Raw genomic sequence first — 110,240 nt, forward strand, 5'->3', positions numbered from 1 at the left:
TCGCCGCGCACGTCTCGGCGTACGCCCGATCGGGCGGGAGCTCGTCGTCCGCTCCGAACTCCTCGTTCTGGTGGTGCGCTCCGATGCCGCCGGTGAGGTAGGTCCGGTGGGCGACCGTGGCGCGCCACTGGTCCGCGACCGCGGCGAGCAGCGCGTCGTCGCCGGTCTCGACCGCGACGTCCAGCGCTCCGGACGCGAAGTACGCGGCGCGCACGGCATGGCCCCGCAGCACCGTCGCCTCGCGCACCGGAACATCATCGAGGAAGTAGTCGCTGCCCTGGAACAGGGTCGTCCGGAGCGTCCGCCGTCCGCGCCGTTCGACGAAGAGGCGCGCCTGCTCGACGTACCTCTCCTCGCCCAGCGTGCGGCCCAGCTCCACCAGCGCGGTCTCGATCTCGGGATGGCCGCAGATCGCGTCCCGGCCCTCCGGGCCGAACTCCCGGACCACGTGGTCCGCCAGGCGTCGCGCCACGATCACGAGCATGTCGTCGGGATGCCCGCTCCGGGCACGCGCGACCGCAGCCTGGAAGAGGTGCCCGAAGCAGTACAGCTCGTGCCCCCACTCCAGATCGCTGTAGCGCGGCCGCTGTCCGGGACGCCCGAAGGCGGTGTGGAGGTAGCCGTCGGGCTCCTGAGCAGCCGCCACCCGATCCACGAGGGAGCGATAGCGGCCCTCGAGCGCGGGATCGGCGCTCCGGCCCAGCTCCCACGCCATCGCCTCGAGCAGCTTGTAGACCTCCGAGTCGACGAACTCGATGCCGTCGTGGTGCTCGGCGACCGTGCCGTCCGCGGCGCGATCGAAGTTGCCGATCCAGCCGATGCGCTCCATCCAGCGCTCGCAGTGCGCGATGATCGCGGATGCGTTCAGCTCCTGGATGCGGCCCCAGAAGCCGCCCACGACGCGCAGCTCGTGCGCGCCGAGCGGACGCAGCAGCGACCGCGAGGGCACGACCGGACCTCCGGTGGCGGCGGCTCGGATGGTGTCGGTCATCTCTCTCCCGAGGGTCGGTGGTCGGCGGCGAGCAGCAGGTAGACGGCCGCCGTCCAGGTGTAGGCGCGGTCACGCAGGCCCTCTCCGGTGAGGGCGTCGAAGTTCTCGGCGAAGCCCGAGCGCTCGCACGCGGCGCGGAAGCCGGCCGCGACGCGATCGGCCAGCGCCGAGCGCCCGGCCCGGCGAAGCCCGTCCACGATCAGGTAGGTGGAGGGCGCCCAGACCGGTCCGCGCCAGTAGCCGTCGGATTCGTACAGCGGCGAGTCCGGAGGCTCCGTCGCCGGGCCCCACTCGGTGACCCGGTGCTCGATCGAGCGGGCGAGCCGGTCGGTGACATCGGACGGCAGCCACTCCCCGAGCACGATCGGGAGGGAGGCGAGCAGGCTCGTCGCGGTCGACGGCTCGCCGTCGGCGACGGCGCGGGCCACGAAGCCGTCCGGCGTCCAGAGCTCGTCGTACAGCGCACGTTCGACGACGATCCGTGCGTCGTCCCACTCCTCCGCCGGCTCGCCGAGCTCGCGGGCGAGAGCGGCCAGCGCGTCCAGCTGCAGGATGAGGAACGCCGCCAGATCCGGCGCCTCGACCACCCGCGCGCGGTCGAACAGCGTGGAGTTGTCCCACCCGCTGTCGTTGCCGTGCTGGTAGTACGGCAGGGCGTGCCCCGGGGCGCGGCGGCTCTCCAGCCAGAACCGTGTCCACGCGGCCAGCCGCGCGTAGACCGTCCCCAGAGCGTCCCTATCGAGCGGGGTCGTCAGGCGCTCCCGCAGCCGCGCGAACGCCCACCCGTGGATCGGCGGCTTGACGAAGTTGTAGAGCACTTCGGAGTGCGTGATCGAGTCCGGGAGCGCCCCCGCCGCGTCCTGGTGGTCGAACGGCAGCAGGAACTGGTCGAGCGCGGCCGCGGCATCCAGCGGGGCGAGGGCGAGGGCGTTGAAGCAGTGGTCCCACGACCACACCTTGTCCATCCAGTGCTTCGACATCAGCACCGCCTCGCGCCCGACGAAGCCGGACGGCTCGACGGTCGCAGACCACAGCACGTAGGCCGCCTTCACCGCGGTGGGCGCGGCTCCCGGCCCGGCGACGGCATCGGCGTACCGGGCGAACTCGGTCCGGCGGCTCTCGACCAGCTCGTCGAACTCGACAGCCGGCGGCGAAGCGGCCGGGGCGGTCTCCGTCTGGGAGACACGCACCTCCCAGTCCGATCCGGAGAGGACGACCGCACGCTCAGCGGCCCCCAGCTCCCCGTCGCCGACGACCTCCGCGCTCCCTCTCAGCACCGTGAACCGGTAGCGACGGCCCGTCTCGTAGCTGGTCAGCACGATCGCCCCGTCGACCGGGTCCGTGAAGAGGTACCCGCCCGTGAACGGCGTGAGCTCGTCGGAGGCGGCGAACCGCATCCCGAGCCCGCTGCCGCGGAAGCGCAACGCGCTCGTGCTCTCGAAGACCGCCTCGACACGTCCGTCGTCGTCCGTCCAGGAGACCCGGGATGCCGTGGCCTCCACGCGCACGCCGGCGCCGCCCTCCGGCACCAGCCGCAGCACCGGGTGCATCCCGGTCACGTGCGACACGAGGTGCACGTCGGCGACCGTCCGGTGCATCCCGGTGACCGGTGAGAGGTCGAGCCACGAGCCGCGCAGCGAGAACGGCAGTTCGCGCAGGTCGAGGGCGATATCGGTCGCCGCCATCGTCAGTCCTTCACCGCGCCGGCCGTGACACCGGCGGCGACGTAGCGCTGGGCGAGCACGAGCAGCACGGCGGCGGGGATGGACGCCACCACGGCCGTCGCCATGATCGCGTTCCACTCCTGGTTGTTGTTGCCGATGTACCGGTAGATGCCGAGGGTGATGGTCTGCATCGAGCCGCCGCTGTTCAGCGTCGACGCGAAGACGAAGTCGGACCACGCCCACAGGAACGCGAACAGCGAGACGGTGACGATCGAGTTGCGGCTGACCGGCAGCACGATCGAGCGGAAGGTGCGCCAGGTGCTCGCGCCGTCGATCTTCGCGGCGTTCATCAACTCGTCCGGGATGCCCGCCATGAACGCGCTGAAGATCAGCACGCCGAACGGCACGGCGATGGTGGAGTCCGCGATGATCAGGCCCCAGACCGTGTTGAGGATGCCGAGGTTCAGATAGATCGCGTAGAACCCCATCGCCATGATGATCCCGGGGATCATCTGCGCGATCAGCAGCACGAAGTTGAGCGCGCCGCGGCCGCGCGGGCGCAGCTTCGCCAGCGAGTAGGCGGCGGGCGCCGAGATCGCGACCGTCAGCACGACGGTCCCCAACCCGACGAGCAGGCTGGTGGCGAGGTAGGGCAGCTGCTGGTCGAGCACCGCCTGGTAGCCCTCGAACGTCGCGTGGATCGGGAACAGGTCCGGCGGGCTCTTGCGCATCAGGCTGGTCGGCGTGAGCGAGACGTTGATCATCCAGTAGACGGGGAAGAGCATGATCAGCGTGAGCGCGACGCCCACCACCGTCTTCCACCAGGGTCGGCGGCCGTTCATGCGATGTCCTGCTTCCGCTGCGTGTAGATGTAGACGAAGCCGAAGACGAGCGCGAGGATGATGAGCAGGTTGCCCACCGCGGCCGCCGGGCTGAAGTCGGGGAGAGTGGACGCGAAGCCCAGCTGGTACGACCAGGTGGCGAACGTCGTCGAGGCGGTTCCTGGGCCTCCGCGGGTCATGATCCAGATGATGTCGAACACTTTGAGCGTGTAGACGAGCCCGAGCAGGAGGGTGATCGCCGACACCGGCCGCAGCAGCGGGAACGTCACCCGCCAGAAGCGCTGCCAGCCGTTCGCGCCGTCGATGGCGGCCGCTTCGTACAGCTCCGAGGGGATGTTCTGGAGCCCGGAGTAGAGGATCACCAGGTTGAACGGGATGCCGATCCAGATGTTGGCGATGATGACGCTGGTGAGCGCCCAGTCCGGCGAGGTCAGCCAGTTGATGCCCGGCAGTCCGAAGGCCTCGAGCGCCGCGTTGACGACGCCGGAGTCGCTGTTGAGCATCCACGACCAGGTGGACGCGGAGACGATGAGCGGCAGCAGCCACGGCACCAGGAACAGCGCGCGAAGCGTGCCGGAGAGCCGGAAGTTCTGGTGGAAGAACACGGCGAGCGCGAGCCCGATCGTGAACTGGAAGGCGATCGACACGAGGGTGAAGACGGCGGTGTGCCAGAACGCCGGCCCGAAGGTCGGATCCTGGATCACCTTGACGTAGTTGTCGAGGCCGACGAACGGCGCGTCCCCCATCACGAAGGAGCGCACGGTGTAGTCGCGGACGCTGAGCTCGACGTTGCGGTAGAGCGGGTAGGCGTAGAAGACGACCAGGTAGATCACCACGGGCGCCAGGAACGCCCAGGCGGCCCACTGGCCGCGGCGGCGGGGCCGCCGGGGCACGGACGAGACGGCTGCCCGAGCCGTCCGGTCCGCGCGCCCGGCGGTGCTGCGCGACGCTGTCTGAGTAGTTGTCATCGGGGGATTCCTCAGTGCGTGAGCGTGGATTACTTGGTGGCGGCTGCGGCGGCCGTCTGCGCGGCCTTCAGCGCTGCCTCCGGAGACTGCGACCCGCTGAGCGCGTTCTGCACCGCGGTCCACAGCTCCTTCGAGATCTTCGGGTAGTCGGTGCCGAGGTTGTCGCTGGTGCGGCCCTTCGCCGCGGCCACCGCGTCCACCCAGGGCTGGAGCTCCGGGTTGGCCGCGACCTGCTCCTTCTGCGCCGCCTCGGTCGGGGCGATGTAGGAGAGCGTGGTGTCGGTCTTCACGAAGCTCTTGGTGCTGGTCAGGCACTCGGCGATCTTCTTGGAGGTGGCGTACCGGGCGGTGTCCTTCTGCACCGGAATGGTCATGAACTCGCCGCCGGTCGGCGCCGGGGCGGCGCTGCCGTCCACACCCGGGATGGTGAGGATGCCGTAGTCGATGCCGGCCTTCTTCACGTTCCCGAGCTGCCAGGTGCCGTTCTCGCCGAACGCGTAGTCGCCGGTCGCGAACTCCTGCCACGACGTGGTCTGGGTGTTGTTGATGACCGAGTTGGGCGCGTAGCCCTTCTTCAGCCAGTCGGTCCACAGCGTCAGCGACTTCACGGCGTCGTCCGAGTCGAGCTTCTTCAGGTCGGCTCCGGAGCCCCAGAACCAGGGGAGGAACTGGAAGCTGCCCTCCTCGGTGCCGATGGCCGAGAAGGTGATGCCCTTCTTGCCGGCCGCGGTGACCTTCGCGAGGGCGTCGGTGAGCGAGTTCCAGTCCTTCACCGTCGCGATGTCGACGCCTGCGGCGTTCAGCACGGCCTTGTTGTAATACAGCGCCAGGGTGTTCGCGCCGATCGGGACGCCGTAGGTCTTCCCGTCCAGCTGCCCGGCGGCCAGGATGTTCTTCTGGATCTCGGACGTGTCGAGCTTGTTCTCGGCGGTGCTGGTCAGGATGCCCGCGTCGGCGAGCGTCGAGACCACCGGGTTGTCGACCAGGAGCAGGTCGGGCGAGTTGCCCTGCTGCCCGGCGAGGAGCGCCTTGTTTGTCAGGTCGCTGGTGTCGTAGCCGGTGCGCTTGATGGTGACGCCGGCGTCCGTGCCGCACTGCTCGACGAGCTTCGTCCAGTCGGCCGATGCGTCGAACTGCGGGTACGGGTCCCAGAACGTGTAGGTCCCGCCGGCGCTGCTGCCGGAGCCGGACCCGGAGCCGGAGCAGGCGGCGACGCCGGCGACGACCGCGACGGCGACGACCGCCGCGCCGACGAGGCGCGAGGTCTTCTTGGTGATCACAGTATTCCTCCTTGAATCGTGCATTCGGGTGGTACCGGTCGCTGGGCGCTGAGCGGGCTGCGTGGAGCGGTTCATCGGGTGCTCCCGCGGTCGGTGAGTTCCGGGGCGACGAATCTCGTCACCGCCGGGCCGGCGAGATCGGGGAGGTGATCCGCCGGACGAGCTGCCGGACCGCGGAGCGGCCCAGCTCGTCGGGTGAGCTCTCGACCGCCGTGTAGGGCAGCGAGAAGGCCCGGCCGAAGTTGGTGGCATACAGGCTGACGACCGAGAGGTCGTCGGGGACGCGGACTCCGCGGGCGGTGAGCACCGACGGGAGCGCCGCGATGGTGGCGTCGTTGTGGACGATGAGCGCCGTGGCCGTGGGCCGGGCGTCGAGCATGGCGTTGATGCTGCGGCCGATCTCCGGCTGGCGCGATTCGCCGTAGTAGGGGTGCATCTGCAGCCCGTACCGTGCAGCGCGCTCCAGCGCCGCATCCCGGAACCGCCAGCCGTACGCGCCGCCGCGCTCGAAGACGTGCAGCGGCGGCGAGACGACGATGATCTCGCGGTGGCCGCGGGCGTGCAGGTGGTCGACGAGCATGCGCGCCGACTCCCCGAAGTCGAGGTCGAAGACGTCGAGGCCTTCGGTGTGCTTCGGCAGGCCGACCAGGGCTCCGGGCTGCGGCGCCTCGCGGAGGGCCGTGAGGCGCGGGTCCTCGTGCACCACGTCGAGCAGCACCACGCCGTCCACCATCCCGGAGCTGGTCACGCGGCGCAGCGCCGAGACGCTGTCGAGCTCGGTGACCAGCAGGATGTCGTAGCCGAGCTCGCGCGCCGTGTCGGACACCGGGAGGATGTACTCGAACATCGCCGGGGCGAACTCGTCGGCGTGGAACTGGGTGAACAGGCCGACCACCATCGTCTGCGATGTCGCCAGCGCGCGGGCGCCGGCGTTGACGATGAAGCCGAGGGATGAGATGGCCTCGTCGATGCGGCGGCGGGTGTCGTCCGAGATGGACCGCTTGCCCGAGAGCGCGTAGGAGACGGTGCTCGTGGAGACGCCGGCGGCGCGGGCCACATCGGTGATGGTGACGGCCATCGTCCCCTCCTCCACATCGTCGGGAAGGCGGCTCGTGTCGAACCGCTTCGATGAAAGTAGCGCACACCGAAGCATCGCACAAGTCGAACCGCTTCGATTGATGCCCGAATCGTTGCATTCCACCCTCGAAAAGGGGTCTCAGGAGGCGCCGGACCCGCCGAATTCCGCGGCGGCGCACAGCGCGCCGAACCGCTTCGACAGCCTCCGGAGCCGCGTCAGGAGACGGCGCGCGTGCTGCCCCGGTCCGTGAATCCGGGCTCGATCAGCCGCACCTGCGGCGCCTCCGCGCCCTCCGGGTCGGCGATGCGCTCGACCAGCCGCGAGACCGCCCACTCCCCTAGCACCTCGGGCCGCGTGTCCACCGCGGTGTACGGCAGGGAGAAGGAGTTGCCGAACTCCGCCGAGAACATGCCGACCACCGAGAGGTCGCCCGGCACCGAGATCCCGCGCTCGTTCAGGAGCGAGGGCAGCGCGGCGATGGTGGCGTCATTGTGCACGACGAGCGCGGTCGCGCCAGGGAACCGGTCGAGCGCCGAGGTCAGCGCCTCCCCCAGCGCCGGCGGCCGCGAGTCCCCTTCGACGATGTGGAGCTGGATGCCGTGCCGCGCCGCGCGCTCGGCCGCCGAGTCCCGGAACCGCCAGGCGTACGAGCCGCCGCGCTCCGAGACGTGCCGCGGCGGGGTGACGAGCAAGATCTCGCGGTGGCCCAGCTCGACCAGGTGGTCGAGGGCGATGCGCGCGGCCTCGCCGAAATCGAGGTCGACCGCGTCGAAGCCCTCGGCATCGCGGGCGTACCCGATCAGGGCGACCGGTTGCCGCGTCTGCCGGAGCGGTTCGAGCCGCGGGTCGTCGTAGGTCACGTCGAGGAGCACGACGCCGTCCACCATCGCCGAGGAGGTGGTGCGCCGGATGGCCGCGTCCACGTCCGGATCGGTCACCATCAGCAGGTCGAACCCGTGCGTGCGCGCTGTGGTGGACACCGGCAGGACGTACTGCAGCATCGCCGGAGCGAACTCGTCCTCCTGGAACTGCAGGAAGAGGCCCAGCACGTTCGTCTGCGAGAGCGCCAGCGCCCGTGCGCCGGCGTTCGGAGTGAAGTCCAGCTCGACGATGGCCTTCTGGATGCGCTCCCGGGTCTCCTCGGAGATCGCGCGCTTTCCGGACAGCGCATACGAGACGGTGCTCGGGGTGACGCCCGCGACGCGCGCCACGTCCCGGATCGTCGCCGCCATCGCCCCTCCGTTCAGCCGTGACCATTGTCACACGCAGGCGGGGCCGTGCTCGCGCACGACCCCGCCTCCGTCCCAGCGATCCGAGAGGCTACTGCCCGACCGACCGCCGCTTGTTGTAGACGTCGAAGGCCACGGCGGCCAGCAGCACCAGGCCCTTGATGAGCAGCTGGTAGTCGCTGTCGATGCCGAGGATCGACATGCCGTTGTTGAGCACGCCGATGATCAGACCACCGATGATCGCGCCGGTCACCGTTCCGATGCCGCCGGTCACCGCCGCGCCTCCGATGAAGACCGCGGAGATCGCATCCAGCTCGAACCCGTTGCCCGCACTCGGGCTGGCGAGGTTCAGGCCCGCGGTGAACACGAGGCCGGCGACCGCGGAGAGCACGCCCATGTTGACGAACAGCAGGAACGTCACGCGCTTGGTCTTCACGCCCGAGAGCGCGGCCGCCTGCAGGTTGCCGCCGATGGCGTAGATGTGGCGGCCGAACACCGAGCGGTTCATCACCGCCGAGTACGCGACGACCAGCACCGCGAGGATGATCAGCACGATCGGCGTGCCGTTGTAGCTGGCGAGCAGCAGCGTCATGATCAGCACGAGCGCGACGAGGAACACCAGCTTGACGATGAACCACCACAGCGGCTCGTCCTCGAGGTCGTACTTGCGGCGCACGGCGCGCTGACGGATCGAGGTGTAGAGGATGGCGATGCTCGCGAGCAGACCGAGGATCATCGTCAGCGGCTCGTAACCCGTACTCCCGAAGGCGGGCAGGAAGCCGGAGCCGATCGCCCGGAACTCCTTCGGGAAGAACGAGATCTGCTGGTTGCCCAGCGCGATCTGCGCCGCGCCGCGGAACGCCAGCATGCCGGCCAGCGTCACGATGAACGCCGGGATGCCGAAGTACGCGATCCAGAACCCCTGCCAGGCGCCGACCAGCGCGCCGAGCACCAGGCAGAAGAACACCGCGAGCGGCCACGGCAGATGCCAGTTCGAGATGAACACGCCGGCCATCGCGCCGATGAACGCGACGACACTGCCGACCGACAGGTCGATGTGGCCGGCGATGATCACCATGACCATGCCGATCGCGAGGATCAGGATGTAGCTGTTCTGCACGATCAGGTTCGAGACGTTGATCGGCGCCAGCGTGATCCCGCTCGTCGCGATCTGGAAGAAGACCACGATCGCGATCAGCGTGATGAACAGCCCGATCTGACGCAGCTGCCCGGCCAGGTAGTTGAGTGCTTTGGTGAGCGGTTTCATGCGTTGTTCTTCTCGCGTTCCTTGGTCATGAATTGCATGAGGTATTCGGCCGTCGCCTTCTCGCGCGGCACGTCGGCGGTGATCCGGCCCTCGCTGAGCGTGTAGATGCGGTCGCAGATGCCGAGCAGTTCCGGCAGCTCGGAGGAGATGACGACGATGCCCTTCCCCTGGTCCGCGAGCCGGTCGATGATCGTGTAGATCTCGTACTTGGCGCCCACGTCGATGCCGCGGGTCGGCTCGTCGAGGATCAGCACCTCCGGGTCGGAGTACATCCACTTCGACAGCACGACCTTCTGCTGGTTGCCGCCGGAGAGCTTGCCCGTCAGCGCCAGCACGTTCGGCGTCTTGATGTTCATCGAGCGGCGGTACTCCTCCGCCACCAGCGACTCCCGCTGCTCGTTGACGAACTTGAACCAGTTGACGAGCTTGTCCAGCGCCGCGATGGAGATGTTGCGCTGGATGTTGTCGATCAGGTTCAGGCCGAAGCGCTTGCGGTCCTCGGTCGAGTAGGCGATGCCGTTGTCGATCGCCTTCGCGACGGTGGACACGGAGATCGGCTTGCCGCGCTTGTAGACCTGCCCGCTGATCCCGACGCCGTAGCTGCGCCCGAAGATGCTCATCGCGAGCTCGGTGCGACCGGCGCCCATCAGGCCGGCGATCCCGACGATCTCCCCGGCGCGGACGTTGAAGCTCACGTCGTCGACCACCTTGCGCGTGCGGTCGAGGGGATGGTGCACCGTCCAGTTCTCGACGCGCAGCAGTTCCTCGCCGATGTGCGGCACGTGGTCCGGGAAGCGGCTCGCCACATCCCGGCCGACCATGCCCTTGATGATGCGCTCCTCGCTGGCGTCCTTGCCCATCTCCAGCGTCTCGATCGTGCGGCCGTCGCGGATGATGGTCACCCGGTCGGCGATCGCCTTGATCTCGTTGAGCTTGTGGCTGATGATGATCGCCGTCATGCCGTGCGACTGCAGCTGACGGATCAGGTCGAGCAGGTGCGCCGAGTCGTCGTCGTTGAGCGCCGCCGTCGGCTCGTCGAGGATGAGGATCTTCACCGACTTGGACAGCGCCTTCGCGATCTCGACCAGCTGCTGCTTGCCGACCCCGATGTCCTTGATCTTGGTGATCGGGTTCTCGTGCAGGCCGACGCGGGCGAGCAGCTTGGCGGCCTCCAGGTTGGTCTCGTTCCAGTCGATGAAGCCGCGTTTCTGCCGTTCGTTGCCGAGGTAGATGTTCTCGGCGATCGACAGGTACGGCGACAGCGCCAGCTCCTGGTGGATGATGCCGATGCCGGCCGCCTCCGAGTCGTTGATCGACCGGAACTCGACGGGCTCGCCGTTCATGACGATCTCGCCCTCGAAGGTGCCGTGCGGGTACACCCCCGACAGCACCTTCATCAGCGTGGACTTGCCGGCCCCGTTCTCCCCGCAGATCGCGTGGACGGAACCCTCCTCGACGCTGATCGACACATCCTGGAGCGCTTTGACTCCGGGGAAGGACTTCGAGATGTTGCGCATCTCGAGAATCGTGTTGGCCATGGTCTCCCTTGCCTGATCGTGCGAGGTCCGGGCGGACGCGCCACAGCGCACCCGCCCGGACCGTCGGTCCGCCTTACTGGAGGTCGGACTCCTTGTAGTAGCCGCTGTCGACCAGGATCTCCTTGTAGTTGTCCTTGGTCACGACCACCGGCTGGAACAGGTAGCTCGGGACGACCTTGACCTTGTTGTCGTAGCTCTTGGTGTCGTTCACCTCGGGCTTCTTGCCGGAGAGCAGGTCGTTCGCCATCTTGGCGGCCTCGTTCGCGAGCTTGCGGGTGTCCTTGTAGATGGTCGAGTACTGCGTGCCCGCGATGATCTGCTTCACGCTGGCGACCTCGGCGTCCTGACCCGTGATGATCGGGAGCTGCTTGCCGCCCTGGCCGTAGCCCGCGCCCTCGAGCGCGCTCAGGATGCCGTCGGAGAGGCCGTCGTAGGGCGAGAGGACGCCCTGGACCGTGGCGCCGGTCGAGTACGACTTGGCGACGAGGTCCTGCATGCGGGCCTTCGCGGTCGCCGGGTCCCAGCGCAGGATGGCGACCTGGTTGAAGTTGGTCTGACCGCTCTTGACGACCAGCGTGCCGTCCGAGATGTACGGCTTCAGCGTGTCCATCGCGCCGTTGTAGAAGAACGTCGCGTTGTTGTCGTCGGGGCTGCCGGCGAACACCTCGATGTTGAATGGACCCTTCTTGCCGGTCTTCTTGCCGTCCGCGTCGAGGACGCCGAGGCCGGTGAGCAGCGAGTTGGCCTGGTAGACGCCGACCTTGTAGTTGTCGAACGAGACGTAGTAGTCGACGTTCTTGTCTCCGGTGAGGAGGCGGTCGTACGAGATGACCTTGATGCCGGCCTTCGCGGCGGCGTCGAGCTGGTCGGTCAGCGATCCGCCGTCGATCGACGCGATGATGAGGACCTTGGCGCCCTTGGTGATCATCGTGTTGACCTGCTGCACCTGGGTGGGGATGTCGTTGTTGGCGTACTCGAGGTCGACCTTGTAGCCGTTCTTCTGGAGGTCCGACTTGACGGCGTTGCCGTCGGCGATCCAGCGCTCCGACACCTTGGTGGGCATGGCGACGCCGACGAGGGCGCCCTTGTTGTCGGAGCTGTTCTCCGCTCCGCCGCCGCGTCCTCCCGAGCACGCGGCGAGTGCGACTGCGACGCCGAGTGCGACGGCGGCGAGTCCGACTTTCCTGATCTTCACTGTGATTCCCTTCGAGCGGTGAGGCGACCGGTGCGCCCGATGCGCACGGGCTCGCCGGGAAAAGGAACTGGCACGCGCTGCGCGATCAGCCTGCGACGGGACAGTGCAGCAGCCGTCGCGACCGTGCGATCCGGCTGTTGTCATGTGGCGACTCCCTCGTCGTATGCTGGTCCGTACGCGATATATGTGACCGGTCCCAGAACGGGTTAGACGTTATGACCCGAAGAGGTGGCCAGTCAAGTCATTCGCCGAAAAATATGATGAGCACGTTCGCGAGCGGCATCGATGCCGCTCCCGCCCGACGAGACAGGATCCATGGACGAGCACGGACCCGAGGCAGAGCGCGCGCTCTCGATCCGGGACATCGCACGGCTTGCCGGGGTGTCCCGGCAGACGGTGTCGCGCGTGCTCAACGGCGAGCGCTACATCAAGCCGTCCACCGAGGCGCAGGTCCGCAAGGTCATCGACGAGCACGGCTGGCGGCCGAACAGCGCGGCGCGCGCCCTGGCGACCTCGCGGTCGAAGACCATCGGCGTGCTCGTCTCCGGCCGCTCCCACTACGGTCCGTTCAGCGCCGCCGCGGCGATCGACGAGGCGGCCAGGGCGCGCGGGTACGCCATCCTGTCGGCGACATTGGCCCGGGAGGACGACGCGACGATGTCCGAGGCCCTGGACGCCTTCGCCGCCCAGGGCGTCGAGGGCGTCGTCGTGATCGCGCCCCAGCAACGGGCGCACGAGGCGCTGCAGCGGGTGGCCGTGCGCATCCCGTTCGTGAGCCTCCACTGGAGGGACCCGGGCGACGGCCGGGTGGCGGCCTTCGATCAGGAGGCGGGTGCGCGCCTGGCGACGCAGCACCTGATCGACCTCGGCCACACCCGGATCGTGCACCTCGCGGGGCCGCAGGACTGGAGCGAGGCGGAGGACCGCATGCGCGGCTTCCTGGCGTCGCTCGACGAGCACGACCTCCCGGTGACCGCGCCGATGCTGGGCGACTGGACGGCCGACCTCGGCTACGAGATCGGCCTGAAGATCCTCGACCACCCGGACTTCACGGCGGTCTTCGCCTCCAACGACCAGATGGCGCTCGGCCTGCTGCACGCGGCGGCGGACCTGGGCCTGTCGGTGCCGGACGACGTCAGCATCGTCGGCTTCGACGACATCCCGGAGGCCAAGCACTACGACCCGCCCCTCACGACCATCCACCAGGACTTCGGCTGGCTCGGGGCGCGCGCCATCGACGGCGCTGCTGGCGCAGATCGAGGGGGATGCCGATAGGCCGGCGCCGGAGTTCCCGGTGCCGCAGCTGGTGGTGCGGCGCAGCACAGCGCCGCCGCGGGTGGCGGGGTGAGGGGTGGCCGCGTTTCGCCGAGCGAATACGACCGGCGGCGCAGCGCGTAACCCTCCCGGGCAGCTCGCTCCCATCGTGGTACAACCGTTATCGCCTACCCGAAACGCTCTGCCTATCCCGAGGAACCCGATGAGCGACACCACCTGGCGCGCCGCGTTCGTGCACCCGCAGCACCCGTGGCGCGACTTCGAGCACGACTTCGGCCCGCGTGAGTTCCCGCCGGCCAGCATCCGGCGTCCGAGCTCGCTCGCCGGCATGCCGGCCTTCGACGTGTACCTGCTGAGCGATTCCGAACCGTGGCCCGCCGCGTCGACGTTCACCTACACGCAGACGATCGTCGGCGACCTGCGCGACCACACGCCGCCCGAGCACTCCCTCGACATGGATGGGGCGGCGGCGTCCGGCTAAGCCCGGTACGTCGTCCGCCCCGCCACGATCGTCTCCACGACCTTCGCCCGCAGCAGCGCCGACGGCTCCGCCGCGAACACGTCCGCGTCGAGCAGCGCCACGTCGGCGGCGAAGCCCGGGGCGATCCGTCCCCGCCAGTCGCCGTCGCCCACGGAGGCCGCTGCGTCCCGGGTCGCGTGGCCGATGGCACGGTCGAGCGGCAGCGCGAACCACGGCTGGACCGCCGGCACCGACGGGTCGAGCGCCGAGGCGCGGGTCGAGGCGACGTACATGTTCGCCAGAGCGTGATGCGGCGCCGTCGGTGAGTCGGTGGAGAAGGCGAGCAGCGCTCCGGCGTCCTCGTACTCGGGCCACGGGAAGGCGCGGTCGACGCGGTCGTCGCCGAGCATCGCGACCCAGTTGTCGAAGATCGCGGGGTCCGAGTGCACGGGCTGCATGGACGCGGTGACGCCGAGCCGCGCCATCCGCTCAGCCGTGCCCGGCGCCGCGTACTCGAGGTGTTCGATCCGGTGCCGGCGCGGGCGGTCGCCGTTCTCGGCGACGGCGTGCTCGATCGCGTCGAGCGCGATCTGGCTCGCGTAGTCGCCGATCGCGTGCATCGCGATCTGCAGGCCGGCCGCGTCGGCGGCGGACACCACCGGCTGCAGCCGCTCGAGCGGCCAGATCGGAGCGGCGTTCGTGCCATTCGCGTACGGGTGCCGCATCGCCGCAGTACAGGCGTCGATGACGCCGTCCAGGATGAGCTTGATCCCGACGACCCGCAGCCACGGGCTCGCGGGCTCCGCCGCGCGGCGCGCGGCCTCGGCCACCTGGGCGAGGTTCGCCTCGTCGTCGCCGGTGTTCGTGATCAGCCAGTGCGCGGCGATGCGGAGGGGCAGCTCTCCCCCGCGGCGCTCCTGCGCCCGCTGGAGGGCCGCGAGTCCGTACTCGTCGAACGCCATGTCGACGGCGCCGGTGACGCCCGTCGCGGCATAGGCGGCCAGGGTGCGCTCGATGTCCGCATCCCGGTCCGCGTCGGTCGTCGCCTCGTCGCGCTGCGCCCACGCGTACTGGGTCGCGGCGGTCTCGAGCAGCAGGCCGGTCGGCTCGCCGTCGGCGTCATTCACGATCTCTCCGCCGATCGGATCGGGGGTGTCCCGGGTGATCCCGAGCTCCGCCAGCCCAGCCGAGTTGACCCAGCAGGAGTGGTAGTCGTTCGCATCCAGATAGACCGGGATGTCCGCGACCGCGGCGTCGATCATCGCGGCGGTCGGCGCGCCGCCGGGCACCGCGTCGAACAGCCAGCCCCGGCCGCGCAGGACGGTGGCCGACGGGTCGTCCGCCCGCGCCTCCCGCAGCATCCGCTGGATGTCTTCCAGGCTCCGCGCCTCCGTCAGGTACACCTGGCCCAGCGCCGCCCCCATCATCAGCAGATGCGTGTGCGCGTCCGTGAATCCGGGCAGCGCGAGCCGGCCGTCGAGCTCGACGACGCGGTCGGCGGCGGGCGGCTCGTCGCCGTCGCGGCCGACCCAGACGATGCGGTCGCCTGCGACGGCGAACGCAGTGGCCCACGCGCGCTCAGGATCAGTGTCGGCGGTGAAGACGCGGCCGCCGCGGTACAGAGTGATCGGGTCGGTCACAGCCGCCCCTCCTTCCCGAGCCGGGTGCGGCTCAGCAGTGCGTAGACGAGGGCGGAGACGATCATCCCGACCGGTACCGAGAGGTCGACGTGGCCGAGCGCCTGGCCGATGGCGCCGGTCCACACGTCGGTCGACAGGCAGAGCGCGGTCGCCAGGCCGCCGAGCAGCAGCGCGGAGATGCCCGGGATGCTCCAGCCGCCGGTGTACCAGAAGCGGCCGCTGCGGCGGTCGTCGAACAGGTCGGCGCCGTCGTAGACGTACCTCCGGCGCAGCACGTCGACGACGTAGATCGCCATGGCCGGCCCCGAGACGATGACGAGGAACTGCAGCAGCAGGTTCGCCGCCTCCAGCAGGCTCGACGACAGCACGAGGTAGATGGTCAGCGCGGTGCCGACCAGCCCGACGATGATCGCCGCCGGGATGCGCTTCAGCCGCAGGCCGATCGCCTGCAGCGACATGCTCGAGGAGTACGCCGTCATCGCGTTCAGCGCGATCGTGTTCACGATCACGCCGATCACCAGCAGCGGACCGACCCAGCCGGGCAGCAGGTCGAACAGCGCCACGTCGATCCCGGCGTCGAAGGCGCTCGCCTTCAGTCCCGTGGCGAGCAGCACGCCCATCGCGGTGAAGACGATGAACGGCACGGCCCCGCCGAGCGCCGTTGCGGCCGTGATGTGCGACGGCTTGGTCGACCGCGGCAGGTAGCGGGCGATGTCCGGGCTGTTGATGAACGACAGCGGCGTGGAGGCGAGGATGGTGAACCCGACCGTGATCGCCGACCAGAGCGGCACGCCGCCCAGCGGCTCCGGTGCGTGGTACCCCCAATCGACCGTCGGCAGGATGAACGCCGACACCAGCAGGAAGATCGCGAACAGCACGATCGCCATCGCCGGGTAGATCCGCAGGATCAGGCCGTGCCCGAAGATCGCGACCAGGATGGTGACCGCCGACACGACGATGGTGACGCCGATCGGCACCCACACCGGGTCGTCCAGGCCGATGCGGCGGAGCAGGTCGGCGCCCATGAAGCTCGACGCGAGCCAGGTCAGCGACAGGAACACCGCGCCGATGAACCATCCGACGAAGGCGACGAAGAGCTTGTTGCCGACGATGCCGTACATGGCCCGCGTCACGACCGACCCGGAAGTGCCGGCGGCCGGGCCGCTCCCCGCGATCAGGCCGGGGAAGATCCAGAGCAGCGACGCGGCGACGATCACCAGGAACGCCTGCCAGATCTCGAGCCCGAGCAGGATGAGCGTCGCGCCGATGGTGAAGTTCAGGATGCTCACGCCGGGCGCCGCCCAGACGAAGAACAGATCGCGTGCGCGGCCGTGCCGCTCGCTGTCGCCGATGACCTCGATCCCTCGGGTCTCGGGCTGGGTGGAGGCATCCACGAAGTGGTCGGTGCCGGTCCGGGCTTCGGACATGGGTTCCTCTCCTGCCAGCAGCTCCATCGCTGTTGGTCATCTGCCCAATAGGTTGTTGGTCGCTTATTCAATAGCATGGGTTCCCATGGAGTCAAGAGCGCCTTCACCCCGGGTTCGCAAGCAGCCGGAGGAGCGCCGGGAGGAGATCCTTTCGGCCGCCGCGTCGATCGCGCTCGACGAGGGCCTCGAGCGGATCACGCTGCGGGCGGTGGCCACCCGGCTCGGCGTGCGGCCCGGCCTGATCTCGCACTACTTCCCTGCCGCGGAAAACCTCGTCGATGAGGCCTTCGCCCGCGCCGCGACGCTCGAGCGCGAGCGGTTTTTCCCCACCGAGGGCACACCGGTCGAGCGGCTGGCGCACTTCATCGGCCACATCCAGACCGGCGCCTCACTGCCGCTGGCCCGGCTGTGGCTGAACGCGCGCCACCTGTCCCGCTTCACCCCGTCACTGGACGCGACCCTCACCGAGCAGGACCAGCTCGACCGCGCGCGCCTGCGCGCCATCATCGAGGACGGCATCCGCTCCGGCGACTTCGCCGACGTGGACCCGGAGGCCGCGAGCATCCGCATCCTGATGGCCGTCGACGGCGGCGGCTCGTACGTGAACAGCACCGGCGACCTCACCCACCCCGCCCACGTGCGCTTCGTCTCCGACGTCGCCGAGTGGACGCTCGGCCTCCCCCGGGAACCCTCGCCGCCCGCATCTAGTGGGCGCAACACGCCGTCACGGCCGGCGCCATAACGGCGTGTTGCGACCAGTAGATGGGTCCGGGCACAGCGTGTTACGATACGGGACGTGTCGTATTTGAAGAGTGCCGGACGGCCGCGTGATGCGGAGCGGGAGGCGGCCATCCTGGAGGTCGTCAACGCGCTGCTCACCGAGCGCGGCTACGACGGTGTGACGTTCGAGGAGGTGGCCCGGCGCGCCGGCGCCTCCAAGCCGACCCTCTACCGCCGCTGGAAGACCAAGCGGGACATGGTCGTCGCCGCACTCAAAGCCGGGCCGGCCCGGCGCGAGGGTCCGGATGAGATCGACACCGGCTCCCTGCGCGGCGATCTGCTCGCCCTCTGCGACCGGCTCCTCACCACCATGCAGTCGACCGACGGGCACACCGCTCTCGCGCTGCTGCAGGCAGGTTTCGAGGATCCGGAGCTCGGCGACGCGATCGAGCACAGCGTCGGTCCGACCGGCGGACGGCTCCCCGCCTCCGTGACCGTGGCCGCGGTCGCGCGCGGCGAGCTGCCCGATGGCGTCGACCCGTTCCCCTTCGAGGAGATCACGGGCAGTGTCCTGCTGCTCCGCCGGCTCAACGGCCTGGAGACGACCGGCGCGTACCTGGAGGCGCTGGTCGACACCATCCTGATCCCCGCCCTGCGCGCGACCGCGGACCGCACCCACGCGCTCCCCCTCGGCATCTTCTCGGGCCATCCGGCCCCTGCCGACCCCACCGACCCCGAACCGGAAGGACTCCCCCGATGACCACCATCGAAGGCTTCGAATACCGCACCATCCCCGGCAGCGGCGGCGTGCCGCTCAACGTCGCCTTCGCCGGCGACGGCCCCGCGGTCGTGCTGCTGCACGGCTTCCCGCAGACCCACGTCATGTGGCGGGAGGTGGCACGGCGGCTCGCCGACGACCACACCGTGATCGTGCCCGACCTGCGCGGGTACGGCCGGAGCGGCAAGCCCGAGGAGGACGGCCCGGACACCTACTCCAAGCGCACCATGGGCGACGACGTGGTGGCGGTCGCCGCCGCGCTCGGCCACGACCGGTTCGGCCTGGTCGGCCACGACCGCGGCGCCCTCGTCGGCGTGCGCGCCGCTCTCGACCATCCGGACGCCGTGCAGTACCTCGGCATCCTCGACGTGCTGCCCACCCTCGACACCTGGGGCGTGCTCCACGGCGTCGATGCGAAGGTCGCCTGGCACCTCTACCTCATGGCCCAGCCCGCCGGTCTTCCCGAGCGGATGATCGCCGCCGTCGCCGAGGACTTCTTCGCCTCGTTCCTCGACGCGTGGGACTCCGACGGTAACACGTTCACGCCCGAGCTGCGGCACCACTACATCGAGAGCTCGGTGGCCGCCGTCGCGTCGATCGTCGCCGATTTCCGGGCCAGCTCCGGCGTCGACCTCGAGCTCGACCGGGCCGACCGGGAGGCCGGACGGAAGCTGGAGATGCCGCTCGGCGTCCTCTCGCAGGACTGGGGAGCGCAGCTCGGCTTCGACCCGACGGCCATCTGGGGCGCCTGGTCCGACGACCTCACCTACCAGCCGACGACAGCCGGGCACTACATGGCGGAGGAGACGCCCGATGACGTCGCGCAGTTCATCCGGGCGCTCTCGGCGCGTGCGCGTGTACGATGGGACCGTCCGGCGCCTGAAAAAGTTTCGCATCGGGCGTGAAAGGAAGAAGAACGATGGCACAAGGTACCGTCAAGTGGTTCAACTCGGAGAAGGGCTACGGCTTCATCGCCCCGGATGACGGCAGCGCCGACGTCTTCGCCCACTACAGCGAGATCGCTTCGCAGGGTTTCCGTAACCTCGAAGAGAACCAGAAGGTCGAGTACGACCTGGCCCAGGGCCCCAAGGGTCCGCAGGCTGCGAACATCCGCCCCCTCTGACAGCTCCGCCCACGGCGACACCGGCGTACGGTGTCGCTCGTGGGTGATCTGCGTTTACACGGGGCGAAAGCCCCCACGGGAGCCGGTCGCGGGATTAGCCGCACCGGCGGTCCCGGCCGGAAGCTGATGCTCGGCGCCGCACTTGCGGCGCTGGGCGTCGTCTTCGGCGACATCGGCACGAGTCCGCTCTATGCGCTCAAGACCGTCTTCCTGTTGGACGGCGGCGCCGTGCGTCCCGATCAGGGTGACGTGTACGGCGTCATCTCGCTGATGTTCTGGAGCATCACGATCATCGTGTCGATCAAGTACGTCACGATCCTGATGCGCGCGGACAATGACGGCGAGGGCGGCGTCATGGCGCTGGCCGCACTCGCGAAGCGCCTCTACGCCGGCAAGGCGTCGAAGGCCGGGATGCTCCTGGTCGTCGGCATCGTCGGCGTCTCGCTGTTCTACGGCGACTCGATCATCACCCCCGCCATCAGCGTCCTCTCCGCCGTCGAAGGTCTGCACGTCACCGTCCCGGCGATCTCGCAGATGGTCATCCCCATCGCCGCGGTCATCCTCGTGGCGCTGTTCGCGGTGCAGCGCTTCGGAACCGCGAAGGTGGGCGTGCTGTTCGGCCCCGTCATGGTGCTGTGGTTCACCGTGCTGGCCGTCGCCGGTCTCGCGCAGGTCATCCCGCACCCGTCCGTCCTGCTCGGACTCTCGCCGACCTACGCGGTGGTCTTCATCGTCGCGCATCCGGTCGTCTCGTTCATCGCGCTCGGCGCGGTCGTGCTGGTCATCACCGGCGCCGAGGCGCTGTACGCCGACATGGGCCACTTCGGGCGCTCGCCCATCCGCCGGGCCTGGTTCTTCCTGGTCTTCCCGGCGCTGACCCTCAACTACCTCGGCCAGGCGTCGCTCATCCTGCACGACCCGGCCGCGCGGGCGAACCCGTTCTTCCTGCTGATCCCGGAGTGGGGGCGCCTCCCCGTCGTCATCCTAGCTACCGCGGCGACCGTGATCGCCAGCCAGGCGGTGATCTCGGGCGCGTTCTCGCTGTCGCGGCAGGCGGTGCAGCTCGGACTGCTTCCGCCGCTCACCATCCGGCAGACCTCGAAGCACGAGGGCGGCCAGATCTACCTGCCCGCGATCAACCTCCTGCTGTTCATCGGCGTCATGGCCGTGATGCTCGCGTTCGGCTCGTCCGACCGGCTGTCGACCGCCTACGGCATCTCGGTCACGGGTGCGCTGGTCGTGGACACGGTCCTGCTGCTGATCGTCGCCCGGCCGCTCTGGCACTGGGCGCCGTGGAAGATCATCCTGGCCGCGGTCGCGTTCGGCGGCCTCGAGCTGGCCTTCCTCGCCGGCAACCTCTCGAAGATCGTCAACGGCGGATGGGTGCCGCTGCTCATCGCGGCCGCGGTCATCCTCATCATGACGACCTGGCGACGCGGCCGGCAGCTGGTGCAGGAGGACCGGAAGCGCAAGGAAGGATCGCTGATCGAGTTCATCGAGCAGATCCGCGACCAGAATCTGCCGCGCGTGCCCGGGATCGCCATCTTCCCGCACCCGAACAAGGACACCACTCCGCTGGCGCTGCGGGCCAACGTCAAGCACAACCACATCCTCCACGAGCACGTCATCATCGTCTCGATCGCGACAGCGCAGGTGCCGCATGTCCCGCCGGCGGACGCCTTCGAGTACGACGACCTCGGCTATGTGGACGACGGGATCGAGTACCTGGGCATCCGGTTCGGCTTCTCGGACGAGCAGGACATCCCGAGGGCCCTGCGTCAGGCCTGCCGGCTCGGCGTGCTCCCCTCGCCGCGGGCGACTTCATGTCGGCGTCGTACTTCATCTCGCGCGGCGCGATCCGCACCACCCGGGCGCACGGGATGGTGCGCTGGCGCCGGTCCCTGTTCGTCGGCCTGGCGCACAACGCGGCCGACCCCGCGGCCCGCTTCAACCTGCCGCCGCTGCGCACGGTGACGATGGGCAGCGACGTCGAGATCTGACCGTCACCAGCCGTGGGCGTTGAACCAGGCGCGACGGTGGGCGATCTCGTCGTCGGACTCGTCCGGGTCGGTCGTGTCGTGCTCGACCAGGCGCCCATCGGCCAGCGGGACGAAGCGCTGGCAGTGCGGGCACGCCGCGCGTCCGTCGGGCCAGCCGTCGTCGAGGGCCACCGCGGGTTCTGCCGGCTCGCCGGAGCCGGGACAGCGCGCGGGATCGGCGCCCTCATCCGACCACATCGCGCCCTGGTAGCGGTGCAGGCCGGAGTGACCGAGCGGCCGCGTGCATGGCCGCCCGCCGCGGCGGCTGGGACAGTAGCGGGGCTCCATCCCACGATTCTCCGCTATGCCGGGAGCGCTTACGCGGGCAGTAGCGCCCCGACGATCGCGGCCGCGGTGTCGCGGCCGACGCGGATCGCGCCGTCGACGTGCTGGTAGCCCTTGCCCGCCATGTCGCTGCACGAGAAGTGGATGGGGCCGACCGGCATGCGCAGGTCGGCGCCGTAGCGCGCCAGGCCGCCCATGTCGAAGCTCGCCGCGTAGGCGCCGCGCGTCCACTCCTCGCTGCCCCAGTCGCTCTCGTAGTAGACGACCGGGTTCAGCGCCTGCTCGCCGTAGTAGTGCGACAGCGACTCGAGGATGCGTGCCTTGCGCTCCTCGGGCGTGAGCCGGAAGACGTCGTCGGCCGCCTCGTCGGAGACGAAGCCGACCAGCGTGCCGCGCGGGTCGCCGTCGTAGCTGTTGTCGTACGCCTCGTGTACGAGCTCGTACGGGCTGAACGCCGTGCCGCTGTAACCGAGGTCGCGCCAGAACGGCGTCTCGTAGACCGCGTGCACCTTGATCACGAAACCCATCGACAGGTGCTGGTGCAGCTGCTGCTGGCGGCGCGGCAGCGGCGGCTCGTACGAGATGCGGTTGATGAGCACCGGCGGCACGGCCAGGATCGCGAAGCGCGCCCGCACCTCCAGGCCGCCGTCGGCGATCGCGGTGACGCCGGCCTCGTCCCAGCGCAGCGTCCGCACCGGGGCGTTCAGGTGCACGTCGTCGCCGAGGCGTTCGGCGAGGAGCAGCGGGACCTGCTGCAGGCCGCCCTTGACGCGCTTGTCGAGGATGAAGTCCGCATCCACCAGGTTCGAGAAGCTGCCCGCGCTGGCCGCCATGAGCAGCGCCTGCAGAGCGGAGAACGCGTGCGCGGGCTTCGTGAGCATGGCGCCGGCGATGAACATGCCGATGTTGCGCCGGGCCTCCTCGTCCTCGGTCTGCGTCTCGAGCCAGCGGCGGAACGAGATCTCGTCCAGCTCCTTGGCGCGGGGATGCGCCCACGGCCGCTCCGGGTCGATCTCGGCGACGAGCGCGTCCAGCCGCTCGATGAGGCCGACGATCTCCTTCTCGGTGGCGGGTGCGACCGGGAAGATCTCGCCCTCGAAGGTGCGGCGCTCGCCGTTCTCGCCGAGGTAGATGTTGATGCCCTCGCGGTAGCGCGAATACGTCGTCAGCCCCAGCTCCTCGAGCGTGCTGATCAGTGCGTCCTGGTCGGGCGACACCCACTGGCCGCCGATCTCGAGGGTCGCGCCGTCGATGTCGTTCGTCCACAGCCGGCCGCCGACGCGGTCGCGTGCCTCGAGCACGGCGACCGTGAGGCCCGCCTTGACGAGGTCGGTGGCGGCGGTGAGGCCGGAGGCTCCTGCGCCGATGATGACGACGTCCCGTTCGATGGTGGTCATGCCGGGCACATTAGCGGAATCGACACTGAAAATCCATTTTGACGACTGATTCGATAGCGAATCTTCGGTTTCACCCCCGTTATCCTCTGCTCCTGATTCGGATTTCGTAGCCGACGGGTTTACGATGGCCCGACCCCGAACAAGAGCGAAGGAGCTCGCGTGTCCATCACTGCACCCGCACCCGCGAAACTGCGGCGATCCCTCGGCCTCTGGGCGATCGTCGGCCTCGGCCTCGGCTACATGACTCCCATGACCGTGTTCGACACCTTCGGCATCGTCACCGGCGAGACGAACGGCGTCGTGCCGTCCGCGTACCTGTTCGCGCTCGTGGCGATGGTGTTCACGGCCATCAGCTACGGCCGGATGACGCGAGTCTTCCCCTCTGCGGGATCGGCGTACACGTACGCGTCGGAGACCATCCACCCGAACGTCGGCTTCCTCGTCGGCTGGTCGTCGCTGCTCGACTACCTGCTGCTGCCGCTGGTGAACGCGCTCATCGTGCGGCTCTACCTCGAGTCGTTCTTCCCGCAGGTCCCGGGGTGGATCTGGGTGGTCGGCTACGTCGCGGTGATCACCGCGATGAACCTGTTCAGCATGTCGTCGACCTCGCGGGTGAACGGCATCCTGGTGGTGTTCCAGATCGTTCTGATCGCGGTGTTCGTGGCGCTGACCTGGACCGCGCTGAACGCGGGATCGGGCAACGGCACCGCCTTCAGCCTCGCGCCGCTGTTCCACTCGGGCGTGCACCTCGCGGCGGTGATCGGCGGGGCCACCGTGGTGTGCTTCTCCTTCATCGGGTTCGACGCGATCACGATGTACACCGAGGAGGCGAAGGACACGAAGACGGTCCCGCGGGCCATCGTGCTCGCGCTGATGATCGGCGGCGCCATCTTCTTCATCGCCGCCTGGTTCGCGCAGTCGCGGTTCCCGACCATGGCGGGGTTCCACTTCACCGACGACACCCTGCCCGAGATCGCCATGAAGACCGGCGGGATGCTGTTCCAGATCCTCTTCGTCTCGGCCGCCGTCGCCGCCGCGGTCGCGTCGAGCCTGGCCTCGCACGCCAGCGTGTCGCGCATGATCTACGTCATGGCGCGCAACGGCAGCGGGCGCGTCTCGCGGACCCTCTCGTACATCCACCCGCGGTTCCGCACGCCGGCGACCGCCGTGCTGCTGGTCGGCGCGGTATCGCTGTTGGCGGCGGCCTTCACGCTCGAGTTCGTCTCGTCGATGATCAACTTCGGCGCGCTCATCGCCTTCACCGTGGTCAACGCGACGGTCATCATCCACTTCGCTCTGCGCCGCAAGGAGTTCCGCGGCGGGAGGAACGTCGTGCGCAACATCGTGCTGCCGGGGATCGGGATGCTGCTCACCGGCGTGCTCTGGGCGAACCTGCACCTGGACGCCCTCACCTACGGCCTGGTGTGGCTGACCATCGGCATCATCACCCTGCTGGTCGTGACGCGGGCTTTCCGCAAGCCGCTGCGCGTGAAGCTGGACGAGGACGGCGACGCCGCGATCATCACCCGCGAGGGCGCGCCGTCGGAGGTGCGCTGAGGGTCAACCGTTCGCCGCGGCGGGCGCGGGTTCGCCGCGACCCTCGTGCGCGGCGAGATGCCCGAGCACGGCGGCGGCGCCGCTGATCACGGCCGCCAGCCCGAGCGGCACCGCGATGTGCACGCGCAGCAGGGCCGCGCCGACCAGCGCGCCGACGGCGATCAGCACGACCGCGGCCGCACGCCGCCGCCACGGCTGGCCCGACCCGCCGGCCAGGCGCGAGTCGGCGGCCAAGCCGGTGATGGTCGACGTCACGACGACCGTGGTCACATCCTTCACCGCGAGATGCCGCGCGACCGCCGCCTGGAAGCCCATGGTCGCGGCGAGAAGTGTGGTGATCGCCAGCTCCCACGGCTTGGGCGGCACCCCTCCCGTGATCACGAGCGTCACGGTCAGCACCGCGAGCGCCACGGCGGTCGCCGTGAACGACCAGCTCGTCCGCGTGTTCCACCCCGTCGACTCGCGTCGCAGCGTCCGCCCGCCGATCACGGCACCGGCCATGAACGCGAACAGCGCGATCAGCGGCCCCACCCATGGCAGTCCCTCTGCGCCCACCAACGCCATGCCGAGGATGACCACGTTGCCGGTCATGTTCCCCGCGAACACCTTGTCGAGACCGAGGTAGCCGACCGCATCCACGATGCCGGTCGAGAAGGTGAGGGCGAGCATCAGGAGGAGGGTGAGGTCCTGCTGGCGGGCGGTGGTCGTGGTGGTCATGCCTCCAGGTTCGCACGGGCGGCGGGGCCCTCTGCAATCACGGCGTGGCACCCGCTAGCGTGGGGCGCTATGACGTCCCCCTGATCCTGGCGTCGTGCGCGACCGCGCCCCCGAGCGGTCAGGAGTGCAACGACACGGTCGCGATGGGGTCGATCTCGGACTGGGTCCTGATCAGCTTTCTCACGGTCCTCGTGGTCGTGGCGCTCGTCGTGGTGGTCGGTCTGGTGCGCACCCGTCGTCGCTGACCCGTCAGCGCCGGCAGCTCCCCGACCCCGCGTCCGAGTAGTTCAGCGCCGACGCCGGGAGCCCGGCACCCTGCAGCGCCGGGGCGTACGAATACGCGTATCCGTTCGGCTTCAGGGTGAACTTCATGGTGCCGTAGCCCTGGTCGTAGCCGGTGACCACGTTCGGGTTGGCGAAGGAGCCGTCGGCGTTCTTCGCGAGGGTGTCCAGCGCTTCGCCGCCGGTGCCGATGATGAACTCCGGGATGCCGTTCTTCGCGTCCGGGACGCCGTTCGGGTCGACCGGCTTCAGCCGTGCGTAGGCGTGCTCGTGGCCGTTCAGGACCAGCGTGGCGTGGTTCGCGTACAGGAGCTTCCACCAGGCGTCGGCGACCTGTCCCTCCTGACCGCCGGCGCCCGGAGCCGAGGCGGGGACGGTGGACGTGGACGCGGTGGTCGCGCTGAACGTCGGCTGGTGCCAGTACGCGAGGGTGCACTGCTGCTGGTTGCTCTTCAGGTCCTGGGCGAGCCAGCGCGTCTCCTGCGCGAGGAGGCCCTGGTCGGTGGTGGAGCAGTCGTTCGCGAACGCCGGCGAGTTGCACTCGACGTTGAGCGAGATGATGTGCCAGTTGCCGAGATCGTAGGAGTACCAGCCCTGGTTCTGCGACGTGTCGTCGCCCGCCTGGCCCGCGGTGTTCGGCGTGCCGGCCTGGTCGTGGCCGTTGAAGTAGGCGAAGTAACCGGTGCCGTTCTGGCCGGCCTCATTGTCGCCCTTCTTCGTGTACGCGTAGTACTCGTGATTGCCCGGCGCCGGGCGCTCCAGGAACTTCAGGCCGCCCCAGGCCTGCTCGAAGGAGCCCTCGAAGTCGCTCAGCTTGCCGACCTCGTACTGCTCGTCGCCGAGGAGGGCGACCGCGTCCGGCTTCATGGCGTCCGCCTGCTTCGCGGTCGCGAACTCGGCGTCGTAGCCACCGAGGCTCGGGCTGCCGCACTTCAGAGAGGACGGGGTGGCGGCGTTGTCCGGGTCGTCGGGCTCGCACGCGATGTCGCCGACCGCCGCCAGGGTGTAGTCCTTTGCGTCAGGACCGTGGGCCTTCGTCTCGTACGGCCAGCCGCTGCCGATGCCGGGTGCGGCCACGGCGGCCGCCGCACCCAGGACGGACGCCGCGACGACGGCGGCGGCGATCAGCGAGAGCCTGCGGGTTCGAGTGCGCATCCGATCCTCCTCGTTCGGGGGTGCGACGACACCCCGCGCCACAGGCTGGAAGCACCCGACGACGATCGGGTGAACCGTGCGCTACGCCATGGTGAACGGCCCCTGCGAGCCCTCTCAGACGCGCCGCCCTCGCGTCGGTCGCCGGAGGGCCGGGGAATGCCCCGGCCCGCTCCGCGCTTGTCCGTTACGGTGAACACGATGAACGGCATCCGGATCAGGGCAGCGGCCGACGACGAGTACGCGGCGATCGGCGCACTCACGCACGCCGCCTACACGCACGACTACGACGACCTCCCGCGGAACTACCGCGAGGAGCTGAAGCACCCGGAGGCGCTGACCCGGGAGTTCGAGTTCTTCGTCGCCGAGGACGCGTCCACCGGCGAGCTGATCGGCACCGTCGCGCTGCTCCGCCCCGGCTTCGACATGCACGGCGAGATCGCGCCGGACGAGCTGTACTTCCGCCTCCTGGCGACCAGCCCGACGGCGCGCGGGCGCGGCGTCGGCATCGCGCTGACCGAGTTCGCCGTCGATCAGGCGCAGGCGCGCGGCGCTCGGGCGGTCGTCCTCAACAGCGGACCCGACATGCTCGGTGCGCACGCCCTCTACCGCAAGCTCGGCTTCAGCCGCCGCGGCGAGCGCGAGCGCGTGATCGAGCTGCCGGACGGCCGCCGGCTCGAACTGCTCACCTTCGTGCTCGACCTGGCCGCGTAGCCGTCACATCGTCTGGCGCAGGCCGCCGTCGATCACGACGTCGGAGCCGGTGAGGTTGCCGAGCAGCGGGCTCGCCAGCATCACCGTGAGTGCGGCCACTTCGTCCGGGGTGGTGAAGCGGCCGGTCGGCATCGACGCCTCCGCCCCGTGTTTGACCGCGTCCGGGTCTCCGCCCGTGGCGGCGGCGACGGTCCGGGCGACGCCGCCGTCCCCCAGCCATAGATCGGTCGCGACGGGTCCCGGGCTGATGGAGTTCACCCGGATGCCGCGCGGCCCGAGCTCCTTGGACAGCGACTTGGTGAAGCTGAGCAGCGCCGCCTTCGCCGCGCTGTAGTCCATGACGAGCGGGTCGGCGAGGATCGCGTTCTCCGAGACGATGTTCACCACGGACCCGCCGTCCGGGATGCGGTCGAACAGTGCGCGCGTGGTCCGCACCGCGGCGAGCGCGTTGAGGGCGTAGGTGCCCGTCCACTGCTCGTCGGTGATGCTGGGGAACCCGCCGGGCCGCGGCGGTGCCGACCCCACATTGTTGACGAGCAGGTCGACCGGGCCGTCGAGCTGAGCGGCCGCGGCGAGGATGCCGTCCTCTCCCCGAGGTCGGCCTCGACGAGCCGGAAGTCGCCGTCGCGCTCGGCGGCCCCCGTCTCCGGCGTCCCCTTCCGCGCGATCCCGACGACGGAGACGCCCTCGGCGAGGAGGGCGCGGACGATGGCGAGGCCGATGCCGCGGCTCGCGCCGGTGACGACGGCGTGCTTTCCGGTGAGTCCGAGATCCATGGCGGCAGGTTATTGCCTGCCGCCATGGCTGGCCAGAGTCACGCCTCTCGCGTCTTCGGCGATCGGGTCGCGGTGTGCGACGGATCGCGCTCGACGACGCCGCCCAGCACGTCGTCCACCCGCGACAGCAGCTCGGCCGGGATCGTGACGCCCGAAGCCTTCACGTTCTCGACCACCTGCTCCGGCCGGGACGCGCCGATGATCGCGGCCGCGACGTTGTCGTTCTGCAGCACCCACGCCACGGCGAGTTGTGCGGGGGTCAGGCTCAGCTCCTGCGCGATCGGCGTCAGCTCCTGAACGCGCGTGAGCACGTCGGCCGTCAGCCAGCGCTTCACCGCGCCCGCGCCGCCCTTCTCGTCGGTCGCGCGGCTGCCCTCGGGCAGCGGAGCCCCGGGCTTGTACTTGCCGCTGAGCACGCCCTGCGCGATCGGCGACCACACGATCTGCGAGATGCCCAGCTCCTTCGACGTCGGCACGACCTCCGCCTCGATGACGCGCCAGAGCGCCGAGTACTCGGGCTGGTTCGAGATGAGCTGGATGCCGAGCTGCTTCGCCAGCGCGTGCCCGGCGCGCAGCTGCTCCGCCGTCCACTCGCTGACGCCGATGTAGAGCGCCTTGCCCTGGCGCACGACGTCGGCGAACGCCTGCATCGTCTCCTCCAGCGGCGTCTCGACGTCGAAGCGGTGCGCCTGGTACAGGTCGACGTAGTCGGTCTGCAGGCGCTGGAGCGAGCCGTCGATGGACTCGAGGATGTGCTTGCGTGACAGCCCGACGTCGTTATGACCCTTCGGGCCGGTCGGGCCGAAGACCTTCGTGAAGATCTCGAGCGACTGGCGGCGCTCCCCTTCAGCGCTTCGCCGAGCACGGTCTCGGCCTGGGTGTTCGCGTAGACGTCGGCCGTGTCGAAGGTCGAGATCCCGGCATCGAGCGCGGCGCGCACGCACGCCGTCGCGGTGTCGTTCTCGACCTGGGAGCCGTGGGTCAACCAGTTGCCGTAGGTGATCTCCGAGATCTTGAGGCCGGAGTCGCCGAGGTACCTGAACTGCATGATGTCCTTTCCTTGGGGGTGGTCTCAGTCCCGGGTCGGCCCGGGCCAGAGGTACGGGAGGTCGTCCGGGACGCCGGGGAACAGCGGCCCGTAGAACTCGGGGTCCTTGCGAACCAGGTTCGACTGGTGGCTGAGGTGGAACTCGGGGTCGCCGATCCAGGGAGGCAGCTCGAGCTCGTCCTGCGAGAGGTGTTCGACCTCGGGCGCGAACGCGAGAACCTGCGGGCGCACCGTGTCGGCGTGGCCCAGCTCGATCCACGCGTCCGCCGACTCCACCGCGTACTTGGTCAGGGCCGGGAGGTATCCGCGCCACATCTTGGCGACCGGATGGTTGCGCCAGCCATAGCCGGGGACGGTGACGGCGCGCAGCACCTGCAGCGCTTCCACCCGCTGCTTGCCCATGCGCGCGCGGTCGAGCAGACGGACGCTCTCGGCGAAGGAGGGATAGGGCAGGAAGGTCTGCACAGCCCCAACGTACCCGCGGGTCCCGACCGTTCATCCCCGCCGCGTACACTCCGGGCATCGACACCGGCGACCGGGAGGAACCATGGCCGACGAGCTGCCCACCAGCGACCTGCGGGAGTACATCGAGCACCTGCGCTCGGAGGGGTACACGGTCGAGGGCGGCCACACGCCCGACCCCGATCTCATCGACCCCCAGGGCAACCCGGTCTACACGTGGCAGGAGGGCTACCCGTACTCCGAGCGGATGTCGCGCGAGGAGTACGAGCTCGAGAAGTATCAGCTGCAGGTCGAGCTGCTGAAGTTCCAGTACTGGCTGGAGGACAACGACCGCCGGGCCGTCATCCTGTTCGAGGGGCGGGATGCGGCCGGCAAGGGTGGAACGATCAAGCGGTTCACGGAGCACCTGAACCCGCGGACCTCCCGCGTCGTCGCCCTCTCGAAGCCGAACAGCCGCGAGAAGGGGCAGTGGTACTTCCAGCGCTACATCGAGCACCTGCCGACGGCCGGCGAGATCGTCATGTTCGACCGGTCCTGGTACAACCGCGCGGGCGTCGAGCGGGTCATGGGGTTCGCGACCGACGAGGAGTACGAGCAGTTCATGGCGCAGGCGCCGGCATTCGAGAAGATGCTGGTGGACTCCGGCATCCACCTGACCAAGTTCTGGTTCTCGGTGTCACGCACGGAGCAGCGGACCCGGTTCGCGATGCGTCAGCTGGACCCGGTGCGCCGCTGGAAGCTGTCGCCGATGGATATCGCCTCCCTCGACAAATGGGACGAGTACACCGCGGCGAAGGAGGAGATGTTCCGCCGCACCGACAAGCGGCATGCGCCGTGGACGATCGTGCGGTCGAACGACAAGAAGCGCGCACGCGTCAACGCGATGCGCTACTTCCTCAGCCAGTTCGACTACGACGGCAAGGATCCGTCGGTGGCGAAGCGGCCCGATCCGCTCATCGTCATGCGCGGCAAGAGCCTCGACGCGGACGAGTGAGCGGACCGGGCGGCGCTCAGTAGCCGAGCCCGTCGCCGAAGCGGAACAGCGGCTCGGCGGTGTCGAACGGCACGTCGGGTCGCGACGCCTCGACCGCCGCCATCGACCGCGGCAGGTCGAACGGCAGACGGCCATGCGGCGCGAACCGCCCGGTGAGCACGTCCAGCAGCGCCTCGCCGCTCGCACCCCAGTTGACCGTGACGGCGGCGGCCGCCTCGACGATCGGCTCCAGGATGGCGGGGCGGTCGGCGTAGACGTCGACGATCGTCGGGGCGTGCGCGGCGAGCTCGCGGACGTGCGCGATCGTCTCCTCCGGGAAGTCCAGCGACCCGGCGTGGAACAGGCTCTCGAAGACGGTCGGCCGCTCCTCGAACGGGGCCTGCAGGCGCACGACGACGACGTCCGCCTCTGCGGGCGACGCGACGACCTCGCCGTAGCCGGCGGCGACCGCGGGGTCGATGCCCTCCACGTAGAGGCGCGTCCCGGCGGCGAGCGGCAGCACGGGAGCATCGGGCGTGCCGTTGGTGAGCAGGGTGATGGACGCGCGCTGCGCCCACTCCCCGCCTCGCGGAACTCGTCGCGGCCGACCACCGCATCCGCCGCATCCACATCCACCAGGGCCGACTCGAACAGGCCGAGCTCGAACTTCTCCCGCAGGATGCGGCGCGCGGATTCGTTCAGCCGCTCCTCCGTCACCTCGCCCGACTCGACCAGCTCGATCAGCAGTTCGGGGCACGCCTCTCCGCCGAACTGGTCGGCGCCCGCGTCGAGGATCTTCTTCATCCGCTCGAGCGGGGTCAGGTGCTCGACGCCCCAGGCGCGGGCCGGGAACGGCTGTCCGAAGATCTCCGCATCCGTGATGAGGCCCCAGTCGGTGCACACCACGCCGTCGAACGCGAACCGCTCGCGCAGCAGCCCGGTGAGCACCGACTTGTTGAAGCCGAAGCCGACCTCCTCGTACGCGGTGCCGATCGGCATGCCGTAGTAGGGCATGATCTGCCGGGTCCCGGCGGCCAGGAGCTCCGCGAACGGCTTCAGGTGGAGCTCGAACGCGTCACCGGGGTAGACCTGCTCGCGGCCGTGCGCGAAGTGCGGATCCTCTCCGTCCTTCTGCGGGCCCCCGCCCGGGAAGTGCTTGGTCATGGTGGAGACGGACCCCGGGCCGAAGGCCGCGCCCTGGAAGCCGCGCACGTAGGCAGCACCGAGACGGCCGGTCAGCTCCGCATCCTCCCCGAACGTCGCCACCTGGCGCGCCCAGCGCGGCTCGGTGGCCAGGTCGACCTGCGGGTGCAGGGCGACGCGGATGCCGACGGCGACGTACTCCTGGCGGGCGATGTCCCCGAACCGCTCCACGGTCTCCTCGTCGCGGATCGCGGCGAGACCCAGTGGCTCCGGCCACTGCGAGAACGGCCCGGAGAGGAACGCGGTGCCCACGTTCTCGGTGAACGAGTGGCGCGGGTCGGTGGACAGGGTCACGGGGATGCCCAGGCGAGTGGACGCGGCCAGCCGCTGCAGCGCGTTGTGCCACTCCGCGATCTCCCGGGCCGTCTGCGCGCCGCCGATGAGGTTGAAGTGGGTCAGGTGCCGCTGCTCCACGTAGTCGACCGCGGACGGGGTGGAGAAGACGGGGTTCGGCTCGGTGAGCTCACCCATCCCGATCATCGTGTGGAAGAAGAGGCCCGCCTTCTCCGCCAGGGTCATCTCGGCGAGCAGCAGCTCGACGCGCTCCGCGACGGGCAGCTCGGCGTCGAGCCAGGGGCGGGTGGCGGTGGTCTCTGCGATGGTCATTTCACTCCCTTGATCCGGTAGACGAGCACGGCGCCCAGCAGGGCGATGAAGGCGCCGAAGAGGTACCACACCGAGTAACCGCCGATCGCCGTGGTGGCGCCGAGGGCGATGATCCCCGGCGCGATGGCCGGCGCGATGGACTGCGGCAGGGCGTTGGCGATGTTGAGGACGCCGAGGTCCTTCGCGACGTCGTCCTGGCTCGGCAGCACCTGGGTGGCGAGCGCGAGGTCGACGGAGAAGAACGAGCCGGCGCCGAGGCCGATGATCGCCTGCGCCGCGATGACGACCCCGATGGTCGGCGCGAACGCGAGCACGACGAGCCCGACCACCATGATGAGCCCGGCGGCCGCGACGAACGGGCGGCGCTTGCCGAGGCGGTCGGAGAGGAAGCCGCCGAGGGGGCTCGAGATCACCATCGCGACCGTCGAGGCGAGGTTCGCGATCAGGATGGTCGTGATCGCGCCCTGCTCGTCCAGCTTGAACTTCTCGGTCAGGAAGAAGGGCAGGAAGGTCGCGATGCCGGCGTAGCCGAACATGACGAAGAACTTGGTGAGCCAGGTCCAGCCGAAGTCGCGGTGCTTGACCGGGTTGAACACGAACGACCCGAAGAACTGGCCCACGGTGAAGCGCTGGCGCGGCTTCTCGGTAAGGCGGCGATCCTTCAGCACCAGGATGAAGAACACGCAGAGCACCAGCGCGAGCAGGGCGGGCACGACGAACCGGAGCACGTCGTCGCTGATGAAGTTGATCAGGACACTGCCGCCGAGGATCGCGAGCGGCGTGGTGGCGCCGACGATGCCGGAGACCTTGCCGCGGCTGGGAGCCGGCACCTGGTCGGGCAGCGTGGCGTTGGCCGCAGCGAGCACCGCGTTGAACGCCGCCTGCGCGAGGCACCAGCCGATGAGCACGACCCACAGTGAGGACGCGACCCCGATGAGCGCGAAGGCGCCGAGGCCGACGACGCTGCCGCCGAGGATCCACGGGCGCCGCATCCCGAAGCGGGAGGTGGTGCGGTCGGAGAGCCGCCCGGCGAGCGGGTTGGCGACCAGCGCGAAGAGGGCGCCGACGCCGAGGATGAGGCCGAGCTGTCCGGTCGCCTCCCCGGTCGACGAGGTCAGGTGCTGCACCTTGAACGCCATCGAGACGAGGACGGGCGTGAGCAGCGCGAGCAGCACGCCGAAGTTCACGGCGGCGAGCCCCGGCGTGTACCCGCGGGGTGTCCGGGCTGGGGTGGTGCCGGGCGCCTTGATGCCCGTGGTTCCCGTGTAGGCCGCGGTCGCCGCGGGAGACAGCTCTGTCATGGTCGGTCCTTTCGTGTCGTCCGCTTTGACGATGCGCGCCAGCATACACACAAAAGCGACCGCGTGGTAACCGAAATCCGACTGCACGGTAACCTGGCTACGATGGTGCCGAGGGAGGTGCGTCATGACGTCTGTCGTCGACGGGACGCGGTTCGCGCGCGCCGCGGCCACCCGGCAGGCGATCATCACCGCCGCCGCGGAGCTGTTCGCGCGGCAGGGCTACCGCTTCGTCTCCCTCCGCGAGATCGCCGTCCGGGCCGGCATCTCGCACCCCGCGCTGCTCAAGCACTTCGCCGACAAGGACCAACTGCTGGACGAGGTCGCGAAGCGCTACGAGCGCGCGCCGGCGGCGGAGGGGTGCGAGCCGTTCTTCGCGTCCCTGACCGGCGAGGCCTCCGCCCCGCTGCATCCCCTGCACGCGTGGATGCGCGAACGACTGGCCGGCTCTGTCGCCGCGCACGCGCGCGCGCTGGCGGACGGCGGCCTCGGTGAGGGCCGCGACCCCGAGGCCGAGGCGATCCGCCTCGTCGCCGCGCGCTGCGGACTCCGGATGCTCCACCGCTACCTGCCGGATCGCGTGGACGTCGACACGGCTCTCGACGCGCATGCGCGGCTGATCGCGCATCCCGCCGGCTGGCGCGCCCCGGCGACGACGGCTCCGCGACCGCGGCGCCGCCCGGCCCGCCGCTCCCCCGCTGATCGAGGACGAGCCGGAGTCTCCCGCCGGCTACCGCACCGGCCGCGCCCGGCGAACCGCGATCGTGGACGACGCGATGACGCTGTTCGCGCGGGAGGGCTACGGCGACACCAGCCTCCAGGACATCGCGACCCGCGTCGGCGTCTCCAAGTCGGCGCTGTACCACCACTTCCCGTCGAAGGATGCGCTGCTGCTCGCGGTGCTCCGCGAGCGCGACCACCGGATCGACGACACGGTCGCGGGCTCCCCCGCCCGCAGCGCCGCCGAGATCCTGCGCGGCTTCGCGGACGGCGCCGAGGCCAACGAGCGCGACCAGCCGGGCCTGATCGAGCTCTACGCCGTCATCTCCTCCGAGGCGACGGTCCCCGACCATCCCGCCCACGCGTACTTCGAGCATCGGTTCGCGCAGGCTCTCGACGGCTTCACCGCGATGTTCGAGGCGGCCCGGGACGCGGGCGACCTGCCCGCGCACCGCGACCCGGCGCACGAGGCGCTGTGGGTGCTCGCGCTGTGGGACGGCCTGCAGTACCTCTGGCTGTACGACCACGACTCGGTGGAGGTGGCGGCGGCACTGCGTACCCACCTCCTGGACGTATTGCCGGTCTGACGCGCCGAATCCCCCCAAAATCACCCCCGAATGGGTGTCCCCACTTCAGTGGACACGGCCCTAGAGTGGACAGCACCTTCCGGAACCCGAAACTCCGGAAGGTATGCCACTGCCGAAGTCGCTCGCCCGGGCGACTGACCCGCCCGTTATTGGTCGCGTTCGGTGGCGCGTTGGGGGAACGCTATGCTGACGCGCGCGCGGACGCCTCGTGGAAAGTGCCCGACTTCCATGTTCCGTATGCTCAACCCTGTCCTGTCCGGCCGCCCGTTGGCGGTGCTCGGCGCCGCTCCCGCGGGAAGCTGGATCGCCGTCACCTCCCGGAGCGTCGCCCCGCAGCCCCACGTCGTGGAGAGCGCAGCCTCCGTCGAGGAGGTGGCAGAAGCCCTCTTCGAGATCGTCCCGGTCAGCGACCGCTCGACCGTGCCGCTCGTCGGCTGGCTGGCCGACGCCTCCGACGACGACAGCCTCGACGCCTTCTTCGCCTTCCAGGGCTCCGCCCGCGACGCGGAGCGCCGAGCGCTGGAGATGGGGCGGCTGGTCGAGCTGCCCGAGGACCCGTGGTCGGGCGTCTCAGCCGTCCTGACCGTGGAGTCGGAGGCGGACTTCGCCTTCTTCGTCTGCATCGGCGAGGGCGAGCACATCCCGGCGCCGCTGTTCCGCCGCGCGCAGGAGCTGGCCGCCTGAGTTCAGGCGCCGCGCGTACTCTCGCTGATGCCGCAACGGCGGAGCGGGAGGACACGATGGCGGGACGCGGGCGCTCCTGGACCCTGCTCGGCGTGCCCTCGAGCGCGGGCGGTCACACGCCGGGGATGGACCTCGCCCCGGCTGCGATCCGGTCCGCCGGGCTCGCGGAGGCGCTTGTGGCACGCGGCCACGGCGTCGCGGACTCCGGAGACGTGCGCGGCTTCCGGCGCACGCCCGACCCCGCGCATCCCGACCGCCAGAACATCGCCGAGGTCGCCCGCGTCGCCGACGACACGGCCGACACCCTGGCGCGCATCGTCGCCACCGGCTCGACACCGCTCGTGATCGGCGGCGACTGCACGGTGACCACGGGAGTGGTCGCGGGCTTCCGGCGGGCGAACGCGCCCGCTGCCCTCCTCTACTTGGATGGTGGCCCCGACCTGTATACGCCGGGCGGCATCGCGTACGGCAACGTCGACGCGATGGGAGTGGCGCACCTGCTCGCGCTGCCCGGGAGCGATCCGGTGCTGACGGCGGCGCTCGGACCCGCTCCGCTGTTGCGAACCGACGAGATCGTGCTGCTCGGCGACGCCCGCCCGGAAGACCCGGCCGACCTGGAGTGGCGGCGCGTGAACGAGCTGGGGCTGGTGCGGATCCCGGCGACCTGCGTCCACGAGGACGCCGCCGCAGCAGCCCGAGCGGCCCGGGACGCGATCGAGGCGGCCGGCGAGCGCTTCGTCCTGCACTTCGACGTGGATGTGCTCGGACACCTGCACCTGCCGCTCGCCAACATGCCGAACCCGGATGCCGCGCCCTGGGGGCTCGACGTGGAGGAGGTGGTCACCGTGCTGCGTGTGCTTACCGCCAGCGACCGCTTCGCCGGTCTCGTGCTGACCGAGGTCAACCCGGCGAATGCGCCGGACGCCTCCGCGCTCGTCGACTACGTGCGGATGGTCGTGGACGGCGTCAGCCCAGCGCCGGCCCGATCTCGTCCAGTGTGAGCGACGGCACGAACGTCGGCTGCTCGTAGAGGCGTTGCAACTCTGCGGTGTCGATCGCGACCAGCCGCGAGGCGTCCACGGTGTCGTCCCCGCCGCCCAGCATCCAGGCGCTGTGCCACAGCCCGGCCAGCGTGACCGCGCCATCCACCATCAGGCCGGCGGTCTGCGCACCGGCATCGCGCCACAGGGCGTCGGTCACGGCGACAGACGCGTCGTCGGGCTTGTGCGCCACCGCGGCGTACGCATCCACCAACGCGCGAGGCCCGACCGCCCGGGCGGACCGGTCCATCAGCGCGACGACCGCGACGGCGGCATCGGCGGCCGAGCCCAGCGGGGCAGGCCACATCGCCTTCGGCAGCGCCGCCGAGATCCCTTCGACGAGCTCGGCGTCGTGCCGGTCGACCATCGTCGTCTCGTACGCAGAGTGCACGCCCTTCCCGGTGCCGTCCGGCAGGCCGTCGGCCAGGTACGACCCGTGGAGCGGCTGGCACGCGTCCCCGACATAATGCGCGACGAGCCCGGCCGCGGCCACGAACCGCACCGCGTCCCCTGCCCGCGCTGCGGCGACCAGCTCCTCGAAGAACTGCTGCACCCGGAACGGCAGCAGCCCGCGCTCATCCGGCGCCGTCTTCCCCAACCGCGTGTAGTAGTCCTGCCACACCGGGACCGCGACCTGCGCCGGATCGGCGACGCAGCGCTCGCGCAGCGTGGTCCCGTCGAGCGGCTGATCGATGTCGGCGTAGTGATTCGGGTGCTCCGGGCCCGAGCGGAAGGCGGTATCGCGGCCACCCGGAACCGCCGAGGGCAGGTTCTTCCAGATCAGGTCCGGGACATCGGCGAGCGGCACGAATCCCTTCTGGGCATTCGCGGCACGCACCTCCGCCGACACCGCGCGTCCCTGCGGTCCGATCCGCACGCTGATCCGGTCCGCGTTCGCCGCCAGCAGGGTCCGCAGCGCACCCTCCGGCACCTGCTCGCACGCGAACGACGCGATCGTGTAGTGCCCGGTCTTCCCCCAATACGGCTGCAGCGCCCCGGGCGGTACAGCGCCGCTTCCCCATCGGCCATGGGACGGATGCTACCCACTGGAGGTGACACTGCGGTGAAGCGCTATCCTGGGGCTCCCCGTAGCTACGGGTATGGGGAACAGTGCCAGAGCCGGACCGAGCGATCGATCCGGCTCTGGTCCCGCTCGCGGGTCAGTCGCCGTCGTGCAACGTCACGTGGTAGCCGTCCGGGTCGGCGAAGGTGAAGGTCCGGCCGAAGGGGCCGTCGACCGGCTCCGAGACGATCGCATGGCCGTCCGCCGCGAGATCGTCGTGGATCGCCTGCACGTCGGTCGCCTTGAGCCACAGCGCGACGCCGACTCCGGGATGCGCCACCGACGACAGGTCGGTCCCGGGCAGCGGGTCGCGGAGCGCGAAGGCGATCGGGGCGGTCGCGAAGACGACCGCATGCGGCGGCCCGGCGGGCGAACGCACCAGCCCGAGGTAGCGCTCGTAGAACGCCTGCGAGGCGTCGAGGTCTCGCACCTGCAGCGAGATGAAGTCGGGTCCGATGGCGGGCATGTCGTTCTCCTTCGTGGCGTGTCAGCTTTCTGACACACGAAGGCTATGTCAGAATACTGACATGCGTCAAGACCGCGTCGGCATCGACCTCGACACGTCGCTCGGCTACCTGCTCAAGGAGGCATCCAGCGCCCTCCGCGCCGCGATGGAGGAGGTGCTGCGTCCGCTCGGCATGAACATCACCCACTACTCGTGCCTCGAGCTCCTGGCCCAGCGGCCCGGACTCTCGAACTCGGAGCTCGCGCGCGGCACCTTCGTGACGCGGCAGACGATGAACGTCCTCCTGCAGGCGCTCGAACGCGACGGCGAGGTCGCCCGGGCCGCCGAGGCACCCGTGGGCAAGGCGCTCCCGACGCGGCTCACCGAGAAGGGGCGCCGCAAGCTCGAGGCGGCGACGGCGGCCGTACGCGACGTCGAGCTGAGGATGCTCGCCGGCCTCACCGAGGAGGAGCAGGCCGCCGCGTTCCGCATCCTCCGCGGGATGGTGACGTCGCTCCGGGGCTGATCGGCGTCAGACCGCCGCGGTGCGGCTGCGCACCTCGCGCTCCATCCGCTTCTCGTGGCGCTCGCGTCCCTTGATCGCCTCGAGCTCCCGGCTCTTCGGCGGCGCGTTGGTGACCAGCTGGTCGAGCATCCTCCGGGTTGCGGCCGCGATCTCGTCGATGGCCTGATCGAAGGCGGCCGCGTTGGCGCGGGAGGGACGCGTGGACCCGCTCACCTTGCGGACGAACTGCAGCGCGGCCTCCCGCACCTCATCGTCCGTCGTCGCCGGCTCGAAGTTGTGAAGGCAGCGGATGTTGCGGCACATGTGCCGACGATACGCCTACTCGTGCGGCGGCAGGGTGATCGAACCGGTCATCGCGCCCTCCGCCGAGCCGGCGGAATCGGACTCGATGAGGGTGCGCTCGATGTGATCGCGAAGCGAGCTCATGGTGTTCCTAACGTACTGAAGACAACCGGAACATCTTGCGCCCTCCCGGCTGGGAGATCGCAGAGGGTGCGCGGCGCGTCACCGCGGGCGTCACCCCGGGTCGACGAACGTCGCGAGCGCCTGGTCCGGCGCGACCAGGTAGGTCGACAGCATCCGGCCGGTCCCCGGTCCCAGATCGCGCGCATTGTGCGGCGTCCCCGGCGGGATGAGGAAGCCGCTTCCCGCCTCGAGGTGCAGCGTCTCGGCGTCGTGAATGCGCATCTCCACGGTCCCGGCGAGGATGTAGCCCACCTCCTCCCCGGGTGCGTGTGCCAGCCGGACTCGACGCCCTCCGGGATCTCGGTCAGCACCTGCACGATGATGCGGCCGGGGATCGAGGACGCGGCGCGCTGCACCTCGGTGCGCTTGAGACGCCCGGCGAGGTCGTCGTGCTGTCCGTCGGTCATCGGCTGACCGCCTCCCGTGCGCGCAGGATGACGTCCGTCACCGCCCGGGGCTGCGAGACCATGATGAGGTGCGACCCCTCCATGGTGGTCAGCTCCGCGCCGGCCGCCTTCGCCATCGCGAGCAGGACATCCGACCCGGCCGCCTTGTCGCCGGTCGCGACCACGGCCCAGGAGGGCGCGTTCTTCCAGGCCGGGGCTCCGTTCTTCTCCTCGAACGCGGACGCGGCGACGGGGCGCTGCGAGGCGGCCAGCACCTTGCCCACCTCCGCCGGGAGGTCGCCCGCGAAGACCCGCGGGAACTCCTTCTCGTCGACGAACAGCTCCACCGCCGGCTGCCCGTCGGCGCCCGGGAAGTTCTTCTGCACCAGCGCGGGCCCGAGCGCGCTGTCGCGCGAGGTCCCCTCGATCTCGCCCAGCACCTGGCCGTCATCCGGCGCGAAACCGGAGACGAAGACCAGCCCCTTCACAGCGTCCAGCCCGGTGCCGGCGTTGCTGATGATCGCGCCGCCGTAGGAGTGGCCGACGAGGAGGACGGGACCGTCCAGCTGCTCGACCACGCTCCGCAGGTAGGCCGAATCGACCGCGATGCCCCGCAAGGCGATCGCCGGGACGAGGACGGGCACCCCGGCCTCCTGAAGCAGCTGCGTAACGCCCGCCCAGCTCGCGCCATCGGCGAATGCGCCGTGGACCAGGACGACGGTGACGTCGCCCTCCCGAGTATCCGACATGGTTCCTCCCCTTCGTTTCACCCCGACGATGCGCACAGAGTAGGGCGGTGATACCTCGCTCGGCTAGCAGAATTCGCGGTCTGCATCCGATCGCCCCCTTCGCGGGGAATGACTTCACGACGGCTCCGACCGGAGCCTCGATGAGACGAAGGGGTTCATCATGATGAGGAAGCGGTGGTGGCGGATCGGGGTGATCTCCACCGCGGTGCTGGCACTGATCGGGGTGTCGGCGGCGCCCGCGAACGCGGCGCCCCAGCAGACCTGGCGGTCGTTCGGGATCTCGCAGGTGTCGGTCTTCCACGGCGTCCCGGCGACGCCGCTGGACGTGTACGTGAACCACATCCGGGTGCTGAACGACTTCCAGCCCGGGACGTTCGCCGGCCCGTATCTGCTGCCGAGCGGCACCTACCGGCTGGCGATCACGGCGGCCGACGCGAGGAACGACAGCAGCCCGGTCATCGGTCCGGTCACCGTCAGCTTCGCGCGCAACACCAGCTACACCGTCGCCGCGCACCTCACGGCCGCGGGCGCGCCCACCGCGACCGTCTTCACGAACGACCTCTCCAAGACACCGTACGGCCAGGGTCGGCTGGTCGTGCGGCACACCGCCGCCGCTCCCGCCGTCGATGTCCTGGCGGGCGGCACGCCGGTCGTCCGGTCGCTCACCAACCCGAACCAGGCGGCGCTCGTGCTGCCGGCCGGCACGGTGAACGCGGCGGTCGCCCTGGCCGGGACGACCGCACCCGTGATCGGCCCGGCGGCGGTACCGGTCGTCTCGCGGCAGAACACCATCGTCTACGCCTGGGGCAGCGCGTCCGCCGGGAACCTGACGGTCGCCGTCCAGACGCTGAGACAAGGGAGCCTGCTTTCCTTCCCATGGATGACCCGGCACTGACAACCACCCGGCCGGCGGGCACAGCACCAACCCGCCGGCCGGGCCCGCCCGCGCCGCGGAGGCGCATGGTCGAGCAGCACGTCGGCGCCGCCGTGCATGCCTTCCTCGGCCCCTCGTGGGTCGTCCTCCTCGCTGCGCGGACCACCCGTGCGGGGCGGAGGGAGTTCCGCCGGCGCCTGGCGGGACCGGTCGAGCTGAGGCCGGGATGCGAGGCGGCGGACATCGAGCGGATGCCCGAGAGCGACGTGCTCGCCCTGCTCCGCGCCCACGGAGCACCCGAGCAGTGCGTGCTCGTCAAGGACGGCCTGCTCGAGGACGAGGTGACCGACCTGCCCTCCGCCCTGCACCGGGTCCTCCAGAGCCGCGAGGGCGCTCTGGTCTCGTGCATCGCCGGGCGGCTCTGCTTCCTGCAGTGCGACGGCGGACGCACCCGAGCGCTGCTCGCAGCGGACCCCGCCGACACCGATCGAGAGGATGGGATGGACCATGTCGAAGACAGCCGATGACCTGGCGCGGGCGGTCGCCGAACTGGCGGGCAGTCTGCCCGGCGAGCCGACCCCGGAGCAGGTGGCCCCGCTGCTGGCCGGCTTGAGCCGACGCGAGCGCGCCGTGGTGGCGCTCTTCTTCGAGCGGCTGGCCGAGGGCGAGCGCGGGCTCTTCGCGGGCTGAGCGGGGCCGAGCCGGACTGGCGTCAGCCGGAGGCGAGCGTCCCCCGGACGATGCTGTCCCCGGAGTGCGCCGGGTCGCCGTTCAGCGGTTGCTGCGAGATGTCGACGACCGGGTAGTCCGCAGCGGCGATGTTGGGCGGCATGGCGAACGTGCCCGAGTCGCCGGCGAGCAGGCCCACGCTGATCGACTTGGTCAGGTCGCTGTTCATCAGCCAGACCTCGCGATAGTCGCCGCTGGAGTGGACGGCCGGGGAGTCGAGCTCGATCTGGAGCACCGTCGTCCCGTCGGTCTGCCGTTCCATCGTCGCGGTGCCGCTGGACGTCGACCAGGCGGGCAGGCCCGCGAGCGTCGCGTGCGCCTGGACCTGCGCGGTGGGGCGGAGCACGAGCACCGCCGCGACGACGACGGCGACGAGGAGCACGGCGGCGCCCGACAGCGCGGCCACCCAGCGACGGCGGGACGCGGTGCTCCGGACCCGGCGCTGCGCGGCGACGTGCGCGGGCGGCTCCGCGGGCGCGGGCGCAGGCGCAGGAACCACCGCGGGCGCGGCCGGCGCCTCCATCGTGAGCTGGGCACGGATGCCCTCCCACACGGCGGGCGACGGCTCCCTCAGCTCGAAGTCGACCGGACCGTTCTCGCGGGCGGCGCGGGTGACGCGCATCAGCCGGTCGAGCTCCGACCGGCACACCTCGCAGCCCATGACGTGCTGGACGTCGGCATCGTCGACGTCCGGGTCGCCGAGCGCGAGCATGGCGAGGGCGTCGGGATCGCTATGCGTCATCCGCGTCCTCCAGCCGTGCTCGCAGCCGGAGCAGGCTGCGCCGGATATGACTCTTGACGGTGCCGAGCGGCAGGTCGAGCTGCGCCGCGATCTGCGTGTGCGTCAGCCGATCGTAGAACGCCATCCGCATGATCCGCTGCGGAACGGGGTCGAGTTGTTCGAGCTCCTGGCTCATCTCGACGCTGTCCGCGATCTCGTCGGTCCAGGTCAGCGACTGCAGGTAGACGCTCTCCATCAGCGCCTGCAGCTCGCGCTGCCGCTTCGCCCGCGCCTCGTAGGCGTCGACGATCTTGTGCCGCGTGATCGCCATCAGCCAGGTGCTGAGCTTCGCCCGCGAGGGGTCGAAGGAGGCGCGCGACTGCCATGCGGCGACGAACACCTGCTGGGTCACGTCCTCGGCGTCCGCGACATCGCCGAGCGAACGGAGCGCGAGCGTGTAGACCAGCCGGCCCCAGCGCTGGTACAGGCGCTCGATAGCGTCCACCTCGCCGGACTGCAGCCCGGCGATCAGTGAACGCTCGGTGTCATCCACGAGCCCATCATCACCCGTCAGGCCGATTCGCGCCACACGATGGGGGTGTCGAGCACGAGCCCGCCGGCGGTCGTGTCGCCGGTGCGGATCTGCTCCAGCACCGCATCGGCGGCGGAACGGCCTAGGCCCTCGGCGGGCTGGTGGACCGTCGACAGGAGCGGAGTGGTGCGTGTCGCCCACGAGCTGTCGTCGAAGCCGACCAGTCCGACGTCGCCCGGGATGGAGCGCCCGGCCTCGTGGAGGGTCTGCATCGCGCCCGCGGCGACCGCGTCCGACGCGGCGACCACGCCGTCGATGTCGGGCGCGCGCTCGAGCAGGGTGCGCATCCCGTCGGCACCGTCGTTGAACGAGTACAGCGGGACGGGCACGACGAGCTCGGGGTCGTACGCGATGCCGAGCGCTTCGCGGAACCCTGCCAGGCGGTCGGCGCCCGAGTCGCGGTCGAGGGCGGCGGCGATCATGCCGATCCGGCGGCGGCCGGTCTGCATGAGCCGCCGTGTGATCGCGGCGGAGGCGCCCCGGTTGTCGATGCCGATGAAGGGCGCGGTGATCCCCGGCGGGTGTCCGACGAACGCGGCGGGCAGGCCCAGTCGCTCGATGACCGAGAGGATGGGGTCGCGGTCGCGCGCCGACACCACGATCGCGCCGTCGACGAAGCCGCCGCTCAGATAGCGCGAGACGCGGTCGGTGTCGCGCTCGGAGTCCACGATCAGGCAGACCATCTGGTAGTCGTGCGCCGACAGCGCGGCGTTCGCGCCGAGCATGATCACGCCGATGTTCGGGTCCTCCAGGAACACCGAGTGCGGCTCGTGGACGATGAAGCCGACCGCCTGCGTGCGCTGGCGTACCAAGCTTCGTGCCGCCGTGTTCGGGGTGTAGCCGACCTTGCGGATCGCCGCCTCGATCGCCTGCCGCGCCTCGCTCGAGACGTAGTGGCCGCCGTTGACGTAGCGGGACACGGTCCCCCGCGAGACGCCCGCCTCGAGCGCCACGTCCACCACGGTGGCGCGGCGGCGGGGTTCGGTCATGGAGGAAGTCTAGGGGATGCGGGAGCTTGACAGATGGAATGCGGCCTGCTTAGTCTGTGCACGTTCACAGTCCCGCTGCTCCGGCTTCGGAGCGACGCAGACTGTGCACGTTCCCACAATGAACGACGGGACGCGCACACCCAAATGTGTGCACGTTCACAGACTGGCAAAGGAGCCACAGTGCTCATCCCCGACGCGGACGGCATGATCCTCGGGTGCGACTACAACCCCGAGCAGTGGGACCGCGCCGTGTGGCTCGAGGACATCGCGCTGATGCGCGAGCTCGGCGTCGGTCTCGTCGCCATCAACATCTTCGGCTGGGCGCAGGTCAACCCGGCGAAGGGCGTGTGGGACTTCTCCGCGCTCGATGAGATCATCGGCCTGCTGCACGACGCCGGCATCCGCGTGAACCTGGGGACGGCCACCTCGTCGACGCCGGCGTGGCTCACGACCCTGCATCCCGAACTCCTCCCTGTCGCGATCGACGGCACGCGCCGCTTCCCGGGCGGACGCCAGGCCTTCTGCCCCAGCTCGCCGGTCTACCGGCGCTACGCGCTCACACTGGTTGAGCGCATCGCCGAGCGCTACGGCCACCACCCCGCCGTCGCGCTGTGGCACGTGTCGAACGAGATCGGCTGCCACAACGCCCTCTGCTACTGCGACGAGAGCGCGGCGTCGTTCCGCGGCTGGCTGCGCGACCGCTACGAGACGATCGATCGGCTCAACGATGCCTGGGGCACCGCATTCTGGAGTCAGCGCTACGGAGCGTGGGAGGAGATCCTGCCGCCGCGCGCCACGCTCTCCACCCGTAACCCGGCCCAGGTCGTCGACTTCCACCGGTTCTCCTCCGACACACTGCTGAACCACTTCCGTGCCGAGGCGGAGGTCATCCGCCGGCACAGCGACCGGCCGGTGACGACGAACCTCATGAACGCGGCGCACATCCAGAACATGGACTACTGGAGCTGGACGGGCGACCTCGACCTCATCGCGAACGACCACTACCTCGACGACCGCCTCGACGACCCGACGACCGAGTTGGCCTTCGCGGCCGACCTCACCCGCGGCCTCGCGCAGGGCCGTCCGTGGATGCTGATGGAGACCTCCACCGGAGCGGTCAACTGGCAGCCGGTCAACCTGGCGAAGGCACCCGGGCAGCTGCTCCGGAACGCGCTCACGCACGTGGCCCGCGGCGCCGACGCGATCTGCTTCTTCCAGTGGCGCGCCTCCGTGCGCGGCTCCGAGAAGTTCCACTCCGCCCTGCTCCCGCACGCCGGCACCGACTCGGCGACCTGGCGCGAGGCGCAGGAACTCGCCCGCGCGCTCGGCGCACTCTCCGAGGTGACGGGCACCACGGTCCGCGCCGAGGTCGCGATCGTCTTCTCCTGGCAGTCGTGGTGGGCCGCCAACGGCGACAACCTGCCCAGCCAGAACGTCCGCTACCTCGAGCAGGTGCACACGGTCTACCGTGCCCTGCGCGCGGCCGGGGTCACGGTCGACGTCGTCGCCCCGGGCGCCGACCTGGCCGGCTACCGGCTGGTGGCGGTCCCGGCCCTGTACTCGCTCACCGAGAGCCAGGCGGCGGGGCTGCACCGGTACGTCGAGCAGGGCGGCCATGCCGTCGTCACCTTCTTCAGCGGTCTCGTCGACGAGGAGCAGACGGTCGTCACCGGCGGCTACCCCGGGCTCCTGCGCGACCTGCTCGGCGTGCGGATGGACGAGTTCACCCCGCTGGTGCCGGGCGACAGCGTCCACCTCGCCTCCGGCCGCACGGGCACGGTCTGGAGCGAGCGCGGCCGCGCGACCACCGCCTCCGTCGTCGACACCTTCGCCGAGGGACCTGCCGCAGGCAGCCCGGCCATCACCCGCAACTCGTATGGCGACGGCACCGCCTGGTACGTCGCGACGGAACTGGACCAGCTCGACCTCGACGACCTGGTCCGCGAAGCTCTCGACGGCGCCGGCGTCGCCCCCTCGCCGCCGGCGCCGCCGAGCTGGACGTCACCCGCCGCATCGGCAGCGACGGCACCTCGTTCCTGTTCGCCATCAACCACGGCGACCACGACGTGCAGCTCGCCTCCGCCGGCGTCGACCTGCTCTCCGGCGAGCGCCTGGAGAGCTCCGTCGTCGTCCCCGCGGGCGGTGTGCGCATCATCCGCGAGGACGCCGCGCCCGTCCTCGTCCCCGCCGGCGATGCCGGGATCAGCAGAGAGGAGGCGTCATGACCGTGACGTCCGCCACCGCGCGGGCCGAGGCGCCCGCGCGCCCGCCCCGCCGCCGCATCCGGACCCCGCACAAGCGCGCGATCATCGCGCTCGTCGCCCCGTTCCTGGTGCTGTTCGCCCTGTTCTACGCGCTGCCCGTCGCCTACGCCGTGTGGGAGTCGCTGCTGGTCGTCCAGCGTGACGGCACCTTCGGTCCGGCGACCGAGGTCTTCGGCGGGCTCCAGCAGTACGCCCTGGTGTTCCAGGATCAGGCGTTCTGGACCTCCGTCGGCCGCGTTCTCCTGTTCGGCGTCGTGCAGGTCCCCGTCATGCTCGGCCTCGCCCTGGTGTTCGCCCTGCTGCTCGACTCGCCGCTGATCAAGGGCAAGCGATTCTTCCGACTGGCCTACTTCGTGCCGTACGCCGTCCCCGGCGTGATCGCAGCGATCATGTGGGGATTCCTGTTCTCGCCGAACCTGTCGCCGTTCTCGGCGCTCACCAAGGCCGTGCCCTTCCTCGGCGCCGACCTGGTGCTGTGGTCGATCGCCAACGTCGTCACCTGGGTCTATGTCGGCTACAACATGCTGATCATCTACTCGGCGCTCCTCGCGGTGCCGCAGGAGATCTACGAGGCCGCGCGTCTCGACGGCGCGGGCCAGTTCCGGATGGCGTGGTCGATCAAGATCCCGATCGTGCGTCCCGCGATCCTCCTGACGGCCGTCTTCTCGATCATCGGCACGCTCCAGCTGCTCGCCGAGCCCCAGGTCTTCGCCTCGTTCAGCTCCGCGGTCACCAGCACCTACACGCCGAACATGACGATCTACGCGACCAGCTCGCTCCCGAACTACAACCTCGCCGCCGCGTTCAGCGTCGTGCTCGCGCTGGCGACCTTCGTCCTCTCGTTCACCTTCCTCAAGGTGACGCAGCGAAAGGGGCAGGACGCATGACCGCCGAGACCCTGATCCCGGTCCCGACCGGAGCCCGCGCCGAACGCGAGGTGCGACGCCGTCGCCGCCGCGGGCAGGGCACCGCCCCGCGGCAGAGTGCGGTGTCCCGCACCGTCGCCATGACGGTGATGGTGCTGTTCACGCTCTACACGCTGATCCCCCTGTGGTGGCTCGTCGTCGCGTCGAGCAAGTCGCGCGGGCAGCTGCTCACGACGAACGGGCTCTGGTTCGCCGACTTCAACCTGTTCAAGAACATCGGCGACATGCTCGCCTACGGCGACGGGATCTTCGGGCGCTGGATGCTGAACAGCATCCTGTACGCGGGGGTCGGCGGCTTCTTCGCGACCCTGCTCGCCGGGATGTGCGGCTACGCGCTTGCGAAGTACCGGTTCCGCGGCCGCGAGAGCATCTTCAACATCGTCCTCGGCGGCGTGCTCGTCCCGGCCACGGCGCTGGCGCTCCCGTTGTTCCTGCTGTTCAGCAAGGTGCAGCTCACCGACACCATCTGGGCGGTGCTGCTGCCCTCGATCGTCAGCCCGTTCGGCGTCTACCTCAGCCGAATCTTCGCGGCGGCGAGCGTGCCGGACGAACTGATCGAAGCGGCTCGGCTCGACGGCTCGGGCGAGCTGCGCACCTTCTTCACCATCGCGGTGCGGCTCATGACGCCGGCGCTCGTGACGGTGTTCCTGTTCCAGTTCGTCGCGATCTGGAACAACTTCTTCCTGCCCCTGATCATGCTGCGGTCCACCGAGCTCTTCCCGGTCACCTTCGGCCTCTACACCTGGAACACGCAGATCAACCAGGTCCCGGAGCTGCGCACGTTCGTGCTCTCCGGCGCCTTCCTGTCCATCATCCCCCTCGTCGTCACGTTCCTCCTGCTCCAGCGCTACTGGCGGAACGGGCTCGGCTCCGGCTCGCTCAAGTAGCCGGCGCCCGACGACCCCAAGCTCCCGGCATCGAAGCCGGGTGGATCACACCGAGAGAAGGATCACAATGCGATACCCGAAGAGAATCGCCGCCATCGCCGCCCTCGCGGTGAGCGCGACGGTCGCCCTGGCCGGCTGCTCCTCGTCGTCGTCGGGTTCCGGCGACACCGCGGCCGCCTGCGCCCCCAGCAAGGGCAAGGTCACGCTCGACTTCACCACCTGGGTGCCCGGCATGGCCGACGTCGTGAAGCTCTGGAACGACAAGAACCCCGACATCCAGGTCAAGGTGCAGGAAGGCCCCAACGGCAACAACGGCACCTACAAGAACTTCTTCAATGAGGTGAAGGCGGGCAACGCCCCCGACCTCGGCCAGGTCGAGTACGACGCGCTTCCGAACTTCCGCGTCCAGAACGCGCTCGAGGACCTGAGCGCCTGCTCCGCGGTCGTCAAGGCCAAGAGCGACTTCGTCGACTGGACCTGGAACCAGGTGTCGCTCGGCTCGGACAAGAGCGTCTACGGCATCCCGCAGGACTCGGGCCCCATGGCGCTGTTCTACCGCAAGGACCTCTTCGAGAAGAACGGCATCGCCGTCCCGAAGACGTGGGACGAGTACACGGAGGCGGCGAAGAAGATCCGCGCGCTCGGCGGGTACATCACCAACTTCTCGCAGACCGACATCAACCAGTTCGCCGGCTTCGTCTGGCAGGCCGGCGGCCAGTGGTTCGCCAACGACGGCAAGGACTGGACGGTGAACCTGACCAGCAGCGAGTCCACCAAGGTCGCCGACTACTGGAACGGCCTCATCAAGGACGGCCTCGTGTCGACGGTGCCGGCGTGGACGGACGAGTGGAACAACGCCTACAACTCCGGCCAGGCGTGGACGTGGAACTCGGCTGTGTGGGGCGCCAACTCCATCTCGTCGGGCGCTCCGGACACCGCGGGCGACTGGGCCGTCGCGCCGTCGCCGCAGTGGTCGGCGGGCGACAACGCAGCCGGCAACTGGGGCGGCAGCTCGGTGGTGGCGTTCACCGGGTCGAAGCACCTCTACGAGGCGACCAAGTTCGCCCTCTGGCTGAACACCTCCGATGAGGCGCTGACCGCGCTGAACAAGGCAGCCAACCTGTACCCGGCGACGAAGAAGGGCCTCGAGCTCCCCGCGCTGCAGCAGGGGGTCGACTTCTACGGCGGCCAGAAGATCTACGACGTGTTCGCGAAGGCCTCGTCTCAGGTGAAGCCGGACTTCACCTGGGGCCCGACGATGACCCAGACGTACGCGGATGTCTCCGACGGGTTCAAGAGCGCGGTCAGCGGCAGCGGCACGCTCACCGACGCGCTGAAGTCGGCCCAGGAGTCGACGATCAAGGCGCTGAAGGCGCAGTCCATCCCCGTCAAGGGCTGATCCGTCCCCGAGGGCGACGAAGATGGACGGGGCAGGCGCCGAGCCTGCCCCGTCCGCTGTACGAAGGAGAACCGCGTGCCCCTGCAGAGCATCCACCTGACGGCCGGCGGCGTGAGCGTGCTGCTCGACGTCGCCGACGACCGGCTGCCCGCCGTCGCCCACTGGGGCGCGGCACTCGGCGAGCTGGATGCGGCAGGCGCGCGTGATCTCGTGGCTGCGGGCGACCGTCCGGTCGTGGCGAACACCCCGGATGTGCCGACACGGCTCTCGCTGCTCCCTGAGCAGCACACCGGCTGGCTGGGCCGTCCCGGACTCAGCGGCAACCGCGACGACGGCGGTGCGTGGTCGCCGTGGTTGCGAGTCGTCTCCGTGGACACCGGCTCGGCCGACGAGCGCGACGGTCTCGCCACCGTCCCCGGCGGTGTCGTGCGGATCGTCGCGCGCGATGAGGAGGCTGCCCTCGAGGTCGCCTTCGACATCGAGCTGACGCCGCAGGGCGTCCTCCGCGTCGCCGCGACGCTGACCAACCATGGCGGCGCCTACCGGCTCGACGACCTCTCGCTCGCCCTGCCGGTGCCCGCCCGCGCCCGCGAGGTCCTGGACTTCGCCGGCCGCTGGGGCAAGGAGCGCACCCCGCAGCGCTCGCCGCTGACCGTCGGCGCCCACGTGCGAGAGGGCCGGCGCGGCCGCACCGGCGCCGACGCGGCCACCCTGCTCACCGTCGGCGAGCCGGGATTCGGCTTCGCGAGCGGCGAGGTCTGGGGCCTGCATGTCGGGTTCAGCGGAGACCACCGGCACTACGCCGAGCGGCTGTCGGGCGGCGACCAGGTCGTCGGCGGCGGCGAGCTGCTGCTTCCGGGCGAGATCGTGCTCGCCAGCGGCGAAGCTACCGGACACCCTGGGTCTACGGCGTCTACGGCGACGGGCTCGACGACCAGGCCGGCCGACTGCACCGCTGGTTGCGTGCGCGGCCGCAGCATCCCCGGCGACCGCGTCCCGTCACCCTCAACGTCTGGGAGGCGGTCTACTTCGACCACGACCTGGCGAACCTCACCGCGCTCGCCGACCGCGCGGCCGCACTCGGCGTCGAACGGTACGTGCTCGACGACGGCTGGTTCCGCCACCGCCGCAACGACCGCGCCGGCCTGGGCGACTGGTACGTCGACGAGACCGTCTGGCCCGACGGCCTGACGCCCCTGATCGACCGAGTTCGCTCGCTCGGCATGGAGTTCGGCCTGTGGTTCGAGCCTGAGATGATCAACCCCGACTCCGACCTCGCCCGCGCGCATCCCGAGTGGATCATGCAGACCGGCGGCCGGCTCCCGGTGGAGGCGCGGCATCAGCAGGTGCTGAACCTCGGCATCCCCGAGGCGTACGCCTACGTGCGCGACCGGATGGTCGACATCCTGTCGCACAACGACATCGCCTACATCAAGTGGGACCACAACCGCGACCTGGTGGATGCCGGGAGCCTCCCCACGGGCCGTCCGGGCGTGCATGCCCAGACCCTCGGCGTGTATCGGCTGATGGACGAGCTCAAGGAGCGCTTCCCGGACCTCGAGATCGAGTCGTGCAGCTCCGGCGGCGCACGCGTCGACCTCGGGGTGATCGAGCGCACCGACCGGGTCTGGGTGTCGGACTGCATCGACCCGCTGGAGCGCCAGGGCATGATGCGCTGGACGCAGCAGCTCCTCCCGCCGGAACTGCTCGGCGCCCACATCGCCTCCGGCCGTTCGCACACGACCCACCGCGTCCACTCGCTCGCGTTCCGTGCCGCGAGCGCGCTGTTCGGTCACCTCGGCATCGAGTGGGATCTGACCGAGGCGTCCGACGCCGAGCTCGACCAGCTGCGCGAGTGGATCGCGTTCCACGTCGAGAACCGGGACCTGCTGCACGCCGGCGACCTGGTGCGGATGGACGAGGTCGACCCGTCCCTGCAGATCGGCGGCGTCGTGGCCCCCGACGGCGGCCGGGCGCTGTTCGCCCTGGCCTACGTCTCCCGCTCCGACGTGGCGCCGATCGGCCGCGTCACCCTGCGCGGGCTGCACGCCGACCGTCGCTACCGCGTGCGCCTCCTGCCGTTGGGGTCGCCCCGCGGCGAAGGCGCGGCGCCCGCCTGGGCCGCGGACCCGGACGGGGTCGTGCTGACCGGCGCGGCGCTCGCGAAGGCGGGTGTGATGTCGCCGGTGTCGTATCCCGACACGGTGTGGCTGGTGGAGGCGACCGCGGTCGACTGAGTCCGCCCGCTGCCGACTTGACTTCAAGCGCTTGAGGTCTGTTCTGATGGGGACATGAGCACGCTGACCATCCAGGACGTCTCCCGCCAGAGCGGGCTGAGCGAGCCGACGCTGCGGTACTACGAGGAGGTCGGCCTGCTCGGCCCGATCGCCCGCGACGAGCGCAGCGGCCACCGCCGGTACGCCGAAGGCGACCTCGACTCCGCGCAGGTGCTCGCCTGCCTGCGCGCCATGGGCGTCGGCATCGAGGACATGCGCACCTACCAGGCGAACCGCCGCCGCGGCCGCGCGGCGGCGGGCGAGCAGCGGGACATCCTCCTGCGTCACGCCGAGCGCGTCGAGGAACAGATCGCGACGCTCCGCGTCCACCTCGACTACCTGCGCGTGAAGTCCCAGCTCTGGGACGCCCGCGACAGGGCCGACGCCGCGGCCGAGGCCCGTGCGCACGACGAGCTCGAATCCATCCTTCCCCGACTCGAGGAGACCTTCCGATGACCACCACCGACACTCCGACCGTCCTCGTCACCGGGGGCAACGGCTACCTGGGCACCCGGCTCGTCGCCGACCTGCTCGGCACCGGCGTCGCCGTCCGCACGACCGTCCGGTCGCTCGACCGCGCCGACGACGTTCGCGCCGCGGTCCGCCGCGCCGGAGCGGATGACACCGCACTGTCGTTCGCAGCAGCGTCCCTCACCGACGACGAGGGATGGACGAACGCGCTCGCGGGCATCAAGGAGGTGCACCACACCGCGTCCCCGATGATCCTCGGGACCACGCCCGACGAGGTGGTCGTCCCGGCTCGCGACGGCGCCCTGCGCGTGCTCCGCGCGGCCCGCGACGCGGGTGCGCGCAGGGTCGTGCTGACCTCGTCGTTCGCCGCCGTCGGCTATTCGCCGAAGCCGGTGCGCGAGTACGACGAGAGCGACTGGACCGACCCGGCCACCCCGGGCCTGCCCGCGTACCCGCTGTCCAAGGCGGTCGCCGAGCGCGCCGCCTGGGACTTCGTCGAGCGCGAGGGCGGCGGCCTCGAACTCGTCGCGCTCAATCCGACCTGGATCGCCGGCCCGACGCTCACCGCGTCCGTCCGCTCCTCCCTGTCCGTCTTCACCGGGATGCTCGACGGCACGATGACCGCGGTCCCGAGGCAGCGGTTCGGGATGGCGGACGTGCGCGACGTCGCCGCGGCGCACCGCGCCGCGATGGCCACGCCCGAGGCGGCCGGCAACAGGTACCTGCTGCTGGCCGACGGTCCGACCATGACGTTCCTCGACGCCGCGAACGTGCTGCGCGAACGCCTCGGCGAGCTCGCCGCGCGCGTCCCCACCGAGGAGCTGCATGGCGACGAGCCGGCGCCGCTGGTCATCCACAACGAGAAGGCGAAGCGGGAGCTCGGCCTGCGGCCGCGTGCCGCCGCCGACACGATCGTCGAGACCGCGGAGAGCCTGCGCGATCTCGGCCTGCTGACCGACCGGGCCAATCTGTCAAGACCCTGAGCGTCCCTGGACGCGCCTCCCGGACCGGTCTACCGTCTGTCGTCGGTCTATGCCGTCTCGTGACATGGGCCGCGGAAGGAAGCACGTGTCCCTTGATCTGTCCCCGTCACCCCAGCTCAGCGCCCGGTTCTCGCCCGACGCGACCGGGGAGCTGATCGTCGACGGCGTGCCCGAGACCTTCGCCGCAGAGAGCACGGAGCGCCTGCGCGAGGCCGTGCTCGGCCGCGTCGGCGAGATCGCGGCCTCCGCGGGGCGGCCGGTCCGCCTCACCGTCTCGGACGAGGAGGGCGACTGGCTGCTCGCCATCCAGCCGGACGGCAGCATCGGCGACGAAGAGGCGCTGTCCGTCGCCCAGGGCCCCGACCTCGCGCCGGTCTCCTCACGCCTGGCGACGACGCGCGAGATCCCGACCACCGACCCCGCCGCGACCGACAGCGGCACCACCGACGCCACCGCGACCGAGCCCGCCACCCGCGAGGCGCCGGCCCGGGAGTCGTTCCTGTACGTCGAGCGGCCGCGTCCCGACCGCGCCAAGCAGGGCTTCCGCGGCGCCCTCGCCCGCGCCGGCATGCCCCTCTCCCCCTCGGCGGCCGAGCTGCGGGAGCGGGCGGAGCTGGATGCGGTGAGCCGCCACTGGGCGGGTCCCCGCACCATCGCGATCGTCAACGGCAAGGGCGGCGCCAACAAGACGCCGACCACGGCCCTGCTCTCGGCCGTCTTCGCGCGCAACGGCGGCTCCGGCGTCCTCGCCTGGGACAACAACGAGACCCGCGGCACACTCGGTTGGCGCACCGAGAAGGACGACCACGACGCGACCGTCCAGTCGCTGCTCCCCGCCACCGACGAGCTGATGTCGGCCGGCGCGCGCACCGCCGACATCGGACACTTCGTGCACCACCAGAACGCCGACAAGTACGACGTGCTGCGCTCCAACCCGACCATGCTCGCCACCGAGCAGCGCATCTCGAGCGAGGACTTCGACCGCCTGCACACCGTGGCCACCAAGTTCTACCGGCTGGTGATCATCGACAGCGGCAACGACGAGTCCGCCGAGCGCTGGCTCCGGATGATCGATCACACCGACCAGCTGGTTATCGCGACCACCGCGCTCGGCGAGCACGCGGAGGCCGGCGCGCTCCTCCTCGAGGCGCTGCTGCAGCGGGATGCGCACTCGGCGCGGCTCGCGCGGGAGGCCGTGGTGATCGTGTCCCAGTCCGAGCGCACCGGACCGGCCGCCGACGTCCGCCGGGTCGCCCGGGGCTTCGAACCGCTCGCGCGCCGAGCCGTCACCATCCCGTTCGACCCGGAGATGCACGGCGGCCGACTGTCGTTCGAGTCGCTTGCGGCGCGGACGCAGCGGGCGTGGCTGCACGGGGCTGCGGCGGTGGCCGAGGGGCTGTAACGGGCTGGATCTTGTGCGGCGGCCCTCCGGCCGACGAGACTTCGTCGCGTACGCTGCCGCTCCGCGCAGCGACCCGGTTCCTCACACCCGAAGGAGTCGCACCATGCCCCTCACCTCCGCCGAACGCGACGAGATCGACGCCGCAAACGCCTCCGGACTGACGCCCGTGGTCTTCGTCCACGGCCTGTGGCTGCTGTCGAGCAGCTGGCAGCCGTGGCGCGCCCTCTTCGAGGAGCAGGGCTTCACGACGATCGCCCCCGGCTGGCCCGACGACCCGGAGACGGTGGAGCAGGCCAAGTCCGACCCCGACGTCTTCGCGGGCAAGATGGTCCGCCAGGTCACCGACCACTACGCCGAGGCGATCGATGCGCTCGACCAGGCGCCGGTCGTGATCGGCCACAGCTTCGGCGGCCTCATCGCCCAGAAGCTCGCGGGCGAGTCGAAGAACGCGGTCACCGTGGCGATCGACGCCGCGCAGTTCAAGGGCGTCACGGCGCTGCCGCCCTCGGCGCTGAAGGCCGGCGCGCCCGCCCTCCTGAAGTTCAACCACTCCAAGCACGGCGTCACCCTCACCTACGAGCAGTTCGCGTACGGCTGGACCAACGCCGTATCCGAGGAGGAGGGACGCGCGCTGTACGAGAAGTACCACGTGCCCGCCTCCGGGGTGCCGATCTTCCAGGCGGCCACCGCCAACTTCAACCCGTTCGCCGAGACCAAGGTCGTCACCGATAACCACGACCGCGGCCCGCTGCTGCTCATCGCGGGCGCCGAGGACCACACGGTCCCGCAGTCCGTCGTCGAGAACGAGTACCGCATCCAGCAGAAGAACCCCGGGGTGACCGAGCTGGTGGTCATCCCGAACCGCGGCCACTCGCTCGTCATCGACTCGGGATGGCGCGAGGTCGCCGACGAGGCACTGGAGTTCGTGCAGCGGCACGCGCGCGCGGCCGCCTAGTCACGACGCTGCTAAGCGATCACCTCGTGCAGGAAGGCGACCGCCAGCTCCTCCGCGCCCGTTCGCCGTGTGACGTCGCGGGGACGCCATCGCCGGTAGAGCTCGACCGACGCGAGCAGCGCCTCGGCCGCCTCGCGACGGTCGTAGCCGGACACCGTCGCCCGCAGCGCGGCCGCGTCCTCCGGCGCGACCGACTCCAGTCGCCGGACGCCGCGGGGCTCGGCGCCCGCCCGCACCGACGCCAGCGGGCCGAGCACCAGCGAGCGGAGCGCGGCCAGCGTGTCGAGCGCTTCGAAGAGCTCGCCGCGGGCCAGCTTGGTCGCGCCGTAGTGGATCCACGTCCAGAAGCGGTCTTCGATCCACTGCGCGTCGAACGGCGCACTCTCGGCCGGAAGCTGCGCCGCGGGTGCATCGACCGCTCCGTGCAACAGACGGAGGCCGCCCACCACCTCCGCGAACCGCGACTCCGGCAGGAAGGTGAAGTCGACGTGGAGCAGCGGCGGCCCCACCAGCGCCACGATGAGGCGCGGCTCGCCCACGTGCTCGCCGGTGAATCCGACCACGAGGTCCGTCCACGCGGCGATGAGGGCGAGCCGGTCGGCCATCACCGCGGCGTGCGACTCGTCAGGGATCGCGAGCACCAGGTCGACGTCCGAGAACGCGTCGGGCGAGCCGTGCGCGAGCGAGCCGGAGAGCGCGACGGCCGTCACCCGGTCGTCGGCGGCGATGCGCGGCAGCACGCGGTCCAGGAACTCCTGCTGCCGCTCGGGGATCCGCACGTCCCCGCTCACCCCAGCTCCCGCCGCATGATCCAGCGGACGCCGCCGCCCGAGTGCGCGTCGGTGGCCTGCAGCCGGTGGAAGCCGTGCCGCTCGAACAGCTCGACGGTCCCGACATAGCCGCTGATCACATCCACGCGGTCGCCGCCGGTGTCGACCGGATAGCCCTCCACCATCGCCGCCCCGTTCGCCCGGGCGTGCTCGACCGCGCCGTCGAGGAGATCGTGCATGAGTCCGCGCTTGCGGAAGGCGCCCCGCACGACGAAGCACACGATCGACCACGGGTCGCGGTCCTCGTCGACGTGCGGGATGGTGCGGGAGTTCATCAGGCGGCGGTACGTCGACTTCGGCGCGACGCTGCACCAGCCGGCGACCTCGCCGTCCGCGTACACCAGCACCCCGGGCCCCGGCTCCGTCTCGCACTCGTGCTGCATGTACGCGACGCGCTCGGGCATCCCGAGCCGCGCGTCCCGGTACGACATGCACACACATCCGCCGCCACCCGGCTTGCGCGGCACCATGAACGCCGCGAAGTCGTCGAACCGGCCCGTCGCAGGCAGCACGTCGATGCTCATGCGCCGAGCGTAGCGGGGACGGCCGACGCCGCGCCGCTCGTCAGCCCGCCGTGGCCGACGGTGTGGGGGTCGAGGTGGTCGCCGGCTGCTTCGCCTGGGCGAGCGCCTTCTCGAACGCGCTGATCGTGACGGCGTCGACGACCCCGGTCGCAGGGACGCCGAGGTCCGTCTGCAGCGCCATGACGGCCTCGGTCAGCGCGGGCGTCCAGGCGCCGTCGACCGGTCCGTCCCAGTAGCCGGCGAGCTTCAGCGTCTGCTGGAGGGCGATGGTGGCCGCTGTGTCGTCCTTCGCCGCCGCTCCTCCAGCGGCGGCGAGCTCCTTCTGCAGGGCTGCGGCCGTGGCCTTGTCGACCGCGCCGGTCACGGGAAGACCGTTCTTCTGCTGCAGGGCCTCCACCGCGGCGGCCGTCTGCGGTCCGTAGATGCCGTCGACCGCGCCGGTGTAGTACCCGGCCGCGGCGAGGTCGTTCTGCAGTGCAGCGACATAGGCGCCGACGGCTGCCTGCGCGTCCTGCGCCCGTTCGTCCGGGATGCAGCCGGCATCGGCGAAGAGACGCAGCCAGGCGAACTCGAGCGCGACGGCTGCGCTGTTGAACTGCACGGCGGCCTCGGCCAGCGGCGTCTCGTCGCCGATCGACTCCTGGGCGGCCGTGAATTCGGTGTCCGCGGTCTTGACCCGGTTCACGACGTCGGCGGACGGGAGCGGCGTCACGGAGGCCGAGGGAGACGGCGACGGAGGAGCCGCCGTCCCGGTCTGCACTGCGCGCAGCTTCGCCTCGGCGTCCGCCAGTTCCTTCTGCGCGGTCACCAACTGCTCGTGGGCGGCGACGGCCGCGTCCGCGCCGTCGAAGGCGGCATCCCGGGGACGGGACAGCTCAGCGCCCGCGCTTCGCACGTCGCCGACCGTCGGCGCCGTCGAGGTGAGGATGTCCCCGTACCGGTCGAGGCCCGTGATGTACGCCTTGCCCGCCTCGCAGAACGCCGCGGCGGTCGACGATGCCTCTGCCTCGGCGGAGGTCACCGCCTTCTGCTTGGCCGTCACCTCGGCTTGGGCCCGCTCCAGCTCGGTCGTCCCGCCCGAGCATGCGGTGAGGACGGCCACGGCGAGCGCCACCACCGCGAGAGCGCCCGATCGCGCGGCGCGAGTCCCCGCATCCTGCCCCGCCACTGCATCCATCGGCCCCTCCTCGGCGGCACGATGGCACCCTGGGGCGGTCCTTGGGAAGACGGCAGAATGGCGTCGTCACCGGGACGCACGCCGGGAAGGGCCGCGCACCAACGCCACAAGGCCCAACACGGCGACGACGACCCACGCCACTCCGCTCACCCACAACGCCACCTGCCCGACCGTGTTGAGCAGCTGGGATCCGGTCGCCCGCGCCAGCGCCTGGGTCGCGACGGTGTACATCCCGAGCGGGAAGACCACCGCCCAGAGCGGCGCCTCGTACCGCAGCGGTGTCCGCTTCACGAACCGCTTCCACACCGCGGCGATGACGAGGAACGGAATGCACCACGTCCCGAACCCCCACAGGAGCAGCGCCGTCCCGCTGAGGTACGGCCGCACCGCCAGCAGCTCGGGCATCAGGGTCAGGCGCCCGGCGGCGAGCGCCGAGATGGCCGCGGCGCCCATCACCACCCACGCCGTCGGTTCGACGGCCGCCTCGCTGCCGCGCCGCCCGAACAGCCGCGCGGTCAGCAGCCCGGCGATCAGGAGGTACAGGACGACGCCCGCACCCCAGAGCGCGATGCCCACGATCCCGGCGCCCAGCGTCGAGAAGATGATCGCGAGCGCCTGCGTCGCGACGACCCAGAGCATCCAGGACCCATCGACAGCCCGGGTCACGGGCTCGCCGGCATCGGAGCTCAGGACGAGCAGCGGCAGCATCCCGTACGTGACCAGCAGCCAGACCGGGACCGCGATGATGGCGGCGACCGTGGCCACCCACGGGACGCCGAGGATCGCGAACAGCGCCGCGAGCACGCCGAGCGCGGCCACCACGGTGAAGAACCCGAAGCCACGGGCGGGGTCGCGCAGGTCCGCCGCGAACCGGTCGGAGGCGGTGATCCCGCGCGCGATCAGCAGCACGGCGAGCACGACGAAACCGACGGCACCGATGACCGCCAGCACCACACCGACAGGGCGGAGGCCCGCTGTCGTGAACGCGGTGCCCACGATCCCGGTCGCCATCACGAAGGCGAACGCGTTCGACGGCAGAGTGTGGATCGGATTCCTGGTCGGCGATTGCACGGTGCTCATGGTCCCGGTGTATCCGCGCGCCGTCGCGCACTCGATCCCTTGAACCACCGGCCTCGTGGTGCGATGTGCGCTGTCAGAACAGCGCGGACACGCCCGTCGCCACGCTGTAGATCGCAAGCCCCGCGAGGGCGCCCACGACCGTGCCGTTGATGCGGATGAACTGCAGGTCGCGGCCGACCTGCGTCTCGATCTTCTCCGTCGTCTCCGACGGGTCCCACGACTGCACGGTCTCGGTGATGACGTGGGCGATGTCGCTCCGGTAGCTCGTCACGAGGTGCAGTGCCGCGCCGGTCAGCCGTGCGTTGAGCGAGGCCCGCAACTGGTCGTCCGCGCGGATCCGGCGTGCCACATCCACGACGAACGCCTCGGCACGCCGCCGCAGTTCGCCGTCCTCGTCGGCGAGCGCGTCGATCGCCGCGGCGCGGGCGGCCTGCCAGGTGGAGGCGGCCAGCTCGCGGATGCGCGGGTCGTCGAACGCGCGTCCCTTCGCCGCCTCGAGCCGTTCGATCGTCGCGTCGTCGTGCTGCAGCCGGTCGGCGAGCTGGGCCAGGTACTCGTCGAGCGAGCGACGGAGGCGGTGGTCGGGGTCATCGCGCACGCTCCGGACCAGCCGCCGGGCCTCCGCATGGAGCCGATCGTCGATCGCGCGGTCGACGAACGACGGCAACCACGACGGCAGCCGCCGCGACACGACCGACCCGAACGCCTCGGGGTTGGCCGCCAGCCACTCGTCCAGCCGATCCAGGAGGAGGTCGACCGCCTCCCTGTGGCCGCCCGAGCTCAGCACCCGCTCGCCGAGCCGGCCGAGGGGCGGCCCCCAGAGCGGAGCGACCACGTGCGTGCGGACGACCGCCTCCATCGCCTCGCGCATCCGGTCGTCGTCCACCAGGTCGGCGAGCCCGGCCACCCCCTGGAACGACTCGGCCACCACCCGCCGGGCGTTCCCCGGCTCGGCGAGCCAGTCGGCGGCGGCGCCGGCGAGGTCGATGGTGCCCAGCTTGCCGGCGACGACCTCGTCCGACAGGAAGTTCGTCTCGACGAACGCGCCCAGCGTCGCGCCGATCTCGTCCTTGCGGTTCGGGATGATCGCCGTGTGCGGGATGCGCAACCCGAGCGGATACCGGAACAGCGCGGTCACGGCGAACCAGTCGGCGAGCGCGCCCACCATGGCGCCCTCGGCCGCCGCGCGGACGAACCCGAGCCACGGATAGCGATCCTGGAGCGCGAACGACACGGCGAACACGACGGCGGCCACCACCAGCAGGCTCGTCGCGAGCGCCTTCATCCGCCGCAGGGCGAGCCGGCGTTCGGCGTCGGTCGGGAGGATGGTCACCCTGGGCACGGTACGCCATACTGACCGCATGAGCGGCGCACGCAGCCAGGGCACCTCCGGCGACAACCGGTTCGGCGAGTTCGTGAAGCGCAAGTGGCTCGCCATCGTGCTGGTCCTGCTGCTGATCGTCGTGGCGATCCAGAACGGGATCGGCGGCGATCAGGCGACCATCTTCGTGCTGTGGGGGCAGGTTCAGCTGCCGACCTGGCTGCTGGTGCTGATCGTCTTCGCCATCGGCGTGATCACCGGGTGGGTGCTGGCCCGCAACCGTGCGGCGCGGAGGGCCCGGCGCTGATTCGCTCATCGCACGTGGACCGACGAACACCCAGCTAGCGCGCCTACGCTCGGATCATCTGGGGCGTCCGCCCACATCCTCGGCTGGGAAGTCGTCTCACCAGCGGAGGACAGCATGACTGCATCCACCCTCGGCCCCGTCCTGCGGACCAGGCCTCGCACCGGCAACCGCCCGGCGGTCACCAGCACGTACAACGAACTGCTCGGACGCGTCCGCGGCGAAGGACTCCTCGAGCGGCGTCGGGGCTTCTACATCGGGGTGTTCGCCGCCCTCACCGCAGGGCTCGGCGGCGCGGTCGCCGGCTTCATCCTGCTGGGCGACTCCTGGTTCCAGCTGCTGATCGCCGCCGCCCTGGGTCTCATCTTCACGCAGTTCGCGTTCCTGGGCCACGAGGCCTCGCACCGGCAGGTCTTCGCCTCCGGCCCCACCAACGACCGGGCCGGACGACTCATCGCGACCTGGCTGGTCGGCATGAGCTACCAGTGGTGGATGACGAAGCACACGCGGCACCACGCCAACCCCAACACCGAGGGCAAAGACCCGGACATCGCGTTCGACACGATCTCGTTCACCGAGCAGGACGCCGCGCGCCAGCGGGGCCTCCTCGCCGTCATCACGCGGAGACAGGGCTACCTGTTCTTCCCGCTCCTGCTGCTGGAGGGCGTCAACCTCCACGTCACCTCCATCCGCTCGCTGCTGGCCCGGGGACCGGTCGAACGCCGCGGGACCGAGCTCGTCGCGGTCGGCCTGCGGCTCTCCGTCTACATCGCGGTCGTGTTCCTGACGCTCCCCCTCGGCATGGCCTTCGCGTTCCTCGGGGTGCAGCTCGCGGTCTTCGGCGTCTACATGGGAGCGTCGTTCGCCCCTAACCACAAGGGGATGCCGCTCCTGCCTGCGGGTTCGCGCGTCGACTTCCTCAACAAGCAGGTGCTGACCTCGCGGAACATCCGCGGGGGTCGCGGGATGAGCCTCCTGATGGGCGGGCTCAACCACCAGATCGAGCACCACCTGTTCCCGAGCATGCCCCGACCCGCGCTCCGGCGGGCGCGCGAACTCGTGCGGGAGCACTGCGCCGCGCACGACATCCCGTACACCGAGACCGGGCTGGTGAACTCGTACCGGATCGTCATCCGCTACCTCAACCGCGTCGGACTGGCCGCCCGGGACCCGTTCGACTGCCCGGCCGCGCATCGCCTCCGTCGCGCCTGACAGTCCCCTCCGCCTCCCCTGACAGTCCCCTCCACCACGTGGACAGTGTCACCCGCATGCGGGCAGACTACGAGGACACCCTCCGGTAGACGTGAAGCTTCGATTGGCACGATCTTTGCCCCCTTCCGGACCGATCCAGGAGGGCAACATCATGGGCTTCCTCAGCTACCAGAACCGCGACTTCGACATGGACGACCGCACCCTCGCGCATCTGCACGTCGTCATCATCAACAAACTCCGCCACGGGGAGAGCTTCGCGCTGTCCTGGAGGGACACCCGCTCGGTAGGCGGCGGCCGCACCAGCGTGTGGATCAGCCCGACGAGCGACCTCGTCTTCCACTACGACGGCTCGCGCACACCGGCGCTCAACCGTGAGTGGCTGAGCCGGCTCGCCCGATCGGCGGACAGCCCCCGCGGGCTGATCGTCGCTCGCGAGGACGACGCGATGCCCGCGCTGCAGCCGGCGTCCTAAACGGCGTCGCTCGCGCGCCACTCCGACCGCAGCAGGCCCATCACCACGATGTCCTCGTAACGCCCTCGGACCCAGGCGTGCTCCCGCTGACGCCCTTCCACGACGAAACCGGCCTTCTCGTACGCCCGGATCGCCGCCAGGTTGGAGGCGATCGCCTGCAGGTGGACGCGGCGCAGGTTGCAGCGGACGAAGGCGAACTCGACGATGCGCTCGATCGCGGCCGTGCCGATCCCCGTCCCCGGGCCTCCGGGAGGAGGGCGATCCCGACCTCGGCGTGACGCGCGAGGTCGTCGAACGAGAACAGGGACACACTGCCGACCGCCCCGCCGTCGGCCTCCACGACGAAGCTCACGGCTTTGTCGGGGCTTGCGTCGAGTTGCTGGAGGCGCGCCTCGTACGCGGCACGCGTCAGCGGCGCGGGCATGGACGGCGTCCGCTCATCCCAGGTGCTGAGGTCGGAGGCGATGGCGTACAGCGCGTCGAGGTCCCCCTCGGTGCGCGGCCGCAGGGTGACGTCGATCGGGTCTGACATACCCCGAACCCTATCGAGGTGGAGCGGCCGCCAGGTCCTCGGTCAGGATGCGCGCCGCGCGGCGGGCGGCCGCCATGATCGCGGCGTCGTCCGCGGTGGTGGTCGCCGCGGCCTGCACGGCGGCGTTGATCGAGAGCAGCGCCATGCGCAGAACGATCACGTCCTCCGGCGTGCCGTCCGGCAGCCGGGCGCTCAGCTCGTCCGCGAGCTGAGACAGACTCGTGCCGACCTGAGGCGTCTCGCCGTCGCGGGTCAGGCCGGCCAGCAGGCGCGGGTTCGCCGCCAGGAACCGGATGCCCTGCAGCTTGTCGGCGGTGAACGAGTCCACCCAGCGGGACACGGCGGCCGCGATGACGTCGGGTGAAGCGGGTTGCTCGCGCACCCAGGCCAGCAGCTCCTCCGCCTCGTCTCCGCGCTGATCGAGGAGGGACTGCAGGATCGCCTCCTTGCCGTCGAAGTAGTAGTAGAGCGAGGCCTTGTTGATGCCGAGCTCGTCGGCGATCTGCCGGAGCGACGTGGCCTCGTACCCCTGCTCGGTGAACAGCCGCAGGGCCGCCTGCTGTGCCAGCTCTCGGGTGCGTTCGCCGCGACGTCGAGTGTCCATGCCCCCAGCTTACCTACCGCAGGGTAGATAAACTACCTACCGTTAGGTAGATTATCGCCATGACCGAATACACCATCGTTCGCGACTACCCCTACCAGATCGAAGAGGTCTGGGCCGTGCTGACCGAGCCCGAGCAGGTCGCCCGCTGGACGACGACCGGACAGGGAGGCAGGCCGGAGGGGTTCGAAGCCGTTCCGGGCACCCGCTTCCGCTTCGTCGGCAAGCCCACCCTGGGCTGGGCCGGCGTCGTCTACTGCGAGGTGATCTCGGTCGACGCGCCGCACTCCCTCCACTACACGTGGAAGGGCGACGAGGATTCGGACGACGTCACCGACGTGACCTACCTCCTCGAAGAGTCTCCGGACGGAACCCGCTTCACCTGGCATCACACCGGGTTCACCGGCGTCGGCGGCTACGCGATGTCGAAGCTGCTCGGAAAGGTCCGCAGGAAGATGCTGACGGAGGGTGTGCCTCCCGTGCTCGAGGCGTACCACCGCGCGCGGCGGTGACCGGCGTCGCCGTCAGTCGCGCGCCACGAGCGACGCGTACTCGGGGTGCCCGTCGACGAACGTCCTGACGATCGGGCACTCGACCCGCACGCTCAGCCCTTCGTCACGCAGCGCGTCCAGCACACGCTGCACCAGGGCGGTCGCGACGCCCTGCCCTCGGAACTCGGGGAACACCGACGTCGCGATCAACGTCACCTCGTCCCCGCGGCGCGAGTACGTGATCCCGCCGAGGAGCGTGTCGCCGCTGATGGCGTCGAAGGTCCGTGTCTTCTCGTTGTCCTCGACGTAGAACTCGATGCCCGGACCGCTCTGCGCGTCCGAGGCCACCTCGTCGACCAGGATCTGTTGCGTCTCGCTCAGCGTCCCCGTGCCGTCCGGGTAGCCGGCCTCATCCGGGTACTCGAATCCCCCGCTGCCGGTGTCGCTCATCCGGTCCTCCTCCGGTCGTCTCGCCTGCTCGAACGCTATCGCCGCCGCACCCGGCTGCGCGAGCCCCGAGGTCTGAGGGAGGTGGCGCATTATCCGCTCGCGATCCCGCATGTGAAGCCCTGGGAGCGCTTCCCGCCCGCTCCTACGGTGCAGGGATCGAGAGGAGAGGGCGGGGTGACCGTCCTCATGATCAGAGGAGCGGAAATGGGTGCGAAGACGGCGGTCGTCGCCGGCGTGGTCGGTGCGGCGGCGGCAGGGCTCGTGGCGAGGGAACTCGTCAAGAAGAAGCAGGAGAGCGACGGCGACGGCCGGCATCCCGAGGGATGGAAGGCGGTGACCGTCCTCGGCGATCAGGCGGCGTTCTCGCGGGACGGCTACCCCGCGCCGCTGGAGCGGCTGCGCGAGGTGCTGGAGGTCCGGCTCGCGACGGCTCCGGGGGACAAGGGCTTCGAGGTGCACGCCCGGCTGCGGCCGGATGTCGACCCGAAGCCGGTGGTCGGCGACGACGACCCGGACCAGGCGCTGCGGGTGGCGCTGCGCGACGCGAAGCAGCTGTTCGAGACCGGCGAGATCCTGCGGGCGACACCCAGGCCGCACGGCAAGCGCAAGGCGACCCTGTTCGGCGCCGCCGTCGACAAGGCCGAGGACGAGGCGAAGGGCGCGAGGGTGTGCTGTGAAGGCTCTGTGCTGGACCGGAGTGAACGAGCTCGCGGTCGAGAAAGTGGACGACCCGTCCATCCTGAACACTCAGGACATCATCGTGCGTGTCACGCTGTCCACGACGTGCGGTTCCGATCTTCACCTGCTCGGCGGCTACGTGCCGACGATGCGGGCGGGGATGTGCTGGGCCACGAGTTCCTGGGCGAGGTCGTCGAGACCGGCTCGGCCGTCACGAAGCACAAGGTCGGCGACCGGGTCGTCGTGTGCTCCTTCATCAGCTGCGGACGATGCTGGTACTGCCAGCATGAGCTGTACTCGCTGTGCGACAACGGCAACCCCAACGCCGGCATCCCGGAGATGCTGTGGGGGCAGGCTCCCGGAGGCTGCTACGGCTACTCGCACGCCCTCGGCGGCTGGGCGGGAAGTCACGCCGAGTACATCCGCGTGCCGTACGCCGATCAGGGCGCCTTCTCCGTCCCGGAGGGGTCAGCGACCAGCGGGCCCTGTTCGCCTCCGACGCGGCGCCGACCGGATGGATGGGCGCCGACCTCGGCGGCGTGAAGCCCGGCGACACCGTCGCGGTGTGGGGCGCCGGCGGCGTCGGGCAGATGGCCGCACGCGCCTCGCTGCTCCTGGGGGCGGAGCGGGTCATCGTGATCGACCGCTACCAGGAGCGGCTGTCCCAGGTGGAGCAGGTGATCGGCGCCGAGACGATGAACTACGAGACCAGCGAAGTGCTTCCCGAACTGCGCGAGCTGACAGGCGGCCGCGGCCCCGACGTCTGCATCGAGGCGGTCGGGATGGAGGCGCACCACGACGGCCCGGACTTCGCCTACGACCAGCTCAAGCAGCAGCTGCGGTTGCAGACCGACCGCCCAACGGCGGTCCGTGAGGCGATCTTCGCGGCGCGGAAGGGCGGGAGCGTCTTCGTGCTCGGCGTCTTCGGCGGCTTCGTCGACAAGTTCCCGCTGGGCCCCATCATGAACAAGGGCCTCACGCTGCGGTCGGCGCAGCAGCACGGGCACCGCTACATCCCGATGCTGCTCGAGCGGATGGCGCGCGACGAGCTGGTCACCGAGCACCTGGCCACGCACATCCTGCCGCTCGACCAGGGCCCGCAGGGCTACGGGATGTTCAAGGAGAAGACGGACGGCTGCGTCCGGGCGGTGTTCCAGCCGTAGGGTCAGCGCGCAGGGGCGCCCGTGCTGTCCCGCACCTTCAGCTCCGGCTGGATGAGCGGGATGGTCGCGGGCGTCTCGCCGCGCAGGGCGCCGAGCACGCTCTCCACCGCTCGGCGTCCGACCTCCGTGAAGTCCAGTCGGACGGTCGTCAGCGCGGGCTGGAAGTAGGCCGACTCGTCGCGGTCGTCGAAGCCGACCACGCTCACCTCGTCGGGCACGCTGATCCCGCGGTCGTTGAGAGCCTTGATGACGCCGAGCGCCATCACGTCGTTGATCGCCAGCACGGCGGTGATGGATCGGTCCTCGGCGATCGCCAGACCGGCACGGTAGCCGGACTCCGCCGACCAGTCGTCGGACTCGAACACGGCCGGGACGGACCGGCCGGCGAGAGCGAGCTCGGTCTGCCACCCGCGCTGACGCGCCTCGGAGGCCATCCATCCCGCCGGGCCACCGACGAAGTGCACGGTCCGATGCCCGAGGTCGAGCAGGTGCCGGGTCGCCAGCTGCGCGCCCAGCGTCTCGTCGATGGAGATCGTGGCGGGGCCGGCGGGCGAGCCCTGCTCGAAGCGCACCACGGGCACGTCGGCGTCGAGCCGCTGCAGGACCTCGGTGGCCGCCGTCATGGGCGCCAGCACGACGATGGCATCTACGCCGCCGTCCACCAGGGAGTCGAGCCCGGCCCGGATGCTGGCCTGGTCGACCTCCGCGACGCTGACGAGGCTCGTCGAGTAGCCGTTCCTGCGCGCCTCCTCGGCGATGCCGAACAGCGCGAGCGCCGGGCCGTGGACGGAGAGCGCGTAGCTGAGCACACCCAGGTTCATCGAACGGCTGGTCGCGAGCGCGCGGGCGGCCGAGTTCCGGCGGTAGCGCAGCTGCGACATCGCGGCCTCGACCCGGTCGCGGATCTCGGGAGAGACGTTGCTGTGGCCGTTGACCACGCGCGAGACAGTCTGCTGCGACACCCCCGCCAGCCGGGCCACATCGACCATGCGCGCCGCACGCGGCGCACCGGCTCTCGTCTCCGTCATCCCCCAATTATGGCCGGGACCGGCCGCGCGCTCGTCAGCGCCCGGCCGGTCCCGTGATGAGCCGGCGGCTCAGCGGTTGCCGTAGCGCAGCACCGCGGGGTGCTGCTCGTACGGCCATTCGGCCTCCGGGATCATGTACTCCAGCGTCGTGTAGCTGCCGTCCATGGTCGCGGCCAGCGACGGGGGGCCGGGGAAGCCGATCACGCGCCAGCCGACGCGGTTGTCGTTTCCGCCGTAGACCGGGTCGCCGTAGAAGCCCTGCCGGGTGTTCAGGACCAGGAGCGGGAAGAACTCGAGGAAGTCCTCGTTGACCGGCTGGTTGCCCGCCGGCGCTCCCCCGCTGCCCTGGCCGTCCGACTCGGCGAAGACGAACTTCGCCGGCTTCTCCTTCTTCGAGATGATCTCGAGCACCGTGTCCTGCTGGTCGTCGTCGAGGTCGACGAAGTCGGCGCCGAACTTCTCGGCGGCGATCCCGTCGAGTTCGACGATCCCCTCGCGGTAGAACTTCTGGCGGCTCTCGATGCGCTCCTGCCAGGCCTTCTCCTCAAGCCCCTCCATGCGGAGGAAGCCCTTGCCGTCAGCCGCGGGGAAGACGAACTGCGTCCCCGCCAGCATCCGGTCGATGAACCGGACCACCCCCGCCTCGCGGGCTCCCGGGTGGTGGTCCGTCGGAATGATGCGCGCAGTGGCGGCCTCGACAGTCGCCCACTCGTGCTCCGTGAAGAACAGCGGCCCATCCGTGTCTCTGGTCGAGATCGGTACGGTGACCCATTCTGCCTGTCCCATTGTCTTCGTCGTCTCCTCTGCAGGTCCCGTGGATGTCAGTCGGTCCAGCCGTGGCGGTCCACGGCGATGATCCGGTCGGCGCAACGCCAGGCGTTCGCCATGATGGTGAGTGCCGGGTTGATGCCCGTCGCGGTCGGGAAGAAGCTGGCATCGAACACGTAGAGGTTCGGCACCTCGTGCGAGCGGCACCACTTGTCGACGACCGACGTCGCCGGGTCGTTGCCCATGCGGGCCGTGCCGAGCTCGTGCGAGGTGTTGCCGGTGATGCGCTCCATGTTGACCGGGACGACCTTCGACGCCCCCGCGGCCTCCAGGATCTCCCCGTTCTTCTTCACCTGCCACTTCTCCTGCGCGAAGTCGTTCGCGTGCGGCGTGTGGGTGATGCGCGCGACGGGGAGGCCCCAGGCGTCCTTCACGGTCGGGTCCAGGTCCACGCGGTTCGACTCGACGGGGAGGTCGTGGAGCAGGATGCCGATCTTCATGCTGTAGTTGAAGAGGTCGCGGTCGGCGTCCTTGGCGGCCTGGCCCCAGGTCGGGCGGCCGGGGAAGCTCCAGTTGACGGGATGACCCAGCATCGACGGGAAGATGAGCGAGCCGAGGATGTGTCCCCGCGACTCGTCCGTCTCGTAGAAGTCGAACGAGCACAGGTTCATGTAGTGCCCCGACCAGCCGTACAGCGGGTCGTGCAGCTCCTTGTCGAAGAGACCGACCGAGAACGAGTACTGGTGGAAGGTGGCGTTCTTGCCGACCTGGCCGCTGCCGTTGCCGAGCCCGTCAGGGAACAGCGCGGACTTCGACATCAGCAGCAGACGCGGGGTCTCGATGCCGCCGCCGCAGACGATGACGGCCTTGGCGTTCTGCACGAACTCGTTGCCGTTCTCGTCCTGGTAGCGCACGCCGGTCGCCTTGCCGGTCTTGTCCACCAGGATCTCGCTGACATAGCAGTCGGACCGCAGGTCGTAGAGACCGGTGTTGATGGCGTCCGGGATGAAGCTGATCAGCGTCGAGGACTTGCCGTTGCCCGGGTCCGGGTACTGCTGCCAGAACCCGTTCTCGCTGAACGGCTTGCGACCGCGGTACGGCTCGGTCACCATGCCCTGCGGCATCGGGAACGTGCTGTGGCCCATCTTGTTCATCGCGGTCGCGAACTTGCGGCCGATCTGGCTGAGCGGCGCCGGCTTGGTCGGGTAGTCGCGGCTGCGGCGGCCCTCCCAGCGGTTGGCACCCCCGAGACCGGAGGTGCCGAACTCCCACTCGACCCGCGTGTAGTACGGCTCCAGGTCGTCGTAGCTGATCGGCCAGTCGACCAGGCTCGCGCCCTCGACGTCGCCGTGGATCGAACGGAGACGGAAGTCGTTCTCCGTCATCCGGGGCACCATGCCGCCCCAGTGCGTCGTGCCGCCGCCGACGACCTGCGGCGTCGCCGAGAAGTTCGTGATGACGGCTTCCTCGCTGTCGTTCTGGCGGTACGTGCGCGGCTTGAGCTTCGGGTCCTGCCAGATGAAGTTGCGGTTCAGGAACTTGAGCTCGTCACCGGAGGCGTGCTCGGGCTTCAGCCACGGGCCGCGCTCCAGGCCGACGACGCGGAGTCCCGCCTCGGTCAGCACCTTGGCGGCGGTCGCCCCGCCGGCGCCGGCGCCGACGATCACGACGTCGACCGGCTCGGGGTTCTTGAGGGTGGTCATTGTCTGTCCTTCCTTGTGACGTTCTGTTGGGGGATGCGTCGCCTAGGCGAGCACCCCGGCGCGGCCCAGGCGCGCGATGGGGAGCAGTTCGTCCCACAGCGCCTCGGGGATGTCGAACTCCGCGAGCTCCACCGTCTGCGCGACACGCTTCGGCTCGGACATGCCGACGATCGTGGAGGTGACGCGCGGGTCGCGCAGCGAGAACTGCAGGGCCGCTGCGGCGAGCAGGACCCCGTGCTCGGCGCACAGCGCCTCCATGCGGCGCACCCGGTCCAGCACCTCGTCGGCGACGGGGGCGTAGCAGTAGGTGGGAACGGCGTCCGGGCCCTTCACGAGCATCCCGCCGCCGAACGGCGCCGCGTTCACGAAGGCCACGCCGCGAGCCTGCGCGTCGTCGAGCAGAGGCTCCGCCGACTGGTCGACCAGCGTGAACCGGTTGTGGCTGATCACGGCGTCGAACGCCTCGGTCGCCAGGTACTGCAGTTCGAGGTCGATCGGCCCGCCGGCGACGCCGAGGTGGCCGATCACGCCCTGGTCCCGCAGGTCGATCAGGGCCTCGAGCGGACCGCCCGGGGCCACGCCCTCCTCGAAGCTGATCTTCTCGGGGTCGTGGAGGTAGACCAGCGGAAGGTGGTCGAGGCCGAGGCGGTCGAGGCTTTCCTCGACGGAGCGGCGCACGCGGTCGCCGGAGAAGTCCGTCGTGCCCGGGATCGGGTCCACCTTGGTCGCGATCAGGTAGCCCTCCGGCACTCCCCCGTTCTCGCGGATGGCCTGGCCGATGCGCTTCTCGCTGTCGCCGCCGCCGTACTCGTTGGACGTGTCGATGAAGGTGAACGGGCCTTCGAAGACGCGACGGATGGTCGCGACGGCCGTCTCGGTGTCCACTTCGTAGCCGTACTGCGCGGGGAAGCTGCCGAGGGCGCTGGTCCCGACGCAGACGTCGGAGACGGTGAGCCCGGTGCGTCCGAGTTGTTTGGTGGTCATTGCGCTTCGCTTTCTGTCGGGGGTTCGGTGGTTCACGGAGTCCGTGAGGGTGGTGCCGTGCTCTGTCGCACGATGAGCGTGGGGCTCACCCGCGGGAGGGGGTCGGCCTCGCCGCCGCGCATCAGGTGCAGGATGCGGTCGACCGCCAGGCGTCCGACCTCTTCGAAGTCGAGGCGGACCGTGGTGAGGGCCGGCCGGTAGTACTGGGATTCGGGGACGTCGTCGAAGCCGACGACGCTGACGTCCTCCGGCACCCGGAGACCCGCGTCCGCCAGCGCTTTGACCACGCCGAGGGCCATCTGGTCGTTGGCGACGAACACCGCCGTGATCGTCGGGTTGCCGGCGATCTCGCATCCGGCGGCGTAGCCCGAGCGGGTGGACCAGTCGCCGACGAACGCCTTGTTGGTCACCCGGCCCGCCGCGGCGAGGGTTCTGGCCCAGCCTCGGATCCGGGCGTCGCTGCCCAGCCAGCCGCTGGGACCGGCGACCTGCCAGACGGTCTCGTGCCCGAGGTCCAGCAGATGCCGGGTCGCGAGCTCGGCGCCGGCGACCTCGTCGGTCGCGACGCTCCGCGTGCCTTCCGCAGCACCCGGCTCGAAGACGACCAGCGGGACGCCGGCGTCCAGTCCGGTGATGGCTTCGAGGGCCGCCTGGACCGGGGCCAGGACGACGATGCCGTCGACCGAGTCCTCGACCAGATGCTCGAGGGCCGCCTTCATCCCTGCGCGGTCCACGTCGCCGAGCGTGACGAGGTTGGTGGCGTAGCCCGCCTTCCTCGCCTCGTCCGCGATGCCGCTGAGGGCGACGGACGGGCCGTACTGGGCCAGGCCGAAGCTGACGATCCCGATGTTCATCGTCCGGCCGTTGGCCAGAGCCCGTGCAGCGGGATTGCGGCGGTAGCGCAGCTGCTGGATGGCGGTCTCCACGCGGTCCCGGACCTCCGGTGCCACGTTGGGGCTCCCGTTGACGACCCGGGAGACGGTCTGCTGGGAGACCCCGGCCAGCCGTGCGACATCGATCATCCTGGCACCGCGAGTCGTCGACTGCTTCTCGTTGCTCGAAGGTGCCGACACCGGATCAGCTCGCTGCCCGTGCGGTCCGGCGTCCGAAGTGCGACCGGAAGAATCCGGAGATCCTTTGGACGCCTCCCGCCGAGGAGAGGAAGACGGCGATGACGATCACGGCGCCCTTGATGACCAGCTGCGGCTCCGACGAGATGCCGACGAGGTTCATGACGTTGATGATCGTGGCGAGCACGAACACGCCGATGACCGCGCTGATCGGGTCGCCCTTGCCGCCCATGAGGGAGGCGCCGCCGACCACGACGGCCGCGATCGCGTCCAGCTCGTAGCCGACGCCGATGAGCGAGCTGCCCTGCCGCAGCTGGGCGGCCGCGATGAGACCGGCGAGACCGGCGAGGAGGCCCGACATCGTGTACGTGATGATCAGGTTGCGGGCGACGGGGAGGCCGGACAGGCGCGCCGCCTCCGGGTTGCCGCCGATGGCGTACAGCGACCGGCCGAAGGTGGTGAACTTCGCCACCAGCGCCGCGAGGATCATCACGACGAGGAAGATCATGACCGGGTTCTGCAGGCCGAGGCTGGTGCCGCGGGCGAACAGGTCGATGAAGGTCTGGTCGGTGATCTGGATGAGGCTGGTCGACTGGATGATGTAACTGAAACCCTTGACGGCACTCATCATCGCCAGGGTCGCGATGAACGGCGGGATGCGCAGCCACACGACCAGCAGGCCGTTGATCAGCCCGGCGACACCGCAGCAGAACAGCGTGAAGGCCACCGAGATCCCCGTCGGCATGCCCGCCTGCAGGGTGAGGGCGACGATGACGGTCGACATCGCCAGGATGGATCCCACCGACAGGTCGATGCCGCCGGTGAGGATCACGAAGAACTGCCCGACGGCGAGCACCGCCACGATGGACGCGGCCGCAATGACGTTCTCCGCGTTCCGGAGCGTGAGGAAGTCGGCCGAGACGTAGTAGCCGATCACGATGATCACGACGAGGACGAGCAGCAGGTAGCTCTTCGGGAGCAGGCGCTTGGCCACACCGCCCCACGTCGATCGGGGCTGGGCGGCCGGGGACGATCCGGTGGACGTCGCCGGCTCGGGGAGGGTCTTGTTCGACATTGTCTTTCCCGTCATTGGGTCTTCGTCAGTGGGTGTTCGGTGGGGAGGCGGCTCAGGCCAGAAGCTGGAGGATCCGCTGTCCCTGGGGGTCGATCTCGTCGTGATCGAACTCGGCGACCACACGGCCGCGCGCCATCACCAGCACGCGGTCGCACATCATCGCCTCGGAGATCTCGGAGCTCGCGATGACCACGGTCCCGCCCGACCGGGCGAAGTCGCGGATCAGCTCGTACATGTCCTCCTTGGCTCCGACGTCGACCCCGCGGGTCGGCTCGTCGCAGATCAGGAGGCGGGAGGAGCGCACCAGCCACCGGGCGAGGATGCCCTTCTGCTGCGTTCCGCCGCTGAGGGTCTTCATCGGCTGGTTGACGCTGGAGACCTTCATCCCGAGCTTCGTCACCATGTCCTGGGCCGCGCGCTTCTCGCGCTTGCCGTCGATCACGGAGAGCCGGCTGAACATCGGCATGCTGGCGAGCGTGATGTTGCCCGCGACGCCCATCTCCGGGATGAAGCCCTGCGCCTTGCGGTCCTGCGGGAGCAGGCCGATCCCGCGCCGGATGGCGTCACGCGGCGACGCGAAGTCGACCGGCTTGTCGTCCATCAGCAGCGCGCCGTCGGTCTTCCTGCGGGCGCCGGCGAGCAGGCTGGCGAGCTCCGACTGACCGGAGCCGATGAGGCCGGCGATGCCCAGCACCTCGCCCTGGTACAGGTCGAAGTCGATGTCGGCGACGCGGTCGTCCTCACCGAGCCCGCGAGCCGAGAGCAGCACCTTTTCGGTGCGCCCGGCGCCGAGCCGGGGCTGCGCTCACCGCGCAGGGCCGCGTCGGCGATCGAGCCCTCGAGGCTCTTGCCGACCATCGCCGTGACCACGTCGGCGGGCTTCGAGTCGGCCGTCTGCAGGTTGGCCGCGGTGACGCCGTCGCGCAGGACGGTGACCGCGTCGCAGAGGCTGTAGAGCTCATCCATGCGGTGCGAGATGTAGAGGAGTGTCACGCCCTCCGCGGCGAGGCGGCGCAGCACGGTGAACAGCCGCTCCACATCCGGCAGGGGCAGCGTGGAGGTGGGCTCGTCGAGCAGGAGGATGCGCGCGTCCTTGTGGAGCGCCTTGGCCAGCTCGACCGCCTGCTGCTCGGCCACCGAGAAGCTGGAGACCGGCTGCCGCACGTCGAGGTCGAAGCCGACCCGGGCGAGCGCTTCGCGCGCCTGAGCCTGCATCGCGTTCCAGTCGACGACTCCGCTCTTCTTGGGGAGCGTGCCGAGGAAGATGTTCTCGGCCACCGACAGGGAGGGCACGAGGCTCAGCTCCTGGTAGATGGTGTGGATGCCGGCGGCCTGGGCGTCGGTCGGCTCCTTGAACCGCATGACCTCGCCGCCGAGGCGGATCGTCCCGCCATCCGGGACCTCGGCGCCGGAGAGGATCTTGACGAGCGTCGACTTGCCGGCGCCGTTCTGTCCGGCGAGCGCGTGGATGCTCCCGCGCTTGACCGAGAAGCTGACCCCCTTGAGCGCCTGGACGCCCAGGTAGCCCTTGGTGATGCCCTCGAGCTGAAGCTCGTCCATGTTTCCTCTGCACTTCCTCGTACGTGTGTGATGGAGCCGGTCGCTGCGCCCGAACCGATGACATCGGGCGCAGCGACGGCCGCTTGTGGCGCCTTACGCGCCTAGTCGTTCGCCCGGACGTAGGTGTCGCTGGGCTTGTAGTAGTCCTTGGCGTTCTCGGGCGTGACGACGGTGGTCTTGATGAAGACCTCCTTCTTCGGGCACGCCGTCTTGTCGCCGTTGTAGGCGGCGACGGCCATCTTCACGGCCTCGACGCCCTGGTCCCACGGCTGGTTGGAGGCGGTCGCCTGCATCGGACCGGTCGGGTTGTCGACCATCTCCTTGACGACGTTCATGCCGCCGTCGTAGCCGGCGACGATGACGCCGTCGCCCCAGATGCCCGCCTGCTGGAGGCCCTGCTCGATGCCGCCCTGCATGACGTCGCTCATGCTGTAGACGATCTTGAGGTCCGGGTTCGCCGTCGCGACGTCGCGGATCGGGGCGAGCGCCTTGTCCGGCTTCCACTCGCCGTACTTGGTCTCGAGCTTCTTGGTGATGACGCCCGGGTGGTCCTTCATGACCTTCTCCCAGCCCTTCATGAAGCCGTTGAAGCGGAGGTCGCTGAGGACGTCGCCGGGGAAGCCGCCGATGCCGACGATCTTCATCTCGCCCGAGTCGCCGAATTTGACGAGCGCCTTCTTCGCGGCGACCTCGCCGGCGAGCGAGCCGGTGTAGCCCTGGTCCTCGGCCACGTAGCAGTACATGTCCGGCACCAGCGACTTGTCGAGGTTGGAGTTGACCGTCACGAGGGGCACGTTCGCGCTCTGGAGGGCGGCGACCGAGGCGCCCACGCCGATGGGGTCGTTCGGGTTCATGATGACGACGTCGACGTTCTTCGTGATGAGGGTCTGGACGTCGGCGTTCTGGCGGACGGTGTCGCCGTTGGCGTCGAGCAGCTGGATCTTCGCGCCGAGCTTCTTGGCCTCGGCCTGGCCGCCCTCGACGAGGGTCTTCCACCAGTCGCTGCCGCTGATGCCGCGCTGGCTCCAGCCGATGACGAGGCCCTTGCCGGACTTCTTGTCGTCCGCCGAGGCGGCGCCGTCGGTTCCGCCGCGCGCGCATCCGGTGAAGAGGACGGCGGTGACCGCCGCGATGCCGGCGACTTTGAGCATGGTTCGGGAACGGGTGCTGATCATGTTTCCACTTCCTTGTGAGGTGATCGGTGCAGCTGTTGCTTCGGGGTGGGGCGGGTGATGCCTGTACTGCCTGTGGAGCGGATCGTGCGGGTGGCGGCGGCGCCCCGATGGGGAGGACGGAGGGTCCGCGGGGCGCCGCCGCCGGGTGCTCAGTCGAGCGGGGTGAAGACCCCGCGCTCCTCGAGCAGCTTGATGTTGCGGGCGCGCGTGGCGCGCTCGCGGGCCAGCCAGTCCTCCCCGGGAGGGGCGTCGAGGTACTGGTTCTTGGGGTAGATCGGCTTCTCGTAGATGGCCGCGTACTGCTCGGTGCGGAGGTCCTTGAAGCCGTTGAAGACGCCGTTCGCCTGGCGGTCGCGGCGCAGGGCGTCGATGTCGATCGTCGTGCTGACGAACGTGTCGCCCGCGGTGACACCGGGGGTCTCGGTGATGATCTTGCCGCGCTGGTTGACGATCATCGAGCGGCCGCCGAAGAGGTCGTTGACGACGCCGTCCGGGCCGAGCTCCGGGCCCAGGTTCGGGGCGACGACGATCGCGTTGTTGAACAGGGCGTGCGCCTTGTTCTGGACCTCCCACATGCCCTGCGAGGTCTGCGGCTCGATGAGCGTCGCGCGGATGATGATCTCCGCGCCGTTCATGGCCAGGCCGCGTGCGATCTCCGGGTAGGCGCCCTCGTGGCAGATGACGTACCCGATGTTGCCGATGTCCGGGGTCTTCGCGACGGGGTAGATGGCATCCATGACGTTGCCGTTCCCCTTCTTGACGATCCACTCGTCCCACAGGTCGTGGGGGTTCGTGGTGCCGAGGGTGCCGCCCTCGAAGCCGTCCGAAGTGGCCTTGGCGCGGCGGTAAATGACGTCGCCGTTGGGGTCGATCATGAACGCGCAGTTGAAGTAGCGGTCCGGGAAATCGTCGTCCGCGACCAGGTACAGCTCGCCGGCGATGTAGGTGTTCAGCTCACGAGCGGCCTTGCCGAGCTCGTCGGTCTCGGGGCCCGGGATGGTGCGGGCGAACTTCTTCTCATATTCGCGGTCACCCGCGTGGAACGCCATGTGCATCCCCTGGATGGCCATCTCGGGGATGACGACCAGCTTGACCGGGTAGCCCTCGGTCGCGGCGACACCGACCGCCGTCTTCATGAACTGGATGATGCGCTTGGTGTTCTTCAGCGCGTCTTCCGGCTCCACGATCGGGATCTGCAGCGGCGAGAGCGCTACGACTGTGTACGGCTCAGTCACGTCCAACTCCTTCGTTGTTTGGGTTCGTGCTGGCCATGTTAGCGCACTATCAAACTCTGTCAAACAAAAGTTTGAACGCCGGAATCGCGCGGGATTCTAGGGTTGAGTGATGCTGTTAGCGCACTCACACACGTTATCCGTGGTGGAGTTCGCGCTGGACGCCGCCTGCGGAGGCCGGGCCCGTGACCGCGTCCGCCAGCCCCAGCTCGACCAGCGCGAGCCGGGCGCGGAGCACCGACGCCCGCGGCAGTCCCGTCGCGCCGGCGACCTGCTCGGCGCTCAGACAGCAGCGCCCGAGAGGGGACGCGTGGGACGCCTCGATTCGCGCGACCCTGCGTACGGCGTCGGGATCGATGCCCTTCGCGATCAGGACGGGGAGCGCGTCCGGGCGCGCGAGTTCGCGCTCCACGGCGGCCAGCCACGCGTCGGGGCCGGCGAATCCTCGATGTCTCATGGCGGTTCCGCGTCCACGCTAGGCAGCGAGACCATCCGTTGATATCCGGACCGCGACAGCCGCTGTCCGATGTGCGCGAACCGGCCGCCGCCTTGTAGCCCGGTTTGTCAACCGGGCCTCATCGGAAATCTTCCGCCTACGGTGCGTGCGGTAGCGGAGCGACGCCCGGGCGGGGATGAGCGGGCCGCCGCCCCGTCCAATCCATCGATGGAGGGAAGAAGCAATGAAAGCAGTGGTGTACGACGGCCCGCGTCAGGTGAGCGTCCAGGATGTCCCGGATGCCCGTATCGAGCGCCCGACCGATGTCCTGGTGCAGATCACCTCGACCAACATCTGCGGATCCGACCTGCACATGTACGAGGGCCGGACCGACTTCGAGACCGGCCGGTGGTTCGGGCACGAGAATATGGGGCGGGTGATCGAGGTCGGCGACGCCGTCGACAAGGTCCAGGTGGGCGAGTACGTCGTCCTCCCGTTCAACGTCGCCTGCGGGCACTGTAAGAACTGCGAGCGCGGTCTCACCAACTACTGTCTGACCGCACAGCCCAACCCGGCGTGGGCGGGCGCGGCCTACGGGTTCGCCGACATGGGTCCCTGGGCCGGCGGACAGGCCGACCTGTTGCGGGTGCCGTGGGGCGACTTCAACTGCCTGCGGCTCGGCGAGGACGCCGCGGAGAAGCAGACCGACTACGTGATGCTCGCCGACATCTTCCCGACGGGCTACCACGCCACCGAGATGGCCGGGGTGAAGCCGGGCGACCAGACCGTGATCTACGGCGCAGGGCCGGTCGGATTGATGGCGGCGTACTCGGCGACCCTCAAGGGCGCGAGCAAAGTCATGATCGTCGACCGTCACCCCGACCGACTGAAGCTCGCGGAGGAGATCGGCGCCATCCCGATCGACGACTCGAAGGTGGATCCCGTCGAGGCGGTCAACGAGATGACCATGGGGCTCGGGGCCGACAACGGCTGCGAGTGCGTCGGCTACCAGGCGCACGACGTCGAGGGCAACGAGCACCCCAACATGACGCTCAACCGGCTGGTCCAATCCGTCCGGTTCACCGGGACCATCGGGGTGGTCGGGGTCTACGTCCCGCAGGACCCGGGCGCCTCCGACGAGTTGGCCAAGCAGGGCGAGGTCGCGTTCGACTTCGGCGAGTTCTGGTTCCGCGGCCAGACGATCGGATCTGGCCAGGCTCCGGTGAAGAAGTACAACCGGGCGCTCCGCGACCTCGTCGCGGCCGGCAAGGCCACCCCGTCCTGGATCGTCAGCCACGAGCTGGATCTGACCGAGGCGCCGAACGCGTACGAGCACTTCGACGCCCGTGACGACGGCTGGACCAAGGTCGTCCTGCACCCCGCAGGGGCGAACGCCTGACGGCAGCGCGGTGGACGGCGTCGTCCGGTGACCCGGTCGGCGCCGCCCGCCCGTGCCTGCGTCAGGAACAGCCATGGCCGGTCGCCTTCTCTCCGCCCGACGTACCCTGATCTGCGTCGTGATCGGCGCTGTCGCGGGGACCGTCGCGGCTCTCGCCGTCGATGTCCGGATCGGCCCGCTCGTCGGCTGGTGCACGTTCGGCATCGTCGACCTCGTCTGGGTCTGGCGCATCGGCTGGCACCAGGACAGCGCCGGAACCGAGCGCCTCGCTCGCGAGGAGTCCACCACCCACGTGACGGACAACGTGATGGTCACCGCGTGCCTCATCAGCATCGCGGCTGTCGTGGCGTCCATCATCCAGTCCAGCAACCGGAGCACCGACGTGATCTCGGTCGTCCTGGTGCTCCTGGGCATGCTCGGGGCGATCGTGGCCTGGGCGCTGGTGAACACCGTCTACGCGTTCAAGTACGCGCGGATGTACTACGTGGACAGTCAGGGGAACGGCTTCGACTTCAACCAGGAGTCGCCCCCCACCTACAGCGACTTCGCCTACCTCGCGTTCACCATCGGGATGTCGTACGCCGTCTCGGAGGTCGAACCGAACGCGATCGGGACACGCCGCAAGGCGCTCATGCACGCGCTCCTGTCGTACTTCTTCGGCACGGTCGTCATCGCCGTCGCGATCAACATCGTGACCAGCCTCGGGGGTCAGGGATGACCCGTGATGGTCGGTCGGCTAGCGCTGTGCGGCGAACCAGCGCGCCGCGAGAGCGAGCAGACGGTGTCCCAGCGACGCCGGTGGCGAGGCCGTCGCGACGGGTGCCGGGTCCACGCGACGCGGTGCTCCGCGCACGAACTCGACGTACCCGCACTGCGGACAGGTCGAGAGGTGCTGGTGCACGGCGAGCCCGACCCCGTAGTACGGATTGCGGGTGACGCGCATGCGATTGAGGCAGCGGGGGCACCAGCGGGGCCGCGTCACCGGGTTCGGCTCGATCATCGTCATCCAACGCTCCGGGTGGTCGGGACTCGATGGTGCACGGTGGCCCTCTCCACCCGAAGAAGGGGACCACCGTGCGTCGGTCGGACACGTCGACCGCGTATTCACGGTAGGCAGACCCCCGGAGCGCTGCTATCCGGCATGCGAACGCGGGTGTCCTGTTCGCGAACTCCCCGTTCGATAAACGGTCGGGAGGGCTCCTGGGACGTGCTTACAATCGCCGCATGAACCGGCAGCCGAGCGAGCTCTTCGCCACCCACCGCGTCGCGGCGGGCCACGGCGTCGAGGAGGCGCGGCAGGCGCTGTCGGAGGTCTTCCTCCCGGTCGAGTTCCCGTCCGTCGCGCCTTCCGGCAGCGTCGAGATGACGCTCAACGCGCTCCAGGTCGGGCGGGTCACCTGCGGCTTCATGGAGTTCCGCGAGGAGGTCTCCATCCAGACCGTCGAGGCCGAGAACTACCACCTCGACATCCCGGTCCACGGCCGGGCCGTCATGAAGGCGGGCGTGGACCCGGAGATCCACGCCACCTCGCGCACCGCCGGGGTCTTCACCCCGGGCAAGCCGGTGCGGCTCGACTGCAGCGCCTGGTTCTCGCAGCTGTCGGTCATGATCCCGCGCGCGGAGCTCCAGCTCGAGCTGGAGCGTCTGCTCGGCCGCGAGTCCATCCGTCCCCTCCGGTACACGAGCGAGCTCGACCTGACCGGGCCGGGTGGGCGGATGCTGCTGGACACGCTGCGCATGATCGACGAGGCCTCCGCCATGGAGGGCGGCCCGCTCGCGCATCCGCTGGCCCGGCTGCGGCTGGAGCAGACGCTGATCGATTCGATGCTGTTCGCCCAGCCCCACAACCACTCGGACGCGCTGCGGTACCCCGCTCCCGACTCGGGGCTGCGGCCGGTCTCCCGCGCGGTGGACCTGTTGCGTGCCGACCCGGCGCACCCGTGGACCGTCGTCGAGCTGGCGGCCCGGGTCTCGGTGAGCGCGCGCAGCCTGCAGCAGGGGTTCCGCCGCACCCTGGACACGACGCCGACCAACTACCTGCGCACCGTGCGGCTCGAGAAGGTGCGCGAGGACCTTCTGAAGGCCGGGCCGGGGACCGACAGCGTCACCGAGGCGGCCACGCGATGGGGCTTCATCCACCTGGGCCGGTTCGCGGCGTCGTACCGCGCCGCGTTCGGCGAGAGCCCGTCGCAGACCCTCCGGTCGTCGTAACCGGGCAACCCCTTGACGCGGGAGGGACGGCCGCGTCGGGTGGGCTCCGACGGCGAACAGAGGAGGACCCCGTGACCGACACGAACGCCACCGACCCCGCAGCGACCCGCTACCCGGCCGACGCGCCGACCGGCGGACTGGAACTGGTCCACAGCTTCGACGACGGCCCCATGCCGACCGGCGTCAGCGTCTCGCACACCGGCCGCATCTTCGTGAACTACCCCAAGTGGGGCGACGAGGTGCCGGCGACCGTGGTGGAGTTGAAGGGCGGGTATCCCGTGCCCTTCCCGAGCGAGGAGATCAATCAGCCGCGCGGTGACGACGATCCCGAACGGCTGGTGTCGGTGCAGAGCATCGTCGTCGACCCGGCAGACCGCCTGTGGATCCTGGACACCGGAAGCCCGATGATGCGGCCGGTTAAGCGCGGGGGCCCGAAGCTGGTGTGCATCGACCTGCAGACCGACACCGTGGCGAAGATCATCGTGTTCGAGCAGGACGTCGCGTTGCCCACGTCGTACGTCAACGACGTCCGCTTCGACCTGCGGCACGGCGTCGCCTACGTAACGGACTCGTCCGACCAGGGGCCGAACGGCATCATCGTGGTCGACCTGGAGAGCGGTGAGGCGTGGCGCAGGCTGCACGACCATCCCTCCACGAAGGCCGTCACGCCTCCCGAGCTGACGCCGGTGGTGGAGGGACGCGTCTTCGCCGAGCGGCCGGCCGACGGCCCGCCGAAGCCGGTGACCATGGGATCCGACGGCATCGCGATCTCCGCCGACGGCGAGCGGCTGTGGTACTGCCCGCTGCTGTCCCGCCGCTGGTACAGCGTCCCGACCGAGGCGATGCGCGACCGCGACCTCCCCGACTCGCAGGTGGGCGAACTCGTGCGCGACGAGGGCGACAAGGGCGGGGCCGCCGACGGCCTGGAGACGGACGACCAGGGCCGCTTCTACTCCACCAACTGGTCGCACAACGCCGTCCTTCGGCGCCTCCCCGACGGCACGATGGAGACGCTGGTGCACGACCCACGACTCCTCTGGCCGGACACCATGTCGGTGGCGACGGACGGATACCTCTACGTGACCGCCAACCAGCTGCACCGGCAGGCGAAGTACCAGCGGGGCGAGGACCTGCGCGAGTACCCGTACTCGCTGTTCCGGGTGCGGATCGACGCCGGGCCGGTGCTGCTGCGGTGACGGGTGCGGCGCGTTACGCCGCATGACGGACCGGATGCGCGCTCCCCGCGCGGCCTCCCATGCTGGTCTGCATGACCCGGCAGATCCGCTTCAACGCCTTCGACATGAACTGCGTCGCCCACCAGTCGTCCGGAATGTGGCGACACCCCGAGGACCACGCCTGGCGCTACAAGGACCTCACCTACTGGACCGAGCTCGCCAAACTGCTCGAGCGCGGCACCTTCGACGGCATCTTCATCGCCGACGTGCTCGGCACCTACGATGTCTACGGCGGCAGCAACGAGGCCGCGATCCGGCACGGCGCGCAGGTGCCCGTCAACGACCCGCTGCTTCTGGTCTCGGCGATGGCGCTGGTCACCGAGAACCTGGGCTTCGGCATCACCGCCGGCACCGCCTACGAGCACCCGTACCCGTTCGCCCGCCGCATGTCGACGCTGGATCACCTCACCAACGGGCGGGTCGGCTGGAACGTGGTCACCGGTTACCTGCCCTCCGCCGCACGGAACATGGGTCACGACGACCAGCTGCAGCACGATGACCGCTACGACCACGCCGACGAGTACCTGGAAGTGCTCTACAAGCTGTGGGAGGGGTCGTGGGAGGACGACGCCGTCATCCGCGACCGTGAGTCCGGCGTCTTCACCGACCCGTCGAAGGTGCATGAGATCGGCCACAAGGGCAAGCACTTCACCGTCCCCGGCATCCACCTCTCCGAACCGAGCCCGCAGCGCACCCCGGTCATCTACCAGGCCGGCGCCTCCAAGCGCGGCATCGGCTTCGCGGCCGAGAACGCCGAGGCCATCTTCGTCGCCGCCTCCACCAAGGAGGGCCTGAAGGCCACCGTCGGCAAGCTGCGCGACGCGCTCGAGGCCGCCGGCCGCGACCGCTACTCCGCCCGCATCTACACGCTGCTCACGATCATCACCGATGAGACCAGCGAGAAGGCGCAGGCCAAGTACGAGGACTTCCTGCAGTACACGAGCGACGAAGGCGCCCTGGTCTTCATGTCAGGCTGGATGGGCGTGGACCTGTCGCAGTACGACCTCGACGAGCCGATCGGCAACGTCGACAGCAACGCGATCCAGTCGGCGGTCGCCAACTTCCAGCGCCCCAACGCCGACGGCGGCGAGTGGACGGTCCGCGACATCGGCCGCAACGGCGCGATCGGCGGCCTCGGCCCCTTCATCGTCGGCTCGGCCTCGGAGGTCGCCGACACCCTCCAGGAGTGGGTGGAGGACACCGACGTCGACGGCTTCAACCTGGCCTACGCGATCACCCCCGGCACCTTCGAGGACATCGTCGAGTTCGTCATCCCGGAGCTGCGCAAGCGCGGCGCCTACCCCGAGGAGTATGCGCCGGGGACGCTCCGCAACAAGCTGCACGGGGCGGGCGACCGGCTGCCGGCGACGCATCGCGGGGCGCGGTACAAGGTGGGCGCAGCGGCGGCCGTCGAAGCCTGACGTCGGTCGCCTCGTGACGCGCACCCTGGAGGACGAGGCGCTGCGCTTCGCCCGCGAGCTCATCCGCATCCCGAGCGTGAACACCGGCGACCCGGCGACCATCGGCGACGGGGAGGCGCGCGCGGCACAGTACGTGCGGCGGCTGCTCGAGGAGGCCGGCTACGAGACCGAGTACGCCGAGTCGGTGCCGGGCCGCGGCAACCTGGTCGCCCGGCTCCCCGGCCGTGACCGCAAGCGCGGCGCGTTGCTCGTTCACGCACACCTCGACGTGGTGCCCGCCGTCGCCGAGGACTGGACGCATCCCCCTTCGCGGCCGAGGTGCACGACGGCGTCCTGTACGGGCGCGGCGCGGTCGACATGAAGGGGTACGCGGCGGTGCTGGTCGCGCTGGCCCGGCACTTCGCCCGGTCGGGCATCGTGCCGCGGCGGGACATCGTGTTCGCGTTCTTCTCCGACGAGGAGGCGGGAGGCGTCTACGGCGTTCGCTGGTTGCTGGAGCACCGGCCGCACTGGTTCGCCGGGGTGACGGAGGCGATCAGCGAGGTCGGCGGGTTCTCCGTGCGCCTCGGCGAGCGCCGCGCCTACCCGGTGGCCACCGCCGAGAAGGGGATCGGACGGCTCGTCCTCACCGCGCGCGGCACCGCGGGCCACGGGTCGCGGCCGACCGCCGACAACGCGGTGGCCCGCATCGCCCGCGCGGTCGCGGCCGTCGCCGACCACCGGTTCGCGATCGTCCGGACACCCGCGGTCGAGGCATTCGCCGCCGAGGTCGGCGCGCTGCTGGGCGAGCCGGTCGACCTCGACGCCCTCGACCCGGGCGACCCGCGGCTGGGGCCCGTCGCCCCGCTGCTCGCGGCAGCGCTTCGCAACACGGTGACACCCACCATCGTCGCGGGCGGCTACAAGGCGAACGTGATCCCGGGCGAGGCGCGCGCGGAGTTCGACGTCCGCGTGCTGCCCGGGCAGGAGGAGGCGCTGCGGCAGGAGGTGGAGGCCCTGCTCGATCCGGACCTCGAGGTCACCTGGGACCGCTGGGTGCATCCCATCGAGTCCCCGTCGGCCGGTCCCCTGCTCGACGTGCTCGCAGCGGCGATAGCCGTGGAGGACCCGGAGGGAGTCGTGGTGCCGTACCTGATGCCGGCGAGCACCGACAACAAGCACCTCGCCGACGCCGGAATCGCCGGTTACGGCTTCACCCCGCTGCGCCTGGACGACGACGCGGACGGGTTCGGGCACTTCCACGCGGTCGACGAGCAGGTGCCGGTCGACGCGCTGCGGTTCTGCGCGCGCGTGACGGAGCGCATCCTGCGCGAGGCGTGAGGACGCCCGACGGGGTCAGTCGCCCGCTCGGGACGCGTCGATGATCAGCTCGGCCATGCGCCGGGCCGTCGTCGCCGCGGAGGCTCGCTTGTCCATCTGCGCGGTAGTGGTGGCGCCGTCGTACAGGATGACGAGCTGATCGGTGACCGATGCTGCGTCATCCACGGGCAGCTCGGCCACCAGTCCGCCGATGAGACCGTGCAGCCATTCCCGGAACCGCTCGCTCGCCGCCTCCTCCACCCCGCCCGGCTCCGCCTCCGCCACCGCGTTGACGAACGCACAGCCCCGGTAGTCGGGACGCGCGAACAGGATGGCGAGCGAGTCGAAGATCGAGAGCAGGCGCGCGCGGGCGTCGGGACCGGCCCCGGCGATCCCGTCGTCGATCACCTTCTCCCAGGCCGCGTGCCGCCCGGCGAGGTACGCCGAGACCAGCTCTTCCTTGCCCCCGGCGAAGTTGTAATACAGCGAGCCCTTGGCGACGTCCGCCTTCTCCAGCACGCGGTCGATGCCGACCGTGTGGATGCCCTCGGTGTAGAACAGCTCGTCGCTGGCACGCAGCAGCCGCTCGCGAGCGGACGGCTTCTTGGTCACGCGGCTGCTCACGTCGTCGACTGTACCTTCCCCGCTCGTCAGATCGCCGCCCGTCCGCCGTCGACCGCGAGGGTCACGCCGGTGATGTAGGAGGACGCCGGCGAGGCGAGGAACCCGATGGCGTCGGCGATCTCCTCCTCCGTGCCGGGGCGCCCCATGATGGTGGTCCGGCCGAGAGCGGCGGTGTCGCCCTTCGCTCCCGCTGTCGCCACGGGCCCGGGCGCCACGGCGTTCACGCGGACGCCGCGCGGACTGAACTCCGCGGCCCACGCGCGGGTCAGCGCGGACAGCGCAGCCTTGGTGGCGCTGTAGGCGGCTCCGCCGGCGAGACCGACGTTGGCGGCCATGCTCGACACGCTGACGATCGCGCCGTCACCGCGATCTGCCATGGCGGGCGCGAGGCTGGAAGTGAGGAGGTAGGCCGACTCGACGTTGCCGGTGAACAGTTCGTCCAGGGTGCCCGCCGAGAGCTGGTCGCTCGGGCCGAACCACGCGAGCCCGGCGTTGTTGACCAGGATGTCGACATCGCCCGCCTGCTCGGCGAGGGCGATGGCTTCCGCGGTGTCGGACAGGTCGGCAGCGACGAAGCGGGCGTGGCCTCCCGCGAGTTCGATTTCCTCGACGACCTGTACGCCGCGGGCGGCGTTCCTGCCGTGGACGATGACCTCGGCCCCCTGGGAGGCCAGACGGAACGCGGCGGCCCGGCCCAGGCCGGAGGTCGCTCCCGTCACGAGGGCCGTCTTGCCGGACAGGGACCAGGACGTTGCGTTCATCGCGATCGATCCTTTCGTTTATACCGATCTGTCTAACTAGACATTAGACAGCTCTGTCTAAACATGCAAGAGCCATTTCGACGGGCATAGAGTCGGACCCACACCCACCCCGACGATCGGAGGACCTCGTGCGCACGGTTCGCCTCGGCAACAGCGGCCTGGAGATCAGCGGCCTCGTCCTCGGGATGATGTCGTACGGCGATCCGGAACGCGGCAGTCACCCCTGGAGCGTCGGCATCGACGAGGCGCGGCCGTTCGTGCGGCGCGCGTTCGAGGCGGGTGTCACGACCTTCGACACGGCCAATGTGTACTCGCTCGGGTCCAGCGAGGAGATCACCGGCGCCCTGGTCGCCGAGCTCGGTCCGCGCGAGGACGTGCAGCTCTTCACCAAGGTGTTCCAGCGGATGCGCGACGGACGCAACGGCGCGGGCCTCTCGCGGGCGGCGATCCTGCACGAGATCGACGCGTCGCTCATTCGGCTCGGCACCGACTACGTCGACCTGTACCAGATCCACCGGTTCGACCCGACGGTCCCGATGGAGGAGACGATGGAAGCGCTCCACGACGTCGTCAAGGCGGGCAAGGCGCGCTACATCGGTGCTTCGAGCATGTGGGCGTGGCAGTTCGCCGAGCTGCAGCGCGTCGCCGAGGTGAACCACTGGACGAAGTTCGTGTCCATGCAGGACCAGTACAACCTTCTCGACCGCGAGGAGGAGCGCGAGATGCACCCGTTCTGCCGTGCGACCGGCGTCGGCGTGCTGCCGTGGAGCCCGCTCGCTCGCGGCCGGCTGACCCGCCCGTGGGACGCGCCCGGCTCCGGCAGCCGCGCCGACACGGACGAGTTCGGCAAGACGCTGTACCGCTCGCAGGAGGAGTCGAATCGCGCGATCGTGGACGCGGTCGCGGCGATCGCGGAGGAACGGCACGTCCCGATCGCGCAGGTGGCCCTCGCCTGGGTCGCCGGCCGCCCCGCGGTCACGGCGCCCATCGTCGGAGCGACGAAACCGCACCACATCGACGACGCCGTCGCCGCGCTCGACCTCACGCTGACGGATGACGAGGTGGCCCGGTTGGAGGCCGCCTACACGCCCCGGGAGCCGGCCGGGTTCTGACCGACCTGGGAGCCGATCAGCCCTCGTGGTTGTAGTACGGCCACGGGAGGAACCGGCGCTCGCCGCGACGGTCCGGGCCGTTCAGCGTGATCTCGCCGGTCGCCGCCCACTCGACGCCGCGCGGGAACATCTGGATGAACTCGATCCGGCGGAAGGTGTCGATGTCGTGCCCGATCGTGATCGTGAACGAGCGGCCCGTCCCGTACTCGTTGATCCACGCGATCGGCTGGTCGGTGTTCATGCCGGGGAGCGCGGCGACGCCCTCTTCCGGGATCGCCACCGGATAGTGCGACATGGGCCAGACCGGGGCCTTCTCGTACGACTCGAGGTCGTCGAAGGTGGTCAGCAGCACCTGTGCGCCGTCCAGGATCTCGACCCCGGTGAGGATGTCGTCCCCGGTCACGGTCCAGCGCGCGCTGATGCCGTCGGTGATCGGATGGCGCGGCTCGACCGTGTCGAGCTGAGCCTCGCCCCACGGCCGCGGACGGAGCCCACCGGCGACGGTGAGGCGCGAGCCGCGCATCACGTTGTACTCGTCCGGGTAGCCCCAGTCGTCCTCCTGCGCAGCCGACCCATGGAACCACACGATGCCCTTGCCGTCGTCGTGGACGAACTTCAGCAGCGCGGCGTCGGTTTCCGCACCGAAGCCGGTGGCCTTCTCGTGGTAGCCGTCGCGGCCCTCGAAGACGACGACCACCACGTCGTATTTGTCGATGATCTCTGCGCCGAGTCCGCGCGGGTCCTCGACGACCCGCACGCAGAAGCGCCCGGTGTCCTCCAGCAGGGTGGTGAGCCAGACGTTGTGCTGCCGGAAGCTGCGGAACTCGTTGTCATGCTCCCGGGTCATATGGCCGGACAGGATGAGGACGTCGAGGGTGTCGGACATGGGGCGGTGCCTTTCTCCTTTGAAACGGGCTGGTCGGACGCTAGCATGAATCCCTACCTGCTCGTAAGTTTTCATTTCCATGATTGGCTAGCGGCGTGAGCACCAGGCAAGAGGGGTACGCATCGGGGCGTGCCCGCAAGGAGCGGATCCTCGAGGCGGCGGTCGCCGCGTTCGGCGCCTCCGGCTTCGAGCACGCGACCCTGACGGACATCGCGACGGCGTGCGGCGTCTCCCGCCAGGGGCTGCTCCACCACTTCGCGAGCAAGGAGGAGCTGCTGACGGCGGTCCTGCAGCGCCGCGACGACACGGACAGGCGGAGCTTCGACGCGGCGCTCGCGAACAACCGGACGCCGTCCGAGGCGCTGGCCGAGATCATCGCGGACAACGCGCAGAGCCCGACCGTCATGCGCCTCTACACGGTCCTGTCGGCCGAGGCGACGAACCCCGACCATGCGGCGCACGACTATTTCGCCGCGCTTTACACCCGACTGCGGGCGCAGCTCACCGAGGCCATCGCCACGGCCCAGGATGCGGGCGACGCTCCGTCCGGACTGCCGCCCGAGACCTTTGCGACGCTGCTGCTCGCCATCAAGGACGGCTTGGCCCTCCAGGCCCTTCTCTCCCCGGGTGAGGTGGACCCGGTTCGAACGATCCGCGAACTGACGGCCGCGCTGGAAGGAGCGGGCCGATGACCGTCCCCCTGGAGTCGCCGCGTCAGGGCGCCGACAGCGTCGCCAGTCTGCTCGCGGTGGTGAACCTCGTACGCACCGGCCAGGCGCGGACGCGCCCCGGGCTGATGCAGGCGCTGGGACTCGGCCGCGCGGTCATCGCCCAGCGCGTAGAGCAGGCGATCGACATCGGCTACCTCGAGGAGAGCGAACTCGGCGAGTCCACCGGAGGGCGGGCTCCCCGCACGCTGCGCTTCCGCGCCGACCGGGGACGCATCCTGGTCTGTGCGATGGGCGGCCTGCACCTGCGGGTCGGGGTCTCCGACCTCAACGGCACGATCCTCGCGAGCGACCGCAGCGAGTGGGACATCTCGGCGGGCGCGCTGGAGACGCTGGCGGTCGCCGGCGAACTGATCGACGACCTGCTCGCGCGCGAGGAGGCCGGCACGGCGCCGATCTGGGGAATCGGCGTCGGCGTGCCGGGCCCCGTCGACTTCGCCACGGGGCGACCGGTGGCGCCGCCGATCATGCCCGGCTGGGACGGCTTCGACCTGCGCGGCCACTTCGAGCAGCGGTACAACGCGACGACCTGGGTCGACAACGACGTGAACCTGCTGGCGCTGGCCGAGCGCAGCCGGCGCGGTCCCGACGACGACCTGAACCTCATCTATCTGAAAGTCGGGACGGGCATCGGGGCGGCGTTCGTGTTCGACGGCGAACTGTACCGGGGCGCGTCCGGCGCCGCGGGCGACATCGGCCACTCGCGCGATCTGCGCGGCGAGACGGTCGAGTGCCGCTGCGGGCGCACCGGGTGCCTCGAGGCGACGGCGAGCGGATGGGCCCTCGTGCGGGATGCGGAAGCCGCCCTGGCCGCGGGAGAGCCGTCCGAGCTCGCCGCCGTGCGGAAGGAGCACCCGATCCGCCCGGAGGACATCGCGATCGCGGCGCGGCACTTCGACCAGCTGGCGCTGCGGCTGGTCGGGTTGAGCGCGGAGCGGACCGGCGAGACGATCGCCAACCTGACCAATGCGCTCAACCCGTCCGCCATCGTGGTCGGCGGCGCCATCAGTTCCGGCGCGGACGCCTTCGTGGTGCCGTTCCGCCGGATCGTCGCCGATCGGGCGCTCCCGCTGATCTCGCAGAAGCTGACCGTCTCACGGTCGCAGGGGAACCCCGACGAGCCCATCCGCGGCGGAAACGCCCTCGTCGTCGAACAGCTCTTCGAGCGCACCTTCGCCGCGTGGTTCGCCGACGGCACGCCCGTCTGACGGACGGATGAGCACGAAGGCAACCGCGGCGGCGAGCAGGAGGAGGACGGCCCCGATCCCGAATACGGCGTGGTACCCGGCCACCATCGCGGCGGGACGGGCGGACGCTCCCGCGACGGCGACGTAGACGTTGGTGACGACGGCGAGACCGACCGAGCCGCCGATCTGGTTGGCCGCGTTCGCCGTCGCGGCCGCGGCGCCCGCGTCGTGGGGGGCGATGCCCTGCAGCGCAAGGTTCTGGAGAGGGACGAAGGTGAAGCCCATCCCGACGCCGAGCAGCACCATGGCGGGCAGGACCTGCGACCAGTAGTCGCCGTCCGGGGTGAGGAACAGCAGCAGGGCGACACCTGCGGCGGCGATGACCGGGCCGAAGATCAGCTGCGGACGCGGGCCGATGCGACCGACGAGCCGAGCGGCGAACGGCACCGTGCCCATGATGGAGACGGTGATGGCGAGCGTCGCAAGCCCCGCGAGCACAGGGCTCAGCTTCAGGATGAACTGCAGGTGGAAGTTCATGTAGACCATCGCGCCGATCATGACCGCCCCCGTCAGCGCCTGCACGAGGAAGGCGCCGGCGCGCGTCCGGTCGGTGAGGATGCGCAACGGCAGCAGCGGGTTCCTGCTGCGTCGCTCGATCAGCACGAAGGCGGCCAGGAGGACGACGCCGAGACCGGCCACGACGGCGGAGAGCGGGACGTTCTGCGGCGTCTCGGCGAGCGTCAGCCCGTACACCACGGCGCCGAAGCCGAGCGTGATGGTGATCGCGCCGGGCAGGTCGTAGCGCCGGTCGCCCTCCGCGCGGCTCTCCGTGAGCAGCACGGCGCCGAGAACCACGCCGACCGCGGCGACGGGGATGTTGACCAGCAGGCACCAGCGCCAGTCCAGGTACTCGGTCAAGACGCCGCCGAGCAGGAGTCCGATCGCCGAGCCGGCACCCGAGACGGCGCCGAAGATCGCGAAGGCGGAGCCGCGCTCGCGCCCAGAGGGGAAGGTCACCGTGAGGATCGCCAGCGCGGCTGGGGCCATGAGCGCGGCGAACGCGCCCTGCACGGCTCGGGCGCCCAGGAGCTCCAGACCGGAGTGCGCGAATCCCGCCCAGGCGGACGCGGCGGCGAAGCCGACCATCCCGAGCAGGAAAGACCGCTTGCGACCCCAGTAGTCGACGATGCGGCCGCCGAGCAGGAGCAGCGATCCGAAGGCGAGCACGTATCCCGTGACGACCCACTGGCGGTCGCTGTCGGACATCCCGAGCTCGACCTGGGCACGAGGGAGCGCGACTCCCACGATCGTCCCATCGAGGATGACGAGCAGCTGGGTGAGCGAGACGACGGTGAGGATCCACCATCGGGTGCGTGCGGACACGGGTGCAGACATAGGTCGGCCCTTTCGGCGTTGGCGCGGGGTTTCCAGCCCGGATCGCTTGCGCGACCGCGTCCACCGGCGGACCGACTTCCGTAACCATAGACCGGAATCGGAACCACTTCAAACGGGATCAGTCTGATTTATGTTGACTTCTGTCTGAATCCAGCATATGTTTTCGCTCAGCCCTAACCCCTCGACGTCGGGTAGGTTTGCTCGACGTCGCACACGATGAAGTGTTCGGAGAAACATTCATGGCAACCACCACCGATCAGACGAGCGCATCCGCGCCGGTCGGCCCCGCGACCGGCAGCGTCACCAGCGCCGGCCCGGCCCTCCCCCTGCACACCCGCGTCATCTACGGCTTCGGCGACATCGCCAGCCAGTTCATCTGGACGATCACCAGCTCGTTCCTCGCGGTGTTCTACACCGACATGGTCGGCATCGCCGCCGGGACGGTCGCCGTGCTGATCCTCGTGGCGCGCGTGTTCGACGCGGTGATCGACCCCTTCATCGGCGCACTGGCCGAGCGCACCCGGAGCCGGTTCGGCCGCTTCCGCCCCTGGATCCTGTACGGGATGGTGCCGCTGTCCATCATGGTGGTGCTCACCTTCACCGCGCCCTTCGACGGCAAGAGCATCGGTGCCGTCATCTGGGCCGTGCTCACCTACGGCCTGCTCGGCGCGCTCTACTCCAGCGTGAACGTGCCCTACGGGGCGCTCAGCACGGTGATGTCCGAGCGGACGGCGGACCGGGTCTCGCTCAACTCCTGGCGCATGATCGGCACCAACATCGGCGGCGTCGTGCTGGGCATCGCGATCCTGCCGATCATCCTGGCCTTCAGCGGCGGCAACCAGCCGACCACCCAGGGCTACACCATCGCCGCCGCCATCTTCGCGGTCGCGGCTCTCCCCTTGTTCTTCCTGGTGTTCGCCACCTCGAAGGAGGTCGTGAAGCCGGTCCAGCGTGAGCGCGTGCCCTTCTCGAAGACCTTCCGGCTCGTGCTCGGCAACGGCCAGCTGATGCTGCTCTTCGCCGTGCTGCTGCTGTCGCTGACGTCGCTGTTCGGCCGCCTCGGCGTCGTGCTGTTCTACTACCTGAACAACGTCGGCAACTACGCGCTCGTCTCGGTGCTGATGGCGCTCGCGCCGCTCTCGACCGTGGTCGGCATCCTGGTGTTCTCGCGCCTCGGCCGCCGCTTCGGCAAGCGGAACATGCTGATCATCTCCTTCGCCGCGCAGGCCGTCATCCTCACCGCGCTGTACTTCACGGGCTGGGAGAACATCGCCGTGGTCATCGGTCTCACCGCCCTCTACGGCCTGAGCTCGTACGGCATCCCGCTGGTGCTGGCCATGGTCTCCGACGCGATCGACTACGCGGAGGACAAGACCGGCGTCCGCACCGACGGCACCTCCTACGCCTTCACCAGCCTGGCCACGAAGATCGCCAGCGCGGTCGGCGGCGCGATCGGCATCGCCCTCCTCGGCGCGATCGGCTACGTCGCCTCGGCGCACCAGCAGACCAGCGAGGTGCTGCACGGCATCAACCTGGTGGTGAACATCGGTCCGGCGATCGCGGTGGCGCTCGCCATCGTCCCTCTGCTCTTCTACCGCATCACGGAAGCGCGCTACGCCGAGATCCGCGAGCGTCTGGACACCAAGGCGCTGGCCGCGATCAAGCTCCAGCGGGAGGGCTGACGCCCGTCACACCCGCTCGAACACCGCCGCGAGCGCCTGCCCGCCCCCGATGCACATGGTCTCCACGGCCAGGGTGCCGTCGAGGGCGGGCAGCTCGTTCGCCAGGGTGGCGAGCATCCGGAGTCCCGTCGCCCCGATGGGATGCCCGATCGAGATGCCGCTCCCCCGTGGATTGACCCGGGGGTCCTCCGCGTCGATGCCCCAGTCGGCCAGGCAGGCGAGGACCTGCACGGCGAACGCCTCGTTGAGCTCGATGACGTCGAGCTCCGACCAGGCGACGCCGGCGCGCTGCAGAGCGCGGTTCGCGGCGGGCACGGGCGCGACGCCGAAGATCGCCGGGTCATTGCCCGCCACGGCCCACGACCGCAACCGGAGCAGCGGCGTCAGCCCCAACTCGGCGGCGTGCTCGGGCGTCGTGACGATCGCGGCGGCCGCGGCGTCGTTCTGGCCGCTGGAGTTGCCGGCGGTGACGGTCGCTTCGGGGTCGTTCCGGCCGAGGATCGGACGGAGCCCGGCCAGCGCCTCGAGCGTCGTGTCCGCGCGGGGGTGCTCGTCTCGCTCGACGACGACGTCGCCGCGACGGCCCGGGACGGTCACGGAGACGAGCTCCGCGTCGAAGGCGCCCGACTCCTGGGCGGCGACGGCGCGCTGGTGCGACCGGAGGGCGTACGCATCCTGCGCCTCACGCGGAATGCCGTACCGGCGGCGGATTTCCTCCGCCGAACCGACGTTGCCCTCCGGCGTCGGGAACTTCCGTCCGCCGACCGTCTCACGTCCGCGCGCGAGCGAGTCGTGGAGGAGGAGACCGCCGGGCGGCAGCCCGCGTCGCCCCTGTTCGGTGTAGAGGGGAGCGTTGGACATCGACTCGGCGCCGACCGCGATCAGGACGTCGCTGGCACCGGTCTGCACCTCCATGGCCGCGTTGATGACGGCCTGCAGCCCGGACCCGCAACGGCGGTCGAGCTGGTAGCCGGTCGTGGTCACGGGGAAGCCGGCGTTCAGGGCGGCAACGCGACCGAAGGCGGGCGCCTCCATGGTCGGGTAGCCCTGGGAGCCGATCACGCCCTCCACCGCCGCCGGATCGATACCGGTGCGCTCGAGCACCGCGCGGAGCACGGTCTCGGCCAGCGTCGACGCGGAGACCGGCGCGAGCCTGCCGCCCATCCGGCCGACCGGCGTGCGGAGGGGCGAACAGACGACGACTTCGCGCAGCTCAGGCATCGACCGCCTCCAGCGCGACTGTGAGGGAGGCGCCGGTCGCGTCGATCACCTGCTGCTCCGTCACGCCCGGTGCGAGCTCGCGCAGCACCAGCCCCTCGTCGGTCACGTCGATGACGGCGAGGTCGGTGATGATGCGGTCGACGCACCCGCGCCCGGTGAGCGGGAGGGTGCACTGCTCGACGAGCTTCGGCGTGCCGTCCTTCGCGACGTGCTCCATGACCACGATGACGCGCTCGGCGCCGTTGACCAGGTCCATCGCGCCGCCCATCCCCTTCACCATCTTGCCGGGGACGGCCCAGTTGGCAATATCGCCATGGGCCGACACCTGCATGGCTCCGAGCACCGCGGTGGCGATGCGGCCGCCGCGGATCATCCCGAAGCTGGCAGCGGAGTCGAAGTAGCTCGCGCCGGGGAGCACGGTGACCGTCTCCTTGCCCGCGTTGATGAGCTTCGGGTCCTCCTCTCCCTCCCACGGGTAGGGGCCGACGCCGAGGATGCCGTTCTCCGAGTGCAGCACGACGTGCACGCCGTCGGGAAGGTGGTTCGGGATGAGCGTGGGCAGCCCGATCCCGAGGTTGACGTAGGAGCCGTCCTCCAGCTCCTGGGCGGCACGGGCGGCCATCTCGTCGCGGGTGCGCGGCATGGTCACGCTCCTTCCGGGCGGGGGCGGACGGTGGTCTTCTCGATCGGGAGGTCGGCGGACTCCTCGGGCGTCAGCGCGACCACCCGGTCCACGTAGATCCCCGGCAGGTGGATGTCGTCCGGGCCGAGCACACCCGGCTCGACCAGCTCGTCCACCTCGGCGATGGTGATGCGGCCGGCCATCCCGGCGAGCGGGTTGAAGTTGCGGGTCGACTTCTCGAAGCGCAGATTGCCGTGCCGGTCGCCGACCGCCGCCCGCACCAGGCCGAAGTCGGTACGGATCGCGGTCTCCAGCACGTACTCGCGCGTGGACCCGAAGACGTCGAACGGGCGCAGCTCCTTCGGGGCGCTGGCCTCGGCGACGGAGCCGTCGGGCGCGTACCGGATCGGCATCCCGCCATCGGAGACCGCGGTGCCGGCGCCGGTGGCGGTGAAGAACGCCGGGATGCCGACGCCGCCCGCCCGCAGGCGCTCGGCGAGCGTGCCCTGCGGCGTGAGTTCGACCTCGACCTCGCCGCCGAGGTACTGGCGCGCGAACTCCTTGTTCTCGCCGATGTAGCTGGCGATCACGCGACGGATGCGGCCGGCCGCGAGCAGTTCACCCAGGCCCCAGCCATCGACGCCGCAGTTGTTGCTGACGACCTCCAGGCCGCCGACGCCGCGCGCCAGCAGCGCGCGGATGGTGACGATCGGGACGCCGGACAGGCCGAAGCCGCCGACGGCGAGGGAGGCGCCGTCCGGGATGTCGGCCACGGCCTCCGCCGCCGACGCGTACGTCTTATCCATGGGACTCCTCCGTCGTTTCCGTCTCTGCGAAGACCTCCCGCAGGATCGCCATGGCGCTGTTCGCAGCGGGCAGGCCTGCGTAGAGGGCCGTGTGGTGCACGACCTCCGCGATCTGGGTGGGCGTCAATCCGTTCCGCAGCGCGGCGCGCACGTGCATCCGGAACTCGTTCTCGTGGCCGCCGGTGACCAGGCTGGCGAGGGTGGCGATCGACCGCTGCGAGCGGGTCAGCTGCGGACGAGACCAGACCTCGCCCCAGGCGTATCGGGTGATGAAGTCCTGGAAGTCGGCGGTCTCGGGCGTGATCGCCGCGGTCGCACGGTCGACGTGGGCGTCGCCGAGCACCGCGCGGCGCACCCGCATCCCGGCCTCCGCCGTCCCCGGTTGGGCGACGGCCGTCCGCAGCAGCTCGGCCGCGGCCTCTGGGTCCTCCAGCGGGATCAGGTGGCCGGCGTTCGGGAGCTCGACGAACCGTGCACCGTGGATGCCGTCGGCGAGTTCGCGCATGAGGGCGGGCGTCGTCACGGCGTCGTGCGCGCCGGCGACGATGACCGCCGGGGCGCTGACCGCTCCGAGGTCCGCGCGCCGGTCGAAGGCGGCAAGCGCCTCGCAGCACAGCGCGTACGACTCGTCGTCGACGTCGACCAGCGTCCGCAGCGCCTGGCCGCCGGGTCCGTCCGGGTGCGCGTCGAGGTAGCCGGGAGCGAACCAGCGCTCGGCGCTGCCGGCGACGACGGAGGCGGTCCCGGAGGCGCGGACCTGCGCGGCGCGCTGCGCCCATCCCTCCGGGCTGCCGATCGCCGCACCCGAGCAGAACATCGTCAGGCTGCGCACGCGTTCCGGGACGGCGACGGCCAGCTCGAGGGCGACCGCGCCCCCGAGAGAATCGCCCGCGACATGGAAGGCGCCGCCGCCGACCTCGTCGACGACGTCGAGGACGCCCCGCGCGAGGTCGCCGACCGTGAAGCCCGCCCGCGCGGCGGGAGACGCCCCGTGGCCGGGGAGGTCGATCCGCAGGATGCGAGGGCGGTCTGGCGACTGCACGAAGCGGGCGACGACACCGTCCCACAGCTCGGTGGTCGTTCCGAGCGACGGGAGGAGCACGAGGAGCGGTGCTGCTTCCGCGGTCGGGGCGGCGGGGGCGACCGAGCCCCGCAGCCGCACGGCGCTCATGATCCCTCCCCGTCCGCGCGCTGCTCGAACCTGCTCAGCGCCGCGTCGACGACGTGCGACGCACGCGGTGCGCCGGCCGCTCCATCCGGACGCCGCACCTGGATGACGAGGTCGCCGGCCGCGTGCGCGAGAAGCGACGCGCTCTCGGCCGCCAGCCGCAGCGTCTCGCGCCAGGCCTGCCACTCGGCGTGCCACTCCCCCGCCGGCCGGGCGTCGTAGCTGAGCGACGCCGTCTGCACGACCGCGAGAGGACCACTGACCCGCAGCCCGTTCGCTACCAGGAGGACAGCGTCCACCGGGTTCCGCTTGTGCGGCATCGCGGACGAGCCCCCGCCGTGGATGGGCGTCGCCGTCTCGTCCCGCGCCAGCAGACCGAGGTCGCGACCGATGCGTCCCCCGGCTGAGCTGACGCTCGCGCTCGCGCGCGTCACGGCGAGCACCGGCGAGCGGTCGGTGTGCCAGGCGCGGTCGGGGTCCGTCAGACCCAGCGCTGCCGACATCCGTCGCCGGAGTACCGAGACGGCGTCCGGCTGGCCGGAAAGCCGTGCGAACGCACCGCCGTCGCCGACGGCGCCCCCAGCTGCAGCGGGAAGGCGACCGCATCGACCGTCTCCAGGGCGGAGGAGATGACGTCGAGCCAGCCGCCGATCACGGCGCCGAGGGTGGTGGTCTCCGCCTCCTGCGTCAGAGTGCGAACGGCGAAGGGCGTCCCGCGGTGCTCGCGCGCCAGGGCCGCGAAGCTCCGACCGGCTGCGACGAGATCGGCGCGAGCGGTCGTCAGCGCGTCGCGCGAGACCAGCATGAGCGCCGTGTCCATGACGTCCTGGCTCGTCATCCCCTGATGCACGAGGGTGCCGCCCTGCTGGCGCAGCGCCTGCGCGAGCCCGACGATAGGGACGCCCGCCCGGCGCGATTCGCGCAGCAGGGACACGCGGTCGAGGGTTCCCACATCCAGGGTGGACGTGGTCTCCACGCCGAGCAGAGAGCTCCACGCCCCGAGATGCGCGCGCTCGACCTCGACCATCGCGTCCAGGATGCGGTCGTCGGAGGCGATCGCCCCGGCCTCGCCCGCGGGCTCCAGCAGGCCCCAGTCGAACGCGTCAGCCACGGCCGTCTCCCACGAAGTCGAGGAACACGGTCTCGTCGTCGCCCTGCAGGCGGATGTCGAAGCGGTAGCTGCGCTCACCGTCCGGCTCGACCAGCAGGCTGCGCCGGCGCTCCGGAGGGATACGCGCCAGGAACGGGTCGTCCTCCGCGAAGTACGCGCGCGTGAACAGGTGGTGCAGCAGGCCGCGCGCGAACACCGTCACCAGGAGGTAGGGCGCCCGGCCATCGGCCGTCGCCCCCGGTCGCACCGTGGTGAAGCTGTAGTGGCCCGCGCGATCCACGGCGGCACGGCCGAAGCCCGTCACCGTGTACCCGTCTCTGTGCAGGCTCCCGCGTTGGCGGATCGGCCTGCCTGCAGCGTCCGGCCCCCAGATCTCGAGGATCGCATCCGGCACCGGCTCGCCCGCGCCGTCGTAGACCGTGCCGTGCAGGCGGATGGACGCTGGATCGGCCCTCGACGTCACCTCGGCGTCCCCGGCGTACGGCAGCGCGTAGCCGAAGAACGGCCCGACCGTCTGCGAGGGGGTCTGTTCAGGCATGCTCGCCCTCCTCCGGCTCCATCCAGGTCGCCCGGCTGCCGGTCAGCACGATGTCCCAGCGGTAGCCCATCACCCACTCCGGCACGCTCAGGTCGTGATCGTAGCTCGCCTTCAGCCGCTCGCGGGCCGCCGGATCGACGATGGACTGGTAGATCGGGTCCAGGGCGAACAGCGGGTCGGTCGGGAAGTACATCTGCGTGACGAGCCGCTGCGTGAACGCCGACCCGAACAGCGAGAAGTGGATGTGCGCCGGCCGCCAGGCGTTCCGGTGGTTCTTCCACGGGTACGGCCCCGGCTTGATGGTGACGAAGCGATACGAGCCGTCGTCGCCCGTGATCGCGCGGCCGACCCCGGTGAAGTTGGGGTCGAGCGGCGCGGGATGCTGGTCCCGCTTGTGCACGTATCTACCCGAGGCGTTCGCCTGCCACACCTCGATGAGCTGCCCGCGGACCGGCCAGCCCTCGCCGTCCAGCACCCGGCCGGAGACGATGATCCGCTCGCCTAGCGGCTCTCCGCTGTGCTGGATGGTCAGGTCGCTCTCCTCCGGCGACACGTCCGAGTGCCCGAACGCCGGCGAGACGAGCTCGATCTCCTCCGGGTCGGCGCGCACGAGCTCATGCGTGGGGTGGCGCAGCGTCGAACTGCGGTACGGCGCGAAGTCGCGCAGCGGATGGGTCGGCAGCGGCCCGGCGGCGGCAGCGGCAGCCTGCGCCTCCGCGATCTCGCGGGTGATCTGATCCTGGGTCGCTTCGGTCATCGTTCCACCTCAGAAGGGAAGGCCCGCGTACTGCTCGGCGAGCGCCGCCTGAGCGTGACGGGAACCGGTCGTGTACTCCAGCTGCCCCACCTGGCTGCGGTAGCGGAAGGCGCGGGTGGCCTCGTCGCCGATCTCGTGGTGCACGTGAAGCATCTCCGTCATCCACTGCGAGAACTGCTGGACCTTCCACTGCCGGGCGAGCGCCGCCCCGCTGTAGCGGGACAGCAGCGACGCGTCGCCCCGGTAGGACGCCGCGATCGACCGTCCCAGCAGGGCCACGTCGGCGATGGCGGAGTTGAGGCCCTTCGCGCCGGTCGGCGGCACGATGTGGCCGGCATCGCCCGCCAGGAACAGCCGGCCGTGCTGCAGCGTCGAGGCCACGAAGCTGCGCATCGGGGTGATCGACTTCTCCGTGATCGTCCCCTCGCGCAGCGTCCAGCCGTCGACGCCGAGCCGGTTCTGGAGCTGGTCCCAGATCCGGTCGTCGGACCACTCGTCGATGGACTCGGACGGGTCCACCTGGAGGTACAGCCGGGACACCTGGGGCGAGCGCATCGAGTGCATCGCGAAGCCGTCCGGGTGCAAGGCGTAGATCAGGTCATCGGTCGACGGCGCGACATCGGCGAGGATGCCGAGCCAGGCGTAGGGGTAGCCGCGCTCCAGCGCCGTGACACCGGGGATCGCCGGACGGCAGACGCCGTGGTAGCCGTCCGCGCCCACGATGAGGTCGCAGTCGATCCGCTCGCCGTCGCCCGCGAGGACATAGGGGGCGTCCGTGTCCATGTCGTGGGGGCTGACGCCGTCCACCTCGAAGCGGACGTCGGAGCCGAGGCGGTCGTGCTCGGCGAGCAGGTGCGCCACGAGGGCCTGCTGGCCGTAGACGGTGACCGTGCGGCCGACCAGGTCGACGAAGTCGAGGTGGTGGCGGGTGCCCTCGTACTGCAGGTAGATGCCGTGGTGGGTGAGCCCACGCGCCTCCAGATCGGCGTCGAGCCCGAGGTCGCGCAGGATGTCGACCGAGCCCTGCTCGAGAACCCCGGCGCGGATGCGGCCGAGGACGTACTCGCGACTCTTCTGCTCGAGGATGACGAAGCCGATGCCCGCGCGCTGCAGGATGTGGCCGAGGAGCAGCCCCGCAGGACCCGCTCCGATGATGGCGACCTGGGTGCGCATGCTCCGCCTCTCACGACGTCGGGAAGGTGGGTCCATGCTCGTCGTCGGTGGGGCGGTTCGGTGGGTGGTTTCCGTCCAGTGGAAGACGAACTCGATTGCCGCGGCGTATATCCATGTATTTTTCGGACCAGGTATAGCGTCGTATAACATCTAACGGTGCAGCCGAGTCCCTACACACCTGGCGTCATCGCTCGTGCGACGCCCGGCCGAGCGCAGCAACTGGCGGACTTCGACGAGCGCTTGTCCTATCTGGTGGACCTTCATCGTCTGAACGGTCGCATTCGCGTCGACTATGCACCGCGCGGGTACGGGAAGACGTCGCTGCTGCGGCAGTACGAGCGCCATGCCAGGGATCGCGGTGTGCTGACGGTGTGGGTGACCGCCGGCGAGGGCGACCTTATAGCCCAGATCGCATCGGCCGTCGAGCGCGCGACGGTCTCGTGGCGGGAAGACGCCCGACGCCGTATCCAGGATCACCTGAAAGAGCTGACCTTCCGGGCCGGCATTCCGGCCGTGCTCGGAGTGGAGGCCACCCTCCGGTCCGAGGCATCCAGTCCGCCGCCGTTCGGGAGCCGGGCGTTCGAGGACGTCGTCCGCGAGGCGGCTGCCGCGGATGACGCCGCTGGTCTGATCATCCTGGTCGACGAGATCCAAGCGGCGGATTCGGACGGGCTGCGGACACTGGCTTATGCCTGGCAGCACTTGCAAGCCGAAGGAGCGGACGTACCCGCCGCCGTGTTCGCGGCAGGCCTACCGAACGCACCCGATATGATCGGCGCCGCAGTGACCTTCAGCGAGAGATTCGCGTACCGGCCACTGCCCCCGCTGTCACCGGCTGACGAAGAACTCGCGCTGGCGCTCCCGGCCCGGCAGCTCGGCGTCGAATGGGATCGCGATGCGGTAGCTCACGCTCTGGCGATCGCACGCGGCTACCCGTATCTGGTTCAGCTGGTCGGCGACGCTGCCTGGACAGCCGCCGGACGTCCCGATGCCGGTGGCCGGATCACGGCCGCAGACGTCACCGCCGGTCAACGTGCCGTGGACGAGGACCTGGCTGCTCTCTATCGCTCGCGGTGGTCGAACGCCTCGCCGAAGGAACGGGTAATGATGGCCGCCATGGCCGGGCTCGGCGATGGGCCCGTGCTGCGGAAAGCCATCGCCGAGGCCATGGGAGCTGACTCCCGTGCACTCTCCCCCATCCGGGCCAGGCTCTTGGACAAGGGCCTCGTCCAACCCTCCGGTCACGGCGCGCTCGAGTTCACCATTCCCGGATTCGCCGCCTTCGTTCGCGCCAACGCCACGGAGTGAACGCCTAGATCGCATCCGACCGCAGCGCGTCCGAGATCCCGCGTGCGGCCATCCGGACGCCGAGCGCGAACTGCGGCTCGTCCTTGCGCTCCGCGTGCGCGATGATCGACACCGCCGCGACGACCTCGCCGGCCGCATCCCGGATCGGTGCCGCGACCGAGAACGCGCCGCGCGTCAGCTCCTCGACCGTCACCGAGATGCCGGTCGCGCGGATGGCCGCCAGCCGCGACCGCAGCTCCCGTTCCTCGGTCAGCGTGTTGGGCAGGAACTTCCGGGGCCCGGCGGCCACGACCGCGTCGAACACCCCCGGGCCGGAGTGAGCGAGCAGCACGAGACCGACTCCGGTCGCGTGCAGCGGGAGCTCCGTGCCGACGTCGCTGATGACGGAGACCGCCCCGCGACCGGACAGACGGTCCAGGTAGACGGCGCCGAGGCCGTCCCGGATGGCGAGGTGGACGTGCTCGCCCGTCGCGTCCAGGAGGTCGTCGAGGTACGGGCGCGCGACCTCGCGCAGGCGTCGCGCGGTCGGCTGCCGTGCGCCGAGCCGCCAGAGACGGATGCCCACGCGGTAGCGCCCGTCCTCTCCGCGGACCAGGCCGCCCCAGTCGACCCACTCGTTCAGGAGCCGGTGGGTCGTCGAGACCGGCAGCCCGGCACGGCGGGAGACCTCGCTGAGCGTGAGCTCGTCGCCGCGCTCGAAGGCATCGGCGATCGCGAAGACCCGGGCGGCGACGCTCCGGTGGTCCGCTGCACCTCCCGCCATGCCGTCAGCCTAGATCAGGCCCCGAGGTCGGCGACGGCCTGCCGGGCGCCGCGCACCGCGATGGCGACGCTCATCAGCGTGGGGTTCATCGTCGTCGCCGTGGGGATCAGCGCGTTGCCGCCGACGATCAGGTTCTCGTGGCCCCAGACGCGCGAGTACGGGTCGGCGACCGAGGTGCCGTCGTCCGCATCCCCCATCCGCATCGTGCCCTGGTAGTGCAGGCTCGAGCCGTTGGGGAGCAGCCGCGGCTCGGCGACGAAGGTGCCGAGCGCCTGGCCGGCGCGGCGCAGGTGCTCGGTGCCGTCGGCGATCTCGGCGTTCTCCTTCTCCGTCAGCTCGTAGTGGATGGTCATGTTCGGGAAACCGCGGTAGTCCAGGTCGCCGTCGTCGAAGGTCACGGCGTCCTCGAAGCGCGGGCTCTTGCGCATCCCGTAGCCCATGTTCACGTAGCCCCAGCGGTTGCCCGCGGCGGGGTGGGTCGGGTCGAGCTGGAACGGCGGGTTCTCGGCGTACATGACCTGCAGCGAGAAGGGATGGTTCGGCTCGGAGAACGGGATGCGGTTGACCGCGGCGACCGGGTCGGCCGGGTTGGTCGCGCGGCGGGCGAGCTCCGCATCCAGCTGCTCCTCGGTGGCGTGGCGGCTCATCCGCTCGCCGTCGAGGGCGACCGTCGAGATGACCACCGGGTGCTCGGTCAGGTAGTGGCCCAGCGCCGTCGGGCGGATGCCGGAGGCCCAGAGCAGCTGCGGAGAGCGGAACGCGTCGGCGGCGACCACGACGAGGTCGGCGGCGACGAAGCTGGTCTCGTGGGTCCGCAGGTCCTCGACGGTCACGCCCGTGACTCGGGGGCCGTCGTGCTCGACACGGCGGACGAGGGTCAGGTCGCGGAGCTCGAAACGCTCGGCGAGGTCGCTGGAGGGGTCGGCGAGCGGGCCCAGCACGACATCCGCACCGGCCCAGCGCATCGAGCCGTCGGGCTGGGGGTCGCCGGAGACGGGGAGGGTGCCCGGGCCGTAGCCCTCGGGGACCTCGGAGCCGAACTCCTCGGTGAGCAGCGCGCGGATGGCGGCGCCGACGCCCGAGTCGCCGAACGCCGAGCGCTGCACGTGCAGCAGCTCCTCGGCCTTGGCGATCAGCCCGTCCCACTCGTCATCGCCGATGAACGGGATGCGCTCGGAGAAGGCCGGAGCGGGAGTGGCGCACGTCCAGTGGGCGCCCATCCCCCCGACGTTGGTGGACGCGGCGGCCGCCGGGAAGGTGTCGGCATACGCCGAGCCCGGGCCGCCGAAGTCGAGCAGGTGTGTGCCGCCACGGGCCGTGAACATGCCCTCGACGACGGCGGATTCGGGGATGCCGAGCGACTTCCGGAAGGCGCCGGCCTGGGGTCCCTGCGAACGCTCGCGGGCGCGCTCCTTCTCCTCCGGGTCCGGGATGTTGCGCACGCTCTCGCCGGGGATCTCGGTCAGCTGCGGGCCGGCCTCGAACATGATGACATTCGCGTCGGGCAGCCCCTCGAGGAGCAGGCGGGCGTACGTCGAGCCGATCGGCCCGCTGCCGACGATGGCGATGGTCGGTGAGGTGGTCATGGTGTTCTCCGGTGTTCGGGCGTGGTTCAGGCGGTCAGGGATTCGGAAGCGGCGGGGGCGGCGGCCGGCGCGTGCTCGTCGGAGAGCGTGCCGGCGGGCAGCAGTAGGGCGGCGATGAAGCCGACGGCGTACGTCGCCGCCAGGGCGAGGAACACCGGCGCGAACACGTCGCGGTAGATCTGGGCGACGGACGTCTGGACCGCCGGGTCGGCGGCATGCACGAGGGCGGGCGTCAGCGTGGCCGGGTCGAGTCGGCTCGGCAGTAGCGCCGCGACGCCGACGCCGACGACCCCGCCGATGACGGCGGTCATCACGGTCGAGCCGATCTGGCGGACGAGGTTGACCGTCGCCGTGACCGCGCCGGTCTCGCTGCGCGGGGCGCCGGACTGCACGACGGCGACGATGAGGCTCATGAAGGCTCCGGTCCCCAGGCCGACGACGGCCATGACGAGCATGGGCGCCCACAGCGGGAGGCCGACCGGGAGGACGGCCATCGTGGCCAGCCCGACCGCGCCGAGCGCCGTGCCGACGATCGGGAACACGCGGTAGTGGCCGGTGCGGCTCGACAGCCAGCCGGTGAGCAGGTTGCTGACCAGCATCCCGAAGACGGTCGCGATGGGTACCAGTCCGGACACGGTCGCGCTGGTGCGGTAGGCCATCTGGAAGTAGGTGGGGAGGTACGAGGTGATCGAGAACAGGCCGACGCCGACGACGGCCGACACGACCATCCCGGCCGCGATGGTCCTGCTGCGGAACAGCGTCAACGGGACGAGCGGATGCGGAGCCCGGAGCTCGAAGAGGATGAACGCCGAGAAGAAGACCGCCGCGATCACGAACGCGACCGCCGCGCTCGACCGGCCACCGGGCTCGCCCGCCCAGGTCACGCCCAGCACGATCGCGACGAGGGTCACCGTCAGCGTGACCGTTCCTCCGACGTCGAAGCGGCCGGGGCGCCGATCGGTGACGTGCGGTACGGCGAAGATTGCGAGGATCAGGGCGACCACGCCGACCGGGCCATTCACCCAGAAGACCCACGGCCAGCCCCAGTAGTCGGTGATCAGCCCGCCGAGCACCGGACCGAGGAGGATGGCGACGGGGAAGGCGGCTCCGATGATCGCGAGGTACTTCGGTCGCTGTCGCGGGGTGGTGGCGTGCGCGATGATCGTCTGCGACATCAGCTGGAGGCCGGCGGAGCTCATCCCCTGGACGACGCGAGCGGCGATGAGCCAGGCCATGCTCGTCGCGAAACCACAGGCGATCGAGGCGACGATGAAGACGACAAGCGAGACGAGGAAGATCGCCCGCGGTCCCACCACGTCGCCGAGCTTGCCGAGCACGGGCAGCAGCACCGTGCTGGCGAGCGTGTAGCCGACGACGATCCACCCCATGTGCTCGAGCGCGCCGAGCTGCCCGGCGACGGTCGCGAGCGCGGTGCTGACGATCGTGTTGTCGAGCGCTCCGAGGAACGAGACGGTGAGGAGGGAGGCTACGAGCAGACGGAGCCGGAGAGGTGAGAGCTGCATAGTCGGGCGACCCGAACGACCGGGCGATCGACGCGACCTTGTGTGCCCCCGCTCGCAACTCCGCGACGGGGAACGGACCATGGGCCCCAGCGTCATGTCGATTTTATGCGATCTTTAGACGGAAATCAACATAAGGATGCGCCGCCGGAGGCGGCCTGACCCTCTCGAGCCGACCGCCTCCGGGTGGTTCACCCGCGGAAGCAGATCCAGACCAGGTAGGCGACTTTCGCAACCGTCACAACGATTGCGCAGACGCACCGGAGGATCTTCTCCACGTCGACCTTGCGCTTGCCCTCGGCAGCCACTCGGTCTCCTCTCGTCCTGCGGGAGCACGAAAAGCACGGCGAACCGGGAGCGGCCAGTCGGCTACCGGGGGTAGCAAACTGGCTGTATTATCGAAGCGAAGTATCCGCTGGGAAGTTTGCTCCCGGCTCACCAGCCTCTTTTGAAGGCGGACCAACCCCAGGTGCAACTGGGGGTTTCGTCTTTAACCCTCTCAGCAGACCCCACCCGCGAGTTGGGACTGCGTGCTCAACGCTACGGGAGCCGCGCGAGCCGCGAGCCCGAATCGGGCACTCGAGGCCGTATTGCGGCCACTCGAACGATTGTCCTCAGGCGTCCTGCGGCGCCCGCTCGCGCGCACGCGACCGAACCCGCGCGGGACGCAACTCCGGCGCCGCAACAGCAACACCCACGCGGTTCTCCACCACCCCGATCCCCTCCACCGTCATCCGCACCACATCCCCCTCGCGCAGCGGCGCCGGGTCGAGCGTCCCGCGCCGTCCCCACAGCTCGGCGATGCAGCCGCCGTTGCCCGTGGTGCCGGAGCCCAGGACGTCGCCAGCGACCACCCGGGAGTTCCGCGACGCGTAGGCCACGAGCTCCGCGAAGGGCCAGCCCATGTTCGACACCAGGTCGTGCCCGATGCGCTCGCCGTTCACCGCGACCTCCGCGCGGATGGCGAGGAAGCCGTCCTCGTCGACGAACGGGTCGAACTCGTCGGCCGTGACGATCCACGGGCCGAGGGTCGTCCCGAAGTCCTTGCCCTTCGCCGGGCCCAGCCGCACCTTCATCTCGCGCGACTGCAGGTCCCGCGCTGACCAGTCGTTCATGATCGTGTAGCCGAAGATCGCCTCCCCGGCCGCCTCGGCGGTCAGGTTCGAGCCGCCGGGGCCGCCGATGACGGCGGCGACCTCGAGTTCGAAGTCGAGCCGTTCCGTCTCCGGCGGCGCCAGCACGTCATCCGGCCCGAGCACCGTGTGCGGGTTGGTGAAGTAGAAGGTCGGCGCCTGGTACCACTCCGGCACGACCTCGCTCTTGCCGTCGACGGAGGCGCTGACGCCCTCGACGTGCTCCTCGAAGGCCACGAAGTCCCGGATCGACGCGGGCACAAGCGGCGCGAGCAGGCGCACGTCGGCGAGCGGCATTCCCGAGCCGGCCGACGCGCGCTCGTGCACCTCAGCCGCGGCGGCGAGACCGCCCGCGAGGAGGTCCGCGACCGTGAGCCCATCGGGGAACGGGATGACCTGATCGCCGACGACGAAGCCCTCCGCCACCGTGTCCCCGTGCGTCCACCGCGCGAGCTTCATGCGCGCACCGCCTGAGCGAGCAGCGCCGCCGCGTTCCCGCCGAGCACCGCGGACTCGACGTCGCCTTCCAGGTGCGCCGAGCGGACGAACCCCACCGGGTCGTCCGGCCCCATGTCGAACGGGAAGTCGCTGCCCAGGAGCACCCGATCGGCTCCCGCGACCTCGATCAGATGCCTCAGTCCGGCGGCATCGTGCACGACCGTGTCGAACCACAGCTTCCGCAGGTAGCTCGACGGCTCCTCGACGCAGCCATGCGCCTCCGGACGCACCCGCCAGGCGTGGTCGGAGCGCCCGATCGCGGTCGGCAGGTACCCGCCGCCGTGGGCGGCGACCAGACGCAACCCGGGGTGCCGATCGAGCACCCCGGCGAAGATGAGGTGCGAGAGCGCCACGGCGTTCTCGACCGGCTGGCCGACCGTGTTCGAGAGGTAGAAGCGGTCCAGCCTCCCGTCGAGGCTGCACCCGAACGGATGCAGGAACACGATCGCGCCCAGCTCCTCCACCCGCGTCCACATCGGCTCCAGGCGCGGGTCCGAGAGTTCGACATCCCCGGCGAACGAGGAGATCTCGATGCCGGCGAGACCGCGTCCCAGCACCGCGTCGTCCACGAGTTCCAGGATGCGCGAGGGGTGCTGCAGCGGGACGAGGCCCAGTCCGGTCAGCCGGTCCGGCGCGCCCGCGACGTGGTCGGCGATGAGCCGGTTGGCCTCCGACGCGATCCACACCGCCAGCTGCTCCTCGGCCCAGGGGTAGAAGTGACTCGGCGACGGGCTCACCCACTGCCGCTCGACTCCCTGCTCGTCCATGGCCGCGAGGCGTGCGCCGAGGTCGGTGAGGCGGGGGAAGCGCTCCCCGATCATGCGACCGGAGGCGGCCAGGCTCTCGGGTCCGTTGCGCCGCGCTTCGAGCGCCTGCGCCTGCGCGAACGCCTCGGGGGCGCGCCGCTCGACTTCGGCCTGCAGCCCAGGGAGCAGGAGGTGGGCGTGGACGTCGGTGACCGGGGACTGCTGCACGGCGCTCATGCCGGCTCCGCCATCCGGTGCGCGATGCCGAAGATCAGGCCGGGAGCGTCCGCGTCCCGGACGCCGTCGATCTGCCACTGGCCGAGCTGCACGGAAGCGTCGACCACCGCCTTCGCGCGCGGCAGCCGACGTGCGTGGAACTCGTCCCACAGCGATTCGTCCAGCTCGACGCGGGACGTCAACAGCTCACTGAGCACGAGGGCGTCCTCGAGCGCCTGCGCCGCCCCTGCGCGATCGTGGGAGGGCAGCTGTGCGCGGCGTCGCCGATGATGACCGCGCGTCCGCGGTTCCAGGGTCCCTCCACGAGGTGGGCGGTGAACCAGGTGTAGTTGACGCGCGCACCGGCGGCCAGGTCTGCGCGGATGGACTCCCACGGTCCCTGGTATGCCTGCGATTCGCCGATCATGATCCGGCTCGCCTCGGCGTCGTCCACGCCGAACCGGTCCTCCGCCTTCTCGACCAGGAACGCGTACATCGTCTCCTCGCCGGTCGGCGTGTACCCCGCGATGTAGACGGGGCCGCCGTAGTAGAGCTCGCTCCGGGTCACCTCCGCGGGTCGGGAGACGAAGGAGCGCCAGATGCCCATCCCCGTCGGCTGCGGCGCCGTCTCGATGCCGATCAGGCCGCGGACCGTCGAGTTGAGGCCGTCCGCGCCGATCAGAAGGTCGTAGCGGCCGGCCGGCTCGCCGTCCACCAGCACCTCGACCGACTCGCCGTCGTCGGAGAGGCCGGTGACCTTCGAGCCCCAGTGGAGACGGGCGCCGACCTCCGCTGCGCGGTCCACCAGGATGCGCGCCAGGTCGGGACGGTACATCCCCATGGCCGCGGGATACTCCTCGCCGCCGGTCTTCACATCGGGGAGCTCGGCGACGATCGATGCGCCCGGTCCGGGAGCGCGCAGGTTCAGGCCCTCGAAGGTGTAACCGGCGTCGCGGACGGCCTCCCAGACGCCCAGCCGGTCGAACACGCGGAGGGCGTTGCCCTGCAGGGTGATCCCCGAGCCGAGCGCGCTCAGCTCCGGCTTGGCCTCGAAGACGTCGACCTCGACGCCCGCCTCGGCCAGTCGGATGGCGGCCGCGAGCGCCGCGACGCCGCTGCCCGCGATCGCGACCTTCTGTACTGCGGTCATG

Annotated in this window: 108 protein-coding genes and 9 pseudogenes (1 of these 117 only partly in view); 48 read left to right on the top strand and 69 right to left on the bottom strand. The window is 70.3% G+C overall.

Annotated features, from left to right (window positions below; translation table 11 throughout):
• From ACRAWB_RS10210 to chvE, 10 genes are all read right to left on the bottom strand, one after another.
• On the bottom strand, nucleotides 1-991 hold the 5' portion of the coding sequence (locus tag ACRAWB_RS10210) for a glycoside hydrolase family 127 protein (RefSeq protein WP_431353223.1). It extends 935 nt beyond the left edge of the window; the window shows 991 of its 1,926 coding nt (coding positions 1-991); its start codon is at nucleotides 989-991; the stop codon falls past the left edge of the window.
• Nucleotides 988-2,676 carry an amylo-alpha-1,6-glucosidase gene (locus ACRAWB_RS10215; protein WP_431353224.1) on the bottom strand — a complete coding sequence of 563 codons (1,689 nt, stop codon included), beginning with the start codon at nucleotides 2,674-2,676 and terminating at the stop codon, nucleotides 988-990. Before ACRAWB_RS10215 ends, ACRAWB_RS10210 begins: the two co-directional genes overlap by 4 nt.
• Before the next feature lie 2 nt (nucleotides 2,677-2,678).
• Nucleotides 2,679-3,497 (bottom strand): carbohydrate ABC transporter permease, encoded by an 819-nt coding sequence (locus tag ACRAWB_RS10220; RefSeq protein ID WP_431353225.1) that lies wholly within the window; start codon nucleotides 3,495-3,497, stop codon nucleotides 2,679-2,681.
• Entirely contained in the window at nucleotides 3,494-4,465 is a 972-nt protein-coding gene (locus ACRAWB_RS10225) for a carbohydrate ABC transporter permease (RefSeq protein ID WP_431353226.1), read from the bottom strand. Before ACRAWB_RS10225 ends, ACRAWB_RS10220 begins: the two co-directional genes overlap by 4 nt.
• Before the next feature lie 29 nt (nucleotides 4,466-4,494).
• The gene (locus ACRAWB_RS10230) at nucleotides 4,495-5,745 is read right to left on the bottom strand and encodes a sugar ABC transporter substrate-binding protein (protein ID WP_431353227.1); all 1,251 of its coding nucleotides are present in this window, start codon (nucleotides 5,743-5,745) and stop codon (nucleotides 4,495-4,497) included.
• A 118-nt stretch (nucleotides 5,746-5,863) separates the two neighbouring features.
• Nucleotides 5,864-6,823 (bottom strand): LacI family DNA-binding transcriptional regulator, encoded by a 960-nt coding sequence (locus ACRAWB_RS10235; protein WP_431353228.1) that lies wholly within the window; start codon nucleotides 6,821-6,823, stop codon nucleotides 5,864-5,866.
• A 215-nt stretch (nucleotides 6,824-7,038) separates the two neighbouring features.
• Complete coding sequence (locus ACRAWB_RS10240) at nucleotides 7,039-8,055, bottom strand: LacI family DNA-binding transcriptional regulator (protein ID WP_431353229.1); 1,017 nt, start codon at nucleotides 8,053-8,055, stop codon at nucleotides 7,039-7,041.
• Between the two features lie 88 nt (nucleotides 8,056-8,143).
• Nucleotides 8,144-9,319, bottom strand: coding sequence for a multiple monosaccharide ABC transporter permease (gene mmsB / locus ACRAWB_RS10245; protein WP_431353230.1), 1,176 nt, complete (start codon nucleotides 9,317-9,319; stop codon nucleotides 8,144-8,146).
• Nucleotides 9,316-10,857 (bottom strand): multiple monosaccharide ABC transporter ATP-binding protein, encoded by a 1,542-nt coding sequence (gene mmsA, locus ACRAWB_RS10250; protein ID WP_431353231.1) that lies wholly within the window; start codon nucleotides 10,855-10,857, stop codon nucleotides 9,316-9,318. The genes mmsB and mmsA overlap by 4 nt, the downstream gene beginning before the upstream one ends.
• A gap of 73 nt (nucleotides 10,858-10,930) precedes the next feature.
• Complete coding sequence (gene chvE / locus ACRAWB_RS10255; protein WP_431353232.1) at nucleotides 10,931-12,052, bottom strand: multiple monosaccharide ABC transporter substrate-binding protein; 1,122 nt, start codon at nucleotides 12,050-12,052, stop codon at nucleotides 10,931-10,933.
• Between the two features lie 315 nt (nucleotides 12,053-12,367).
• On the opposite strand from chvE, the gene ACRAWB_RS10260 reads away from it, so the two are divergent.
• Entirely contained in the window at nucleotides 12,368-13,327 is a 960-nt protein-coding gene (locus ACRAWB_RS10260; RefSeq protein WP_431353233.1) for a LacI family DNA-binding transcriptional regulator, read from the top strand.
• A gap of 202 nt (nucleotides 13,328-13,529) precedes the next feature.
• Complete coding sequence (locus ACRAWB_RS10265; protein ID WP_431353234.1) at nucleotides 13,530-13,808, top strand: hypothetical protein; 279 nt, start codon at nucleotides 13,530-13,532, stop codon at nucleotides 13,806-13,808.
• Here ACRAWB_RS10265 and ACRAWB_RS10270 read toward each other — a convergent pair.
• Nucleotides 13,805-15,427: an amidohydrolase gene (locus tag ACRAWB_RS10270; RefSeq protein WP_431353235.1), complete on the bottom strand. Its 1,623-nt coding sequence runs from the start codon at nucleotides 15,425-15,427 to the stop codon at nucleotides 13,805-13,807. The two genes, ACRAWB_RS10265 and ACRAWB_RS10270, sit on opposite strands and share 4 nt — an antisense overlap.
• The gene (locus tag ACRAWB_RS10275; protein ID WP_431353236.1) at nucleotides 15,424-16,854 is read right to left on the bottom strand and encodes a purine-cytosine permease family protein; all 1,431 of its coding nucleotides are present in this window, start codon (nucleotides 16,852-16,854) and stop codon (nucleotides 15,424-15,426) included. Before ACRAWB_RS10275 ends, ACRAWB_RS10270 begins: the two co-directional genes overlap by 4 nt.
• An 85-nt stretch (nucleotides 16,855-16,939) precedes the next feature.
• Here ACRAWB_RS10275 and ACRAWB_RS10280 point away from each other — a divergent pair, with 85 nt between their 5' ends.
• The 6 genes and pseudogenes from ACRAWB_RS10280 to ACRAWB_RS10305 all read left to right on the top strand — a co-directional run bounded on the left by ACRAWB_RS10280 (nucleotide 16,940) and on the right by ACRAWB_RS10305 (nucleotide 21,475).
• Nucleotides 16,940-17,596, top strand: a complete 657-nt coding sequence (locus tag ACRAWB_RS10280) for a TetR/AcrR family transcriptional regulator (RefSeq protein ID WP_431353237.1) — start codon at nucleotides 16,940-16,942, stop codon at nucleotides 17,594-17,596.
• Nucleotides 17,597-17,650: 54 nt separating this feature from the next.
• A complete protein-coding gene (locus tag ACRAWB_RS10285) occupies nucleotides 17,651-18,334 on the top strand; it encodes a TetR/AcrR family transcriptional regulator (protein WP_431353238.1) in 684 nt (227 codons plus the stop codon).
• Nucleotides 18,331-19,257, top strand: a complete 927-nt coding sequence (locus ACRAWB_RS10290; protein ID WP_431353239.1) for an alpha/beta fold hydrolase — start codon at nucleotides 18,331-18,333, stop codon at nucleotides 19,255-19,257. The genes ACRAWB_RS10285 and ACRAWB_RS10290 overlap by 4 nt, the downstream gene beginning before the upstream one ends.
• Nucleotides 19,258-19,271: 14 nt before the next feature.
• A complete protein-coding gene (locus ACRAWB_RS10295; RefSeq protein ID WP_064110926.1) occupies nucleotides 19,272-19,475 on the top strand; it encodes a cold-shock protein in 204 nt (67 codons plus the stop codon).
• A 126-nt stretch (nucleotides 19,476-19,601) separates the two neighbouring features.
• Nucleotides 19,602-21,221, top strand: a pseudogene (locus ACRAWB_RS10300) (potassium transporter Kup); the annotation flags it as partial.
• A 77-nt stretch (nucleotides 21,222-21,298) separates the two neighbouring features.
• A complete protein-coding gene (locus ACRAWB_RS10305; protein WP_431353240.1) occupies nucleotides 21,299-21,475 on the top strand; it encodes a KUP/HAK/KT family potassium transporter in 177 nt (58 codons plus the stop codon).
• A gap of 3 nt (nucleotides 21,476-21,478) precedes the next feature.
• On the opposite strand, the gene ACRAWB_RS10310 is transcribed toward ACRAWB_RS10305, so the two are convergent.
• The gene (locus ACRAWB_RS10310) at nucleotides 21,479-21,802 is read right to left on the bottom strand and encodes a hypothetical protein (RefSeq protein WP_431353241.1); all 324 of its coding nucleotides are present in this window, start codon (nucleotides 21,800-21,802) and stop codon (nucleotides 21,479-21,481) included.
• A 29-nt stretch (nucleotides 21,803-21,831) separates the two neighbouring features.
• Nucleotides 21,832-23,196: a flavin monoamine oxidase family protein gene (locus ACRAWB_RS10315; RefSeq protein WP_431353242.1), complete on the bottom strand. Its 1,365-nt coding sequence runs from the start codon at nucleotides 23,194-23,196 to the stop codon at nucleotides 21,832-21,834.
• 159 nt (nucleotides 23,197-23,355) lie between these two features.
• On the opposite strand from ACRAWB_RS10315, the gene ACRAWB_RS10320 reads away from it, so the two are divergent.
• Nucleotides 23,356-24,753: an APC family permease gene (locus ACRAWB_RS10320; protein WP_431353243.1), complete on the top strand. Its 1,398-nt coding sequence runs from the start codon at nucleotides 23,356-23,358 to the stop codon at nucleotides 24,751-24,753.
• Nucleotides 24,754-24,756: 3 nt separating this feature from the next.
• Here the strand turns inward: ACRAWB_RS10320 and ACRAWB_RS10325 are convergent, their stop codons facing one another.
• Nucleotides 24,757-25,470 (bottom strand): YoaK family protein, encoded by a 714-nt coding sequence (locus tag ACRAWB_RS10325; RefSeq protein WP_431353244.1) that lies wholly within the window; start codon nucleotides 25,468-25,470, stop codon nucleotides 24,757-24,759.
• Nucleotides 25,471-25,514: 44 nt separating this feature from the next.
• Here ACRAWB_RS10325 and ACRAWB_RS10330 point away from each other — a divergent pair, with 44 nt between their 5' ends.
• Nucleotides 25,515-25,715 (top strand): hypothetical protein, encoded by a 201-nt coding sequence (locus ACRAWB_RS10330; protein ID WP_431353245.1) that lies wholly within the window; start codon nucleotides 25,515-25,517, stop codon nucleotides 25,713-25,715.
• 4 nt (nucleotides 25,716-25,719) lie between these two features.
• On the opposite strand, the gene ACRAWB_RS10335 is transcribed toward ACRAWB_RS10330, so the two are convergent.
• Entirely contained in the window at nucleotides 25,720-26,907 is a 1,188-nt protein-coding gene (locus ACRAWB_RS10335; protein WP_431353246.1) for a metallophosphoesterase family protein, read from the bottom strand.
• A 198-nt stretch (nucleotides 26,908-27,105) separates the two neighbouring features.
• Between ACRAWB_RS10335 and ACRAWB_RS10340 the strand changes: the two genes are divergently transcribed.
• A complete protein-coding gene (locus tag ACRAWB_RS10340; protein ID WP_431353247.1) occupies nucleotides 27,106-27,618 on the top strand; it encodes a GNAT family N-acetyltransferase in 513 nt (170 codons plus the stop codon).
• Nucleotides 27,619-27,621: 3 nt separating this feature from the next.
• Here ACRAWB_RS10340 and ACRAWB_RS10345 read toward each other — a convergent pair whose 3' ends face one another.
• The 4 genes and pseudogenes from ACRAWB_RS10345 to ACRAWB_RS10360 form a co-directional block, all read right to left on the bottom strand.
• The gene (locus tag ACRAWB_RS10345; RefSeq protein WP_431198116.1) at nucleotides 27,622-28,143 is read right to left on the bottom strand and encodes an SDR family NAD(P)-dependent oxidoreductase; all 522 of its coding nucleotides are present in this window, start codon (nucleotides 28,141-28,143) and stop codon (nucleotides 27,622-27,624) included.
• A 113-nt stretch (nucleotides 28,144-28,256) separates the two neighbouring features.
• Nucleotides 28,257-28,394, bottom strand: a pseudogene (locus ACRAWB_RS10350) (SDR family NAD(P)-dependent oxidoreductase); the annotation flags it as partial.
• Nucleotides 28,395-28,432: 38 nt separating this feature from the next.
• Nucleotides 28,433-29,442: pseudogene (locus ACRAWB_RS10355) on the bottom strand (aldo/keto reductase family protein).
• A 24-nt stretch (nucleotides 29,443-29,466) separates the two neighbouring features.
• Complete coding sequence (locus tag ACRAWB_RS10360) at nucleotides 29,467-29,907, bottom strand: MSMEG_6728 family protein (protein ID WP_431353248.1); 441 nt, start codon at nucleotides 29,905-29,907, stop codon at nucleotides 29,467-29,469.
• A gap of 82 nt (nucleotides 29,908-29,989) precedes the next feature.
• On the opposite strand from ACRAWB_RS10360, the gene ppk2 reads away from it, so the two are divergent.
• Complete coding sequence (ppk2, locus tag ACRAWB_RS10365; protein WP_431353249.1) at nucleotides 29,990-30,898, top strand: polyphosphate kinase 2; 909 nt, start codon at nucleotides 29,990-29,992, stop codon at nucleotides 30,896-30,898.
• Nucleotides 30,899-30,914: 16 nt separating this feature from the next.
• On the opposite strand, the pseudogene ACRAWB_RS10370 reads toward ppk2, so the two are convergent.
• Together ACRAWB_RS10370 and ACRAWB_RS10375 are read right to left on the bottom strand one after the other, a co-directional pair.
• Nucleotides 30,915-32,686: pseudogene (locus tag ACRAWB_RS10370) on the bottom strand (glycoside hydrolase family 3 protein).
• Complete coding sequence (locus ACRAWB_RS10375; RefSeq protein ID WP_431353250.1) at nucleotides 32,683-33,987, bottom strand: MFS transporter; 1,305 nt, start codon at nucleotides 33,985-33,987, stop codon at nucleotides 32,683-32,685. Before ACRAWB_RS10375 ends, ACRAWB_RS10370 begins: the two are co-directional and overlap by 4 nt.
• Nucleotides 33,988-34,111: 124 nt before the next feature.
• Here ACRAWB_RS10375 and ACRAWB_RS10380 point away from each other — a divergent pair.
• From ACRAWB_RS10380 to ACRAWB_RS10395, 4 genes and pseudogenes are all read left to right on the top strand, one after another.
• Nucleotides 34,112-34,249: pseudogene (locus ACRAWB_RS10380) on the top strand (TetR family transcriptional regulator); the annotation flags it as partial.
• 499 nt (nucleotides 34,250-34,748) lie between these two features.
• The gene (locus tag ACRAWB_RS10385) at nucleotides 34,749-35,291 is read left to right on the top strand and encodes a TetR/AcrR family transcriptional regulator (RefSeq protein ID WP_431353251.1); all 543 of its coding nucleotides are present in this window, start codon (nucleotides 34,749-34,751) and stop codon (nucleotides 35,289-35,291) included.
• A gap of 237 nt (nucleotides 35,292-35,528) precedes the next feature.
• Nucleotides 35,529-35,975: a hypothetical protein gene (locus tag ACRAWB_RS10390; RefSeq protein ID WP_431353252.1), complete on the top strand. Its 447-nt coding sequence runs from the start codon at nucleotides 35,529-35,531 to the stop codon at nucleotides 35,973-35,975.
• Between the two features lie 56 nt (nucleotides 35,976-36,031).
• Nucleotides 36,032-36,976 carry an arginase family protein gene (locus ACRAWB_RS10395; protein WP_431354498.1) on the top strand — a complete coding sequence of 315 codons (945 nt, stop codon included), beginning with the start codon at nucleotides 36,032-36,034 and terminating at the stop codon, nucleotides 36,974-36,976.
• Here the strand turns inward: ACRAWB_RS10395 and ACRAWB_RS10400 are convergent.
• Entirely contained in the window at nucleotides 36,942-37,946 is a 1,005-nt protein-coding gene (locus ACRAWB_RS10400; RefSeq protein WP_431353253.1) for a hypothetical protein, read from the bottom strand. The genes ACRAWB_RS10395 and ACRAWB_RS10400 overlap by 35 nt on opposite strands.
• Before the next feature lie 229 nt (nucleotides 37,947-38,175).
• Nucleotides 38,176-38,544 (bottom strand): VOC family protein, encoded by a 369-nt coding sequence (locus ACRAWB_RS10405; RefSeq protein WP_431353254.1) that lies wholly within the window; start codon nucleotides 38,542-38,544, stop codon nucleotides 38,176-38,178.
• Nucleotides 38,545-38,605: 61 nt separating this feature from the next.
• Between ACRAWB_RS10405 and ACRAWB_RS10410 the strand changes: the two genes are divergently transcribed.
• Nucleotides 38,606-39,049, top strand: a complete 444-nt coding sequence (locus tag ACRAWB_RS10410; RefSeq protein WP_431353255.1) for a MarR family winged helix-turn-helix transcriptional regulator — start codon at nucleotides 38,606-38,608, stop codon at nucleotides 39,047-39,049.
• A gap of 6 nt (nucleotides 39,050-39,055) precedes the next feature.
• Here ACRAWB_RS10410 and ACRAWB_RS10415 read toward each other — a convergent pair whose 3' ends face one another.
• The 3 genes from ACRAWB_RS10415 to ACRAWB_RS10425 form a co-directional block, all read right to left on the bottom strand.
• Nucleotides 39,056-39,352, bottom strand: coding sequence for a DUF2277 domain-containing protein (locus tag ACRAWB_RS10415; RefSeq protein WP_431353256.1), 297 nt, complete (start codon nucleotides 39,350-39,352; stop codon nucleotides 39,056-39,058).
• A gap of 213 nt (nucleotides 39,353-39,565) precedes the next feature.
• The gene (locus ACRAWB_RS10420; protein WP_431353257.1) at nucleotides 39,566-39,766 is read right to left on the bottom strand and encodes a cupin domain-containing protein; all 201 of its coding nucleotides are present in this window, start codon (nucleotides 39,764-39,766) and stop codon (nucleotides 39,566-39,568) included.
• A 151-nt stretch (nucleotides 39,767-39,917) separates the two neighbouring features.
• The gene (locus ACRAWB_RS10425; RefSeq protein WP_431353258.1) at nucleotides 39,918-40,649 is read right to left on the bottom strand and encodes an alpha/beta fold hydrolase; all 732 of its coding nucleotides are present in this window, start codon (nucleotides 40,647-40,649) and stop codon (nucleotides 39,918-39,920) included.
• Nucleotides 40,650-40,809: 160 nt separating this feature from the next.
• Between ACRAWB_RS10425 and ACRAWB_RS10430 the strand changes: the two genes are divergently transcribed.
• The 3 genes from ACRAWB_RS10430 to ACRAWB_RS10440 all read left to right on the top strand — a co-directional run bounded on the left by ACRAWB_RS10430 (nucleotide 40,810) and on the right by ACRAWB_RS10440 (nucleotide 42,213).
• Entirely contained in the window at nucleotides 40,810-41,544 is a 735-nt protein-coding gene (locus ACRAWB_RS10430) for a DUF4397 domain-containing protein (RefSeq protein ID WP_431353259.1), read from the top strand.
• Nucleotides 41,545-41,609: 65 nt separating this feature from the next.
• Nucleotides 41,610-42,050: a hypothetical protein gene (locus ACRAWB_RS10435; RefSeq protein WP_431353260.1), complete on the top strand. Its 441-nt coding sequence runs from the start codon at nucleotides 41,610-41,612 to the stop codon at nucleotides 42,048-42,050.
• Complete coding sequence (locus ACRAWB_RS10440) at nucleotides 42,031-42,213, top strand: hypothetical protein (protein ID WP_431353261.1); 183 nt, start codon at nucleotides 42,031-42,033, stop codon at nucleotides 42,211-42,213. Before ACRAWB_RS10435 ends, ACRAWB_RS10440 begins: the two co-directional genes overlap by 20 nt.
• 22 nt (nucleotides 42,214-42,235) lie before the next feature.
• Here ACRAWB_RS10440 and ACRAWB_RS10445 read toward each other — a convergent pair whose 3' ends face one another.
• From ACRAWB_RS10445 to ACRAWB_RS10455, 3 genes are read right to left on the bottom strand one after another with little or no spacing between them, the layout of a single operon-like run.
• Nucleotides 42,236-42,994, bottom strand: a complete 759-nt coding sequence (locus tag ACRAWB_RS10445; protein WP_431353262.1) for an anti-sigma factor — start codon at nucleotides 42,992-42,994, stop codon at nucleotides 42,236-42,238.
• Nucleotides 42,984-43,526 (bottom strand): sigma-70 family RNA polymerase sigma factor, encoded by a 543-nt coding sequence (locus ACRAWB_RS10450; protein ID WP_431353263.1) that lies wholly within the window; start codon nucleotides 43,524-43,526, stop codon nucleotides 42,984-42,986. Before ACRAWB_RS10450 ends, ACRAWB_RS10445 begins: the two co-directional genes overlap by 11 nt.
• Nucleotides 43,527-43,543: 17 nt before the next feature.
• Nucleotides 43,544-44,554 (bottom strand): LacI family DNA-binding transcriptional regulator, encoded by a 1,011-nt coding sequence (locus ACRAWB_RS10455; RefSeq protein ID WP_431353264.1) that lies wholly within the window; start codon nucleotides 44,552-44,554, stop codon nucleotides 43,544-43,546.
• Nucleotides 44,555-44,827: 273 nt separating this feature from the next.
• On the opposite strand from ACRAWB_RS10455, the pseudogene ACRAWB_RS10460 reads away from it, so the two are divergent.
• The 10 genes and pseudogenes from ACRAWB_RS10460 to ACRAWB_RS10505 all read left to right on the top strand — a co-directional run.
• Nucleotides 44,828-46,462: pseudogene (locus ACRAWB_RS10460) on the top strand (beta-galactosidase); the annotation flags it as partial.
• Nucleotides 46,463-46,599: 137 nt separating this feature from the next.
• Nucleotides 46,600-46,779 carry a Beta-galactosidase C-terminal domain gene (locus ACRAWB_RS10465; RefSeq protein WP_431354499.1) on the top strand — a complete coding sequence of 60 codons (180 nt, stop codon included), beginning with the start codon at nucleotides 46,600-46,602 and terminating at the stop codon, nucleotides 46,777-46,779.
• Nucleotides 46,776-47,705 (top strand): carbohydrate ABC transporter permease, encoded by a 930-nt coding sequence (locus ACRAWB_RS10470; RefSeq protein ID WP_431353265.1) that lies wholly within the window; start codon nucleotides 46,776-46,778, stop codon nucleotides 47,703-47,705. The genes ACRAWB_RS10465 and ACRAWB_RS10470 overlap by 4 nt, the downstream gene beginning before the upstream one ends.
• Nucleotides 47,702-48,631 carry a carbohydrate ABC transporter permease gene (locus tag ACRAWB_RS10475; RefSeq protein WP_431353266.1) on the top strand — a complete coding sequence of 310 codons (930 nt, stop codon included), beginning with the start codon at nucleotides 47,702-47,704 and terminating at the stop codon, nucleotides 48,629-48,631. The genes ACRAWB_RS10470 and ACRAWB_RS10475 overlap by 4 nt, the downstream gene beginning before the upstream one ends.
• 67 nt (nucleotides 48,632-48,698) lie before the next feature.
• Nucleotides 48,699-50,030, top strand: coding sequence for an ABC transporter substrate-binding protein (locus ACRAWB_RS10480; protein ID WP_431353267.1), 1,332 nt, complete (start codon nucleotides 48,699-48,701; stop codon nucleotides 50,028-50,030).
• 75 nt (nucleotides 50,031-50,105) lie between these two features.
• Nucleotides 50,106-52,267 (top strand): annotated as a pseudogene (locus ACRAWB_RS10485) (alpha-galactosidase).
• A 54-nt stretch (nucleotides 52,268-52,321) separates the two neighbouring features.
• Nucleotides 52,322-52,762 (top strand): MerR family transcriptional regulator, encoded by a 441-nt coding sequence (locus ACRAWB_RS10490; protein WP_431353268.1) that lies wholly within the window; start codon nucleotides 52,322-52,324, stop codon nucleotides 52,760-52,762.
• Nucleotides 52,759-53,760: an NAD-dependent epimerase/dehydratase family protein gene (locus ACRAWB_RS10495; protein WP_431353269.1), complete on the top strand. Its 1,002-nt coding sequence runs from the start codon at nucleotides 52,759-52,761 to the stop codon at nucleotides 53,758-53,760. The genes ACRAWB_RS10490 and ACRAWB_RS10495 overlap by 4 nt, the downstream gene beginning before the upstream one ends.
• An 85-nt stretch (nucleotides 53,761-53,845) precedes the next feature.
• Nucleotides 53,846-55,162 (top strand): MinD/ParA family ATP-binding protein, encoded by a 1,317-nt coding sequence (locus ACRAWB_RS10500; RefSeq protein WP_431353270.1) that lies wholly within the window; start codon nucleotides 53,846-53,848, stop codon nucleotides 55,160-55,162.
• A 103-nt stretch (nucleotides 55,163-55,265) separates the two neighbouring features.
• Nucleotides 55,266-56,117, top strand: coding sequence for an alpha/beta fold hydrolase (locus ACRAWB_RS10505; RefSeq protein WP_431353271.1), 852 nt, complete (start codon nucleotides 55,266-55,268; stop codon nucleotides 56,115-56,117).
• 11 nt (nucleotides 56,118-56,128) lie between these two features.
• Here the strand turns inward: ACRAWB_RS10505 and ACRAWB_RS10510 are convergent, their stop codons facing one another.
• The 5 genes from ACRAWB_RS10510 to ACRAWB_RS10530 form a co-directional block, all read right to left on the bottom strand.
• Nucleotides 56,129-56,908 carry a hypothetical protein gene (locus tag ACRAWB_RS10510; protein ID WP_431353272.1) on the bottom strand — a complete coding sequence of 260 codons (780 nt, stop codon included), beginning with the start codon at nucleotides 56,906-56,908 and terminating at the stop codon, nucleotides 56,129-56,131.
• A complete protein-coding gene (locus ACRAWB_RS10515; RefSeq protein ID WP_431353273.1) occupies nucleotides 56,905-57,471 on the bottom strand; it encodes a GNAT family N-acetyltransferase in 567 nt (188 codons plus the stop codon). The genes ACRAWB_RS10510 and ACRAWB_RS10515 overlap by 4 nt, the downstream gene beginning before the upstream one ends.
• Before the next feature lie 40 nt (nucleotides 57,472-57,511).
• The gene (locus ACRAWB_RS10520; RefSeq protein ID WP_431353274.1) at nucleotides 57,512-58,648 is read right to left on the bottom strand and encodes a peptidoglycan-binding domain-containing protein; all 1,137 of its coding nucleotides are present in this window, start codon (nucleotides 58,646-58,648) and stop codon (nucleotides 57,512-57,514) included.
• 66 nt (nucleotides 58,649-58,714) lie between these two features.
• Nucleotides 58,715-59,728, bottom strand: coding sequence for a tellurite resistance/C4-dicarboxylate transporter family protein (locus tag ACRAWB_RS10525; protein WP_431353275.1), 1,014 nt, complete (start codon nucleotides 59,726-59,728; stop codon nucleotides 58,715-58,717).
• Between the two features lie 73 nt (nucleotides 59,729-59,801).
• Nucleotides 59,802-61,091, bottom strand: a complete 1,290-nt coding sequence (locus tag ACRAWB_RS10530; protein ID WP_431353276.1) for a DUF445 domain-containing protein — start codon at nucleotides 61,089-61,091, stop codon at nucleotides 59,802-59,804.
• Between ACRAWB_RS10530 and ACRAWB_RS10535 the strand changes: the two genes are divergently transcribed.
• From ACRAWB_RS10535 to ACRAWB_RS10545, 3 genes are all read left to right on the top strand, one after another.
• Nucleotides 61,090-61,356: a LapA family protein gene (locus ACRAWB_RS10535; protein WP_431353277.1), complete on the top strand. Its 267-nt coding sequence runs from the start codon at nucleotides 61,090-61,092 to the stop codon at nucleotides 61,354-61,356. The genes ACRAWB_RS10530 and ACRAWB_RS10535 overlap by 2 nt on opposite strands.
• Before the next feature lie 114 nt (nucleotides 61,357-61,470).
• Nucleotides 61,471-62,565 (top strand): fatty acid desaturase family protein, encoded by a 1,095-nt coding sequence (locus ACRAWB_RS10540; RefSeq protein WP_431353278.1) that lies wholly within the window; start codon nucleotides 61,471-61,473, stop codon nucleotides 62,563-62,565.
• Between the two features lie 151 nt (nucleotides 62,566-62,716).
• Entirely contained in the window at nucleotides 62,717-63,037 is a 321-nt protein-coding gene (locus ACRAWB_RS10545; RefSeq protein WP_431353279.1) for an ATP-dependent DNA ligase, read from the top strand.
• Here the strand turns inward: ACRAWB_RS10545 and ACRAWB_RS10550 are convergent.
• Both ACRAWB_RS10550 and ACRAWB_RS10555 read right to left on the bottom strand, forming a co-directional pair.
• Nucleotides 63,034-63,569, bottom strand: a pseudogene (locus ACRAWB_RS10550) (GNAT family N-acetyltransferase). The gene ACRAWB_RS10545 and the pseudogene ACRAWB_RS10550 overlap by 4 nt on opposite strands.
• A 10-nt stretch (nucleotides 63,570-63,579) precedes the next feature.
• Nucleotides 63,580-64,173: a TetR/AcrR family transcriptional regulator gene (locus ACRAWB_RS10555; RefSeq protein ID WP_431353280.1), complete on the bottom strand. Its 594-nt coding sequence runs from the start codon at nucleotides 64,171-64,173 to the stop codon at nucleotides 63,580-63,582.
• A 59-nt stretch (nucleotides 64,174-64,232) separates the two neighbouring features.
• On the opposite strand from ACRAWB_RS10555, the gene ACRAWB_RS10560 reads away from it, so the two are divergent.
• Complete coding sequence (locus ACRAWB_RS10560; protein ID WP_431353281.1) at nucleotides 64,233-64,682, top strand: SRPBCC family protein; 450 nt, start codon at nucleotides 64,233-64,235, stop codon at nucleotides 64,680-64,682.
• 12 nt (nucleotides 64,683-64,694) lie between these two features.
• On the opposite strand, the gene ACRAWB_RS10565 is transcribed toward ACRAWB_RS10560, so the two are convergent.
• Complete coding sequence (locus ACRAWB_RS10565; protein WP_431353282.1) at nucleotides 64,695-65,111, bottom strand: GNAT family N-acetyltransferase; 417 nt, start codon at nucleotides 65,109-65,111, stop codon at nucleotides 64,695-64,697.
• A gap of 204 nt (nucleotides 65,112-65,315) precedes the next feature.
• Here ACRAWB_RS10565 and ACRAWB_RS10570 point away from each other — a divergent pair, with 204 nt between their 5' ends.
• Nucleotides 65,316-66,332, top strand: a complete 1,017-nt coding sequence (locus ACRAWB_RS10570) for an alcohol dehydrogenase catalytic domain-containing protein (protein WP_431353283.1) — start codon at nucleotides 65,316-65,318, stop codon at nucleotides 66,330-66,332.
• Complete coding sequence (locus ACRAWB_RS10575) at nucleotides 66,308-66,952, top strand: zinc-binding dehydrogenase (RefSeq protein WP_431353284.1); 645 nt, start codon at nucleotides 66,308-66,310, stop codon at nucleotides 66,950-66,952. The genes ACRAWB_RS10570 and ACRAWB_RS10575 overlap by 25 nt, the downstream gene beginning before the upstream one ends.
• A gap of 2 nt (nucleotides 66,953-66,954) precedes the next feature.
• Here the strand turns inward: ACRAWB_RS10575 and ACRAWB_RS10580 are convergent, their stop codons facing one another.
• The 11 genes from ACRAWB_RS10580 to ACRAWB_RS10630 form a co-directional block, all read right to left on the bottom strand.
• Complete coding sequence (locus ACRAWB_RS10580; protein WP_431354500.1) at nucleotides 66,955-67,941, bottom strand: LacI family DNA-binding transcriptional regulator; 987 nt, start codon at nucleotides 67,939-67,941, stop codon at nucleotides 66,955-66,957.
• A 108-nt stretch (nucleotides 67,942-68,049) separates the two neighbouring features.
• Nucleotides 68,050-68,766 carry a gluconate 2-dehydrogenase subunit 3 family protein gene (locus ACRAWB_RS10585; RefSeq protein ID WP_431353285.1) on the bottom strand — a complete coding sequence of 239 codons (717 nt, stop codon included), beginning with the start codon at nucleotides 68,764-68,766 and terminating at the stop codon, nucleotides 68,050-68,052.
• Nucleotides 68,767-68,801: 35 nt separating this feature from the next.
• Nucleotides 68,802-70,451 (bottom strand): GMC family oxidoreductase, encoded by a 1,650-nt coding sequence (locus ACRAWB_RS10590; protein WP_431353286.1) that lies wholly within the window; start codon nucleotides 70,449-70,451, stop codon nucleotides 68,802-68,804.
• A 42-nt stretch (nucleotides 70,452-70,493) separates the two neighbouring features.
• Entirely contained in the window at nucleotides 70,494-71,435 is a 942-nt protein-coding gene (locus ACRAWB_RS10595; protein ID WP_431353287.1) for an aldo/keto reductase, read from the bottom strand.
• A gap of 32 nt (nucleotides 71,436-71,467) precedes the next feature.
• Entirely contained in the window at nucleotides 71,468-72,457 is a 990-nt protein-coding gene (locus tag ACRAWB_RS10600; protein WP_431353288.1) for a LacI family DNA-binding transcriptional regulator, read from the bottom strand.
• Between the two features lie 55 nt (nucleotides 72,458-72,512).
• Nucleotides 72,513-73,595: an ABC transporter permease gene (locus ACRAWB_RS10605; RefSeq protein WP_431353289.1), complete on the bottom strand. Its 1,083-nt coding sequence runs from the start codon at nucleotides 73,593-73,595 to the stop codon at nucleotides 72,513-72,515.
• A gap of 37 nt (nucleotides 73,596-73,632) precedes the next feature.
• Complete coding sequence (locus ACRAWB_RS10610) at nucleotides 73,633-74,274, bottom strand: ATP-binding cassette domain-containing protein (protein WP_431353290.1); 642 nt, start codon at nucleotides 74,272-74,274, stop codon at nucleotides 73,633-73,635.
• A complete protein-coding gene (locus ACRAWB_RS10615; protein ID WP_431353291.1) occupies nucleotides 74,181-75,140 on the bottom strand; it encodes an ATP-binding cassette domain-containing protein in 960 nt (319 codons plus the stop codon). Before ACRAWB_RS10615 ends, ACRAWB_RS10610 begins: the two co-directional genes overlap by 94 nt.
• 101 nt (nucleotides 75,141-75,241) lie before the next feature.
• Nucleotides 75,242-76,315, bottom strand: a complete 1,074-nt coding sequence (locus tag ACRAWB_RS10620) for a sugar ABC transporter substrate-binding protein (RefSeq protein ID WP_431353292.1) — start codon at nucleotides 76,313-76,315, stop codon at nucleotides 75,242-75,244.
• A gap of 149 nt (nucleotides 76,316-76,464) precedes the next feature.
• Nucleotides 76,465-77,550 carry a nitrilase-related carbon-nitrogen hydrolase gene (locus ACRAWB_RS10625; protein WP_431353293.1) on the bottom strand — a complete coding sequence of 362 codons (1,086 nt, stop codon included), beginning with the start codon at nucleotides 77,548-77,550 and terminating at the stop codon, nucleotides 76,465-76,467.
• A 133-nt stretch (nucleotides 77,551-77,683) separates the two neighbouring features.
• Nucleotides 77,684-78,004, bottom strand: coding sequence for a hypothetical protein (locus ACRAWB_RS10630; protein WP_431353294.1), 321 nt, complete (start codon nucleotides 78,002-78,004; stop codon nucleotides 77,684-77,686).
• A 223-nt stretch (nucleotides 78,005-78,227) separates the two neighbouring features.
• Here ACRAWB_RS10630 and ACRAWB_RS10635 point away from each other — a divergent pair, with 223 nt between their 5' ends.
• Both ACRAWB_RS10635 and ACRAWB_RS10640 read left to right on the top strand, forming a co-directional pair.
• The gene (locus ACRAWB_RS10635; RefSeq protein WP_431353295.1) at nucleotides 78,228-79,382 is read left to right on the top strand and encodes a glutathione-independent formaldehyde dehydrogenase; all 1,155 of its coding nucleotides are present in this window, start codon (nucleotides 78,228-78,230) and stop codon (nucleotides 79,380-79,382) included.
• Nucleotides 79,383-79,455: 73 nt separating this feature from the next.
• A complete protein-coding gene (locus ACRAWB_RS10640; protein WP_431353296.1) occupies nucleotides 79,456-80,100 on the top strand; it encodes a DUF1345 domain-containing protein in 645 nt (214 codons plus the stop codon).
• Nucleotides 80,101-80,118: 18 nt separating this feature from the next.
• On the opposite strand, the gene ACRAWB_RS10645 is transcribed toward ACRAWB_RS10640, so the two are convergent.
• Entirely contained in the window at nucleotides 80,119-80,388 is a 270-nt protein-coding gene (locus ACRAWB_RS10645) for a hypothetical protein (RefSeq protein WP_431353297.1), read from the bottom strand.
• Nucleotides 80,389-80,606: 218 nt separating this feature from the next.
• Here ACRAWB_RS10645 and ACRAWB_RS10650 point away from each other — a divergent pair, with 218 nt between their 5' ends.
• The 5 genes from ACRAWB_RS10650 (at nucleotide 80,607) to ACRAWB_RS10670 (ending at nucleotide 85,569) form a co-directional block, all read left to right on the top strand.
• Nucleotides 80,607-81,593 carry an AraC family transcriptional regulator gene (locus ACRAWB_RS10650; RefSeq protein ID WP_431353298.1) on the top strand — a complete coding sequence of 329 codons (987 nt, stop codon included), beginning with the start codon at nucleotides 80,607-80,609 and terminating at the stop codon, nucleotides 81,591-81,593.
• 71 nt (nucleotides 81,594-81,664) lie between these two features.
• Nucleotides 81,665-82,789: an L-dopachrome tautomerase-related protein gene (locus ACRAWB_RS10655; protein WP_431353299.1), complete on the top strand. Its 1,125-nt coding sequence runs from the start codon at nucleotides 81,665-81,667 to the stop codon at nucleotides 82,787-82,789.
• A 71-nt stretch (nucleotides 82,790-82,860) separates the two neighbouring features.
• A complete protein-coding gene (locus tag ACRAWB_RS10660) occupies nucleotides 82,861-84,249 on the top strand; it encodes an LLM class flavin-dependent oxidoreductase (protein WP_431353300.1) in 1,389 nt (462 codons plus the stop codon).
• A gap of 13 nt (nucleotides 84,250-84,262) precedes the next feature.
• Nucleotides 84,263-84,610 (top strand): hypothetical protein, encoded by a 348-nt coding sequence (locus tag ACRAWB_RS10665; RefSeq protein ID WP_431353301.1) that lies wholly within the window; start codon nucleotides 84,263-84,265, stop codon nucleotides 84,608-84,610.
• Nucleotides 84,568-85,569: a M20/M25/M40 family metallo-hydrolase gene (locus ACRAWB_RS10670; RefSeq protein WP_431353302.1), complete on the top strand. Its 1,002-nt coding sequence runs from the start codon at nucleotides 84,568-84,570 to the stop codon at nucleotides 85,567-85,569. The genes ACRAWB_RS10665 and ACRAWB_RS10670 overlap by 43 nt, the downstream gene beginning before the upstream one ends.
• 15 nt (nucleotides 85,570-85,584) lie before the next feature.
• On the opposite strand, the gene ACRAWB_RS10675 is transcribed toward ACRAWB_RS10670, so the two are convergent.
• Together ACRAWB_RS10675 and ACRAWB_RS10680 are read right to left on the bottom strand one after the other, a co-directional pair.
• Entirely contained in the window at nucleotides 85,585-86,172 is a 588-nt protein-coding gene (locus ACRAWB_RS10675) for a TetR/AcrR family transcriptional regulator (protein WP_431353303.1), read from the bottom strand.
• A gap of 26 nt (nucleotides 86,173-86,198) precedes the next feature.
• Nucleotides 86,199-86,933: an SDR family NAD(P)-dependent oxidoreductase gene (locus ACRAWB_RS10680; protein WP_431353304.1), complete on the bottom strand. Its 735-nt coding sequence runs from the start codon at nucleotides 86,931-86,933 to the stop codon at nucleotides 86,199-86,201.
• Nucleotides 86,934-87,061: 128 nt separating this feature from the next.
• Between ACRAWB_RS10680 and ACRAWB_RS10685 the strand changes: the two genes are divergently transcribed.
• Nucleotides 87,062-88,045 (top strand): aldo/keto reductase, encoded by a 984-nt coding sequence (locus ACRAWB_RS10685; RefSeq protein WP_431353305.1) that lies wholly within the window; start codon nucleotides 87,062-87,064, stop codon nucleotides 88,043-88,045.
• Between the two features lie 16 nt (nucleotides 88,046-88,061).
• Here ACRAWB_RS10685 and ACRAWB_RS10690 read toward each other — a convergent pair whose 3' ends face one another.
• Nucleotides 88,062-88,931 (bottom strand): ThuA domain-containing protein, encoded by an 870-nt coding sequence (locus ACRAWB_RS10690; protein ID WP_431353306.1) that lies wholly within the window; start codon nucleotides 88,929-88,931, stop codon nucleotides 88,062-88,064.
• A 95-nt stretch (nucleotides 88,932-89,026) separates the two neighbouring features.
• On the opposite strand from ACRAWB_RS10690, the gene ACRAWB_RS10695 reads away from it, so the two are divergent.
• Together ACRAWB_RS10695 and ACRAWB_RS10700 are read left to right on the top strand one after the other, a co-directional pair.
• Nucleotides 89,027-89,623, top strand: coding sequence for a TetR/AcrR family transcriptional regulator (locus ACRAWB_RS10695; RefSeq protein WP_431353307.1), 597 nt, complete (start codon nucleotides 89,027-89,029; stop codon nucleotides 89,621-89,623).
• A complete protein-coding gene (locus tag ACRAWB_RS10700) occupies nucleotides 89,620-90,867 on the top strand; it encodes an ROK family protein (RefSeq protein WP_431353308.1) in 1,248 nt (415 codons plus the stop codon). The genes ACRAWB_RS10695 and ACRAWB_RS10700 overlap by 4 nt, the downstream gene beginning before the upstream one ends.
• Here ACRAWB_RS10700 and ACRAWB_RS10705 read toward each other — a convergent pair.
• Nucleotides 90,754-92,241, bottom strand: a complete 1,488-nt coding sequence (locus ACRAWB_RS10705; RefSeq protein WP_431353309.1) for an MFS transporter — start codon at nucleotides 92,239-92,241, stop codon at nucleotides 90,754-90,756. The two genes, ACRAWB_RS10700 and ACRAWB_RS10705, sit on opposite strands and share 114 nt — an antisense overlap.
• 239 nt (nucleotides 92,242-92,480) lie before the next feature.
• On the opposite strand from ACRAWB_RS10705, the gene ACRAWB_RS10710 reads away from it, so the two are divergent.
• Nucleotides 92,481-93,923: an MFS transporter gene (locus ACRAWB_RS10710; RefSeq protein ID WP_431353310.1), complete on the top strand. Its 1,443-nt coding sequence runs from the start codon at nucleotides 92,481-92,483 to the stop codon at nucleotides 93,921-93,923.
• A gap of 6 nt (nucleotides 93,924-93,929) precedes the next feature.
• Here ACRAWB_RS10710 and ACRAWB_RS10715 read toward each other — a convergent pair whose 3' ends face one another.
• The 9 genes from ACRAWB_RS10715 to ACRAWB_RS10755 are packed head-to-tail and all read right to left on the bottom strand — an operon-like array spanning nucleotide 93,930 to nucleotide 101,319.
• Nucleotides 93,930-95,144, bottom strand: coding sequence for an acetyl-CoA C-acetyltransferase (locus ACRAWB_RS10715; RefSeq protein ID WP_431353311.1), 1,215 nt, complete (start codon nucleotides 95,142-95,144; stop codon nucleotides 93,930-93,932).
• Complete coding sequence (locus tag ACRAWB_RS10720) at nucleotides 95,137-95,787, bottom strand: CoA transferase subunit B (RefSeq protein ID WP_431353312.1); 651 nt, start codon at nucleotides 95,785-95,787, stop codon at nucleotides 95,137-95,139. Before ACRAWB_RS10720 ends, ACRAWB_RS10715 begins: the two co-directional genes overlap by 8 nt.
• Before the next feature lie 2 nt (nucleotides 95,788-95,789).
• On the bottom strand, nucleotides 95,790-96,572 hold the full coding sequence (locus ACRAWB_RS10725; RefSeq protein WP_431353313.1) for a CoA transferase subunit A: 783 nt from the start codon (nucleotides 96,570-96,572) through the stop codon (nucleotides 95,790-95,792).
• Entirely contained in the window at nucleotides 96,565-97,743 is a 1,179-nt protein-coding gene (locus tag ACRAWB_RS10730) for an alpha/beta fold hydrolase (protein WP_431353314.1), read from the bottom strand. The genes ACRAWB_RS10725 and ACRAWB_RS10730 overlap by 8 nt, the downstream gene beginning before the upstream one ends.
• Nucleotides 97,740-98,243, bottom strand: a complete 504-nt coding sequence (locus tag ACRAWB_RS10735) for a hypothetical protein (protein WP_431353315.1) — start codon at nucleotides 98,241-98,243, stop codon at nucleotides 97,740-97,742. Before ACRAWB_RS10735 ends, ACRAWB_RS10730 begins: the two co-directional genes overlap by 4 nt.
• A complete protein-coding gene (locus ACRAWB_RS10740) occupies nucleotides 98,222-98,851 on the bottom strand; it encodes a lyase family protein (protein ID WP_431353316.1) in 630 nt (209 codons plus the stop codon). The genes ACRAWB_RS10735 and ACRAWB_RS10740 overlap by 22 nt, the downstream gene beginning before the upstream one ends.
• Nucleotides 98,844-99,389 (bottom strand): protocatechuate 3,4-dioxygenase subunit alpha, encoded by a 546-nt coding sequence (gene pcaG / locus ACRAWB_RS10745; protein ID WP_431353317.1) that lies wholly within the window; start codon nucleotides 99,387-99,389, stop codon nucleotides 98,844-98,846. The genes ACRAWB_RS10740 and pcaG overlap by 8 nt, the downstream gene beginning before the upstream one ends.
• Nucleotides 99,382-100,146 carry a protocatechuate 3,4-dioxygenase subunit beta gene (gene pcaH / locus ACRAWB_RS10750; RefSeq protein ID WP_431353318.1) on the bottom strand — a complete coding sequence of 255 codons (765 nt, stop codon included), beginning with the start codon at nucleotides 100,144-100,146 and terminating at the stop codon, nucleotides 99,382-99,384. The genes pcaG and pcaH overlap by 8 nt, the downstream gene beginning before the upstream one ends.
• 9 nt (nucleotides 100,147-100,155) lie before the next feature.
• A complete protein-coding gene (locus ACRAWB_RS10755; RefSeq protein ID WP_431353319.1) occupies nucleotides 100,156-101,319 on the bottom strand; it encodes a 4-hydroxybenzoate 3-monooxygenase in 1,164 nt (387 codons plus the stop codon).
• A gap of 156 nt (nucleotides 101,320-101,475) precedes the next feature.
• On the opposite strand from ACRAWB_RS10755, the gene ACRAWB_RS10760 reads away from it, so the two are divergent.
• A complete protein-coding gene (locus tag ACRAWB_RS10760; RefSeq protein WP_431353320.1) occupies nucleotides 101,476-102,627 on the top strand; it encodes an ATP-binding protein in 1,152 nt (383 codons plus the stop codon).
• A gap of 4 nt (nucleotides 102,628-102,631) precedes the next feature.
• Here ACRAWB_RS10760 and ACRAWB_RS10765 read toward each other — a convergent pair whose 3' ends face one another.
• From ACRAWB_RS10765 to ACRAWB_RS10790, 6 genes and pseudogenes are all read right to left on the bottom strand, one after another.
• A complete protein-coding gene (locus ACRAWB_RS10765) occupies nucleotides 102,632-103,390 on the bottom strand; it encodes an IclR family transcriptional regulator (protein ID WP_431353321.1) in 759 nt (252 codons plus the stop codon).
• Nucleotides 103,391-103,404: 14 nt separating this feature from the next.
• Nucleotides 103,405-104,976 (bottom strand): GMC oxidoreductase, encoded by a 1,572-nt coding sequence (locus ACRAWB_RS10770; RefSeq protein WP_431353322.1) that lies wholly within the window; start codon nucleotides 104,974-104,976, stop codon nucleotides 103,405-103,407.
• A gap of 26 nt (nucleotides 104,977-105,002) precedes the next feature.
• Nucleotides 105,003-106,499, bottom strand: coding sequence for an MDR family MFS transporter (locus ACRAWB_RS10775; protein WP_431353323.1), 1,497 nt, complete (start codon nucleotides 106,497-106,499; stop codon nucleotides 105,003-105,005).
• A 611-nt stretch (nucleotides 106,500-107,110) separates the two neighbouring features.
• Nucleotides 107,111-108,088: a fumarylacetoacetate hydrolase family protein gene (locus ACRAWB_RS10780; RefSeq protein ID WP_431353324.1), complete on the bottom strand. Its 978-nt coding sequence runs from the start codon at nucleotides 108,086-108,088 to the stop codon at nucleotides 107,111-107,113.
• Complete coding sequence (locus ACRAWB_RS10785; protein ID WP_431353325.1) at nucleotides 108,085-109,110, bottom strand: amidohydrolase family protein; 1,026 nt, start codon at nucleotides 109,108-109,110, stop codon at nucleotides 108,085-108,087. Before ACRAWB_RS10785 ends, ACRAWB_RS10780 begins: the two co-directional genes overlap by 4 nt.
• Nucleotides 109,107-110,239: pseudogene (locus tag ACRAWB_RS10790) on the bottom strand (FAD-dependent monooxygenase). The gene ACRAWB_RS10785 and the pseudogene ACRAWB_RS10790 overlap by 4 nt, the downstream one beginning before the upstream one ends.
• Nucleotide 110,240 lies beyond the last annotated feature (1 nt).

The sequence above is a fragment of the Leifsonia poae genome (assembly GCF_050632865.1).
Classification (GTDB): domain Bacteria; phylum Actinomycetota; class Actinomycetes; order Actinomycetales; family Microbacteriaceae; genus Leifsonia; species Leifsonia poae_B.

Coding starts and splice junctions, on each gene's coding strand:
- ACRAWB_RS10215 (WP_431353224.1), bottom strand. CDS start 2,676: ATGGCGGCGACCGATATCGCCCTCGACCTGCGCGAACTGCCGTTCTCG.
- ACRAWB_RS10220 (WP_431353225.1), bottom strand. CDS start 3,497: ATGAACGGCCGCCGACCCTGGTGGAAGACGGTGGTGGGCGTCGCGCTC.
- ACRAWB_RS10225 (WP_431353226.1), bottom strand. CDS start 4,465: ATGACAACTACTCAGACAGCGTCGCGCAGCACCGCCGGGCGCGCGGAC.
- ACRAWB_RS10235 (WP_431353228.1), bottom strand. CDS start 6,823: ATGGCCGTCACCATCACCGATGTGGCCCGCGCCGCCGGCGTCTCCACG.
- ACRAWB_RS10240 (WP_431353229.1), bottom strand. CDS start 8,055: ATGGCGGCGACGATCCGGGACGTGGCGCGCGTCGCGGGCGTCACCCCG.
- mmsB (WP_431353230.1), bottom strand. CDS start 9,319: ATGAAACCGCTCACCAAAGCACTCAACTACCTGGCCGGGCAGCTGCGT.
- mmsA (WP_431353231.1), bottom strand. CDS start 10,857: ATGGCCAACACGATTCTCGAGATGCGCAACATCTCGAAGTCCTTCCCC.
- ACRAWB_RS10260 (WP_431353233.1), top strand. CDS start 12,368: ATGGACGAGCACGGACCCGAGGCAGAGCGCGCGCTCTCGATCCGGGAC.
- ACRAWB_RS10265 (WP_431353234.1), top strand. CDS start 13,530: ATGAGCGACACCACCTGGCGCGCCGCGTTCGTGCACCCGCAGCACCCG.
- ACRAWB_RS10275 (WP_431353236.1), bottom strand. CDS start 16,854: ATGTCCGAAGCCCGGACCGGCACCGACCACTTCGTGGATGCCTCCACC.
- ACRAWB_RS10280 (WP_431353237.1), top strand. CDS start 16,940: ATGGAGTCAAGAGCGCCTTCACCCCGGGTTCGCAAGCAGCCGGAGGAG.
- ACRAWB_RS10290 (WP_431353239.1), top strand. CDS start 18,331: ATGACCACCATCGAAGGCTTCGAATACCGCACCATCCCCGGCAGCGGC.
- ACRAWB_RS10295 (WP_064110926.1), top strand. CDS start 19,272: ATGGCACAAGGTACCGTCAAGTGGTTCAACTCGGAGAAGGGCTACGGC.
- ACRAWB_RS10305 (WP_431353240.1), top strand. CDS start 21,299: ATGTCGGCGTCGTACTTCATCTCGCGCGGCGCGATCCGCACCACCCGG.
- ACRAWB_RS10310 (WP_431353241.1), bottom strand. CDS start 21,802: ATGGAGCCCCGCTACTGTCCCAGCCGCCGCGGCGGGCGGCCATGCACG.
- ACRAWB_RS10315 (WP_431353242.1), bottom strand. CDS start 23,196: ATGACCACCATCGAACGGGACGTCGTCATCATCGGCGCAGGAGCCTCC.
- ACRAWB_RS10325 (WP_431353244.1), bottom strand. CDS start 25,470: ATGACCACCACGACCACCGCCCGCCAGCAGGACCTCACCCTCCTCCTG.
- ACRAWB_RS10335 (WP_431353246.1), bottom strand. CDS start 26,907: ATGCGCACTCGAACCCGCAGGCTCTCGCTGATCGCCGCCGCCGTCGTC.
- ACRAWB_RS10340 (WP_431353247.1), top strand. CDS start 27,106: ATGAACGGCATCCGGATCAGGGCAGCGGCCGACGACGAGTACGCGGCG.
- ppk2 (WP_431353249.1), top strand. CDS start 29,990: ATGGCCGACGAGCTGCCCACCAGCGACCTGCGGGAGTACATCGAGCAC.
- ACRAWB_RS10375 (WP_431353250.1), bottom strand. CDS start 33,987: ATGACAGAGCTGTCTCCCGCGGCGACCGCGGCCTACACGGGAACCACG.
- ACRAWB_RS10390 (WP_431353252.1), top strand. CDS start 35,529: ATGCTCAACCCTGTCCTGTCCGGCCGCCCGTTGGCGGTGCTCGGCGCC.
- ACRAWB_RS10395 (WP_431354498.1), top strand. CDS start 36,032: ATGGCGGGACGCGGGCGCTCCTGGACCCTGCTCGGCGTGCCCTCGAGC.
- ACRAWB_RS10405 (WP_431353254.1), bottom strand. CDS start 38,544: ATGCCCGCCATCGGACCCGACTTCATCTCGCTGCAGGTGCGAGACCTC.
- ACRAWB_RS10410 (WP_431353255.1), top strand. CDS start 38,606: ATGCGTCAAGACCGCGTCGGCATCGACCTCGACACGTCGCTCGGCTAC.
- ACRAWB_RS10415 (WP_431353256.1), bottom strand. CDS start 39,352: ATGTGCCGCAACATCCGCTGCCTTCACAACTTCGAGCCGGCGACGACG.
- ACRAWB_RS10425 (WP_431353258.1), bottom strand. CDS start 40,649: ATGTCGGATACTCGGGAGGGCGACGTCACCGTCGTCCTGGTCCACGGC.
- ACRAWB_RS10430 (WP_431353259.1), top strand. CDS start 40,810: ATGATGAGGAAGCGGTGGTGGCGGATCGGGGTGATCTCCACCGCGGTG.
- ACRAWB_RS10435 (WP_431353260.1), top strand. CDS start 41,610: ATGGTCGAGCAGCACGTCGGCGCCGCCGTGCATGCCTTCCTCGGCCCC.
- ACRAWB_RS10440 (WP_431353261.1), top strand. CDS start 42,031: ATGTCGAAGACAGCCGATGACCTGGCGCGGGCGGTCGCCGAACTGGCG.
- ACRAWB_RS10445 (WP_431353262.1), bottom strand. CDS start 42,994: ATGACGCATAGCGATCCCGACGCCCTCGCCATGCTCGCGCTCGGCGAC.
- ACRAWB_RS10455 (WP_431353264.1), bottom strand. CDS start 44,554: ATGACCGAACCCCGCCGCCGCGCCACCGTGGTGGACGTGGCGCTCGAG.
- ACRAWB_RS10470 (WP_431353265.1), top strand. CDS start 46,776: ATGACCGTGACGTCCGCCACCGCGCGGGCCGAGGCGCCCGCGCGCCCG.
- ACRAWB_RS10475 (WP_431353266.1), top strand. CDS start 47,702: ATGACCGCCGAGACCCTGATCCCGGTCCCGACCGGAGCCCGCGCCGAA.
- ACRAWB_RS10480 (WP_431353267.1), top strand. CDS start 48,699: ATGCGATACCCGAAGAGAATCGCCGCCATCGCCGCCCTCGCGGTGAGC.
- ACRAWB_RS10490 (WP_431353268.1), top strand. CDS start 52,322: ATGAGCACGCTGACCATCCAGGACGTCTCCCGCCAGAGCGGGCTGAGC.
- ACRAWB_RS10495 (WP_431353269.1), top strand. CDS start 52,759: ATGACCACCACCGACACTCCGACCGTCCTCGTCACCGGGGGCAACGGC.
- ACRAWB_RS10505 (WP_431353271.1), top strand. CDS start 55,266: ATGCCCCTCACCTCCGCCGAACGCGACGAGATCGACGCCGCAAACGCC.
- ACRAWB_RS10515 (WP_431353273.1), bottom strand. CDS start 57,471: ATGAGCATCGACGTGCTGCCTGCGACGGGCCGGTTCGACGACTTCGCG.
- ACRAWB_RS10520 (WP_431353274.1), bottom strand. CDS start 58,648: ATGGATGCAGTGGCGGGGCAGGATGCGGGGACTCGCGCCGCGCGATCG.
- ACRAWB_RS10525 (WP_431353275.1), bottom strand. CDS start 59,728: ATGAGCACCGTGCAATCGCCGACCAGGAATCCGATCCACACTCTGCCG.
- ACRAWB_RS10535 (WP_431353277.1), top strand. CDS start 61,090: ATGAGCGGCGCACGCAGCCAGGGCACCTCCGGCGACAACCGGTTCGGC.
- ACRAWB_RS10530 (WP_431353276.1), bottom strand. CDS start 61,091: ATGCGGTCAGTATGGCGTACCGTGCCCAGGGTGACCATCCTCCCGACC.
- ACRAWB_RS10540 (WP_431353278.1), top strand. CDS start 61,471: ATGACTGCATCCACCCTCGGCCCCGTCCTGCGGACCAGGCCTCGCACC.
- ACRAWB_RS10545 (WP_431353279.1), top strand. CDS start 62,717: ATGGGCTTCCTCAGCTACCAGAACCGCGACTTCGACATGGACGACCGC.
- ACRAWB_RS10555 (WP_431353280.1), bottom strand. CDS start 64,173: ATGGACACTCGACGTCGCGGCGAACGCACCCGAGAGCTGGCACAGCAG.
- ACRAWB_RS10560 (WP_431353281.1), top strand. CDS start 64,233: ATGACCGAATACACCATCGTTCGCGACTACCCCTACCAGATCGAAGAG.
- ACRAWB_RS10565 (WP_431353282.1), bottom strand. CDS start 65,111: ATGAGCGACACCGGCAGCGGGGGATTCGAGTACCCGGATGAGGCCGGC.
- ACRAWB_RS10570 (WP_431353283.1), top strand. CDS start 65,316: ATGGGTGCGAAGACGGCGGTCGTCGCCGGCGTGGTCGGTGCGGCGGCG.
- ACRAWB_RS10575 (WP_431353284.1), top strand. CDS start 66,308: ATGGGCGCCGACCTCGGCGGCGTGAAGCCCGGCGACACCGTCGCGGTG.
- ACRAWB_RS10580 (WP_431354500.1), bottom strand. CDS start 67,941: ATGGTCGATGTGGCCCGGCTGGCGGGGGTGTCGCAGCAGACTGTCTCG.
- ACRAWB_RS10585 (WP_431353285.1), bottom strand. CDS start 68,766: ATGGGACAGGCAGAATGGGTCACCGTACCGATCTCGACCAGAGACACG.
- ACRAWB_RS10590 (WP_431353286.1), bottom strand. CDS start 70,451: ATGACCACCCTCAAGAACCCCGAGCCGGTCGACGTCGTGATCGTCGGC.
- ACRAWB_RS10595 (WP_431353287.1), bottom strand. CDS start 71,435: ATGACCACCAAACAACTCGGACGCACCGGGCTCACCGTCTCCGACGTC.
- ACRAWB_RS10600 (WP_431353288.1), bottom strand. CDS start 72,457: ATGATCGATGTCGCACGGCTGGCCGGGGTCTCCCAGCAGACCGTCTCC.
- ACRAWB_RS10605 (WP_431353289.1), bottom strand. CDS start 73,595: ATGACGGGAAAGACAATGTCGAACAAGACCCTCCCCGAGCCGGCGACG.
- ACRAWB_RS10615 (WP_431353291.1), bottom strand. CDS start 75,140: ATGGACGAGCTTCAGCTCGAGGGCATCACCAAGGGCTACCTGGGCGTC.
- ACRAWB_RS10620 (WP_431353292.1), bottom strand. CDS start 76,315: ATGATCAGCACCCGTTCCCGAACCATGCTCAAAGTCGCCGGCATCGCG.
- ACRAWB_RS10630 (WP_431353294.1), bottom strand. CDS start 78,004: ATGAGACATCGAGGATTCGCCGGCCCCGACGCGTGGCTGGCCGCCGTG.
- ACRAWB_RS10635 (WP_431353295.1), top strand. CDS start 78,228: ATGAAAGCAGTGGTGTACGACGGCCCGCGTCAGGTGAGCGTCCAGGAT.
- ACRAWB_RS10640 (WP_431353296.1), top strand. CDS start 79,456: ATGGCCGGTCGCCTTCTCTCCGCCCGACGTACCCTGATCTGCGTCGTG.
- ACRAWB_RS10645 (WP_431353297.1), bottom strand. CDS start 80,388: ATGACGATGATCGAGCCGAACCCGGTGACGCGGCCCCGCTGGTGCCCC.
- ACRAWB_RS10650 (WP_431353298.1), top strand. CDS start 80,607: ATGAACCGGCAGCCGAGCGAGCTCTTCGCCACCCACCGCGTCGCGGCG.
- ACRAWB_RS10660 (WP_431353300.1), top strand. CDS start 82,861: ATGACCCGGCAGATCCGCTTCAACGCCTTCGACATGAACTGCGTCGCC.
- ACRAWB_RS10680 (WP_431353304.1), bottom strand. CDS start 86,933: ATGAACGCAACGTCCTGGTCCCTGTCCGGCAAGACGGCCCTCGTGACG.
- ACRAWB_RS10690 (WP_431353306.1), bottom strand. CDS start 88,931: ATGTCCGACACCCTCGACGTCCTCATCCTGTCCGGCCATATGACCCGG.
- ACRAWB_RS10700 (WP_431353308.1), top strand. CDS start 89,620: ATGACCGTCCCCCTGGAGTCGCCGCGTCAGGGCGCCGACAGCGTCGCC.
- ACRAWB_RS10705 (WP_431353309.1), bottom strand. CDS start 92,241: ATGTCTGCACCCGTGTCCGCACGCACCCGATGGTGGATCCTCACCGTC.
- ACRAWB_RS10710 (WP_431353310.1), top strand. CDS start 92,481: ATGGCAACCACCACCGATCAGACGAGCGCATCCGCGCCGGTCGGCCCC.
- ACRAWB_RS10715 (WP_431353311.1), bottom strand. CDS start 95,144: ATGCCTGAGCTGCGCGAAGTCGTCGTCTGTTCGCCCCTCCGCACGCCG.
- ACRAWB_RS10720 (WP_431353312.1), bottom strand. CDS start 95,787: ATGCCGCGCACCCGCGACGAGATGGCCGCCCGTGCCGCCCAGGAGCTG.
- ACRAWB_RS10725 (WP_431353313.1), bottom strand. CDS start 96,572: ATGGATAAGACGTACGCGTCGGCGGCGGAGGCCGTGGCCGACATCCCG.
- ACRAWB_RS10730 (WP_431353314.1), bottom strand. CDS start 97,743: ATGAGCGCCGTGCGGCTGCGGGGCTCGGTCGCCCCCGCCGCCCCGACC.
- ACRAWB_RS10735 (WP_431353315.1), bottom strand. CDS start 98,243: ATGTCGGCAGCGCTGGGTCTGACGGACCCCGACCGCGCCTGGCACACC.
- pcaG (WP_431353317.1), bottom strand. CDS start 99,389: ATGCCTGAACAGACCCCCTCGCAGACGGTCGGGCCGTTCTTCGGCTAC.
- pcaH (WP_431353318.1), bottom strand. CDS start 100,146: ATGACCGAAGCGACCCAGGATCAGATCACCCGCGAGATCGCGGAGGCG.
- ACRAWB_RS10755 (WP_431353319.1), bottom strand. CDS start 101,319: ATGCGCACCCAGGTCGCCATCATCGGAGCGGGTCCTGCGGGGCTGCTC.
- ACRAWB_RS10765 (WP_431353321.1), bottom strand. CDS start 103,390: ATGGCGGGAGGTGCAGCGGACCACCGGAGCGTCGCCGCCCGGGTCTTC.
- ACRAWB_RS10770 (WP_431353322.1), bottom strand. CDS start 104,976: ATGACCACCTCACCGACCATCGCCATCGTCGGCAGCGGGCCGATCGGC.
- ACRAWB_RS10775 (WP_431353323.1), bottom strand. CDS start 106,499: ATGCAGCTCTCACCTCTCCGGCTCCGTCTGCTCGTAGCCTCCCTCCTC.
- ACRAWB_RS10780 (WP_431353324.1), bottom strand. CDS start 108,088: ATGAAGCTCGCGCGGTGGACGCACGGGGACACGGTGGCGGAGGGCTTC.
- ACRAWB_RS10785 (WP_431353325.1), bottom strand. CDS start 109,110: ATGAGCGCCGTGCAGCAGTCCCCGGTCACCGACGTCCACGCCCACCTC.